We start from the raw sequence: 115,343 nt of genomic DNA, 5'->3' as shown, positions 1-115,343 counted from the left end.
TTGCACTACGACATTGTGCGAGTAGGTTTAGCTGTTTACGGACTCTACCCAGCCCCGCATTTACAAAATGCGGTCGACCTCAAGCCCGTTTTGCAACTTAAAGCGCGAGTCACCCAAGTCAAAACAATTGCCCCAGGAACTGCTGTCAGCTACGGTCATAAATTTATTGCCCCGCGTGAACTTCGCCTCGCTGTCGTGGGAATTGGCTATGCTGACGGTGTGCCTCGTAATCTTTCGAACAAAATGCAGGCGTTAATTCGCGGTCAGCGGGTTTCGCAAATCGGGACAATTACAATGGATCAATTGATGCTGGATGTGAGTGCTATACCCAATATCCAAGAAGGCGAAGTAGTAACCTTGCTAGGGGAACAGGGAAAAGAACAAATTTCAGCGGACGATTGGGCAGAACAACTAAACACTATTTCCTGGGAAATCCTCTGTGGGTTTAAGCATCGTCTGCCTCGTGTTGCAGTTATGTAATTGGGTATGGGGCATAAGAAATTAATTTTTCCCTTGTCCCTCATTCTTTATTCCCATAAATGATTTCTTATGGTATGATAGTAAACTGATGCGGATGTGGCGGAATTGGCAGACGCGCTAGATTTAGGTTCTAGTTCCGAAAGGAGTGAAGGTTCAAGTCCTTTCATCCGCACTTTTAATGAATTGAATTGCCTTATCTAGGCTGGTAATGAAACTTGAGCTAAAACTTCAGGGATACTTACCAGCCTATTTAAATTTTACATAAATAGGACTTACGCATAAAAGATCCTCTTTTTAAGGAGGAGTGCGCTACGAGAACGAAGTTTCAGGTTTTAAGTGCGTAAGTCCTGCTAAATAAAAATATGTTCAGCCAGCATAGTTTCAAATATAAAGAACGTGGATTTAATAATCTACAATTTTCGTAGGTAGGGTGCATTAGGGGTGTAATGTACCATTCCAAGTGCTTTTGGTGCGTTATGCTGTCGCTACAAAAAATAACTTTTGCATTCTCTTTAATCGACATTTTTAAGTTTAAGCTCATCCCACCCCTAAAAGAGGATGGGATAACACGTGCATACTGATAACTGATGATGGTTGACAGTTAACAGTCATCAGTCAGGCCCGGACACCCTTTGTTCGCACAGCGTCTCGTAGAGAAGAAGTGGGCTTCCCGCCGCCTTGGTGAATATTAAAAAATTAATTTATTATTATCAAAAAATCAGTATTATTGCTGTGGTCAACTTGAAGTTACTCAATGCAAAGTGGCTTCATTATAGTCCTTAGTTGGTTAAAGACTGGGTTTTACTTAAGTGTAAATACAGAAGTTCAAATATATTACTATTTACAAAATCAGTATTATTCCTGTGGTCAGATTGGGGTTACTCAATGGAAAGTGGCTTCATCTAGTCTTGACATTTTTATGTCTTATTCTCCGAAGATGTCTGTAAATCTCAGTAACAGGAAGTAAATTAATAATAATTTACGAATTTACTGAGATTTGATCTTTGAAAATAACGCTGTTCTCGTTGAGTTTCACCACAAACCCTAAATAAAAACTGATGTACTTAAAAATACAAAAGTTTGATATTTTTTACCTGATTTCAATTGTGAAATCACTCTGTATGAAATTAGCCTACACGTATCGAATTTAGCTGAAGTAAAAGCAAAATGAGCACAACTCCTATAGGTAGCTACAGGTTGTTCCAAAAACTACATCCATTATCTCTGTTGGCACAATTAACCAGTCGGCGTGCTACAGGGTGCTTAAACATATTTACTGGAATAGTTTCTTGGTCAATTTATCTAGAGGACGGTAAACTTACTTATGCCTCCTATTCAGATAAACTGTTTGAGCGGCTTGACAGTCACTTGCGACGCTTGAGCCAGCAAATTCCTGCTCTCAACAGCGCCACTCGCGTGCAGATGCGGCTGATGTTTGAGACGAAGAATGAACATCAATCAATACCAAATGCAGATTACCAAGCTATTTGTTGGTTAGTAAATCAGGATTATATTACTTCTGTACAAGCAGGAAGCTTGATAGACGAATTGGCAAAAGAAGTACTGGAATCATTTCTGTGTTTAAAAGAAGGTAGCTATGAATTCAGCCCGGAAAGCTCTTTAGATAAACTACCAAAATTCTGCTGCCTGGATTTGCGGTTACTTGTTGAACACTGTCAAAAGCAGTTACGAAATCGGCAAAATATCCAGTCATCAATACCGGCTGGTGGGGGTTCCCAAGTTTTGTCTAAAACACAACCGTCTCAAGTTCAGCCACAACTGCAAATAAAACTTGGGCAAAAGTTGCCGATACCAATCAATTTTGATATTCCTGAGAATAATAAAACTACTCAGCCAACTGTTAGCAAAAAACTATATACAATTGCCTGCATTGATGATAGCCAAACAGTTTTGAATTCTATCAAACACTTTTTGGATGAAAACACATTTTCAGTTGTGATGATCAACGATCCAGTAAAAGCTTTAATGCAAATTCTTCGGAGTAAGCCCGATCTGATTTTGCTAGATGTTGAAATGCCAAGTTTAGATGGCTACGAACTATGTTCCTTATTACGGAAACATTCAGCTTTTAAAAATACACCGATCATTATGGTGACTGGTAGAACAGGATTTATCGACAGGGCAAAGGCTAAAATGGTCAGATCATCAGGATATTTGACTAAGCCTTTCACCCAATCAGAATTGCTAAAAATGGTTTTTAAGCATCTTGGTTGATTTAAACAAGGCAAATAAAAATAAAAAAATATGTTTAATTTATTTTTTTAGGAGATTTAGTAGTGAGCCTGACTTTGCTTGGCACAATTCTGATTGTAGAAGATTCTCCCAGTGAATTGGAATTAATGAGCCATTATCTCAAAGAGAGTGGTTATAACGTAATTAAAGCAAGTGGTGCAAAAGAGGGTTTAGAAAAAGCTGTGTTAGAAAAACCAGATGCGATCGTTACTGATGTAGTAATGCCAGAAATGAGTGGATTTGAATTATGTCGTTCTTTGAGAAGAAATCCGATTACTGCAAAAGTGCCGATTGTAGTTTGTAGTTCCAAAAATCAAGAAATTGATCGTTTATGGGCGATGAGACAAGGTGCAGATGCCTATATAACTAAACCTTACACCCGCGAACATCTCTTACGTACTATTAAATCAGTGGTAATTTGAATCAATGACTAGTACCAACATTACACTTCCTTCAAAACCAACCCAAAATAACTTAGCAGACGGTTATCTGAAGTTTCAGCTAAATCAACAGACTGCTGCTGTTTTATCAATGAAACATACGCAAGAAGCAATTCTTGTACCTGTTGAATCTATCACCTCAATGCCCAATATGCCCTCCTGCATATTAGGATTAATGAATTGGCGCAGTCGGATAATTTGGGTAGTTGATTTGCCAAGAATGCTCAATTTAGAATCTATAGATTATCGACTGCGGCAGTACAATGCGATCATTATCCAAGTGGAATCTTTAGTGTTGGGCTTAGTTGTCCAAGAAATAAAAGGTACAACTAAATTCATCGCTGATGATATTCATTCTCCTATAGGACAAGTGGCATCCAGCTTAGTTCCTTATTTATGTGGCTGTGTTGTGCAACAAGAAGAAATATTATTAGTATTAGATGCACAAGCAATTGTACAGTCTTCTATTCTCCGCAGTGATTAGGGTCTATTACTAAAAAAAAGATTTTTAGTGTTCTTATTCACATAGTTAGGAGAACTACTTTTATGTTTAATAAAACCAACACGAATCAAGGGAGTGGTGCTCAAAATCGAGCATCCCTGATTTCATCCCAAAAAATTACTGGTAGCTTAGTAAAGCTACCAACTAAGACTACTAGTGAAACGGCTAATAATTCTTCCCTAAATCAGGCTATTGGCTCTTTCACAAGGCTGGGATTGGTTAAGAAAGCGACTATTTTAGCGATCGCAATCGGTACAATACCAGTATTGGGCATCGGCGCGATCGCTTTTAGTTTTGCCAATAAATCGATTACTAAGCAAATTACTCAATCTCAACAAGCCGAAGCCATTGATTTAAGTGATAAAGTTAACCGCTTCATGCTGGGACGCTACGCAGATATTCAGGTAATATCAAACTTGCTATTTTTGACAAGTCCCCAAGCTAGTGTCAGTATCACTACTCAGCAAAAACAAGCAGTTCTAGATCGAGTTGTCGAAGCCTACAAAGCTTATGACAGTGTTGCTGTTTTTGATCGCCAAGGTAACTTGATTGTCCAGTCCACAGGCGAACCATTAGAAAACCAAAAAGACCGTACTTATTTTCAAGACGCTTTGCAAAAAGATACTCCTGTTATCAGTAAGCCAGAAGCAGCAAAAAATACTGGTGTAGTGAGTATTTATATAGCTGCACCTGTGAAAGATACAAGGACGGGCCAAACTATTGGTGTGCTAAGAGCGCGTATGCCCGTAAAATCTTTAGAGGAAGTAGTCAAAAACTATGTAGTCAATGGGCAACAATACCATTTGCTCGATGCTTCGGGAACAGTTTTCTTGAGTCCACAAAAGGAATTATTGGGGAAAGAGGCAAAGGAAGAGTATTCTAGTTTACCCAAACTGCTTGCAGCTAAAAAGCTAAATAGTTTTATAGAAGTTCCCAAAATTTATAAAAAACAAGAACTAGTCAGCTACGTCCCAGGTAGTACGCTAGACGGCTTACCCGATTTAAACTGGCAGGTACTTTTATCCACAGACACAGCAACTGTATTTGAGCCGCAAAGACAATTGTTGTGGATTATAGCCATCGGCACAGCAGTGACAGCATTGATTGTAGCTGCGATCGCATCTCGGTTAGCTAAACTTACTACACAGCCAATTCTCAATGCGACTGCGGCATTAGCAAAGCTTGGTCAAGGTAAATTCAATACCCGTCTGGAAATCGAAAGAGAAGACGAATTAGGGTTATTGAGTGCAAATATCAACCAGATGGCCGAACAATTGCAGGTCTTAGTTAAGGAACAAGAAGTAGACGTTGAAGGGGCAAAATTACTAGCAGATATTACCCTACGAATTCGGAAAGTTCTCAAAACTGAAGATATCTATCACGCAGCAGTGAAAGAAGTTCACCGAGTGCTAAAAACAGACCGGGTAATCATTTATAGTCTGAATCCAAATACTTGGGATGGCGTTGTCGTTGCTGAATCAGTAACTGGTAATTGGCCGGAAATGCTCGGAGTGCAAATTAACGACCCCTATTTTCGGGAACGTTATGTAGAAGCTTATCACGATGGACAGGTGCAAGCAGTTGCCAACATTCATCAAGACCAAAGCCTGAAAAATGCCAACGGTTACATCCAACTTTTGGAAAAATTTGCTGTCAAAGGTAATTTGATCGTACCGATTCTTGCCCAAGAGCAACTTTTAGGCTTATTAATTGCTCATCATTGCGAAACTCCTCGTGTTTGGCAACAGCCAGAAATTGACTTGTTTCAACAGATAGCAACTCAAGTCGGCTATGCCTTAGAACAAGCCAAGTTATTAGAGGAGATAGAGCAATCTAGGAATGTTGCGGTAACAGGTTCAGATGAACAACAGCAAGAAAAAGAAACACTGCAACAACAACTTTTACAACTACTCAACGACGTAGAAGGTGCAGCCAGAGGCGACTTGACAGTGCGTGCAGACGTAACCGCTGGGGAAATAGGCACTGTTGCCGACTTTTTCAACTCCATTGTGGAAAGCCTCAGAGATATTGTTACCCAAGTTAAACAAGCTGCTATCCATGTGAATAGTGCCATTGGCTCTAACGAAGGAGCCATTCGCCACCTAGCAGAGGAAGCACTCACCCAAGCTGCCGAAATCAACCGCACCCTCGATGCTGTTGACCAAATGACCCAATCCATGAAAGCCGTAGCCGAAAGCGCCGAAAAAGCTGCTTTCATTGCCAACAATGCTGCTCACACCGCCACCAAGAGTGGACACGCGATGGATTTGACAGTACAAAACATTCTGTCTTTGCGGGAAACCGTTGGTGAAACTGCTAAGAAAGTGAAACGTTTGGGAGAATCTTCGCAACAAATTTCTCGCGTGGTTTCCTTGATTAACCAAATCGCTATTCAAACTAACTTGCTTGCGATTAACGCCGGTATTGAAGCAGCGCGTGCGGGTGAAGAAGGTCAAGGTTTTGCCGTAGTGGCTGAAGAAGTCGGCGAACTAGCAGTCAGGAGTGCGGCAGCAACCCAAGAAATTGAACAAATTGTTGAAAATATCCAACGCGAAACCAGTGAAGTAGTGCAAGCAATGGAAATAGGAACCACCCAAGTGGTAGAAGGGACTCGAATTGTGGAGGAGGCTAAACAAAGTCTGAGTCAAATTTTGGATGTATCATCTCAAATCGACTCCTTAGTACAGTCAATTTCCACTGCAACTGCATCTCAGGTTGAAACATCACAAAGTGTTAGCCAATTAATGAAAGATATCGCTGCAATATCACAACGCACTAGCGATTCTTCTCGCCAAGTTTCCGAATCTCTGCAACAAACCGTGGAGATTTCCCAGCAGTTGCAAGAGACTGTCGAGGCTTTCAAAGTTAGTTAGTGGTCATCTGTCAGTTGTTTGTTTTTCACTACTTACTACTGACAAATGACAAATGACAAATGACAAATGACTATTAACAAAAACCATGTTACAAGACAAAGAACTAGAAATCCAGATGCAGTTTCTGGAAGAAGCAACTGAATACTTGAATACCTTAGAATCGGTATTGTTGGAAATCGATACTACTAACCGCATCGATTTAGATAAAATAAATGCTGCACTCCGGGCCACTCATTCTATCAAAGGTGGTGCGGGGATGATGGGATTTAGATCGCTAAGTGATTTATCTCACCGTCTGGAAGATTCCTTTAAAGTTTTAAAAACTAAAAAAAATTCTTTAGAAATTGATACTCAGTTGCAAAGTTTATTGCTATCTGGAGTTGACTGGCTGCGTCAAATTGTAGAATTGCTTGCAGAAGGAAATGTTGTTGAAGATGCGTGGTTAGCAACCTTCTGTTATCCAATTTTTGATGAGTTGCACGATCGCTTGGGTGACCCCACCCCTGAGGATGCCTCAACCATGCTATCCCCAGAAGATGGCCAAGACGTTATCCCCTTGCTTTTTGCAACAGAAGTAGAAGAGTGTTTACAGCGTCTAGAATCTGTATTGGCAGATAGCGAACAGCCCGGTTTGCATGAAGAAGTTGTGATCATGGCAGCTGAATTGGGTGGTTTAGGGGAAATGCTCCAGTTGGCAGCTTTTACCAAGCTTTGTGAGTCAGTAACACAGCAATTGGAAACTGTTAGCAGCGATCGCATTCCCGAAATTGCCCAGTTAGCATTGCAAGCATGGCGGCGATCGCAAGCTTTGGTGCTGACGAATCAACTAAATAACTTGCCTACAGAACTTGACTTTGGTAGTTATACGCCATCCCAGCTACTATTACCAGCAGAAGTAATACCACAGCCTCTCCCCACAGACACAGAAGTAGTATCAACATCTGTTTGGCAACCAGAAAACACTAGCGAAAATTGGACTAATCATGAAGCGTTGACGCAGTCCACCGCAGGTATCGCAGCCAATTTTACATTTGTGGATGCAGAATTTGCCGATGACGTAAATGCTGTCAATGTCACCGAGCACAATCCAATATTTGCTAGAGAAGATAATCTTCCAGATGCCAGATTTGGCGAAGGTAAAGCAGAGCCAAATGCCGTTGGTAAAGAGCGGGAAATTCATGAAAATAGCGTTCGAGTTCCTAGTAAACAATTAGAGCAAATCAATGATTTATTTGGCGAACTAATTGTTCAGCGGAATGGGTTAAACTCGCAACTAGAAAGATTACGCAAACTCGTTCGTAACCTTAACCAACGAGTCCAAGTTCTCGACCGCGAAAACCAGGAATTACGTATAGTCTACGACAAAATTTCCACTCAAGCTTCCATGTCTACTGAAGTGCGGGTGCAAGATAAAAATAGCCACCAAACACAAGGTACAGAAAGGGAATTTGATGCCTTAGAGATGGATCGCTATAACGATTTAAACCTGCGATCGCAGGAAGTTATGGAAACCATTGTTCAGGTACAAGAAGTTACAACTGATGTGCAACTAAGTGTAGATGATACAGACCAAATTGCTCGTAAACTAAATAAAACATCGAAACAGTTACAGACAAAGCTAAATCATATCAGGATGCGGCCGCTGTCCGATTTAGTTGAACGTTTTCCTAGAGCTTTGCGCGATTTAAATGTAGAGCATGGGAAAAATGTCCAGTTAAAAATTGAAGGTGGCAACACTTTAATTGAACGCAGCATTTTAGAAGCATTAAACGAACCTTTAATGCACCTATTAAGGAACGCCTTTGATCATGGTATCGAAGACTCTGCCACCCGCCGCCTTCTGGGTAAACCAGAACAAGGATTAATTGAAATTACAGCTACTCACCGCGGTAATCGTACCCTCATTACTATCCGTGATGATGGTTGGGGCATTTCTCTGGAGAAAATTCGCACCCGCGCCCTAGCTATGGGATTGGATGCTTCTTTACTTGCTAATGCTAGTGATGAAGAACTGTTATCACTAATTTTTGAACCAGGTTTTACCACCTCCGAGCAAGTGACAGCATTATCTGGTCGCGGTGTTGGTATGGATGTGGTTCGCAACAACCTCAAACTAATTCGAGGAGATGTCAAAGTTGATACGGAACCAGGAGTTGGTACTACCTTCACCCTATCAGTTCCATTTACACTTTCCGTTGCGCGAGTTCTGCTGGTAGAAATCAACAAAATCCTATTGGCATTTCCCACAGATGTCATTTCAGAAATATCTTTACTCCAAGACGAGCGAGTTTTCCAAATGGCAGGTAGCGAAGTTCTAAATTGGCAAGGAACCATGCTGCCACTGATTCGCCTGACTCGCTACTTAGAGTTTAATTGCCTGCGCTACGATAGCCCAGAGTTGGAGACTCCGGCAGCGATTAATGCTAACAGCGTGTTAGTAGTCAAAGGTAATAATCAGCCAGTAGCGATCCAAATAGACCGTTGCTGGGGTGAACAGGAAGTTGCTATTCGCCAAGTTGAGGGAAATATACCTTTACCTGAAGGATTCAGCAACTGTACAATCCTTGGTGATGGCCGAGTAGTGCCACTAGTTAATGTCAATGAGCTGCTGTATTGGATTGCAACAAATCGCCGGACTCCTAAAGGTATTCAATTACCATCAGCAAGGTTAAAGACACCGTTCCTAATATTTGATGAAAACAAAATATCAGCAGCATCTGTTAAGCAGAAAGGCACAATTTTGATCGTAGATGACTCGATTAATGTTCGCCGATTTTTAGCTCTGACTCTTGAAAAAGGAGGGTATCAAGTAGAACAGGCTAAAGATGGTCAAGATGCTTTAGAAAAACTCCATAGTGGATTAAGAGTTGAGGCAGTAATTTGCGATATTGAAATGCCTCGTCTAGATGGTTATGGATTTTTAGGTAAGGTAAATTCAGACGTTGATACAAAAAATATTCCAGTTGCGATGCTGACTTCTCGTAGCAGCAATAAACATCGGCAACTAGCTATGCAATTGGGGGCGCGAGCTTACTTTTCTAAACCTTACAACGAGCAAGAATTACTCCAAACGCTGGAGGAAATAATTCGTAATGTGGCAGAAAAGGCAGCATCTAATTAATAATTCATAATTAGGTTTCATATATTTTCGTAGGGTGCGTTACGCCAAAGGCTAACGCTCTAGTAGTCTGTCAAAATGATTGTGACGGTTAGAGAGACGCGATAAATCGCCGTCTCTACAGTAAATCTATTCGTCAATTATTTCTTGACAGACCACTAGTACAGCACGGCGTAAATCAACCACCCATTTCTAATCAACTAAACGCTTACGCTGTATTGATTTTGAGTTTTGACTTCCGCCTTGCGGTACTAGTACAGTGCGGCGGAGAATCGGGGCTAGGTTTTGTTACAACACAAGTTGTTTGGTTACCACAGCTTGTCTGTTCGTTACCAACACAAATTCAGGACTTACGCATTGACAAAATAGGTATAAAATGCGTTGAATAAATCAGGAAGAAATAGGCGATCGCTAACCACCAAAGGCGTTGAAAGACAGATAATACTGAGGTTGTCTGCATTAAGGGTGACGACTATCAGAGCAACTACCAAGCCATCGACCGCCAAGTGTGCTCTCAACACTTATACTCTGTTTTTATGATTTTACTTCATCGTCGTCAAGTTAAGAGACTACTTTATTGAAATTATTTTGCTAAAGTTTGCTGCACATTTGTTGTATATCTATTGTCACTACGAAATAGTACCGTTAATATGATTTCCAGTTATCTACTAGATTTTAAAAGTTTTTTAAAAGTCTTAATTTTCAAAATCCTCTTATGTAAAGTGGATATTTGAGTCGTTTGTCCAAACAAAGATGAGTAATTGTATCTCTCTCCAGATGTACAAAGTTTTTCAAATCCCAAATTATAGTCCTATATAATGGCAAAAAATATGAGCATTAAAAAAAATAGCAATTCTTTGTTTACACAGATAAGACAAATATGTTTAGTAACAAATGATTTTGAAAAAACTGTTTATGGACTTTCAAAAGAGCTTGGCATTGGTCCATTTAAATGTTGGGATCATAAACCGCCACGTCTTTTTGATATTAAAGTTTATGGTAAAGAAGTGTATTTTACAATGAAGTTAGCTATTGCTTGGATTGGTAATACTCAGCTAGAGGTTATTCAACCTTTAGAAGGACAAAATATTTATCAGGAGTATTTTGACACTTATAAAGAAGGTGTTCAACACCTCTTACTTGAGACTGGTAACTTAAATCTAAATAAAGCTGTAAACCGATTGGCTACAGTTGATTATTCCGTAATCCAAGAAGGTAAGCTTAATATTCCTGTGCAAATTGGCTTTCTTAAACTCCCTTCTATTCCTCGTATTTTCTCAGATTTATTCATTCCTAGATTTGCATATTTAAATACACAAAATTCCGCAAAAACAGTACTTGAAATACTACAGTTACCACCTTTCTTATCAGCTAAGGCAGGTATTAGTATTGTTAAGCCAGACTATTGGATTCCAGCAGAAAATACTAATATTAATACTTCGTTGTCAAATAGTTTTATCGATCAAATTTACAAAATTGGTATTATCACTCATGACCTTGATAAAACAGTTCGTAATTATGTCGAACGTCTAGGAATTGCTCCTTGGAAGGTGTACAATCTCCAATCTCCAAGACTATCAGAGACAAAAATACATGGCAAAAATGTTAATTTATCCGTGCGAATAGCAGTCACGTATGTTGGTAATACTTTATTAGAGATTGTGCAGCCTTTGGATGGAATAAGCATATACCATGATCTACTTGATAAGCATGGTGAAGGTGTTCATTATATTGGGGTTGCTAGCGAAAAATTAAACTTTTCTGAATTGATAAAACATTTTAATAAATTAGGCTATTCTATTGCGATGGAAGGCAAGCTAGAGAATGCGTATCATTTTGCCTATTTGGATACAAAATCTGTAGCTAAGATGATGATTGAAGTGATATCAATTCCAGTAAATCAAATTTCGGTAGCTCTTGAGAATCTTCAACCAGATGAAATTTATCCTAATTTGAATAAGAAAGAATTCAGGAGTCATAATTCAAAATTGAATTCTCTGCAACCAATGGATAAATAAACGGGTTTTTGAAATCAATCAAGATTTAACTTAATTAATTTTATTAATTAAGTTAAATTTTAAGTAGTTCTGAAAAAATTGCACATTAAAAGTAAGATACAAACCTAATCATGAAAAATCTTCCATCTGTTAAAGCTATATCTTTTAAGAATGCTGATGTACTGGTTTCCCAACTTTCTAATGTTAAAATTACGTCTTTTAAGAATGCTGATGTACTGATTTCCCAACTTTCTAAGCATAAAGAAGCTTGGCTTCAAGTTGGAATTCCAGAACGGATTATCTATTTACGTTATTGCTTAGATGGAGTTCAGAAAGTAGCGGCTAAATGGATCGAGAGAGTCTGTTTAGAAAAGGGAATTGACCCTACTAAATCTTTGGCAGGCGAAGAATGGTTAGCTGGGCCAATGGTTATCGTCCGAAATTTACGTCTACTCATCGAAGCTTTAGAAGCTTCTGGTCAGCCCAAGCCTAAGCGTTGGATTACTCGCCCAGATGGACAAGTGGTAGCTCAAGTACTTCCGGGAAGCTTCATAGATAACATTTTCTGGATGGGTTTTACAGGTGAGGTCTGGATAGAACCCGGTAAACCGGCTACTCAAGGATTGATCTATCGAAAAAAGCATGATAAAGGAAGCGTTGCATTAATTTTGGAGGCAGGAAATAATTTGTCTCTTAGCCTGATGGACACTTTATATAAGTTGTTTGTCGAAGATCAAGTTGTGATTATCAAGATCAGTCAGATTAATGAATATGATATTTCTTTCATAGAAGAAGCATTTCGGTCACTGATTGAGGATGGTTTCTTCAAGGTGGTTTATGGTGATGCTGAACTAGGAAGCTACCTTTGTCACCATCCGGAGATTGATACAGTACACATCACGGGATCAGACCGCACTCATGATGCAATTGTTTGGGGAAAGACATTCGAGGAACAATTGCAACGTAAGGCTAGTAATCAACCTTTGCTGAAGAAGCCTATAACTTCAGAACTAGGATGTGTCACTCCTGTTTTGGTAGTTCCTGGTGTCTGGTCTAAGTCCGACCTAATCTTTCAGGCTCGGCACGTGGCAAGTATGGTCACGCATAACGCCAGCTTTAATTGTGATGCAGCAAAAGTGTTAGTGACTGCCAAAGGGTGGAAGCAGCGTGATACTTTTCTGGAGATATTACACCAAGAGTTAGCAGCAATCCCTACTCGTAAAGCATACTACCCAGGAGCTAGAGAAAGATATGAAGCTTTTCTAGACCAATATCCTCAAGCTCAAGCACTTGTCTATGCTGATGAAGAAAGCATACCTTGGACAGTGATTCCTCAAGTACCTCCAAAGATAGGAGAATATGCCCTCAATCATGAAGCATTTTGTGGTTTATTAGCAGAGGTTACTCTAGATGCTGAAGATCCAGGAGAATTTTTAGCCAAAGCCGTAAATTTTGCCAATCAAAAAGTTAAGGGGACACTTTCTTGCGTACTATTAGTGCATCCTAAAACTGAAAAAGCTTATTCTGCCGAGATAGATCGAGCGATCGCCAACTTACGCTACGGTGGTATTGGGGTAAATGTTTGGACAGGAATTATCTATGCTCTAGGGTTAACAACCTGGGGAGCTTTTCCCGGCAACACTCTCACAGATATCGGCTCTGGTCGTGGAGTAGTTCATAATGCTTACATGTTTGATCATCCACAAAAATCTGTTGTTCGCTCCCCATTTCGGATTTATCCCACACCTGCTTGGTTTGCAACACATAAGAACTTACTACAACTTGGTCAACGAGTTACTGCTTTTGAGGCATATCCTACATGGGGTAAACTTTTGGATGTAGTTTTTGCGGCACTAAAGGGATAATAGAGGGATTTCCAAAAAGACAAGAGACAGCACATATTAAATAATAATAATCGGCGTTGTATAAATGCGAGATGATTTTGCTAGTTTTGTGGGATGGGTCGAAAACAGGACTTACGCATTGACAAAATAGGCATAAAATGCGTTGAATAAATCAGGAAGAAATAGGCGATCGCTAACCACCAAAGGCGTTGAAAGACAGATAATACTGAGGTTGTCTGCATTAAGGGTGACGACTATCAGAGCAACTACCAAGCCATCGACCGCCAAGTGTGATCTCAACACTTATACTCTGTTTTTATTGGCAGAATCAAAGTACCCAGGCTGCACACGTTTGGCAGAAATAATGGAAGATTTGTCTCATGATAGTGTCAATAGGTTTTTGCTGCGTGAGCAGTATGAGCCAAAAGATTTATTTGATGAAGTTAAGCTCTATATCAATTTAGTCGGTGGCACAAAAAGTTACGATGATACGGTAATTGATAAGCCTCATAGTGACCCAAAGTTAACAGAATTAATTGGTTATGTTTATTCGGGAAGGCATCATGGTAAAAATTTTACCCAAGTTCAAAATCTAGAAATTCCAGAGAACGGTTTAATAGTGCATCTAAAAAAGTTTGGGCAAGTGAAAGTATTTCGGAGAAGTTTCAAAAACGAAACTCACAGATATTACATTATGTTTTTACCTGACAAGGATGCACTATTTTTAATTTCTCTGACAGAGTTAAATAAATTACATTCAATTCACTGGGGGATTGAATGTTACCATCGAGCTATCAAGCAAGTGTGTGGAATTGAGCTATTCATGGTGAGAACATCTGAGGCAATTAAAACTCACTTTTTTAGTGCTATCCGCGCCTTTACACAACTAGAATTAATGCGAACTGAGGAGTTAATTCAAAACTGGTATGAAGTCCAGAGAAATTTGTCTCTTCAGGTGGCTCGTGACTTCATTCTGGAACATCTTGAACAAAAGATGGGCTTGAATACACATAGCCAGACTCCTGTCAATGCGTAAGTCCTGAAATTGTTTCGTTACGAATGCTTGTCTGTTGGTAACGAAAACTTATGCGTTTGTTAACAACACAAGTTGTTTCGTTGCGAATGCTTGTCTGTTCATTAACAACACAAGTTGTTTTGTTCAGAACGCTTATAGTTGTGTTACCAAAACTTAAGCAAAGCTTATCAATTAAGTTGTTTCGTTACCAAAGCTTATCTATTTGTGGTAAATGCTTATGCAATCGTTAACAAAACTTAAATAAAAATTATCGATGAAGTGATTTAGTTAAGAACGCTTATCTATTTGTCGCAAACGCTTATGCGATCGTTACCACAGCTTAAGCAAAACTTATATATACAAGTCCTATACTATTAACAGCACAACTCAGATTCACGACAATGAAAGCAATTGAAGTCAAGGGAACCGTGAACGAATGGGGTCAAATTTCTTTAGACAAGCCGTTGACTATAGCAAAACACAGCCGCGTCCGAGTCATTGTCTTAATCACGGAAGAGAATGAAGAGGATGATGAACTTGTTGAGTCTGCCTGTGAAAGTTTTCGTCAAGGTTGGTACGATGCGATGACCGGAAATACTATACCTATATCTCAACTGTGGGAAGGAATTGATGCAGAGTGAACCACCTTTGATTCAAGTCGAAGCCACTGCTAAATTTAAACGTAATCTGCGTATCTTAGCCAAAAAGTACCGGAATATTAGTAATGATATTCAACCAATAATAGAACAACTGCAATCAGGAGAATTACCAGGAGACAAAATACCCGGAGTTGGATATACAATTTTTAAGCTACGGGCCAAAAATAGTGATGTTCAAAAAGGTAAAAGTGGTGGGTATCGAGTAATTTATTATTTAAAGACAGATACAAATATTATTTTAGTAACCATCTACTCTAAATCTGAACAAGAAGACATTTCAGCAGAAGAAATTCAACAAATATTAGCTGATTTTAAGCAGCAACATCAAGGAGAATAGACTCGCTTCCTAAAATCCAAGGATAGAAAATGCTAAGATTCCAATCAAATATGGCATTTGCACAGCTATGACAAGTACGCTGCACAAATCTATCTCCTTAGCAGAGTTCCTCAAACTGCCAGAAACAGAGCCTGCTAGTGAATTTATAGATGGTCGTATCTACCAGAAACCAATGCCACAAGGCAAACATTCCCGGCTACAACTAAAACTTTGTAACGCAATTAGCCAAATTGCTGAAGAGCAAGAAATTGCCTTGGCTTTTCCAGAATTACGCTGTACTTTTGGCGGACGTTCGATTGTACCAGACGTAAGTGTATTTGCTTGGGAACGGATTCCCTTTGATGCTAATGGGGAAATTGAAAATACCTTTGGAATTTATCCTGATTGGACAATTGAAATTCTTTCACCAGAACAGAATACAACTAAGGTAATTATAAATATTCTTCACTGTCTAAAACACGGTACTCGATTAGGGTGGTTAATCGATCCAGATGAACGCTTAGTATTAGTATTTTTGCCAGGACAGCAACCTATAGAGATGACTGGAGATGAAGTATTGCCTGTACCTGAATTTTTGCAATTGAATTTAACAGTTACGCAGGTTTTTACATGGCTAAAACCAACAAAAGTTAATTCATAAAATGATTAATATTCAGTTAAAAGATGTAATATCATGTCCGGTTAAATAATTGTCATTGCGTACCGCCCTTGGCGTTCCCGCAGGGTACGAAGTGAAGCAATCCCAAAAACCTTGCGATTGCTTCTCTACGAGACGCTGCGCGAACGTTCCACTTCGTTGCACTCGCAATGACATATCACAAGTAATTTGCCGGACATGATATAAGACTAATATCCCAGAGTTTTTGAATTTTTAAAATAAATTCGCAAATAGTTTAAATACGAAGCCCGCTCAGACTTCTCTCTGCGCGGGCTAATTATTTTATGGGCAATTAGCCGGACATAATATCAATGTCCCTGAAACTAAAATACTTTCAGGAACCCTTATTAAGCCTCAACTTTTACACCCTTCCAGAAGGCTACATGGCCTTCAATATTTTTAGCCTTCTCCTTAGCACTGGGATAGTACCAAGCAGCATCTTTGTTGATTTGTCCATCCACGTTGATACTGTAGTAGCTGGCGACACCTTTCCAGGGACAAGTGGTGTGAGTATTGCTTTCTGTGAAATACTGCTTGTTAATGGTGTCAACAGGGAAATAATGGTTGCCTTCCACAACTACGGTATTATCGCTCTCGGCTAAAACTGCGCCATTCCAAATTGCTTTCGGCATAAGTGAGTTTGCAAATAAACTATACACTTAACATTTTGACACGATCAGCTTATTTTATCCTCGTTAACGGCTAACTTACACCAGAGCCTATCCAAGCTCAAATGAATGATAAGTAAAGTTTAGAGGAAACTTTGCGATGTCAGTATTAATTACAATCAATTTTATTTATCAAATTAATAATTAAAATTAGTTGCTTTTATCAGAAAGATTTTCTAGCATATTGGTATGCAAAGTTAATTAGCCAAAACGTAGTTGGATTTTAGTTTATAGCCTAAAGCCAAAAACATCTAGTAGAGAATATCATCATTACATATATGTGAGCGATCGCACCTTCGATAAACGCTGGCAAACAATTCATTTTATGTGGTTGAAATTGCCAAAAAATAGGATTTTATTACTGGATAAAACTAATTAACCTAGTTCAAATGAGGAAAAAATTATGAAACTTATAAACTTGATCAATTCTGCGCTTATCGTTGCTTGTATTGCTTTTATACCTGAAATTGTTGGCGCTCAAACAGTTAATACTAACAATAGTACCGGACAACTCAACACAGATGTTAACTCTAATACTTTACATGCTAATTCCCCAAAGGCCAGCTATCTCCAACCTTTCAATACTGCCTTTCTAGCTTATCAAGGTTATTTTAAAGAGCAGGGTATTCCCAGTGGGAGCGCTTTAGTATTCAAATACCAAACAGGAAACCTGACTGCAAAAGATGTAGTTCAGGCTGCTATCAAAGCTCACAAATTACCAGCACAAGTTTTGAATGATCCAGGTTATCTTAATGCGGTTGAGTCGCAATTGACATCATTCAGCAATCCTAGTGATTCAGGTTACTAAGTACAGATTTGACAAAGTTTGTAACTGACTTATAGCCTTTCTTGACCTAGTGAGGTATGTTGTCGGTTTTTACACCAAAAAATTATTTTCATCCTTAGTGGGTGGATAGTGTTTGGATTCATGCCTTTTTCTTAGCCTGTTTGGCTTTGAAAGAGGTTTTTGGTTTTTCTGGAAATTAGTCATCATCTTTAGCCTGCCTAATACCTATCTCAATCAAAAAAGCTAAATAATTAAATTAACAAGCATGACAGCAGAGTTATATTCTGTGTATAAAGATACTTATTGTTAAACTTTTGGTATCATTTCTAGAGTACTTAAACTTTGTTTTCATGCCTTGTATTCAAGTCGATGTTAAAATTCCACCTCATCTTCATAAAAAGCTAGCTGTTTACGCTGCTAAGGCTGAGGCATTTAAATCTGAGGTAATTATGAACGCTCTTAATCATTGCCGTGATTATACTGAGGATGTGCCAAATCCTTGTTATTAGAGGCAGAAATAGCCATCATCTCTGACATCAAACAAGTCAAACTATTTATATTTCTACGCCACAACAATCACTACCTGTTTGATGAGGAGTTTAAATCAGGATTGGTCACATTTGTCAATAGTTTTTTCTTTTATCTACGAATGCAGGTAAAAGAACTAGGCTGTGATTGGTTTATTATTCTCAGATTAATTTAGTTCTAATCATGATCAAAAACACTATTCTAGAGCCTCTAGTTACTAATGTTCGGTGTGAAGAAATTTGTCAGATTTTAGGGGAGACTTACAATCAAGAACGCTGGAACGATTGGCGCTGGCAAATGCGTCATCGGTTGACTAAGCTGGAACATTTTCAGAAGTTATTAAGGCTTAGTGCTACTGAAGAACAGGGACTTTTAATTGCACCAGAGAAGTTTGCTGTAGCCGTAACCCCATACTTTGCATCACTACTTGATCCAGAAGATCCGCTTTGTCCGCTACGGTTACAAGTCATTCCACGGCAAGAAGAACTAATAGTTAGTACAGCAGACATGGTAGATCCATGCGGTGAAGATAACGATACTCCAGTGCCAGGACTGGTACACCGCTACCCTGACCGGGTGTTGTTGCTTGCTCTAGACACATGCGCTGCTTATTGCCGTTACTGCACCCGCTCTCGTTTGGTGAGCCAAGGTGAGATGTACCCAGTAACCCGGCGCTTGGATGCGATCGTCGCTTACCTAGAAGAACACACCGAGATCCGTGATGTGCTAATTTCTGGTGGTGATCCTTTGTTGATGTCTGATGAACCTTTAGATAATTTGCTTGGGCGGTTACGTGCCATTGAGCATATTGAATTTATTCGGATTGGTTCTCGCGTGCCGAGTTTCTTACCACAGCGAATTACACCGCAACTGGTTGCTTTGCTCCGCAAGCATCGTGTGTGGCTGTCTTTGCATTTTTGTCATGTCCGAGAACTTACCCCAGAAGTGGCACAAGCTTGCGATCGCCTAGCTGATGGTGGTATTCCTCTAGGTAGTCAAACTGTGCTGTTAAAAGGTGTGAATGACTCTGAAAAAGCTCTCAAGAATCTCTTTCACGGTCTTCTGAAGCTGCGTGTACGTCCCTATTATCTTTACCAATGCGACCCAGTTGTTGGCACCGCACATCTGCGAACGAGTGTTCAAACAGGGCTTGATTTAATTTCTAAATTGCGTGGTCATACTACTGGCTACGCTGTACCAACTTATGTAATTGATGCCCCTGGCGGCGGTGGTAAAGTTCCAATTCAAGCCGAGACTCTAGTTGCTTATGAGAAGGGCACAGCTACAGTGCGAAATTGGGCAGGTGAGACATACACCTATGTAGATCCTGTAGAGCAGGGCTAACACTATATAGTTGATCGCCACGACAAATCTCCTGTATGGTTTGATATTCTTGATCAGATATCTTCGCTTCATTGAGGATTTAGTAATCGTCATTCCTCAATGAAGATACCTGATTTGTAAATTCAAGCTAACAGCGAAAGCTTTTTCACTGGGAATTATAAGGCTATGGGGTTATTAATTGGTCTGTGTTATGACTTGAAGGCAGACTACCTTCAGGCTGGTTTCAGTGCCTCTGAAGTCATGGAGTTCGACGATGAAGAAACTATCATCGGGTTGGAAGATGCACTATTTCAGTTAGGTCATCAATTTGAACGTGTCGGCAATGGTAGAGAACTTGCTCTGCGTTTGGCAAAAGGCGATCGCTGGAATCTGGTTTTCAATATTGCTGAGGGTTTGCAGGGTCGCTCCCGCGAAGCCCAAGTCCCGGCAGTCTGCGAATTATTTGCTCAACCTTACACCTTTTCCGATCCGCTCACCTGCGCCTTAACGCTAGATAAGGCACTTGCTAAAAGGGTGGTGCGCGATCGCGGTTTGCCTACAGCTCCCTTTGAAGTTGTGAGTACTACCGCAGAAGCAGCAGCCGTGTCGCTGCCAATGCCAGTTTTCCTCAAGCCTGTGGCGGAGGGCAGTTCTAAAGGGGTAACTGGGCGTTCTCTTGTCAAAGAACGCGAGGAGCTAGTCAATACTTATCAAATGTTACGCGAACTTTTTCAGCAGTCCGTACTCGTAGAAACCTTTCTTCCCGGTCGAGAATTAACAGTGGGCATTATTGGTAACGGTAGCAACTCACGGGTAGTAGGTGTGATGGAAGTAATTTTTACAGGACAAACTGAAGCTTTTGCTTATACCACCCTTAATAAGGATGAGTATCTGGAACGGGTATCTTATCGTTTACTCATAGATCCCGAACCACTGGCAGCACAGGCAAGGCAACTAGCCCTGGATGTTTACCATACTCTTGGTTGCCGTGACGCTGCCCGTGTTGATCTGCGTTGCGATGTTAGTGGTGTGTTGCAGTTTATGGAGGTTAACCCACTGCCAGGGCTACACCATATCCGCTCAGACCTGGTAATTATGGGACGTTTGGGTGGTGTGACATACACAGAAATCATTGCTGAAATAGTCGAGTCTGCATGGCAAAGGTACAAAAGTTGAACAAGAGGCAAGGGGGCAGGGAGCAGGGAGCAAGGGGGATAGAAAAGAATTGGGATTCGACACAACTCTTGGAGAGGCTGCGCCAATGACATACCTACCTTACCACCCCACCTGTTGAACTAGCTTCCCGCAGGGTACAAAAGCCATGCTTGCGAAGTGAAGTGGGGGACTCCAATCCATATTCTGCTTTGCTCCACCCAAGAGGAAGAGGTCATTTCCCCCTGCTCCCTGCCCCCTGTCCCCTGCCTCTTGTTCAAGCAGACTCAATCTCAGAAGTCAAAAGATAAAAACGCCAAGTTAAAAGCACTGCACCCATAAGTAGCCCTAGTACTAAACCCAACCATAAACCTATAGCACCCAAGCCTAAAGTGAATGTCATCAGATAGCCACCACCTAGACCTACACCCCAGTAAGCAAACATAGTTATTAACACTGGCACCTTGGTGTCTTTCAACCCGATTAATGCACCAGCAGCAATAGTCTGAATACTATAAAATATTTGGACTAGTGCCCCCACAGCTAGGAAAGAAGTTGCCGTTTTAACGATCTCGATATTATCCAGGTTATTGGTGTCCAAATACATTGCCACAATATAGTTGGGAAAAAGCCAAAAAATTAGTGCCACAATGCTCACAATGGGAGTAATAAGCGCAATGCAGATAAATCCTGCTCTGCTTGCACCCTTGAGATCATTTTGTCCTCTCAACTGTCCTACTCTCATCGTGATGGCATAGGAAATACCTATAGAAACCGTTTCGACAAAACTTTCTGTCTCAACGGTAATTTCATGGGCTGCTAACGTCTCTGTCCCAAACCACCCCATCATTAAAGCAGTGGCAGTGAATACTCCAATTTCTGCTCCATACTGCAACCCCAAGAACCATCCAGTTTGAAAGATATCTATAAACATATCTTTATCGAACTGGTGCAGAGCACGATCAAGCTGGTAGTCTTTAAAGTAGTTATCGAAGCAAATCCAACTGGCGGCGGCGATAAAATTCAGCCAAAAAATGAGTGTACTTGCCCAACCTATACCCGCTAAACCAAGGGCTGGTAAACCAAATTTACCGAACATTAGCACGTAATTAGCAGCCGCATTCAATAATAGTCCAGCTACCGTAATTACTGTTAGAAATTGAGGACGATTGAGCGCAGAGCTAACTTCTTTTAAGATACAGAAACCGAGTGCAGCAGGAAAACCCCAAACAATAGACCGCAAATATGTTTGAGCTAATAAAACATTGCTTTCTTCTTGACCAGTCAGCAGCAGCATATAGTCAAAGTGCCAAATGATAAACATCACAGGCAAGCACATCGTTACAGCTAACCAAATTCCTTGGCCGGTAGCACGGCTAACTTGGTCTATCTTTCCTGCACCAAAGGCATTTGCGACACTCACACCTGCTGCTGAAAGAATAGAACGACAAACGGAAGCTAAGGTAGAAAAGGTAACAGCACCTAAAGCACCTGCCGCTAGGGCTTGGCTGTTAAGTAAGCCCATCATCACCCCATCCAATAAAGGAATGCCCGCTTCTAATATTTGAGTAATTACCAGAGGAACTGCCAATTGCAGGCAGGCTTGGATTTCTAATATCAGTTCTGACTTAAATTCTTTTGAAGTTAACTCCATTGGGGCACAGAAATTAAGGATGGCGCGAAAAAAGTAACATTTAATATATTAAGATATATTAATACCTAAGCCGCGCTCAACTTAAGCTGTGAACAGTGAAATAAGCGATCGCCTGACCCTCTCAACAGAAAAAACAGCGTAGGCGCAGACTAACCTAAGCATCGCCCCACTTAACTATGTGTAAAATTTTGCATTTGAGCTAGAGATGAGGAGAAGTAAAATTGTATATGTGCTTTCCCTGCTCCTCTGCTCTGTACTTGCTCATTCGATTGGGTAAAATTACTGCGTCGGCAATTTTGGGTGTGTAGTTGAGTACTTTGCCACGATGCCAGAAATCTCAGGGTTGTACAGCCTCAAATAATTCCAGTAGTTGCCAAATACTTGACGCACATAATTTTTAGTTTCATCAAAGGGAATTTGTTCAACAAACTCATCTGGGTCTTGTGTAGTTAGAGTTTGCAGCCATTTGGAGACATTACCGGGGCCAGCGTTGTAACTGGCGATCGCGAGCAAGGAGTTATTGTTATATTGCTCATGGGTATGATCCAAATACCATGTACCCAGCATGATGTTATCGTTGGGATTTTCTAGGCTTATTGTTTTGAAATCCACTTTGATTTGTGGGGCGATCCATTTAGCTGTACTCGGCAACACCTGCATCAAGCCAGTGGCATCAGCGACGGATTTGATTTTTGGTTCAAACCGTGACTCTTGACGCATCAAAGCAGTGACTAGCAAGGGATTGAGTTGACGATCAGTAGACCACTTTTCAATCTCTCGAAGATAGGGAAAAGGATAACGCGCTTGCCAGTAGGTGATTTGTTTGCTCAGAGTCTCATATTGGGCAAGTTCAGCTGGTATTTCCCGGTCTTCCAATTTAGAAATTTTGTCAATTCCTACGAGATTTTCTCCCCTTGCCAAGTGCATCAACCCTTCAGTAAATTGCTCTGCTACCGTTGGCTGAATTTTGTTTTGAAATTCTGTTTGCCATTGTAACCAGGCATCACGGTCTTGACCTAGCAGATACAATTCTTTGAAAGTTTCAGAACCAGCCGGTGGTAACGGACGCTGGGGTGTGATTACTTCCGGGTTCATGACGCGCACGTTGTCAAAGTTGCCAACATTTAGCCCCAACATTGTCGCGGCTCGCCATGCATAGTAAGAGTAGGGAAACTGGCTAATCACATACTCATAAGCAGTTTGAGATTCCTGCTGTTTGCCCAGTGAAGCAGCCCATTTCCCTACCCAAAAGCCTGCTCTCGGAGCCAAAATACTATTGGGGTTGTTGGTGGCAATTGGTTCTGCCCATTGCCAAGCACCGACGTAATCTTTGGCTTTGGCTTTGTCTTGGGCTATTTTCCAGCGATACTCTGCGGCTTCATCAGAATTGCCATACTTGGCTATGAGTAATTGCCACGCCTCACTAGCTGACTTTTGATCCTTGAGGGCTTGGAGAGTTTTGGCTTTTTGTACCAGTGCAGTACCAGCTTGTTTCGGAAATTTACTAATTATCTGCTCAAGATAGGGTAAGCCGTCTTTACCTGTTTTTGCGGTTTCTGCTAACCGTAGTAGTGTAGTCCCAGTTTCCTCAGCATTTGGAAATTGCTGCACCAATTGTTTATAAGTAGCGATCGCTTTTTCTCGATCTTTGCCCCCTACCTGTAAGCCTCGTGCAGTCCGGTAGAGGTTACGCGGTGTTTTGGGTGCTTTGGCATAAGCATTCGCCGCTTTCAGAAATTGATTATTTTCCCAATAGCTTGTACCAATGAGTTCCCAGTCTTCGGGTTTGAGGGTAGGCTGTTTTACTAGCTGATCTAAAACGCCCACTATACCTGGTTGATCGTAGGCATACTTAGCCAAAATCAATTGTAATTGTGGCTGATTGGGATTTTCTTGTAAGCGTTTGCGAATAATTTCCCAAGTTAGAGGATTGGAAGGAAATTGAGCGATCGCTATTTCCTGTTGCTTCGGTAGGGCAATCAGATATAGTGCTTTCACTGTGGCCGCTTCTTTGGGATACAGTTTCAGCACGCTTTGCCTGAGATCCGAAGCTTTGCCGTCCTCGCCCAGCATATCCTCTGCCTGCGCCTGCTTCAGCAAAATATAGGGCGCAAGGATCGGATAGTCTTTCTCTAGTCCTTGGAGTAAAGCCAGGGCTTTTTGGGCTTGGGTTCTTTCAATGTAATCACTCGCTAAAAGATAACGAGCACGATTTCGGTCTGGCGATCGCGATTCTTGAGCGATCGCTGCTAGTTTTGCCGCCCGTTCTGGCAGAGATTGTGATATCAGTGGAAAGACGGCTGATTGGGCAATACTAGCATCAGATGTTTGCTCTGCCTGATTCTTACCCAGTTTGAGCCATTGCCCAACGGATTTACCAATCTCAGGTGCTGATACCATTGCCCCAGCTAAAAAGGCAAAGAGTGCCGCACCCGCAATTATGGAAATTTGTTTTTTCTGTAGTTTCTTCAGCATGAATACCCGCTGAAAAGTTCCAATGAATTTCCTGAAACTTTAACACTCCTAACCATCAGTGTTACCAATTTTTAATTTTAGATTTTTAATTTTATGTAGAAAAATACTAATTTTCAATCCTACGGTTGATAGTACTGAGTAAGTAGCATATGTTAAATACTATTACATCTATCTGGGGTACAACCTCTCAGGAGTAATACCTTAACTCCAGAATCCATTTCCACCATTAACAATAGCGCACTCACCCTCTGGAACACTCTCTTTGCACCCCAAACCCCCTTCGACAACGATGATTTATACCCTGGTTCTTAAGCGTGGTGGAAAAGCTGTCCGAAGCCCCTTAGATTATAGATAATATTTGCAAAGCAATAACTCTCAAAAGTCATGACTCAAGCCATACCCAAGCTAGTAACCTTTGAGGAATTTGTCGATTGGCTACCCGAAAATCGACGAGTCCGCTACGAACTACATAAGGGAGAAATTGTTGAAATGGCTCAACCCGTAGGGGAACACGAAGAAGTTAAAGGATTTCTAGGTATCGAAATTCCTTTTGAAATCAAGCGTCTAGGATTGCCCTACTTCATACCTAACCAAGTTATAGTTAGACCTCCTGAAAAAGATTCTGGTTACTTACCAGATGTGTTGGTGCTAAACCGTGCAAATCTGGAAAACGAAAAATTATGGAAAAAAGAATCTACTGTTAGTTTGGGTGCATCAATAGCTTTGGCAATTGAGGTTGTATCAACTAACTGGCGGGACGATTATTACTTGAAGTATGCTGACTATGAAGAGATGGGTATCCCGGAATACTGGATTGTCGATTATGCTGCCTTGGGTGGACGCAATTTTATCGGTAATCCCAAACAACCGACAATCACCGTGTGTAACTTGGTTGATGAGGAATATCAAATAAGTAAGTTCCGAGATAGTGATCGCATTGTCTCCCAAACTTTCCCTGAATTGAATCTCACCCCAAACCAGATTTTTCAAGCTGGTTTGGTGTAGCCTTTAGGCCTGATCGTTTTGCTAATTCTGGAGTCCGTCCCTTCAAGCCAATCATCAACTTCAGCATAAAGACCTTTAAAACGGGTACTCGCTGCAAAAACCATAAACCCAGGCGACGCACCAATACTACAGGTAAGAAATTATTAGAAAACATCCGATCTAACAAATCGGTGAAACCTAAAATTGTCAGGTTTTCCAGCTTGCGCCAGCGTTCGTAACCTTTAAGAATTTGAATGTCGCCAATATCTTTACCCGCTTGATGCGCTGTTTGTAGGACTTGCGCCAAAGCTGCTGCATCCCGAATCCCCAGATTTAATCCTTGTCCGCCGACAGGATGGCAATTGTGCGCCGCATCACCAATTAATGCCAGTCGAGGGAGAACATAGCGATCGCTTTGCATGAGTTGTACCTGGAATACAAAGCGATCGCCTAGTAATTCCAATTTCCCCATCTGATCGCCATAGCGACGGGTAAGTTCTGCCAAAAATTGCTCATCATCTAAAGCACATAAAGCTTTTGCTTCTTCGTGGGGGGCTGTCCACACAATGCGGCAACGGTTCCCCGGTAAAGGTAAAATCGCAAAGGGCCCGCTAGACCAAAATCTTTCGTAAGCGGTGTTATTGTGCGGTTTTTCTGGTTTTACAAATGCTACGATGCAAGACTGCCAATATTTCCAGCCAGAAGTTTTGATACCAGCAGCTTGACGAATTGGCGATCGCGCCCCATCTGCTGCTATCAGTAATTTGCTCCGAACTGTCTGTAACTGATCAGCAACTTTAATATCTATCGCTACTATATCCGAATGGTACTGTGTATTTACCACTTCAGCCGGACACAGATAAGTCACATTTGGACAATCTTGGACAAACTCCTGCAAAGGCTGCAACAGCGCTTGGTGTTCCGCCACATAACCCAACTCTGCTGTATCTATATCATCTGTGGTAAATTCCACCACATTGGGATAATCGGCATCAGAAAGACGAACTCGGCAATATTTGGCGATTTGAGGCAATATTTTGTCCCAAACTCCAATTCCTTGGTAAATTAGCGCCGAAAGCTGATGAACTGCATAGGCTTGTCCCTTAGCCACCGCCGCTGAAGCTACTTTTGCCTCAATCAGCAAGATACTCAAGCCAGAATCTTTTAAAGCAGAGGCTAGAGTTAACCCAATAATCCCACCGCCGACAATTACCAAATCATATTCATATCCCCGCTCATTTGGCGGTGTTGGTTGAGGGGGAAGAGTTTGCTCAAGCTGCGTTATGGCCATTGTTAAGTTAGATTACAGCGTCTTAACTCTTATTTTGACGCGATCGCGCCCTCTTGAGCAAGTTATATCATGTCCAGTTGAACGCTTGTCATTGCGTACCGCCCTTGGCGTTCCCGCAGGGTACGGAGTGTTCGCGGAGCGTCTCTAAGAGTTGCAATCGCAGAGACCTTGTGATTGCAACTCTTAGAGACGCTGCGCGAACGTTCCACTACGTTGCACTCGCAATGACATATCACAAGTAATTTACCGGACATGATCTTAGAGGAACAAACATTGAAAAACCTCGCTGATAACTTCGAGCAAAGGTGATGAAGTTTCCTTTGCAGAAAAACCGCCAGAAGGTTTCCACACAGTTCCTGAACCTGCTTCTGTACTTGGTCTTTTAACAATGGGTGCATTCGGGATTGTTTCCACCCGGAAGCGTAAACAGTTAAATATTGGGAATTAACGACGGTTTGTAACAGAGTTTTTAGGTTCTACTGACTTTATTTATGCTCATTAATCCAAGTGAAAGGGTTACAAAAATTCCTTTTATAGCACTTGAATACAATTTGGCATAAGAGGTATGTAGAACCATTTTTTTATTTTTATTTAATATCAAATATTAACTTTTCTTTTGACACATTGCGCCCCTTTCATATCTATTTTTATAACCGTAAAATATCGCAATTACTGGGAATACTTGGCTAAAAAATACTCACGGCTATAAGAGTTACTGGCATTTCAAAGTTAGATGTAACTTGGACATCATCCAAACAAGTGGTATTTAGCTATGATGCCTGCGTGAATTTTGATTAAGAAATGCTGAGAGCCATCAATTCTTCTGCTATGTCAAAGTTAGCTGTGACATTTTGCACATCATCCAAGCCTTCCAGAGTATCAATTAACTTGAAAAGCGATCGCGCCTGATCTGGATCAGTAACTTCTACACTATTACTGGGAATCCAGCGCAATTCGGCATCAGTTACCTTAAAACCTTGAACTTTGAGTGTCTGGCTAAGGGTTTCTAAATTGCCAATGTCAGTAAACACCTCAGCCATCTCATCTTCAGTCATCTCATAAGACTCAGCACCGCCTTCAAGGGATGCTTCTAAAAGCTGTTCTTCGTCAACCACACCCTGCAATACACAAACGCCTTTTTGGTCAAACATCCAGCTAACGCAACCTGTTTCACCAAGATTGCCACCATTTTTACTAAAAGCTACACGCAAATCAGCAGCAGTGCGATTGCGATTATCTGTAAGGGCTTCGATTAAAATCGCTACACCACCAGGGCCGTAGCCTTCGTAGCGAATTGCTTCAAAGGTAGCATTATCCCCGCCAAAACTGCCTGCACCTTTAGCGATCGCTCGTTCAATATTATCATTGGGGATACTCGCTGCCTTTGCCTTATCAATTGCCGTGCGAAGTTGAAAATTCAGCGCTGGATCTGGTACACCGCTTCTAGCCGCAACGATAATCGCCCTCGATAACTGAGTGAAGGTTTTTCCCTTTTTTGCATCTACTACGGCTTTTTGGCGTTTAATATTTGCCCATTTACTATGTCCTGCCATAATCTGAAATTATCAAAACTCTATTCAAGATTAGGATATAAACGCTTGCAAAAACCATAACTTCAGATAATTGTGCAACTCTACATCAGAGTGGCAAAGTTGTTGTAGGGGAATTAAGATTTGATTTTCAAATGATTTAAACGCGTAGTTTACCGCCGTAGGCATTGCATCCCCTTTAAATCACAAAAGGTTCAAGTTCGCGGTTATGCCACTCTTGTTCAACCCGTTCAGTAATCAGCGGTCTGATGATAAACTTGGGCGGGCAACCATCCAGAACATCAATCCGCACACATGAGTAAGGCAGGCGCTTTTGGAAATTGTAATCATGACGACCCACAAAAAGCTTTGAATCGGCAACTTTCCGAATAGGTTTACCTGCAATTTCCGTAAAAGTCTCCATCAATTCAGTCCCCTCTCGCCGTTGATAACGGGGACGATGACCACTACCACCAGAGATAATGCAGTTAATATGGGAGTCAGCAAATCCGGTATCAGTTGTGCACAGATGCTCCAAACAGTGAGCGTGACCGTTTAAAATCAAATCCACTGTGGGACGTTCTTTAATTAAAGAACCAAGAGTTTCTGCGACTTGTTCAAATACCCAGCGCAAGCGGTGGCGAACTGCTAAGGTTTGCGCCTGATCCCACTTAGTAGCTTCTGTGACGTAGGGTGGATGGTGGAAAAAGATAATCCGTCCTCGCACTTCGGAGGTGTTCCAAGATTCGATTAGTCTGCTTCGCAACCATTCAAGTTGTTCAAAGTCGATCGCAGGCATTGTCTGAGATGCCAATTGTTTTTCAATATCGATTTTGATCTCGTTTATTTGCTCTAATTTGGCACTAAGTTCATCAAGTTGTTCCGCTTCGATAGGTTTATCGGGGTTGAGGCGATCAGATATTTTCAAAATCTGCAATTCTTCTTGATCTATTTCCTGGCGACGCTTTTGCAATTCACGGCGGTAAATTTCCCCCTCTTGAGTTGCAGGTAAAGGTGATGGTGTATTAAAGGTATTAGAATCGAGTGCGAAAAAGTCAATCCCGCCGTAACGAAAGGTGTAATAGCGATTGGGTAAACGGGTAAACTTTCCAGGTTCATAACGCAAACAGCGTCCTGTGTCAGTCTTAGCAGTGTAGTGTTGATCTAAATGACGTTCTAAATCTTGTGGGGAAGCGATCGCTTGGGTATAGTCCATAAATGCTCGTGCATAGGCATTACCTTGATATGATCCATGCCAGCCAATCTCGATATCTTTGTAGCGCAACAGGCGACGTAATGAAGATGTTGTTCCAGTAAACAAACGGTACATCAACGGCACATCGTAGTAATCATGATTACCAAGTACTGGCAAGAATGGCAGATTAAAGACCATGCGATCATAGGGAATATCTTTCGAGTTGTCGCCATCTACAAGAAATTCCCGGTAAGGCTCAATAAAGTTTGTCGAATAATACTCTTGGGAACCCACCACATAAATTACATCGCCTGTGTGCAACACAAAACTGCAATCATTGCGGTGAGGAAGCATTAGTTCAGCAACTTTTCGTTGGGGATGGTGTCGATAATGGGATTGCGTACCGGAATCACCGATAACCATAAAGGAAAATTCTGGACTATCCTGCCTGCCATCATCTATAACCATGCAGGTTTGATCAATTCCCCGTTGCACAAAACTTGGATGCATCCACCGCACCCGTTCCTTCATCTTTTGAATTTTTACAGGAATCGGTGGATCGGAAATCAATTTCATGGCTGATAACTCTTGAATGCCTAATGCACATGCCGATTGTAACGAAATATTTAATTGTCATTAGTCATTTGTGAATAACCAATCCTCAATCCCTAATTCCCAATCTTTAAGGCAAATTTTCTCGTAGTAATGCTCGAAAGCCTGCTTGTTGAAAATGCTCATCAGCAGTCAGCGCTTCAGTGATTCCACTATATTGCATAACTATAAAAGATACGCAATCCACAAATCCCCATTCTTTCTCAGTTCGTTCCCGATATAGCTCGAAAGCACGTTCGTAGAGTTCCTGGGAAAGGGGGACAATTTCTACTTTGGAGTCTGCTACTAGAGAATTTAATAATATGATTGCCGCTTGACGATAAGGTTGTTGGGATAAGGCATTGCCAATTTCCAACATCACCGCCTGTGTTGTCACCAAACGAGTTTCTGCCGCTTGTAACATTTTAGCCAGATGTAAGGCTCGGTCATGCAAGCGATCGCTCGGTGCAGATAAGGCAATGGCAAATGATGTATCAAGAAAGACTTCAGAATGCATGGAAATTTACTTACTGTACAAGTATTTATCTATATTGGTAGACCAGTCAAGTGGCCCATCTAGGTTGAGCGATCGCGCTGTTTGCAGAAATGATACCGTTTCATGTTCACTTGGCGGTAAAATTTCAATACTGATTCGCACACGGGTATTGATTGGCAGTGCGATCGGTTCAGCCGGATAGAACACTTTGCCATTAAATACAGCTGTGATTTTTTCTACCATTGTTTGCAAAAAACGCTTTTAGTCTATCCTAAGCTGGTTGTAGCAATACTGGTAGAGTAGACGATGCAATAACTAGTGAAGATACTTATAGCTGTCTTACGAATTATATCGATTTTTCACAATTGCCTAAGCTACCAACTGAACTAATGTTAAGTGAATTCGATGAACCTCTCCCTGTCTTGAACTCAAGTTCAAATTCCCCTCCAATGGGCGAGAGAGAAAGATTTTGCGTAGTAAAACCTCTGAGAGTCCTTTTACAAGAGAGGGAAAAGTTTTTGGTTTCTTCCGAATTCTTAGCAACAAATCCTTGTAGCAATTCTATACAGAGATAGCGTATGTAGGCTGTAAGTAAATCAGCCTTTTGGAGGCGGGCAAAGCGCAGAGCTTAAACACTATTTTTGCTACTTTGATGAGTAACTGCTGACTTAGTAAAAATAGTTAAAGCTAGATGAGAAATATTGTTTTATATGTCCTATACTTCTCTTAATTACGGTATTTGCCTAGAAATACCGTAGATTTAAGGGTGATTCTGATGAGCAAGTCGCAACAGCTGACACAATTAAGTAAATTGCTAAGTGAAGGTATGCAGGCTTATGTCATGAAAGCTGTGCAGGCTATACAACTCTACTATCAACACACAATTAAGAGTTTGTTCAATAGACACACTGTGCAAAGCTTTGTGAGTCTGTTTCTCATAGGTACTTTTTTGAGTATAGCAGTTGCCTCCTGCTCTGGAAGAAGTGCAGCTAGCAAAAATGATGTTAATCTCAAACTAGTTTCTTTCTCTGTTACCAAAGCAGCTCATGACCAGATAATCCCCAAATTTGTCCAAAAGTGGAAGCAAGAACATAACCAAAACGTCACGTTTGAGCAAAGTTATGGGGGTTCTGGCGCTCAAACTGCTGCTGTGATTTCCGATTCGCAAGAAGCAGACATAGTACATTTGGCACTTCCCCTAGATGTCAACAAAATTCAGCAAGCGGGTTTGATTAAATCAGGCTGGGAAATCAAAGCTCCGAGAAGTGGTATCGTTAGTAGATCGGTTGCTGCGATCGTTACGCGCGAAGGCAATCCCAAAGGCATCAATACTTGGGCAGACTTGGAAAAAGATGGCGTGAAAGTGATTGCAGCTAACCCAAAAACTTCTGGTATTGCTATTTGGGAATTCGTGCTAACGGTTATAAAGGTAACGTTGATGAATTGGTAGAAAATTCCCTCAGACGCGCTGCTATCTGGGATGAAGTCAAAGACAAACTCAAAGAAAAGGGAACTGCATTATCTGGCGGACAACAGCAACGACTTTGTATTGCTCGTGCGATCGCAATGAAGCCAGATGTATTATTAATGGATGAACCATGTTCTGCTCTCGACCCAATTTCTAGCCGCCAAGTAGAAGAACTCTGCTTAGAACTCAAGCAGCAATACACCATCATCATGGTGACACACAATATGCAGCAAGCTTCTAGAGTGGCAGATTTCACAGCTTTCTTCAACACAGAAATTGACGAGCAGGGCAAACGTCGGGGAAAATTAGTTGAATTTAATCCTACAGCCCAAATGTTCAGTTCTCCTCAAACCAAAGAAGCTGAAGATTATATCAGTGGACGCTTCGGTTAAAAACACATTGCAGTTTTAATTCTGGAAAATATGCTGAGGCTTAATACTACTAGGTTGAAGTAATATTTCAGTTTAGTACTTATACTGTGTATTATGTTTAAGCCTTTGTCATTTGCTTTAGTTGCCGCTACCGTTATAGTTGCATCAATCAATAATCCCAGCAATACTTTAGCTGGAACTTGTGCTTCTAAGTGTGGTTCTCGCCCAATTCAGTTTACGCCAGGGCAACACATCCGGGTTGAAGTCGTAAATAGCACACCCAATCTGATAAAAATCCAAAAACCCTCCGGGACTGATCCAATATCCTTGAGTCCAGGGCAGAAATTAAATTTAGAACAAATAGAGGGTACGGAGCCAAATACATCTTTGATATTTTGGAGTGAAAAGGGTTTATCACTACAAGCAATTGTCTCGAAACCTAACTTTGGCACATTGCGGCTTGAACTTCGTCCGACTTGGCGCTCTCCAGGCGATCGCTCGTTGTATATTATGGATGATGGTAAGATAAACGTGTTTTAACAGAAATGTTATGAGTTAGGAGTTATGAGTTAAGAAATAACTTTTAATTAAAAACTCCTAACTCCTAACTTCTAACTCCTAACTTTTATTGTGCTAGACCGAGCTGTATCTGAAGTATCAAAGCCTCGCAGGCGCTTACCCGATCAGCGCTGGCAAATTTATCCACAAAAGCCAGAAATTTCCCAAAATCTGGCTGTTTTGACAAATATTTCACCGATTATCAGCCAGTTGTTGATTAATCGGGGTATGGAAACACCAGAACAGGTACAAGCATTTTTAAATCCAGAGTCTTTAGTTTTGCCTTCGCCGTTGGAAGATTTCCCAGATTTGGCGATTAGTTTGGAGTTGTTGCAAAATGCGATCGCTTCTCAAACAAAAATCGCTATTTGTGGTGACTACGATGCTGATGGGATGACCAGCACTGCTCTACTTTTACGTAGTCTCCGCACTTTAGGCGCACAGGTAGATTATGCTATTCCTAGCCGGATGCACGAAGGTTATGGTATCAATAAACGCATAGTTGAAGAATTCCACAGTGAAGGTGTGGGGTTAATTCTGACTGTAGATAATGGCATCTCTGCGTTTGAACCAGTTGCTAGAGCTAGAGAACTTGGTCTTGCAGTGATTATCACCGATCACCACGATATACCCCAAAAATTACCACCAGCTAACGCTATCCTCAACCCTAAACTGATAGCTGAATCCTCACCTTATCGGGGAGTTGCTGGTGTTGGTGTTGCCTACATTTTGGCAGTGTCTCTAGCACAACAGCTAGGGGAAACTAAAGGTTTGATTCAGCCGATGCTAGCACTATTTACGCTGGGAACGATCGCAGATTTAGCCCCCTTAACTGGCGTAAATCGCCGTTGGGTAAAACGTGGTTTACAGCATTTACCCAAATCCAACTTAGCTGGAATACAGGCGTTAATTCAGGTAGGTGGTGTGCAGGCGAGGGGAGATGAGGGAGCAGGGGGAGTAGAGGAGAAAATTTCCAATCCGAAATCCAAAATCCAAAATCCAAAATCCCTGAAGCCTGAAGATATCGGTTTTCGTCTGGGGCCACGAATTAATGCTATTGGCCGAATTGGTGATCCCCAAACTGTGATTGAATTGCTGACTACAGATGATATGGGGGTGGCGCTGGAAAGAGCAATGCAGTGTGAACAAATAAATGCCAGTCGCCAGGAAATGTGTCAGCAAATTGAACAAGAAGCGATCGCTTATGTAGAAGCAGAATTTGTTGCATCTCTACAGCAAGACCGTGTATTAGTTGTTGTTCAACCCAATTGGCATCACGGCGTTATTGGCATTGTCGCCTCCCGCTTGGTAGAACGCTACGGCGTTCCCGTGTTCATCGGTACTTATGAGGATGAGGGACATATACGCGGTTCAGCACGCTCAATTCCAGAATTTCACGTGTTTGAAGCTTTGGAATATTGTCACGATTTACTAGGCAAATTTGGTGGACACAAAGCAGCCGGGGGATTCTCTCTACCAGCAGAGAATTTACAGATGTTGCGATCGCGCTTGATTGAGTTTGCTAACCAGTGTCTTGAACCGCACCATCTCAAGCCTCTGCTCAAAATTGATGCCGAAGTTAACCTCAATCACATCAATCAGCAGCTTTATCAACAGCTTAATGCTCTACATCCCTGCGGTATGGATAACCCCGATCCAGTTTTTTGGACACCTAATGTTCAAGTGGTTGAGCAAAAAATCGTTGGGAAGGGTCACATTAAACTGACAATTGCCCAAACTATTGATAATCAAGAATACAAAATTAAAGCGATCGCCTGGCGTTGGGGAGACTATTTCCGCTTACCATCGCGAGTGGATGTCGCTTACAAACTACGAGAAAATTACTTTAACGGTAACACTACCATCGAGCTAGAGTTAATAGGAGTCAGACTGCCAATTCAGCTTCAACAATTTTTTGCTTCGCCACCTACCCCATCAACCACCACTTTTGAATACAACCAGCGACAATATACTTGTGGTTTCTATAAAAACGGTATTGAAGCAGAATTAAGAATTAAAAATTCTGAAGGCAAAGTTTTAGCCATGCAGCCAGGACATATAACCGGTTTACTAGGCACTAATCGTCAAAACGCCAAAGAAGTTGATATCTCTCGCCCACAGTATGACAGCATTATTCAAGCTGCCCTTCAGGCATTATCAGTACTGAGTGCTGAGTTATGAGTTATGAGTTATGAATTCTTAATTAACTTCTCACTCCTAACTCTTAACTGTTAACTCCTTAGTCAGCACTCAGCACTCTTATAGGTTGCCGTTGCGAAATGCCAGCAAAAAGATTACCACTGGTCCAGCAATCACAATTAGCGCCACGGACAGCAATTGGAAAATAACTTCCCAATTGATACTGGTAAAAGCGTTAAACAAAGCGTCCATTTTTCCTTTTCTCCTCCCAATTGTCTTAAAAAATTCAATAACTTAATTAGGAAACCCGAAATCGATCATATCTGGCTATGGTCTGTTAGATTTAATTTACTTAACAAAATTATAAGAAAAGACATAAAAACGTAAAATAAGGGCATTGGGTATTGATTATTAATTATTCTGCCCTTGCTCCATTGTCCCTAATCCCTAATTCAAAATGGCAACTTGGCAATGTGTAAAGCAATGTGGAGCCTGCTGTAATCTTGATCCAGCAGAGCGTCCAGATTTAGATGAGTATCTCTCTCCACCAGAACTAGAACTCTATCTCAGCATGGTTGGCGAAGCGGGATGGTGCGTTAACTTCGACCATACCACGCGAGAATGCCGCATCTACTCAGATCGTCCTCGCTTCTGCCGTGTGGAATCAGAAGTGTTTCAAGATATGTATGGGGTTGAACCAGAAGAAGTTAACGATTTTGCCATTGACTGCTGTCGCCAGCAAATAGAAGGAGTATACGGCGATCGCAGTCTGGAAATACTACGCTTCAATAAAGCTGTTGGGCTGTGAGGAGTATGCAAGAACGCAAAGACACTCCATAATTTTTTTATCTCTATTTATGTAGTTGCAATTTATTACAACAATCTGAGAATATGATAGAAATATGAAAGCAACTTACTAACAAAACTACTGCCTGTGAAACTTGACTCTGCACCTTTGGAGATTTCTGGCATATCTCAAACTGAGATCGAGCTAGAACTGAAAGATAGCAATGATTTGAACTTAACTCGTGCGATCGCCCTGCCAGTTCAGCCTGTAGTTGCCGATAGTCCTCAAAAGCAGCAATCAGCGTTAGTAGTTTTTGGTACAACTTTTGTAACCGTTTTTCTAGCAGAAATTGGAGATAAAACTCAGCTATCCACCCTATTAATGAGTGCAGAATCTCATTCGCCGTGGGTGGTATTTATCGGCTCTGCGGCTGCGCTAATAACCACCAGCTTATTAGGCGTGCTTTTAGGTAGTTGGATAGCCACCCGACTCAGCCCAAAAACTGTAGAAAAATCAGCAGGTGTGATGTTGTTAATGATTTCCCTAATGCTGTTTTGGGATGTATTTATTGGTCATTAGTCATTAGAAAAACTCCCCATTTCCCGCTCCCCTTAAACATATGGATTGGCATCTCTTAGGACTGAGCTTTATTACAGTTTTTTTATCAGAATTGGGTGACAAAAGTCAGCTAGCAGCGATCGCACTTTCAGGGCGTTGTAATTCTCCGCGTGCAGTATTTTTTGGTGCAGCAGGCGCATTGCTGTTGACAAGCCTATTGGGATCATTAGCAGGGGGGGCAGTAGCCGAATTATTACCTACACGCTTATTAAAAGCGATCGCTGCTGTGGGATTTGCTATCCTTGCTGCACGCCTGCTGTTATTTAACAATGAACCATCGACGGATTCTGAACAAACACCTTAAAGAAGAATTCACAATTCAGAATCCAGGAATCAGAATTACTCTTCGTGTGGGATTGGAACCTGCCAAGGTTTTAAACCAAGATCATAAACATTAGACTCGAATTCATACTGAACTCTGGCTCATGAGTTCGGAATTCTTCTTTACAAGGGTTCCCAACCCGTTCCTTTGTAGCCATACTGAAAAATTTCTGGATGCAAAATTTCTGCCAAAATTTCTAAAGAATCTACCAGTCGAGGCCCTGGACGATTGAAGAAAGAATTGCCATCAGTGATGTAGACCCTACCAGCTTTGGTAGCGTGCAGTTTTTCCCACTCTGAACGTTGAGTTAACAAATTGGCTTCTTGGCGAGTGCGATTTAAATCAAAGCCACAGGGCATAAAAACAATTACATCGGGATTAGTTGTTAATAGTGTTTCCCACGGCAAGATGGGAGAAGGCTGACCTGTAGCGCAAAACAAGGACTGTCCTCCGGCTAAATTGACTAATTCAGGAATCCAATTGGCGGCAACCATCAAAGGATCAGTCCACTCAATACAGGCGACAGTAGGCTGTTCATTTAAAGAAAGCCCCTGGATTCTTTGCTGACAAATTTTGACGCGAGCTTCTAAATTTTCTATGACTTTTACCGAGTCTACGCCAAAGGTGTTGCCGACTCGCTCAATGTCAGCCCAAATATCCTGGAGAATATTGGGTTGTAAAGAAATAATCTGCGGTTTACTGTCAATGAGTGTGGCAACTGCCTTTTCAACTTCGTGTAAGCTGACAGCACAAACATCGCACTGGTCTTGAGTGAGAATGTGGGTAGGCTGCAATTGCTCCAAAACATCTGTTTTGATTTGATAAATACTGAGAGCAGATTGCAATAAATTGTTCACTTCATCATGAATTTGGCTGCTGGAGGCACTGGAGTTTAAGCGTGCTTCGGTACAAATGGGGCGATCTTGGATTTCTGGAGGGTAATCGCATTCGTGCGATCGCCCTACAATGGCATTAACCAACCCTAGTGTCGCTAAAATCTCTGTTCCACCGGGAATCAGAGAAACAATTCTTACATTACTATCCGTCATTGCTCCACCTCCACAAAAGCTGGCGTTACCTTAATTCTCGCAAAATTTGAGTCATTAGGTATCTTTCTCTAGGGGAATCAAGGGTGTTTTGGTAGTCATCCTGATTAGCTGTGAGGTTACTCTAAAACTTGAGACTTAAGCCTCAAGTCTAACCATCCTTGATTTTGTGCAGTTTCACAAAGAATTGTTATCAGCACTAAGCAACAAATTAACTTACAGCGACTTTTAGGTAATTGAACTACATCACTCCCTACTCGCCAGACCCAAATTCAAAATACTATACTACTTGTAGTTCTTGGTGGAATTACTTAATAGTGAAATTATTAAAAATGCTAATTATACCCTGGCAAAAATCACTGGCATGATGTAACAGAAGTAATAAGCAAAATCTAGTTTAGAACTCGTTATCCAGAATCATAAGATTTGGTGAGAAAAAATATACTTTCCGGTTATGAAAAACCCTATTAAGTAACTGTAGTTATACAAAGACGGTTCTAATTTTTTTGTAGAACTGCAAGACAAAATTATTTCTTCTTGAGGGCAACTAATGCAGGTGGTGTCAGCTAGAGATATTACAGAGCACAAGCAGGCCCAAGAGGCTTTACAAATCAGAGAAAATAGTCGGCGAAAACAAAGCCAGACGCTCGTACAACTGGCAAGGAGTAAAACATTTCAGCTAGGTAATCTTAATGCAGTATTAAGAGAAATTACAGAAACTGCTGCTCGGACACTTTTAGTGAAGCGAGTAGGGGTGTGGCTATATAATGAAGGGCGTTCAAAAATCGAATGCATCGATTTATATGATGTAAACACCAAGGAGCATAGCTTTGGTAACTCGCTTTCACAAAAAAATTATCCAGCTTATTTCCAGGCTTTAGAAGAGGAACGTACCATTGCCGCAGATGATGCCAGAAACGATACAAGAACCCAAGAATTATCCGAGTCTTATCTTTCTGTTTTGGGCATCACATCCCTGCTAGATGCACCGATTTGGTTAGAGGGTCGTTTAGTAGGCGTAGTATGTCACGAACATATAGGCGAAGGTCGCCAATGGACTTTGGAAGAAGAAACTTTTGCTGGCTCGATTGCAGATTTCGTGACCCTGGCTATAGAAGCGAGCGAGCGAAACGTTGTACAGGAAGCACTGCGACACAGTGAGGCGCAATTCCGAGCGATTTTTGAGCGTTCTTCTATTGGCATTGGACTTATAGATATGAAAGCGCAGATAGTCGATACCAATCCGGCACTGTGTGAGATTTTAGGATATAGCCGAGAATATCTATCCGGCAAGAGCTTTACAGATTATATTTCCACACAAAAGGGGGATTTAAAACTTTACAAACAACTGGTGTCAGGAATTCGCACAAACTCAGGGAAAACTTCAAGCTTTGGCTTCCAACCCTCTGAACTTCAAAAGCAGCTTGTCGATAAACATCGCATTGAGATGGAAAGACGCTGCCTGCATCAAAATGGTAGCTTAGTTTGGACTCATATTTCTGTTTCTGTTATACCAGACACCAATGGTGAACCTGAGTTTTTTCTAGCAATGATTGAGGATATTACTGAACGCAAGGAAACAGAATTGAAACTGCGTGCTTCTCAAGAAGCAGCAGAAGCTGCTAGTCGGGCAAAAAGTGAATTTTTAGCAACCATGAGCCATGAGTTGCGGACACCTCTCAATGCGATTATGGGCTTGTCAGAGTTGTTGCAACAAGAAATAGTCGGCTCTCTGAATGAAAAACAGAATGAATATGTAAGTTGTATATATAGTAGTGGTGAACATCTGCTGGCACTGATTAACGATATCCTTGACTTATCTAAGGTAGAAGCAGGCAAAGAGGAACTGTTACTCTCACCTTTACCAGTGTCAGATTTATGTAATTATGCCATGTGGACAGTGCGCGATCGCGCCTTAGAAAAAGGATTGGAACTCACCTGTAAAATTGATCTAGAAGAGGATATTTGTATTGCTGATGAGCGGCGCATTAAGCAAATGCTACTCAACCTCCTCACTAATGCTATTAAATTCACCCCGGACGGTCAGGTATCGCTGGTAGTGAAAAAAGTACCGCAAGGAACTACGTTTACAGTTTCAGATACTGGAATTGGTATAGACTCAAGTCAGTTTCAATTTTTATTTGAACCGTTTAAACAGCTTGACAGTCGGTTAAATCGGCAGTATGAAGGCACAGGTCTGGGTTTGGCTTTAACGCGCAAATTAGCGCGTTTGCATGGTGGAGATGTGACGGTTACATCGATTTTGGGAGAAGGGAGTCAGTTCACTCTGTTTTTACCAAATCCAGTGCTTTCCCCAGCAGGAGAGGATGAAGGACTTGAGGAAGACAAGGGAGAAAATTTTACTTTATCCTCCTTGTCCTCCTCCCCAGCCATCCCCAAAAATAAAACTATTTTGCTTGTGGAGAAAGAAGAAAAAACTGCCACTGTGTTGCAAGATTATCTCCACACAATTGGCTACAAAGTTAAGTGGATAGATAATGAAAAAGAATTTTTTAAACAGGTGCAAAATCTCCAACCAGATTTAGTTTTTTTTGATTTCCAGTTAATCAGGGATGTTAGTATCTTAAATTTGTTAAATATCCTTAGACAAGATCCTGCTTGGGGAAATACGCCGATTGTAATGATGACCTTTAGCGAACCTTTAGAAGATGAAATGACTATGCTGCAAGGTAGTGCTAATGACTATCTAGTTAAGCCAATTCGGACAGTTCAACTAGAGTCATTATTGATGCGATATTTGAGCTAATTTAAATAAAAAAGTCGATTGTTTTAGTTGAAGAATAGTGTAGTAAAATCTATTACAAAAAGTTTTAGTTAGCACTTATTAAAGTAATCTTTTATTTAGTTTAACTGTGATTTTTTTCTCATTTTCACATGGTGAATACTAGCTTCTTCAAATATTCCTCCTTCTTCTACAAAATCCAATTTTTTGTACAAATGTTTTACATATTCTTGGGCGTGAATCACAACTTCTGGAATATTTTTGTTAGCTATTACCTGTAATGCATGTTCCATAATTTTTGTACCAATACCCTGCCCTCTAGCTGTAGATAACACAGCAAGCCTTTCTATCTTGGCAGTTTTATCATCCAAATATCTAATTCTGGCAGTCCCAACAGCTTCCTTATCTAAATAAGCAATCAAATGCTCAGATATTTGATCTTTACCATCAAATTCTAAAGCCGGAGCTACCTTTTGTTCTTCCTGAAAAACTGCTCGCCTAATTGCTTGAATTGCGGGAAATTCTTCAGGTAATTCAGCAACTTTTATAACTAAATTACTCATCAAACTCTTTCTGCGGTTCAATCATCAAATAAGTAGGGCATATGCCCTACTTATTCTTGTAGTTTAATCTGCCCCTTCAATTGGTGCAAAACCTTGGCGCTGAATATTTTCTGTCACCGCGCGTGGTTCCAGGAATTGTAGGAGGTAATCAGGGCCACCTGCTTTAGAACCTACTCCAGAAAGTTTGAATCCGCCAAAGGGTTGTCGTCCAACGATCGCTCCGGTAATATTACGGTTAATGTACAAATTCCCGACTTCAAATTCTGTCTGCGCCTGCTGAATGTGCGAAGGCGTTCTAGAATAAAGTCCTCCAGTTAAGGCGTAGTTTGTCCCGTTGGCGACTGCTAACGCTTCCTGGAAATCTTTCACCCGAATTACCGCCAGCACAGGGCCAAAAATTTCTTGCTGTGAAATTACCGCATTTGGCGAGACTTCACTAAAGATGACAGGCCCGATAAAATATCCTTGTTCGGGTGCTGGTAACTCCAAAGCTAATTGTGCTTCTGCCTTACCCTTCTCAATATACTCGCGGATGCGATCGCGGGCATTAGCATCAATCACTGGGCCAACTTGGGTACTAGGTAACTCTGCTTCCCCAATATTCAAGGATTTTGTCGCTTCCACCAATCGCTGCACAAAGGCATCATAAATTGGTTGCAGCACAATCACCCTGGAGGCGGCAGAACATTTTTGTCCGCTGTAACCAAATGCTGACTGTACTACTCCCACAACAGCTTGGTCTAAATCAGCACTTTCATCGACAATAATTGCATTCTTGCCACCCATTTCAGCAATCACCCGTTTCATGTGCTTTTGTCCGGGTTTCAAAGTTGCCGCTTCTGCGTAAATTCTACAGCCGACTTCCTGGGAACCTGTAAAAGCAATTACATGAGTATCTGGATGATTTACCAAATAAGCGCCGACTTGAGAACCCTTCCCAGGTACGTATTGAAAGACACCTTTAGGAAAACCAGCCTCGATTAAGATTTCTGTAAGTTTTGCCGTAATGACAGAAGATGTTTCCGCAGGTTTGAGGAGAGTGCAATTACCTGAAACCAAAGCTGCGACAGTCATTCCACAAGCGATCGCTAGCGGGAAATTCCAGGGAGAAATTACTACAGCAATACCGCGTGGCTGGTAAATATAATGATTGGTTTCACCAGGAATGTCATAATTCACACCTTCTTCTAGCCGTTCAATCTCATCAGCGTAGTACCGACAGAAATCTATCGCTTCCGAAACCTCTCCATCAGCTTCCTTAACTGGTTTTCCAACTTCCAAAACTATCCAAGCTGAAAGTTCGGCGCGGCGGAGTTCCATCAAATCACCCGCTTTCCGCAAAATATCAGCGCGTTGTTTAGCTGGTGTTTTCCTCCATCCAGGAAACGCCGCTTTAGCAGCTTGCATCGCCTGTTCTGCTTGTTCAACGCTAATCAACCCAACTTTACCGATTACCTCGCTGAAATTAGAAGGATTGAGAGAATCAACAAATTCCGGTGTATTAACATATTCGCCATTAATTAGGGGTAAATAAGTTCTACCTAACTGTTGACGAACGCTTTGGAAAGCTTGCGCCGCCTTCGTTCTCACCTCTTCCTCAGCGTAATCGGTATCAGCAGCACCAGAGAAATGAGAGTGAGGAGTTAGGAGTGAGGAGTGATGCCCTGAGCCTGCCGAAGGGTTAGGAGTTAAAGAGTTTTTTTCTTCTTTGACAATCGGCGGTGCTAATAATTCCTCAATCGGTCGATTTTCGAGATTTTGCCGTAAAAAAGAACTATTAGCGGTATTTTCCAACAACCGCCGAATTAAATACGCCATTCCAGGTAATAATTCACCGTAGGGACAGTAAACTCTGACTCGATAACCCTTGTCAACCAATGCCTTTGCAACTTTATCACCCATACCGTAGAGGACTTGCAATTCAAAGCGACGGCGAGGGACATTTAAACTTTCAGCTATGGCAATGGCGCGAGAGTGCGATCGCACATTATGGCTACCAATGGCAGAATACACATATTGATGATTTTCTAACAACAATTGAGTGATGGTTTCAAAGTTAACGTCAGTTGCCGCTTTATCGTTGTAAACTGGCTGTGGCCAATGCTTCTGCGCTGCTTTGATAGTTTCCTGATCCCAATATGCGCCTTTTACCAAACGGATTGTTAGGGGATAACCACGTTCTTTCAACCAAGAAATTAGTTCTTTGGTATCTTGCTCGCTATCACGCAGATATGCTTGGATTGTCATCCCGATATCTGTGCGTTGCCGAAATTCTTCTTCTAGTAACAGTTTTTTCAGGATGCTGAGAGTTATATCCTTGTAGGCATACTGTTCCATATCAAAATGCACAGCTGCGCCCAACTCTTTAGCACGACGTAAGAGAGTGCGAATGCGATCGCTAACTCGCTCCTCACTACCTTTAGCATCTAATGGGTCAAATTGGGAATAAAACGCCGTTAATTTAACAGAAACCTGAACTTTTGGTATTGGTTCGCCATCAGCCTCATCAATAGCCGGGATAGCTGACCAATTCTTCGATGCTTCCACCAATTGTTGCATTAATTCTAGATAGCGTTCTAGATAAGATTGCGCTTCGGCTTCGGTAATTACTGCTTCACCAAGTAAGTCGATGGTGAAAGCCATTTTTTCTTTTCGCAGTCGTTCAACTGTTTTGATGACTTGTTTAATATTTTCCCCAGAAATATATTTATGGGCAAGAGTTTCAACCGCTGTACCAACAGTTGTAGCAGCAACTTGTCCTGGCATTGAGTCGGGGTTAGCAAAGTTTAGCATTCCCTTCAAAGCTGCCGGTAATTCTACAGATTCATCTCCTAAATATTCTTGTAAATGTGAGGCAATTTCTGATTTACTGTGCAAAGCAGGTAGCGTATCTATAAAGCGAAATAGTTGCACCCGCAACCCAGGATTACTCATCGCCCAAGCTAGTAATTTATCATCCCAGCGCATTTGATCCCGCAGGGAAGAAAAAAACGAACGATTTTCCTGCGTTGCTGCGAGAAGTTGTTTAGCAATTTCTTGGGTTTTAGCTTCGTAGGTGCTTGTTTGTACTTGTAATACCACTGATAGTAAGCTCCTTAATTAAGGCAAGGCTTTTTGTACAAAGCCTGTGTCTTCTATTTTGACGCTTTCATTTAGCTGTCACCATATTTAGTGGGGAGTAAAAAAGGGAATAGGTTACAGGTTACAGGGTACAGATTATTTCCTATAACCTCTCACCTGTCTCCTCTCCCCTAATCACAATGCCCAATTGAATAACAAATGTTATCCTTTTGTTGATCTATTTCTAACTTGATTGACAGATGTTGCAACACAAGAGATTAGCTCAGTCATACTAAGAGTGTGAATACTACATTTATGCCTACAGAAAACCTCACGCATATTTTATTTTCTAACTGGCAACACACACTCCAACCCTTTGGCGTTGACCAGATAGCGGCTGATAAAGCCTTTAATCCTTTGGTTGCAGCTTACTCTACCCCTGGTCGCTACTACCATACACTGAAACACATTGATCACGTCCTCAGCACAATTCAGATTTTACAAGGCTACACCAACAACCTAGCTGCTGTTCAACTAGCTGCCTGGTTCCACGATGTAATATATGACACTGAAGCTCAAGATAATGAAGAACGAAGTGCAGACTATGCTTTGGAATTGCTAAGTAATTTGGGTATTCCAGAAAGTACCATAGCTACTGTTACCCGTCTTATTCTGAACACTAAAGACCACCAAGCTGCGGTAGATGATTGTGATAGCCAAGTTTTACTTGATGCAGATTTAGCGATTTTGGCTACTAACCAAGTGCAGTATGGAGAATACACCCATGCCATTCGCCAGGAATATAGCTGGGTGTCAGAGGCAGCATATATCACAGGTCGTCAGCAGGTTTTAGAACGATTTTTAAAGCGATCGCGTATCTACTTTACGCCTTTAATGTTAGAGTTTGCCGAACCATCTGCTCGTGGCAATATCCAGGGAGAAATTCACTCTTTGTTGTCTCGTTAGCTTTATCACTGTTAGTAGCATGAAATTTTTTCTATATGAATTAGGGGAGAGCGATTTTCCTCCAATTCTGGGAACTCTAAAAATGGCGGTTACTGACAAACATTACTACAATTTTGATGAGAACTCTTCAACAATCACCCTCACTTAGGGCAGTATTCAAACAAAAAATCGACACCAAAAAATCTACCAAACACCAAGAAATTCATGAAAGATTAGGTGATGGCTTTTTAGGTGGGTTGGGTTCATTCATGTTTGAATTTAACCAAGCAACAAATAAATTCAAAGGCAATATGGGGGAATGGGGAGTATCACTACTTTTGCAATCTTTCCCCGATACATGGGTGATATTTAATAATGCTTTAATCCCCACCAACTCAGGCTCTCTAACGGAAATAGACCATTTAATTATCGGTGAAAGTGGTGTTTTTTTAGTAGAGGTTAAAACCTGGAAAGGTTCATTTAGCGCTTATAAAGATAAATGGAAACGGCGTGAAGGTAACAATTGGGTAGTAGTTGACAATAGTCCCACTTCTCAAAGTATTTATCATCAAAAAATGTTTAGTCAGTGGATTACTTCATTAATGCCTAACCTTCCTAATGGGTTTGTTACGGCTCCAGTAGTCTTCCCAATTGCTAAATGGATAGGAGCAAATGATTGCTCAGTTCCAGTTTTACAAGGTATTCCTGCACTGCTACAGATGATAAATAGTTCTCCTGATTGTTTAGCACCAATACAAGTACAGGCAATTACCCAAGCCGTTGAAAACTTGATACTTCCTACAAACACTAAACCGATTCCTAAGCCCAAACCTGTTAAGCGTCAGAATCCTATAATTTGAGTTTATGAAATGCACGAGGGTTAGGCAGAAGGCTTGGCCATTGATGTGTAGGCAATATACCAATAGTCGCTGCCTTCTCCCTCTGGTACCACTTATAAATTTGTTGGAAATCCCTTAGTTAACGTCTACCACCGCCACGATGAGGCACTTCAATTTCAGTATCTTGTAGCTTTCTTTTCGGTGCAAACACTTCGTGATGTTGTTGCTGCTGAATTTTTTCCTGTGCAAACTTTACACGGGTACGAACTCCGAGATCAACATCTGTATCGAGAATTTGCTGAAGTTGATTTGTAATCCGCGACGCTTGATCGGGTAAGGTGACTACTATGGCAATGGCTAGTGTTTCTAAACTCGTCACTACTGCATAGCGCACTACCCACTCTGGATCTTGAGAAATGAGTAATAGCGCCTCTAATACCTGAGTCTGAATAGATTCTAGTTTCTCAGGCGCTACTTGATGCCAGCGCAAAGTGCCTAATCCCCTGGCAGCTGCCCGCCGCACACTCAGGGAAAAATCGGTTTTTGCTGCCTCTAACAATGTATCCAGCGCTCGGACATCGCCAATTCCTGCTAAGGCACGAATAGCCCAGGCTCTAGCGCCGTAGTTGTAGTCATCAATTAGTTGCAATAGTGGCGGTACTGCAACTTCGCCGATCACAATCAGTCCATCTACCGCCGCCACCGCCGCCCCTGGATTGTTGTAGCCCAAAGCTGCAATGAGAGTAGGAACAGCTTCCTCTGTACCAGCTGCTGCTAACTCCTGAACTGCGTCTAATAAGCGATCCGAGGAATCTGCTTCTTCTACAGCACGGATCAATATTTGGGCAAGTTCACTGTTATTCATAATAATTTTTCATGGGTAATTAATTGTCAGCCAATTGTAGCTTAAGTCATCCGTAGTTGACATCATACATAAACCCCCTAGCCCTGATTTTGCAGTTGGGTTGGGGGTTTATGTGTGGTAAACATTTGGTTTAAACGTATTAATGACAACTCATTATCTAGAATATATGACTACAACAGCGAGTCCATCAAATGCATCACTTTAATCGCACCTTCTGACAAAATACTTGGTGTTATGTGATTGACTTGATGTTCTAGTAATCCTTTCAGAGAAATTAGCTTTAGGCTATTTTCAGCAAGAGTCTGTGCGATCGCATCTGCTGCGGGTAGATACCCAATCGCTCCCAAATCTGCCAACACTGCCCGACGCAATTGCAATTTCTCACCCGCTAAAGCTTGTACCAACCGTTCTCCATAAACTGGTTCTTGGGTTAATTGATACATAGCTCGTGCAGCAGCATATTGCACCAATTCGATTGGATGCTCTAAAAATGGCTTTACTAAAGGGATGAACTCAGTTGCCCTCAAAGTTCCCAAGGCTTCTAAAAGAGCGTCGTAGGGTTGAGATAAATCAGGCTGCTCTGATACAAGCTGCTCTCCCTGCAAACCTAGTGTTAATAGATTGATCAGGGCAGGAATGCAAACTGGATCGCCTAGCATTTCTAAGGATTGTACCGCTGCTTCGCGCACATAAAAATCTGAGCAGTCTAAACACGCAATTAAAGGTAACACTGCTTGGCGATCGCCTAGTTTCCCTAAGGCTCTAGCTGCGTTCCGTCGCAGAGGATATCCGCCTTCTGGTGTCCTGTCGGCTTCATCCTCTAACGCTTTGATCAGTGCTGTAATCGCAGCTGCTTCACCTATGCGAAACCGGCCCAACCACCAAGCAGCATAAAACCGCAGACCTAAATCTGCACTTTCAAGATTAGCGATCGCTTGCTCTACTGTTAAAGATTCACCGTCGGCATTGTCACCTATTGGTGATAAATCTTCAATTTTCTGCGGACTGGGATTCATGAGAAGAATGATCGCTCTGTTCGCTATCTGTTTTAGCCTCAGCATTCAATGGTTGAATGCTGACTATTCTGCCACCCAAGCGAGTAATTCGCTGCATTTCTTGATTCATTCGATTTTCAGGCACCGTGATAAACACGCTGCCACTAGAACGAATGGGATAGCCGATTTTTTCTGTTTCTTCGCTTTGGCGCAGACCAACTACTTCATAGCGGAAGGAGCGATTACTATTTCTACCACTAATTTGTCCAAGCATAAATCAACTCCAAATTTATAAATCGAAGTTGTCATTAGTCTTTTGTCTTTTGCCAATTACCAATGACTAATGACCAATGACTAATGACTAATGACCATTGACACTAAAGCGGCTTCACACTGGCGATTTTACCACCTTGTTTTACCACTCTCTGGAAGTAACTAGATAGTTCTTCATAAGGTATAACTACAGCTTGATTGACACGGCGGGTGCTAGGATAGCCAGCTCCAAAAACGCCTGCTACTTCAACGCGGTAGAGTCTGCCTTCTTTGCCAAAAGTTCCTGCACCACCAAATGTACTGTTGGGGGTAACGCCTTTTCCAGGAGCAACGTAGGAAAAACCTGAAGGGCCACCAGATGGAGGAACAACAACAGATGCACTATTACGACCTAGTTCGACAGCAAGGCGAGAGGAATTGCCTTTGAGTTGGGAGGTATCGCTACTAGCATAGCCGCGATAAAGTTGGAATATCCGGCTAAATCCAACAGTTTTTTGACCTGTTTGAGTTGCAAACCCGCGATAGAAAGGCACAATATTTTCACCAAAGCTACTTTGATACTCTGGCGAATCAATATAGGAATCAATGTCGGCTTCATATCCCTTGGTTTGATACAAGTCTAAGTGATAAACTACCTCAGACTCATCATAGGGAGCACGACCCAACAAATGTTTATAGTTCAGTTCAATGACGCGAGTTTGAAAACTGCTGTAGAAAAATTTGGTTTTGTACAGTTCTGATTTAGCTACTTGACGTACAAACTCTTGGACTGTAATTTTTCCATCGCGCAGAATAGATTCAGCACTTGTGAGGCGCTCAGATTTCATTAAGTAATCGTTGCCCAACAATTGACGATAGACGGCAGTAATTACTTTCTCTATGTCTTCTTTAGTTGCATTTGGACGCAATTCTACAGGAGCGTTATCACTAAAAGCTTCTGTTCCCAGACGGGAAGCTGCTGTTGTAATAGCCATTGGTAATTTTCCTTTTGTAATTTAGTAATTGGTAAAAGTGAGGAGTTAGGCGTTAACAGTTGAGAGTTGGGGTATAGTTAGGAATTCAAAACTCATAACTTCTAACTTCTAACTCCTCACTCCTCACCGAACTCCTAACTCCTCACTTAATTCCCGATGCCCTATTTATACGGCTGTAATGCTAATAACCTTACTGCCCTTACGATTAAGCTGCTGCAATTTACTAGAAAGTTGCTCGTAGGGGACGAGTAACTCCGCAGTACCGCGCCGCACCACAGCTGAGTTTGGAGAAGCTGCTTGTAGTACTCTAATCCGGTATGTTTCTCCTCGACCACCTGTTGAGAGACCTGTTAAGGCTCCTGTAGAGACTGGGTAGATAGGTGAAGCCAGATTCTTAGCTACTTCCCAAGTTAGCCGTCCTTGTTTTTGCCCTTGAGCGCGATCGCTATTGGCATAACCCCGATACAGTTGGAATAGTCGGCTATAGCCAACATTTTTCTGCCCTACTTGGCTTTGAAAGCCACGATAGTATGGGACAATATTTTCGCCAAAGCTTTCTTGATATTCTTGCGAGTCTATGTATGAGTTAATCTCAGCTTCGTAACCTTGTGAGTTGTAAAGCTCAACGTGGTACGAAATTTCTGACTCATCTCCGGGGGCACGACCCAATAAATGCTTATAATTCAACTCGATAAATCGAATTTGCGAGTTTGAATGGAAAAACTTCTCCCGATATAGTTCCGACTGAGCAATGGCTAGCACAAACCCCCGAACTGAAATCACACCTTGCTGCAACAGTGATTCTGCACTGACAAGACGCTCTCCTTCCAGCAGGTATGAATTACCCAAAACTTGACGGTAAGCTGCTCGGATGATCACTTGCACATCCGCTTCTGTTCTATCGGGACGTAGTTCTGCCAGTCCTGAGTTTTCAAAGGCTCCAATTCCTAGCCTTGTGGCTTGTCCCAAAGCTGCCATTTTTAAACCTCCTCAGTTTTAACTGCAAAACTGAAAACTTTTTAGAAAAATTTTTTCTAGTCTTTTAACAGTCTTTTGAAAATAAAACTGCCCAGAAAGGTAAACCAACTCCTAGCTATCTGCCAACAGAGCTTGTTTTCCTTTCCGGGCTAAATACACTCTATTAGCTTAGAGCGTTAATTGCGTAGTCGATGTAGGAATTAGCTTCTACAGCAGGGTCGCCACTTAGACCGTGGTTAGCCTTGATGTACTTGAGAGCTTCAACGTACCAGCTGGGAGATAGATCGAAAGTGCGGTTGATTTCAGCCAAGCCAGAAATCAAGAAGTCATCCAAGGGGCCCGTACCACCGACAACTAAGGAATAGGTAACGATCCGCAGGTAGTAGCCGATGTCACGCGCACACTTTGCTTTACCAGTGCTGGTAGAAGCGAAGTTAGGGCCTTGTTGTTGAGTTGTGTAGGGGAACTTGTTGTACACCGCTTGAGCAGCGCCTTCTGTCAAACGTTGAGCATTAGCAGACAAGCTTTTTGCTGCTTCTAAGCTAGCTGGAGCTTGACGGAAACGACCAAAAGCGGTTTGAATTTCTGTGCTGGAGAGAAAGCGACCTTGAGAATCTGCTGCTGCAACTGCTTCGGTAAGAGGTGTCTTCATGGGTTTAGTATCTCCCTATTTACAATTTTGTTGAAATTTGTTTTGTCTAACTGACAGTTGTCAGTCAATAGTCTCGAAGGGGTTTAGCCTACTGCTGCGGCTGCACGATCAAAGTAGCTAGCAACTTCAGATGATATAGCGCTGCAATCGCCTCTGGTGATACCATTGGGGTCGTTAACAAGAGCCAAAGCTGCTTCCTTCATCTTTTGCACGCCAACTGCTACAGAAGCACCAGGAGTTCCTAGAGCCAAGTAGGTTTCGCGTAGACCGTTTAGACAACGATCATCTAACACACTTGCATCACCAGCAAAGATTGCATAGGTTACATAGCGTAAGATGATTTCCATGTCACGCAAGCAAGCAGCATTCCGACGGTTGGTGTAAGCGTTACCACCAGGAGCAATCAACTGAGGCTGTTCTGCGAACAAAGCGCGAGCTGCATTGGCAACAATTGCTGAGGAGTTGCTGGTAATCCGGTTTACGGTATCTGCACGCTTGTTGCCATCTTTAACTAGGGCAGCTAAAGCATCCAACTGAGCAGCGCTGAGATATTCACCGCGGGCATCAGCTTGGGTGATTACTTTTGCAAATGCATCTAAAACCATTGCCTTAAATCTCCTAATTTGCTTGCTTAAGAATAATTGGACTCAAAACTGAATGGTTCAGCTTTTTTGATGTCAGCACTGCCTGACGAGTTACGAAAGGTTTAAAACAGACATCCACGGAATAAGTTTACGATCTCCAGGCTTTCAGATTAAAACTTTTGTTAAAAAACTTCAAACTTCTATGAACGACTGGAAAACCTGATTAAGATGTTGTTTTTCACTTCCAAGTTCTCTTTATACAATGCTGCCGCGTCATTATTTATTACAAATTATTGTTATGTTTGTTAATTTCGTTTACATAAGTTCACATTCTTCTCTCTTTGCTCTTTTGACTTTTCTCCAGCCCAAAAGATGGGAAAATTTATTTCTGGAAATCCCTTTAAAAGTGCGTAGGCGTAGCCCACCTCAGGCATCGCACCCTTAAGTTGTGTAGTATTTGCTACTTTTTAGCTCCTGCCAAGGGCACGCCCTATATGTGCGGTTGCATTGCATCCATTGCATCCATTGCAGCCGTGGGTTCATAGCGGTAGTGAAGAATATGCTCTATAGCCTCTGGCAAAATTTCAGAACGGTCTAACTGCTTTCAAATCATGCTATTGAGCCAAGACCCAACATCGCTCAATCATATTCAAGTCAGGTGAATAGGCAAGTCCCAAAATCTATTAGCCAATAATGACTTTCATAAGATCGCAATGAACCAGATAATAATATTTGGAGGGTGCGTAGGCGTAGCCCGCCGCAGGCATCGCACCCTCTAAATATGTTGCATTTACTACTTTTTAGTTCCTACCAAACACACTGCCAAGGGCACGCGCCATATTTTGCGGTTGCATTGCATCCATTGCGGCGGTGGGTTCGTAACCGCAGTGAACCATACAATCAGCACACTTGGGATTACCACTCTTCTGGCCGTATTGACTCCAGTCAGTTTGTGCCAGTAATTCCTTGAAGGTGGAGTAATAACCTTCGTTCAGCAGATAGCAAGGTTTTTGCCAACCGAGAACACTATAACTAGGGCTACCCCAAGGCGTGCATTCATAGTCCTTTTCACCAGTGAGAAAATCTAAGAACAGAGGATTGTGATTGAAGTTCCAGTTTTTTTCACCAGCTTTGTATGGAGCCAGAATTTCCCGAAAGAGGGCGCGTGTTTGTTCACGGTGGAGAAAATGATCTTGATCTGGTGCCCATTCGTAACTGTAGCCGGGAGAAATCATCATCCCGTCAGTATTTAGTGTTTCTAGAAAGTCGAAGAACTCTTGCATATCTTTGGGTTGGGTACCTTCAAAGATAGTGGTGTTAGTGGTGACACGAAAGCCTTTAGCTTTAGCAGCGCGAATGGCTTTGACAGCAATATCAAAAACACCTTTGCGATCGACACACTGATCATGCAACTCCCGCATCCCATCTAAATGCACACTAAAAGTCAGGTAAGGAGAAGGTTCAAACTTATCCAGGTTCTTTTCTAACAACAAACCATTGGTACACAAGTAAATATATTTCTTGCGCTCAATTAAGCCCCGGACAATCTCATCAATTTGGGGGTGTAGCAGAGGTTCTCCCCCAGGAATTGAGACAACCGGTGCGCCGCACTCTTCCACTGCGGTAAAGCACTGTTCTGGGGTGAGATTTTGCTTTAAAATTTCCTTTGGATGTTGGATTTTACCACAACCAGTACAAGCGAGATTACACCGAAAAAGAGGTTCCAACATTAATACTAAGGGGAAGCGTTTACGTCCTTTCAAACGCTGCGTAACAAGATACTTCCCAATATCCATAGCTTGTTGTAGATTAACTGCCATTGTGCGATCGCTCCTCTTTTAAATATAAAAACACCACTTTAGGGGCGCACATCTATGCACCCCTACATATTGCATCCACACGTGAATTGCTATATTTCTCATTGAACGTAACCCTGAGCAACAAACCAATCCACAGCATCTTTGAGTGCCGCTTTCAGCGGAGATTGGGGTAGACCCAACTCTCGTACAGCCTTGGCGGCATCATAATACATAGGTTGTTTCGCCATCCGCACGCCATCTAATGGTACTGAAGGCAATTTTCCCAAGGGTGCGAGAATCTTTTCATCAACCCAAGCAACACTAAGGGGCAACCAAGCGGGTACTGTTCGTTGAGGGGCGCTTAGACCGGTGATATCGGTGAGTTGTTCGAGTAGTTCTTTGAGACTTAGGTTTTGATGACCTAAGATATAGCGATCGCCTGATTTACCTCTTTGCAAAGCCAGTAAATGTCCCCATGCCACATCCCGCACATCGATAAAATTCAAACCAGTATCTAAGTAAAAGGGCATTTGCCGTCGCAAAAACCGCAGGATGATATCACCTGTTGGGGTAGGTTTGATATCCAACGAGCCAATTGGGCTGCTGGGGTTGACAATAACTACTTCCTGACCTGTAGCAACGGCTTGCATGGCTTCTTGTTCAGCGAGAAACTTGGACTTTTTGTAGTCACCCACCAACTTTTCTAAGGGACTCTGATGTGTTTCATCGACGACTTGACCAGATGATCCTACTCCAATTGCCGCTACTGAACTAGTATAAACGGTGCGCTCAATCCCTGCTTTGCGAGCTGCTGCCAACACATTGCGCGTACCCAAGACATTGTGATGGTGGAGTAACTCCCGGTCTGTTTGCCAGAGGGAATAATGGGCTGCTACATGAAATAGGTATTGACAACCTTCCATCTGTTGCCAGAGATTTGGATCATTCAAATCGCCTTTGACAATTTCCACCTCCAAACCGCGTAGATTCTCCAAATTGCTGCTTGAGCGTACCAGTGCTTTGACATCATATCTCTGTTGGAGTAACAACCGTACTAAGTGAGCACCAATAAAGCCCGTACCCCCCGTGACAAAGACTTGCATCAAATTCTCTCCCTGGTCTGAAATCGGGGAAACCAATCATCCAAAATGGCGTAGACTACCGGCACAACAATCAAGCTGAGGATAGTTGAAGTTATGAGTCCACCTGCGATCGCTACAGCCATAGGCGATCGCAATTCGGAACCAGCACCAAAGCCCAATGCGATCGGTAGCATTCCTAAGAGTGTAGAGGCAGTGGTCATCATAATTGGTCTGAGGCGCACTGGGCCAGCTTTGAGAATCGCCTCTGTGCGGTCTAAGCCAGATTTGCGGAGTTGGTTGATGTAATCTACCAGTAAGATGGCATTTTTATTTGCTAGTCCCAACAAAAACACAAAGCCAATCAGTGAGATCATGCCAAAATCACTCTTGGTGAAGAGTAAAGCCAACATGGCACCGACAATTGACAAGGGCAAAGAAACACCTATTACTACTGGGTCTATCCAGCTTTTGAACAGCAAAATCAGTACTACGACAATGCACAATGCTGATAAAAGTAAAGTAGTACCAAAACTACTAAATACTTCACCTTGGCGGGCAGAATCTCCTCCCAAGTCTAAAGTTACACCAGCAGGTAACACTGCTTTTGCTTCTGCTACTAATTGGTCGGTGGCACTACCCAAGGACAAATCCTTACCCAGATTGGCACTAATATAAGCAACTCTTTGATTGTTGAGCCGCTCAATTTGAAAAACTGTACCCTGCGGGTTTGTTTCACTTGTCACAGTGACATCAGCAAATCCCGGTAGTTTTTCGATGCGCTCTTTAATTGCCTTGGCAGCTTTGCTGAGGCTTTGGAGGTTATCGCCTCTTAGTGATGCCTGTAAAGGTTTTTGTCCACCAGTATCAACAAATTGAATATCTTCTACGCTGGTACTCACACCAGGAAGATTAGGCAAAGACGAGCGTAATTGGTCTTGTACTTCCGCGGTCTTGATGTTGCGGTCTTCCTTCAGTTTCACATAAAGCGTACCTTTGTTTGGCTCACCTTCACGAGAACCAACAGTAGTAAACACCGTTTCTACTACTGGAGATTTTCTCACCACATCTTCTAGTTTCTTGGCAACTTCTAGAGAATCATTCAAAGGATTGGGGATAGGGAATTGGGATGCAGCAGATAAGGAAGAAATTCCCCCTTGTCCCCCTTGCCCTGCTTGTCCTCCTTGTCCCTGCAAAAATTGCTCAGGGATTTTTGGCAAGGGTGCGGTGTAAGTAATATTGAACTCGCCGCGATCTAATTTAGGAATAAACCCTTTGGGAATGAGTAGACTCAGTGCCATACCTGCAACAAAGCTAAGTATGGCTAATGCGATAACTGTTTTGCGGTGGTTTAAAGACCAGTGGAGTAAATTTCTGTAATATTGGGTAAAATTCAGCCAGGTGTTTGCTTCCTGGCGGCGCGGAGTTGAAGTAGCAGGTTTTAGCCAGAAAGTGGCTAAGGCTGGTGATAATGTACGGGCGACCAGCGTCGAAGCAATCATGGCTGCTGAAACCGTAATTCCGAATGGCTTGAAGAACTGCCCGATTACTCCACCCATCAAACCAATGGGTAAAAAAACCGCTACTGCTGTAGCAGTGGTGGCGATGACTGTTAAGCCAATTTCATCTGTTGCTGAAAAGGCGGCTTGGCGAGGAGTTTCCCCTTCTTCGATGTGCCGCATGATGTTTTCGACATCGATGATCGCATCATCGATTACACTGCCAATCACTAAGGCCAAAGCCAGCAACGTAATCGTTTCTAGGTTGAAACCAAAAATTGCCATGACAATAAACGTCGCCAACAAAGATGTTGGAATCGCCAAGGCAGAGATGAAAGTTGCCCGCCAATTCCATAAAAAAGGAAAAATTACTACGATAGACAACAAGACTGCTTCCATCAGCGCATCGATTGTTGACTGGGTAGCTTGGCGGATATATTCTGCTTGGGTGGCAGCTAAAGTGAGGTTGACATCCTTGAGGGTAGAGCGTAGCCTTTGGACTTCTTTCTCAACTAGACTGACTACTTCTAAGGTGTTAGCGCTACCGCGTTTGATTACCTGAAATGCTAGTGCATCTTGCCCGTTAAACCTGACTAATGTTGCTCCTGATTGGGGAACAGATGCACTGGCATTAGCTGGATTTAGGGGAGGAGTTGCAGTAGCACCACCCAACAGTGAGACTTTGAGGACTCCTGGTAATTTAGCGATCGCACTTACAATCTCGTCTTGCGCCAACTTGTTCAAATCTGTGAGATTCCGCGTGGGACTCTCAATGGCATAGCTAATGGCGGCTGACTCATTTAAATTCAGAGGAATAATTTTAGAAGTCGCTCCTTGAGGCAAAGTCAACTGCTTAAGGGCAGCTTCAACTTCTTTGGTCGATGTTTCTAAATTCGTCCCAACGGCAAAAGAAAGGGCAACGGCTGTTTGACTTGGATAAGTGGATGAGCGCATATTCTCCAGCCCTTCTAGGGAGCGGAGGCGTTCTTCCAGGGGTTGGGTGAGTTTTGCCTCTGTATCCAGAGCAGTTTTCAGGGGGGCTGTAGCATTTACAACCACCACTGGAAATGTAATATCTGGGAACAAAGCATACTTGAGAGAACTGAAAGCCAGAATACCAGCTACCGTTACGGCAATCCAAAAACTCACCGTCAGCCACGAAAATTGAATCGCCAATTTGGAAATATTGAAGAGTTCTCGTGCGGATTTTGAGCGATGAAGCTTTACCATCTTGGAAAATTATCGTGTGGGTGACACAATTACTTAGACATGCTACAGCAATCACCTTCGGTTTGCGAGTTTTGAGCACCACAAAACGGCAATATTACTTATTGTTACTCAGATGTGGCAAAATTTTTAATACAGAATTGAACTTTAGAAATGAAACTTGGTTCTGTCGAGCATAAGGAATTATTCTGTCGGAGCTTTACAAACTGCGTAGGCGTAGCCCGTCGTAGACATCACTCTCCAAGGTACAGAAGAATTAAGCCACGCTCGCCTATTTATACCCAAACGCAAACTTGAAACTGTCGAGAGGGCTAGTGTCTAATTTTTTGCCCATCAACACAATTCTGGTGCCTCAGGGAGCAGAATATAAAGCTGTGTGTCGCGGATTAAGCGGCATTACTGGTTCCATCCCAACAGTAGTAGCTATACCTGTTGGGATGAAGCCTTTACTCAAATACCTCCAACAATCCCAAGGAAATGGACAATTTCTGGCTCCAAAATCCAGAGTGCTGATTATGGGTGTATGTGGCAGTTTGAGCGATCGCTATGCAGTTGGTGATATTGTGCTGTATCAAGATTGTGTTTATCAGGGGAAGCAGCAAGAATGCGATCGCACTTTCACAGATCAATTGCACTCCTCAATACCAGATAAAGTATCATTTGTCAAGTCACTGACAAGCGATCGCGTGATTTGGTCTGCTGCCGAAAAACACCGTTTAGGTGAGACTTTGGCGGCTGATGTTGTTGATATGGAAGGATTTACCGCCCTAGAGTTTTTCAATGCAGCCGGGGTGGACGTGGCAATGCTGCGAGTAGTTAGTGACGATTGTCAGCACGATATCCCCGATCTCACACCAGCAATTAACTCTGATGGTTCCCTAAACCCTTTTCCTTTAGCGATGGGAATGCTTCGACAACCCCTTGCTGCTACTCGGTTGATTCGAGGTTCATTAACAGCATTAAAGGTGTTAGAAGAAGTTACAAATACGCTCTTTTCTGGCTAGAGGCTGAATTGACATTCCCCTTGCTGAATAAATTAACAGCTAAAACAAAACGTTACCGGAGGCTAAAGGCTCTAAAATAGCTTTCAATTCCCATCCTCCAGGATTAATGTAGACTCAGCTGTACGCCCAAATTCTTCTGGTGCATATTGCAGGTGAACTTCAGCACCAGGCCAAGAAAATGTACCAGGGGTGACAGAACGGACTAAGTAATGGAGGCTATAAACTCCTGGTTCCAGGTGGTCGGCGTAGGCGATAATGCGATCGCGGTAGATATTCCTAAAGCCAAGTTCCCAGCTATCGGCTTTTGCTTGTAATGCAGCTGTGGTAGTTTGAAAACTTGCATCCACCGCCTCAAAACCTGATGGTAGCGGATCTTTAATCACCAGATGATCCACAGGATGATCGGCGATGATTTCTAAACCAATATCAAATACTTGTCCAGAAGCTAAAGTCAAGGGTTTATCAAAAGCGTAAAGTCCTGTTTTTTGTAGGAATTTCGCTTCATTTAATTTGCTAATTTCTCGTGTTACCCGTAAACCGTTAAACCTACCTGGTTGATTTCCCTGCAAGCGATAATTATAAGCAACCAGATAGTGTAAAGTGCCCTTACCTGATTTTTGCAACGTTAAATCATGACGGCCACGAGGTAATTTATTCATTGGCACATTTAGCTTTAAGCTAGGATTTTGATAGCCATTAAACCTATTTTCTCCTAACTTATTACCAGCTAATTGCACTGTGGCAACAAAATTAGGTGGTGTGGGTTGCAGTTGGCTATATTCTACCAAAGCTGTTAATACTTGGGCATTATTATAGTTAGTTTGCCATGTGCCATTCCGCCGCAGTGCGATAAGACTTTGGAATAACTTATTTATAACTTCGGGTTTACTTTGTTTGGCAATAAATAATCGTAAAGCTTGCGCTTGCGCGGTGGTCGATGAACTCATCCATCCCCAACTACGGGGTAAACTTACAACTGCTGTGCGGCCAGTTTCATATATATTCTGTTGCAGCTTGTTCACTAATTGTTGAGATTCGTCTTGCCATTCTGGGAATTGAGATAAGTATCGCGCCAATTTAATTTGAGTTACTATATCAAAATTATTGCGCTGTTCATAAATATCTGCGAGGAAAGTATTGCGTTTTTCACCCAGTTCTGTTAAAGCAATTAAAGCATTAAGTTGCAGTTGCCTTTTACATAGTATTTGCTTGCAAAACTCATATTCTCCAGGGTTCGCCAGAACTTTTTGCAGATAAGTTTTGAGGCGAGGCAGTATTGCAGAATCGACTAAATTAGGGAACGCCTGACTGGCTTTTACCAAAGATTCACCCGCATAGGAAGAAACCCAAGGATCGGATTTTTCTTGCCCAGGGAAAGCAGCAAAACCACCATCAGCTATTTGGAGTTTTTGTAATTTTTCAATGGCTTGTTTTGCCTGTTGGCTAGGATTAAATTCTGCAAATGTCTGACCATATTTTTGGGCGATAGTTTGCAGATTGGCAGCAATGATTAACTGACTTGCAGCAGGTTCTGTGAAAGGTAAATCATCATCTTCCAAAACCTGCTTTGCTGGTGCTTGAATCTCCGGTATTAAAGTACTCGCTAACTGAATATCTAAACCTCCCGCATCAGGGAAGGTATTTTTGTCAACATTCAGGGGAATTTTTACCTGTTTTTCAGTGACACCAGTTTCAACGACTTGTTCGGTAATTTCCAGTGACTTAATTTCCAAAGGCACTTCAAAAGCATCTGCGGCTGTACCATTTAGCTGAGTCGTAAAGCGAACTTTACCAACTCCCACATTATCTGCCACCATTGGAAAGCGATAAGCATGAGTAGCAGATTCAGCTTTGGTTTGCAAAGCAGTAGTTGTGGGGTTTTTCTCGGCAAACTTCACAGTACCGCTAAGTTCGCCACTAATTGAGAGATTTCCTGTATTCCCAGTATTGTTAGTTACGGATAAACCAGCGAGGATGCGATCGCCTGGACGGGCAAACTGTGGCAAGATGGCATTAGTTAGCAGTGGTTTTGTGGTGATAAAAGTCGCGTCCCCATTCCCAAAACGCAGATTTCCATCAGTGGCGACAGCCATCACCCGCCATGTAGTTAAGTTATCCGGGAGTTTAAAAGTTATCTGTGCATTACCGTTAGCATCAGTAAGAACAGAACCGTTGTAGTAAGCTAAGGCTTGAAAATCTGTGCGAGTGCGAGTATTTGCTGCGCCAGTTGAGAAACCACCGCCATAACCCCAACCTTTGGGTTTAGCTACATCTTGTGGTTGTAGAATTACATCTGGTCGATTATCGCTAAAGCGGGTAGATATTGGCTGTTCTGCATAAACTGTATCCACCAAATCTGGCGGACGATAGCCAGAAAGTTGTAACACAGCCTCATTTACCACCATGACTGTAAACTGTCCTTGGGTGGGATTTCCTTGATTGTCCTTTAGTTCTAGTTGTACTGTTTCTTCTGCACCAGGTTCTAATGATGCTTGCACTGGCTTAATTTGTAGTTTTAAATACTTCTCCTCCAAGTTAACTTTAAAAGGTGTAAAACCAATTTTGACCAAGTTATCTAAACTTCCTGGTTCCACTTGGCTTATGGGTTTACCTTGTCTGACTAATACAGCTTCAATTGCTGCATTTGGCAGCATTTCTGGCGTAACTTGAAACTGAATTTGTGGTGCGCCTCCCTGAACTTTAATAATCTGCTGATAAAGGGGTTTGTCTTTAATTACAGCAAAGTACAATTCTGCATCTGCATAGGGAGATTGAATTAGTGCAGTAGCAGTTTCACCCGGTTTGAAATCTTTTTTATCTAATTTAACTTCTAAGACATTTTGTTCTCTAGAACCCCAAAATACTGAATTTCCTCCAGTTGCCCAAATTTGTAAATCTGTGGCACTTAATTCGCTTTTAGCATCGCTAAAATTAACTCTAATCCGGTATGAACCAGATTCAGGCGCTGTTAAGTTTACCGATTGCAAATTGGTAGTAGATGTAATTTCTGCTTGTCCCACTGTTTTATATTCAACTTGATTTTTTGGAGTTCGGCTACCTTCCACCAACTGCGTAACGCTGCTGTATTTTATCTGTTGTAATTCCAGGCGCACCCGTTGACCTGTTATCGGTTTTCCTGTAGGGTCAGTAACAATTACTTCAATGGGAAAAGCCTTACCAGCATCAGCGATAAAATTACTTTTTAACCCGATAAGGCGATTACTTGGTAGGGCTGTAAAAGTTTTAGAATTCGCTACAGATAGATTAGAAACATCTGCAACTTGCACATCTACCCGGTAAGTCATCGGATATGGTAAATCATTGGCAACATTAACTGTTTGGCTACTTTTACCATTAGTATCCAACTGGGCATTAGTTTGCAATACATCACTAGATATAGTAGGAGTTTCCTCCGGCCATAACCATTGCCGACCAAAAGCAAATTCCTCCCAACCTTTAGGGATAAAATTAGATTGTTGGCGAGTGACAAAATATTTTGCTTCTCCACCTTCCACAGGCGCACCAAACAAATAATTGCTTGTGGCATTAATATCAACTTTCTCGTCAATGAGAGCAAATTCTTTATCTAAGTTGAGTTCGACTTTAAAGTTGGGTGGCTTAAACTCAGCTACCCGAAATTCTCCAGAAATTTCTTGCCCATTCTTCCCCTTAGCCTGTATTGTGTAATAGCCTAAGCGCTGAGTAGTTTTGATTGGCAGTTCCAGAGAAAACGTGCCAAATTCATTTGTAGTTTGCGTACCTAAGTTAGTCTTTTGTCCATCAGGATTTACCAGAGTTAATTGGTAAACAGCATTTTTATCTTGCTGGATTGTGCCATTTTGTAAGAAGTCAACAAAACCAGTAAACCAAGCTTTTTCGCCTAGTTGATACAACTGTCTATCTGAAAAAATGACCCCGCGTGATTCTGGCTTACCATTTTGCCAACCTGCATCAATGCCATATCCATAGACACCGCTATATTCTTCAGTTCTGGTAAATGCCCAGTCTTGATTTTCACGGGCAATTACTAATAATTGTGGTGATTTACTATAACTTTCATTTCCAGAATAACATTGCTGTAATTCTTCACTATTAATTTTAAAAGTACCATTTTCATCAGTTTTACCCGTTGCACAAGGTACAGGTTCCGGGCGAGATTTTGCCTGTAATTTTGATTGATAAATTTCAATAGCGCTATTTTTAACTGGCGAACCATCTGTAAGATGATTGACGCGAATTAACCCTGAATCAGGAAACCACTGAGTAAATACGCCCAAATTCGTCAATTCAACCAAGCCATAAGTCGTAGGTTCCCGCCATAGTTCCTTACCATTCTCCTGATATTTATTAGTGCGGGCTTGCACTCCGTAAGCTAACATTCCCGTAGCTGCACTTATTTTTTCCCGCAGGGGAACAGCAACGTCAACAGATTGATTTTTCTTACCTGATACGTTAAAACTTTGCCAATTAGAAGGTTTTGGTAATAAATCATTACCATAATTAAAATAAACTAAATCTGTTGGTTGGACTACTCGATAAGCTGCTTTGTATTTTGATTCTGGTAGGTTTACCGTACTAATATTTAGCTGTAAATCTTTACCTGTGGGGAAAATATTTAAATCTGATGGTACCCAGATATCCCCAGCTAAATCTCCAGTATCATATTTAAGCGTGATAGGTTTACCCAAAGTTTGCCCAAACTTATCTTTGAGATTAGCGCCGATAGTAATTGTATAAGTCTTGGCGGGTTCTAGCGCATAAGGATTGATACCAACAATTTTATCCTCATCATTAACTTGTAGAATTCTCGAAATGTCTTTTGGTGCCGGATTAATTTTAATATTTTCTTTAGCTGAATCTGCTAACAAGATGTTATTAAATTCTAGCTGCGGACTGCCTTTAAGAAATCTTCCAAAAGTTCCGCCTGCATCTGGCTGTCCGTAAAAGTTAATTTTCTGAAATGCTAAAGGCGAATAAGTTGCTAACTTACTGGCAAATTCTTTCTCTGTAGGGAGATTGCCATAAGCAGGGCGGATTCCGGGAGAAAATACTAAACGATAAGGGGTTGCTTTTTCGAGATTTTGCTGTGGGATGAGGTTATAAATCCAATTGCGTGCTGAAGGATCAATTTTTTCTAAAGGATCTTCATTTTCTTCTAATGGTTTTTCTTCTTTATTTAATTCAACTTTAAAACCTATACCCTTGTTTTTACCTTCAGGAATTAACTGTAAATGCTCTTGAACAGAAGCTAAATCTAATTCTACATTGGAAGTAAACTGTAGCTTTTCTTTTAAATCAATTGGTTCAATATCAGCCTTTTCAATGGGATTCACACCGGGTAAATTAGTCAGGTTGATAGATGCGGTATTGAAAGTCCAAGGTAAATCTTTGTCTAGGCGATGATTTTTTAAATCGGCTAAACCTGCTTTGAGAGTGACTTGAAATCTTGTCGCTATTGGCAAGGCTTTCTCTGCTTGAAATCCCACCATGCGCGGTGTCAAAAAGCGAAATTGACCGGGTAAAGGCGGCCAAAGTGCAAATTTTTGCAATATTTTCTGCTGTTCTGGACTGTCTAGGCTTTCAACTGGTATTAAAGCTTCTTTAAAGCGAATGCGGATTTGGTTAAGAGGTTTCGCATCCCCAATGGGACTAATTTGTTCAATCCAGTCTGGTAATTTTGGCGGTGTGAGTGGGGAAACTGCTGGTAGTTGTTCTTTACCTGAGTTGATACCAAAAAAATTACATCCTGCCATCCCTAGCATAAATGTAAAGATGAGAAAATACTGGATTATTCTCTTTCGGCTTGAAGAATGACTAATTTTGTTTAACGTAGATGCTTCTCTACGAGACGCTACGCGAACGGCTTGCCGCAGGCTCCCGCCAAATACACCAAGTAAGCCAAGGAAGAAATTGATAATTTTATGGTGGAAACGGATTAAAATTTTGATAATCATATTTTTATTAATTTAAAATAAAAAAATATCGCAAACAAAAGTCTGCATCCCTTATTGAGGGCGCAATATCACTAGTGATTTATATCCAATATTTGGATGTTTCGTATGTTTATTTACATAGATAGCTAATCCAGTGTTATTGTTCCAAAAATGACTACAATTCTTAACGATGAAGAAGTATTTAACTTCTGCAAATATTAATTTATATCTGCTAAGTTATGACAAATGAATTATTAAGGATTTGACATATTTACTGATGTAGATGTAATGGCATGGTCAAAATTAAGATAGGTTTTCTTGGGCAGGGATTTCCTGATGAAAATAATTTCACGATCGCTAACCAAAATTAAGCATAGTAAAGTTATCCTAGCTGTGCTGCTAATATGCCTAGTGGTACGCTTACTACCCTATTTTGCGCCCATTCGGGCCGCAGACATTGCCCAAAGTCAGTTAGCAATGCAATTTAGCGATCGCAATGGTTTACCATTAGGAACATTGCTCACCCGTGACCAAGAGCATACATCAGTAGTACCGCTAAATCAGGTTTCGCCCCAGTTTATCCATGCTATTTTAGCCGCCGAAGATGCTGGCTTTTACCATCACGGGGCGTTGGATATGAAAGCTGTTATCCGCGCCAGCAAAGAAGCCATCCACGCCAAAAGAATTGTTTCCGGTGCTTCCACAATTACTATGCAGTTGGCGCGGATGTTAGATCCCGTCCCGCGTACTCTGTCAGGTAAAATGCAAGAGATTTGGCTATCTTGGCGGTTAGTAGCAGGGATGAATAAAGATGAAATCCTCTCTGCATACATCAATCGGCTGCCAATGGGAGGGAATATATATGGTGTAGAAGCAGCAGCGCAGACTTATTTTTCCATCCCAGCTAGTGAGTTGAATCTTGCCCAAGCGAGTTTGTTGGCTGCTATTCCCAATAATCCCACATACTTTAACCCTTACCAGCATTGGGAACGGCTGAAGCAGCGGCAAAAATATGTCCTCAATCGGATGGTACAGGAAGGGTATATTAGCGGTGCGAATGCAGCCCGAACATCCGCCGAAAAAGTTGTGTTTCAGTCTAGCCAACGGGGAATTATTGCCGCACCACACTTTTTGTTTTGGTTAGCCAATCAGATTCCCCCTAGCCCTGCTTACAAAGCGGGGAATCAAGCCCCCCTAGAGGATCAATCCGTTATCCGCACGACTATAAATCGTCCTTTACAGCAGTTTGTCGAAGCACAGGTGCAGCAGGTAATTTCTTCTCTGGCCGCCAATAATGTCCATGATGCATCTGCATTGGTGATTGACAACCGCACCAGCGAAGTTTTGGCTTATGTCGGTTCACCTAATTATTTTAATGAAGCCAAACTGGGACGCAATGATGGAGTACAGGCGCTACGTCAACCAGGATCTACTCTCAAGCCTTTTGTATATGAATTAGCTTTAGAAAAAGGTTTAATTCGCCCAAATACTATTTTGGCAGATGTACCCGCCCATTACGCCATTCCCGGCGCAAAACTTTATAGCCCAACAGATTATACCGAAAGCTTCCTTGGCCCTGTGCGGGTGCGAATCGCTTTAGCAAATTCTTTAAATGTACCAGCAGTGCGGGTGTTAGAAAAGGTAGGTGTGCAGACTTTCCTCGAACGTCTGCATCAATTGGGCTTTGAACACCTAAATCAAACCTCAGAACATTACGGTTTAGGGTTAACTCTCGGTAGTGGCGAAGTTAGTTTATGGGAATTAGCTAGAGCTTATGTTACTATGGCGCGGCTCGGAGAAGCTACGCCGCTAGTAAGCACATTTTCCGATTCCCCATTCCAAAATCCTTCGACTGAGCGCTCACACCAAAGTCCTAAATCTAAAATTTCAAATTCGACGACAATATGGCAATTAATAACTAATATGCTTAGTGACAGCCATGCTCGTGCAACAGCATTTGGTGTAGACTCAGTGCTAAATTTACCTTTCCCGGTTGCTGTTAAAACTGGCACTTCTTCCAATTTTCGGGATACTTGGACGGTGGGCTTCACCACAGATTACACCGTTGCTACCTGGGTAGGCAATTTCAACGGCGAACCGATGCGACAAGTTTCAGGCGTTACGGGGGCTGCACCCTTGTGGAATCGGATTATGTTACATCTGCACGAACATCATGAACCAGAAGGTTTTCCACCTCCAGACGGTTTAGTGCAATTACCTATTTGTGCTATATCTGGGTTACGCCCAACATCAGAATGTTCCTCAGTGGTGCAGGAATATTTCTATCCAGAAGATAAGATTGCCTACCAACGTCAAAATCAATTCACTTTGCCACCTGAGTATGATGAATGGTTGGCAAAACAACAGCAATCGAGTCTTGTTTCTACCAATTTGAGAATTTTATCTCCGCATCATGGCGATTTATTCTTGCTATATCCAGGTGAAGAAGCGAAGCAAAAACTCGAATTTAAGCTAGCGGGAAATAAATCTGCGCCTGTAGAGTGGTGGCTGAATGGTGAAAAGCTAAATACACAGTCAGCTAATTCTTTATTTTGGTATCTGCGTCCTGGTAAGTGGACTTTGGAAGCGAGAAGCGGTGAAATGAGCGACAAAGTAAGTTTTCAGGTAGAGTTAGCTACTATTAAACCCACACGTCGAGGTTTTTCTATTAGTAATTCTTAGGGAGGCAGCCAGATTAAATTAAGTAGGTCGGCGTAAATAATTATTGTTGCAATAAGGCAGGGGGCAGGGAGCAGGGGGAGAAAGAGTTTGAGCCTTATTTACTTTTGTTTACATAGTTTGGTTTTATTGCACCGACTTACTTATAAAAAATTTAAGGGACGACTCCTACAGGTGAAATCGTCCCTTCCAATTTATAAAAGTGAGATATTTCCTATCTGCTTACTCTGGAAGGTTCAACCCACTCATCCCAAGAGCTATCGTAGCCATCATAAGTAATTTTATAAAGATTATTACTAACTTCTAAAACCTGCCCTTGATACCATTTTCCTTTCCACAAGATTCTAACTGAATCTCCAACTTGAAATGATGCCCGGAAGCGTGCAGCGCTAACCCATTCATTCCAGGAACTATCATAACCATCGTAGGTAATATAGCAATTATCATCATTAACCTTAAGTACCGTTGCCGGATACCATGCTTCCTCCCAAAGAACCTCAGCCTTTTGTCCTAAAGAACAGGATGAGGCAGCAAAAGCACTGGGGATTAATGTTCCTACCCAAGTTGCTATAAAGATGGCACCAAACAATACTTTGTTTTTCATCATTTTTTATATCCTCAAACAGTAAAACAGAATTTTGATTATGATTTCTAAAAATCTAATTCAAAATTTGCAATTAACTGTTACTATTTTTATGGAATTAAATTAGCGATCGCCTCAGCATAAATTATGAATTTTTACCGCTAATTATGAAGATATTGCCGAAATATAACGCATTTCAAATCAACAGTAGTTATCGATTTTACCTAATTCAAAGGTAATATAAATTCTCAATGAAGATGCACTTAATATTTATGAAATGTAGACTTAGAGAGGCAGCCGCTAAGGGATGCCTACACAACTTGGCATTTTTATGATACACTTGTACTATAAAAGAACATCTGGTGAGTATGCAACGCGAAGTTTACCAGGCGATGCCCAAAGTTTGTAGTAAATGAATGCCATAGTAGCTAGTTAGTGAATGCAATCATGAACACACGATATTTGTGTGATATATGCCAATTTTAACATTTTGGCATCAATTTATTGTGTGTTTTTCTTTCAATTTTGCACGGTTATAATAGCTTATTTTGAAAGAGTAATAAACCTCAGTAACCGTGGATTTAAAAGATTCTTGATCTTTGTATGGAAGGCAGCAATATGACGAATAATAAAATTTCTCTGGTAGAACTAATCCAAATTCTTGCACAATACCGCAAAAATATTATCGTCAACATCAAACATCTACAAGAACATTATCAAAGGACAGGTATCAAGCGCGTCCAAGGTATTAGAAACGAAAATAGAGAACTGCTTCAGCCTTGGTTGCGGACAGAAAATATAGATAATGCCGAGTATGTTGGTATGGGCGAGTTTCAGTTTAATCGGAATACTGCTACTATCAATATGCTTATCAAACGGAAAGTCAAACTTGCCAAATTTGAAGACCAAATCCCCACTATTGAGGTAGCAGGTTTGCTAGTAAATGACCTTAATAGCTTTAATAATTACACGATTGTCAGTGACGGCAAAATAAACGTCAAGTCCTTACAAGTCAAAATCAGCAGTAAAAAAGCATTTGACTCACTCAAAGAAAAAGGTGTGTTAGATGCAAAAGAATTTGACTTTCGTGCTGAATATACCATTCAGTTAGATAACTTGCCACTTGTAGCTGCTAATAGCCGTTACAGCAGCATTGATGGACTATTCAATGAACTCGCAGAAATTAAAGTACTTACTAGTATTATTTCTGCTTACTTGAAAAAGGAGTCAGATGTATTTGTAGCAGGACAGTTAGAGGAGTTTAAAAAGCACTATCTGTCCAAAAGTGTTTACATCAACTTCCCTACAACTAATGAATACACAGACATCCATGAAGCTCTAGTTAATGGCACCCTTGACTCAAGATTGAGCTATAAAATTGATATCGGTAGTCAAGATATTCTTAACCTGAATAAGTTTCATTCTGCTAACAAGTTTTTGAATAGAATGTATCGCTTTTATGACAAAGAAACTGGAGAAATTATCATTAATCCGAGTTTTGCGATCGCACTGAATGAGAATCTCGCTTTTAGGCACAGGTTGCTGTCATCACGCACCAAAATTACGAAAGTTGACGAGTTTATGAAATCAATTTTTGATGATTTTCTTGGGCTTGAGCAAAATGGGATAGTCGTAGGTATTCTTAAGAAAGTCGGTGCTGATACTTTGGCGCATTTATTGCAAGATAAACAAGCTGGTAAGCAGATCAGTAAAGAGGAAATAGTTGCAGCTTTAACGGCAGCAAATACCAAGTTAGAACAATATGTAGAAAATATCTATCGAGATAAGATTTCTCCTTTGGTATTTTACATTGGTTGTACTGGAGTATTGCCAGAACAAATGCAAGCAAAACCTATGACTGCTGAAGAAGCTGCTGCTAAATACCCAAATTTACAATTTTCTAAAGATGAGCAAGAAGGTACTTTTTTTGCAGTTGGTAATAGTATTATCAGCATCTATGCCAAGACTGAATATTATAGCAAAAAGGTGGCTATCCTAAATCATTCGTGATCGACAAGACCCCCCAATACTGCTCGGTTAAGGTTTTTGAATATTCGAGATCACAAAGACAGACGCGATAAATCATCACAAAGACGCGATAAATCGCCGTCTCTTGCCTTAACCAAACAGTATTGCATGGCTTTCAATTTTCACAAATAAAATAGGATTACTATATAAATAATCTATTTTTGTTTAAGAAGCTGCTGATTCTCCCCCAAGCGCCGATTGGATAACTAAATGAGCAATCTCACTAAGTCCCGTCCCAAATTCTGGAATTATAAATAGAAGCATCATTGCAAAAATTCCGAATTGGTTATATTGCAGTGGCTTTAGCTGAGGAAAAATTTCACTGAAAACTTGAAAACCATCCAGTGGTGGAATTGGCAGCAGATTAAACAGAAATAAGGTCAAATTTATCCGAGCCGCTAAGTAAAGAAATTCTCCACTCAAAAGCCCTGATAGACTCGGATTAGAGAGAAATTTAAGCATCAAAATAAATAGAATGCCTAAAGCCAGATTTGATAATGGTCCAGCTGCGGATACCAAAATATTGCCTAGCTTGGGAGAGCGAAACTTAGATGGGTTGACGGGCATTTGTCCCCAAGCTATACCCATGAGACAGAGAAAGATGATTGATTCCTTACCCATGTGAACTATAGGATTAAGTGTGAGATGACCAGTTTTTTGTGGAGTGTTATCTCCCTGACTCATCGCAGCCCAGCCGTGAGCAAGTTCATGCACAGTGATGGAGAATATGACAATTACAACGATTCTGAAAAAATGAATCGGCTCTGTGATGAGTGTTTGGATAAACATATATTCTGGCTTGTGGTATGGTTAAAGCTAAAATCCGCACTTTCCGAAGACACGCACGAAAAAGTTACCCAATTTAAAAACTGCAAACCTTGAGAATCAAGGTTGCTCACCAATAAATTAGGTAAGTTATTTTTGCGAGGCTTCCAAAACTAGTTAAAAAATCTATGGAGACGTTGGTTGCTGAGAATGAAGCAAATCAGTTGCTTGAAATCAGCTTTTTCTCACCATGATGATCGAAGTTCTCATCTATAACGGCTGCAATGCATCGGAAAGCTGTGTAAGACAGTATTAGTATAATAATTTACTATCTTTTCGTAATGGGCCATGTGTGTAATAACAAGATCATTATATTAATGTTACTAACGTAACTAAGTAATAATCTATAGTAATTATTCGTATCTTTTTTAATTAACTTTACTCGATTTTATAGCGTAAATTGCTTGTATAGCTGTAAAAAGTCAATTCATAGCATTTATAGTTGCAAAATTTCTAGTAAATAACACGTAATATATTTTAAAAGTTTTGTATATAAAATTATTGTGTATCAATGATTTAATGGATATTTCAGCTTCATCAACCAACATTTGTTCATAACTGACCATAGACAAATTCTCAGCTAGTCATTATTTAGTTGTATTTGATACTTTTAAAGTAAATATTATTTACTAAATAATTTAAAAATTAATACAGTTATTAGAGAGGATATTAACAGCTTATTGGTATTATTTTGATGCACCAACGCAATGATGATGAACAACAATGGATGAAGATCAGCGCCGTTCTTATTGGCGTGCTAATACTGCTTTAATTCGTAATCTTTTAATTGTCTGGGCATTGGTTTCCCTAGTTTTCAGTATTTTGTTGGTTCAACCTTTGAATGCGATACGGTTTTTTGGCGTTCCTTTTGGCTTTTGGATGGCGCAACAAGGATCAATCCTGGTATTTGTGGCCTTGATTTTCATTTATGCCTTTCAAATGGATAAGCTAGACCGCAAATACAATCTCAGCAAGCAAGACAACAAATACAATCTCAAGAAGTGAGGAAAAACCGTGTCAGTTGAAATTTGGACTATTGTATTAGTTGGACTTTCCTTCCTCGCCTACATTTATATAGGTTGGCAATCACGAGTCGAGAATAGTAAAGACTTCTTTATAGCAGGTCAAGGGATACCTTCAATTGCTAATGGTGCGGCCACAGCCGCCGACTGGATGTCCGCAGCCTCGTTTATTTCAATGGCGGGGCTGATTTCTTTTTTGGGCTACGACGGTTCTATTTATTTAATGGGCTGGACTGGTGGCTATGTGCTGCTGGCATTATTACTGGCTCCTTACCTACGGAAATTTGGTAAGTATACAGTGCCAGATTTCGTAGGCGATCGCTACTACTCTAATATTGCTCGTCTGGTGGCAGTAGTTGCAGCCATTTTCGTCTCCCTCACCTATGTTGCTGGGCAAATGCGGGGCGTGGGCATTGTTTTTAGCCGCTTCCTACAAGTAGATATCAATACAGGTGTGATCATCGGTATGGTGATCGTCGGCTTTTTCTCTGTGTTGGGAGGGATGAAAGGCATTACCTGGACACAAGTAGCACAATACTGTGTGTTGATTTTTGCTTACCTGATTCCAGCGATCGCGATCGCCTGGTTTCTCACTGGTAATCCTGTTCCCCAGCTAGCATTTACCTTCAGTGATATTGCTGACAAACTCAATAAAATTCAGGTTGACCTGGGGTTTAAGCCGTATACTGAGCCGTTTGTGAACAAATCGATGCTAGATGTGCTGTTCACCACCATTGCTTTGATGGTGGGCACTGCTGGCTTGCCCCATATTATTGTCAGATTTTATACAGTCAAGAGTGTGCGTGCAGCCCGCTTTTCTGCTGGTTGGGCATTGCTATTTATCGCTATTCTTTATACAACTGCTCCAGCCCTCTCCATGTTTGCCCGCTACAACCTGATCGATTCCCTGCACAATCAGACGGTTGCAGAAGTGCAGCAGCTAGACTGGGCAACCAAATGGGAAAAAACTAAACTGTTGGCTTTTGATGACATCAATAAGGATCGGCGTTTCCAGTTAACCCCAAACAAAGACACCAATGAAATCAAGATTGACCGAGATATCATTGTGCTTTCTACCCCAGAGGTAGCTAACTTGCCTCCGTGGGTGATTGGCTTGGTAGCGGCTGGCGGTTTGGCTGCTGCTTTGTCTACAGCATCAGGTTTATTGCTGGTAATTTCCAGTTCCATCGCCCACGATATCTACTACCGGATCATCGATTCATCAGCCTCAGAAGAAAAACGGGTGTTTGTCGGGCGGATTATGGTAGGTTTTTCCCTCGTCCTCGCCGGATATTTTGGGGTGAATCCGCCGGGATTTGTGAGTGAAGTAGTGGCTTTTGCCTTTGGTTTAGCCGCTGCTAGTTTCTTCCCGGTGATTTTCCTGGGAATTTTCGACAAACGCACCAATTCCGAAGGTGCGATCGCCGGCATGTTGACGGGTTTAATTTTTACGATCATCTACATTGTTGGTGTCAAGTTTGGAGGTATGCAACCCTGGTTCTTTGGGGTTTCTCCTGAAGGAATTGGTACTTTGGGTATGCTAATTAACTTTGCTGTTACCCTAGTGGTTTCGCGCTTAACACCACCTCCTCCAGCAGAAATTCAAGCGATGGTAGAAGACCTCCGCAGCCCATTGATTGAAGAATAAGGCATTGGGGATTGAGCATGGGGCATTGGACATTGAAAAGAGGCAGAGGGGCAGGGTACGGGGGGCTGAGGGAAAAACTCTTCTCCCTTGCTCCCTGCTCCCTGCTCCCTGCTCCCTTGCTTCTTCCCCTACTCCCTACTGTCCAAGTTCTTTGATGTTTTTTGTCACTTGTTGATATAAGTCGTTGTTACCTTGATTTTGAAAAATGCTTGCTGCTTGTTCCAAGTCCTTGAGTGCCCCTTGTTTGTCTCCATTGGTGGCGCGGGCATTTCCTCGGTTATTGTAGGCAGGGGCAAAGTTAGGGTTAAGGCGAATGGCTTGATTGTAATCTGCGATCGCACCCTGTGGATCTCCATTGGCAGCACGGGCATTTCCTCGGTTATTATAGGCGATCGCATATTTGGGGTTGAGGAGAATTGCTTGGTCAAGATCATCTAGTGCGCCTTTTTTGTCTCCATTGGTGGCGCGGGCATTCCCCCGGTTATTGTAGGCTTCGGCATAGTTGGGATTCAGACGAATCGCTTCACTGTAATCTTTAACTGCTTCTCTGTTACCTCCTAGTGAGGCGCGGGCATTCCCCAGGTTATTATAGGCTTCCGCGTCGTTAGAATTGATACGAAGGGCTTGATTGTAATCTGCGATCGCTTTTTCCTTGTCTCCCAAATCAAAGTAGGCTAATCCCCGCCCGTTGTAAGCAGCGCCATATTGAGAATTTTGATCAATTGCCTTACTATATGAAGCGATCGCAGCTTGTAAATCACCATTTAAATGCTGATTCTTTCCCTGAAGATAGAATTCCCCACCTTTGGATGTTGTCGCTGAACGACGGCTAGGTTGGCTGACTCCTATTTCTGTCACCAACACATTGTCATTCTTACTACAAGAAATACTGCTAATTGTAGTCAATGTAGTAAAAATAGCTATGGTAAATATTTTACTTACCCTTGTTCGCTTTTGCCCAAATAAACGCCGTCTCATAATTTAATATAAACCGTCATAACGCCTGAACGAAATTAGTATCAAAATCTAGATTTTAATTCTTGAACTCAATAATTATTCTAACTTTTGATAGAAGTATAAAATCAAATGACAATTTTACTTGATATTCACTAACTTTATTTAATTATTATGTGTAGGATAGATGATAAATTACGAAGTATAAAAAATACCAGTTTCGCTATTTCCTATTGTCATCTCTTAGCTTCTTGACAAGGGATTTTTGAACAGAAAACTACTGTCCTTCATGTCTTTTAGAATACTTATTGAAAAAATATATTTAAAATATTTAGATTTATTCTAAATAATAACTCCATAAATTCTGGCATTTGTAGCCTGATGAACAATTTACTCATCTTCTGTTTCACTCTCTTGAGTTTTGGGAGTTAGTCGCCAAGAAGTAGTTTTGTCAATATCTACAGAAAGTTGTTCCAGATTTTGCCCTAAATCTTTTTGGAGTTTTTGAGTTAGTGTAATGGGAAAATCTAAATTAATACCTTCACTTTGTGCTAGCCTTGCTAATTCTGTAAAAGTAGCTTTGACTGTAGTACGCTCATAGCTAGTCAGTTTGTAATAAGAAGTTTCAGATATATTCTGAGCCTGCATGGCTTTTTTCATGCGTTCTTGCAAATGCTCAAATTCTGAATTCAACAACTTCCATTGCTGCTCAAGTTGCGAGTATCTGGTACTTAGTGATATTAATTCTTCCGTTGCGGGGTCGGGGCTAGCTTGGGCTTGTAATCCTAACAAAATTGAGTGGATTTGTGCAAGATAAATACAATCTAAGTAAGCATACTCTATCTGTTCTTCAGTCAAGGGACGTTTTCCCCAATCGCTTTGTTGTTCTTGTTTATCGATATTGTTAAAACTACAAAGTGCTGTAGCTATAGTTTTGAGTTGGTAGTTGGGTAATGGCAAAAGATAATAAGGGATTTTTTTTGCCATTTCCAAGGTGCAAGTAATATTTTTGGCTTTCTTGTTACCGAGAAACTTTAGATCATAACTGGCGTTGTGAAAAACTTTTTCAATAGCAGAATTTATCATAATTTCTTCAATAAATTCAGCTATAATGTCAGGCTGATCTAGGACATCTAAAAGGTAGACGCGATCGCCACTCATATCTTGAGGATTATCTAATACCTGAATCAGTGATAGTCGGGGATTACGACTTTTATAGTCAGCCACTTCTGTATCTATCCACAGAGTTTTAACACTGGTATATTCAGCAACAATGTCACTAATTTCGCTGGCAGAAGTAAGGTAGGGCATTGGCTAATTTTTCCTGATATTTAGGCTATTGTAAGTAAGCCATAGTTTTATAAAGTAACATTTTGTTGGTAATTTTGCTGCCACAGGATTGCAAAAAGGCTGAAATTTGGAATTCGTTATAGACATCGCCAAATTGACTTAAATCTGATAACATCGAGTCACCACTGTGGGGTGGCATAATCTACCATTGAAAGAGCTACTCAGCATCTACGTTAAATTCATTGAGAGCTACAGGCTGTATGCAGAGCCATCCTGGTTAGCAGCCGTCAGGAAAATGGAATTGGAATTTCTCAAAACTGAGTGCAAAAACTTAGCTTCAAGAAATCGTCTAAGTTTGAATTTCCAGTAACCTGAGCGCTTGCTTAGGCACTTTTGCTACTTCATTTTTAATTGTTTTTTAACATCTGCTCCTCACTATGACTAAATAATTCGTAATTCGTAATTAACAGGGTACAAAGCCAACACTAAGTTAAAAATTTAGTGGTCAACAAGATAGTGGAGGGGGCAAACCCTCTAGAAGTGCAACTACGAATTACGTTAGCGAGTCCGCTAGCGTCATTATCAATTACGGATTATTTTGACACACACATCAATTAATCGCTTCAAGTACTCAATTCGGAGATAGATAATGAAAAAACTAATTCTATTGCTAGTTAGTGGCATTTTGGTAGTTGGTACTTTTGGCTGCCAAGAAGCTCCTAAAACTGGTTTGGAAACTCCTAGCACTACCAATCAAGCTGCTCAAGCACCAGCAACACCAGCTTCTCAGATAAATCAAACTGCGGATAAAACTACTACTAAGATTCCAGCAAAAGGAACGACTCCTTTAGCAGCTAGTACAGGCACTAAAGTTAAAACCGATTCTGAAAAAACGGCAGCAACAAAAGCTAAGAGCAACTTGAAAAATGAAGTTAGCGAAAAGTTGAATAAAGGCTTACCAGGCAATAAGTTACAAGTTGAAAACAAAGAGGGTGAAATTATCCTCAAAGGCACAGCGGCTTCTGTTGAAGAACTTAAAAAAGCTGAAACCTTGGCTAAGGAAGTTCAAGGTGTGAAAACAGTGAAGGTGGAAGCAAAAGTTGATGCTGTGAAAAAGCTATAGGACAATATACAGCACTTTGCAAACGAAGAGTGCTGAGTTGAAAGACCGCCTATAAGGCGCGAGGTATCAACCATTGGTGTCAACTTCAACCAAAAGCCTTTGCAAACCTCGTTTCTAGCAAGAGGCTGGAAATGATGCTCATTGGGCTGCTGCCGCTAATAAGGGAGGCTCCGCCTCTAGACTGGTTTTAACTTTAAGTTGACACGTATGATAGTGCGTCCATACCATGTAACTCATTCAAATGAAAATCGGTATATAAGTCCTGTTTTTGATTAGGTTTATAGCAAAGACGGGATAAATCGCGTCTCTTGCTTTTTTCTTTTTGCACTAAAGACAAATCCCCAGCTTATCTAAGAAGTTGGGGATATTATTTTTTAAATTGGTTATTGCATTAAAATCTATACTTTATCTACTTCCAATTCAATTCCCTGCAAAACTCTCCTTAGCTCCTCTGCGTTCTCTGGGCCTCTGCGGTAAGCTGCTACTCGTCTACGATAATCCTAAATTTCCCTCCTACCCTCTTGCGAATTTTTAATTAGTTGATACACTTGTTCTTCATTAGCCCAGTGAACCAGCGCCTATGGTGCACATCAAGCGCGTGGAACTTACGAACTTCAAATCCTTCGGTGGCACTACCTCAGTCCCTTTGCTACCGGGGTGTACTGTCATATCTGGGCCAAATGGTTCGGGTAAATCGAATATTTTAGATGCACTGCTATTTTGCCTAGGACTCTCTAGTTCTAAGGGGATGCGAGCCGATCGCCTGCCAGATTTGGTAAATAACACCCAAACCTCTAAAGGACGTGCTTCTATTGAGGCTAGTGTCACTGTGACGTTTGATTTGTCGGATGAAATCTCACACAAAGACGCAAAGGTGCAGAGTGAGAAAACAGAGGAAGCAGAGGAAGAAAATCCAAAATCCAAAGTCGTTCAACTGAGCGAAGCCGAAGTCCAAAATCCAAAATCGGGAGAGTGGAGTGTTACTAGAAGGCTGCGAGTCACTCACCAAGGAAGTTACACGTCAAATTACTATATCAATGGTGAAGCTTGCACGCTCACAGAGTTGCATCAGCAACTAAGTAACCTGCGGGTTTATCCTGAAGGCTATAACGTGGTGCTGCAAGGGGATGTCACCAGCATTATCTCGATGAATGCGCGGGAACGGCGGGAAATTATTGATGAATTGGCTGGGGTGGCGGCGTTCGATCGCAAAATTATCCAAGCCAAATCAACTTTAGATGAGGTGAAGGAAAAGGAAGATAGTTGTCGGATTATTGAGACGGAATTAACTGCACAATGCGATCGCCTTTCCCAAGATCGTGCTAAAGCTGAGAAATATCAAAAACTCCGCACGGAATTTCTAGCGAAACAATCGTGGGAAGCTGTTTTATCATGGCGTTCCTTGCAAGCACAACAAGAAAAGTTAGTTCACGAAATTCAAACAGGCGATCGCAATTCTACTGAACTCACTAACCAACTCACAAACCTAAATTCCGAAATCGTTCAAAAAACTGCTGAACTTGAACAACTCAACGCCCATGTGAAAGCATTGGGTGAAGATGAACTTTTGGCGGTACAATCTACCCTCGCCACCCAAGAAGCAGAACGAAAACAACTCCAGCGTCAACTCACAGAATTAGAAACAGCTTCCCAAGAAACCGCCAAACGTCTAGCTCAAACTCAACAAGATATTCAAAAACACCGTCATTCCCTAGCAGAAATTGCCGAAACCCAGCTTGTAGAGACGCGATTCATCGCGTCTTCCCAACACCAAAGGAATGAAGCCCACCAAGCTCTACAAACCTCCCGCGAAGCCGCCGCAGAAATCGCCTCGGCTTCTGAAGCGTGGGTGCAGCAACAAACGGCATTCAACCGCCAAATTGAAACTCTGCTGCAAACTCTAGAACCACAACGCACAGAACAAGCGCAACTCCGGGAACGCAATAATCAGTTACAGCAGTTAATCCAAGAGCAAACCCAGTTAATTGAACGCGACGAACCCGAATTAGCCCAAAAACAAGCCGAGTGCAGTCGAGTTGAAACAGAATTTAACGCCTCTAGCGAACCCATCCAAAATTTAGCCCAAAATCTCTCAGCCACAGAACAAGAATTACAAATCCAACAGGAAACTCAAAAACGCTTACTTTCTGAACAACGGGAAAAACAACGCCAGTTGGATAAAATAGAAGCGCAAGCGCAAGCACAGCAAGAAGTCCAAGGAACCCAAGCTAGTAAAGTCATTTTACAATCGGGAATGCCTGGACTTTGTGGCTTAGTTGTGCAGTTAGGAAAGGTGGAACCCCGCCATCAGCTAGCTTTGGAAATGGCTGCCGGTGGGCGCTTGGGACATATTGTGGTGGAAGATGATAGTGTAGCCGCAGCGGGTATTGAATTGCTCAAACAGAAGCGTGCAGGGAGGGCAACTTTTTTACCGCTGAATAAAATTCACGCTCCCAAATTTACTCAAGATGCAACGCTGCGTTTTGCTAGCGGTTTCGTTAATTATGCTGTTAACTTAGTCGATTGCGATCGCCGTTACAAAGATGTATTTAGCTATGTTTTCGGCAACACGGTAGTTTTTTCCAGCCTTGAGGCGGCGCGGAAAAATTTAGGACTGTATCGCATTGTCACCTTAGACGGGGAACTTCTGGAAACTAGCGGTGCAATGACTGGTGGTAGCAACAGCAATCGTTCAGCGTTGCGCTTTGGCAATGCGGAAGCGGCGGAATCTGATGAAGCGATCGCTTTAAAAACTCGCTTGGTGGACATTGAGCGGGTTTTAGAGCGTTGTACGGAAGCGATCGCAACTTTGTCAGCCAGAACCAAAAAACTCACGCAGGAACTCGCAGAAGCGCGACAGGCGCGGCGCGAACAGCAGTTGCAATTGGAACAGTTGCAGAAAGATATTAAAAATTTAACAGCGCAACTAGAGGGGACGCGATCGCAACTCGCCCAAAACAGCGAAAAGTTAGCCACTGCTCAATCCCGATTGGAAATTTTGGAGCGGGAATTACCTGGACAAGAATCTCAGTTGCAACAATTGCGACACGCTTTAGCAGAGTTGGAAGCATCTCAAACTCCCAGTGAATGGCAACAAATCCAGGCGACTATTAAAATTCAAGAGCAACAATTGCAACAACGGGAGACAGCATTACGCGAAGCTGAACAAAGATTAAAAAATTTGGAAAATCAGCAACAACGTTTACAAGAAAAAAGCCAAGAAGCAGAAACGCGAATCACCGAATACGAAACCCAACAAATCTCTTGTAGAGAAGCGATTCATCGCGTCTCCACACAAATCACAACGATAGACGAGCAAATCACCCAAACCCGTTTATCGTTGAGTCAAATGGAACAGAATTTGGGAGAAGAGAAACAAAAACGCGACGCCACAGAACAGGAAGTGCGATCGCATCTTTTGCGCCAGCAACAATTGCAATGGGAAATCGAAAAACTCAAAGAAACCCAAGAGAAGCGGCGGGAGGAACTAATTGCACTGCAAAGCCAGTTGCGGGATCTGGGGGCAGAATTACCAAATCCCTTGCCGGAAGTTCCAGATCAGGTAGATTTGGAAGAATTGCAAAAAGAATTGCGATCGCTTACTAAACGCTTACAGGCAATGGAACCTGTTAATATGCTGGCGTTAGAAGAATACGAACGCACCCAAAACCGTCTCCAAGAACTGACGCAAAAATTAGAGACACTAGAAGGGGAGCGCACTGAACTACTTTTGCGGATTGAAAACTTTACCACATTGCGCCAACTTGCCTTTAAAGAAGCTTTCGATGCTGTCAACGAAAACTTTCAATCGATTTTTGCCATTCTTTCCGACGGTGACGGCTATTTACAACTCGAAAATCCCGAAGATCCCTTTAGTAGCGGACTGAATTTAGTCGCACACCCCAAAGGCAAACCCGTACAGCGCCTAGCTTCCATGTCTGGAGGAGAAAAATCACTTACAGCTTTGAGCTTCATCTTTGCCCTGCAACGCTACCGCCCATCGCCCTTTTACGCCTTTGACGAAGTAGATATGTTTCTAGATGGGGCAAACGTAGAACGATTAGCTAGAATGATTAAACAACAGTCACAACAAGCGCAATTTATAGTTGTGAGTTTGCGTCGTCCGATGATAGAATCAGCCGAACGCACAATTGGCGTTACTCAAGCACGAGGAGCTTACACTCAAGTTTTGGGGATTAAGTTACAATCATCCAATACATCTGCTTGAATTTTTGTTAATAATAGTGTATATATAAACCGGATTGGAGATCAGGACTCGGTATAGAATGACCTCTGAACAGATAATTAGGCGTTCCGACATATTAAATACCCAGGTGATTACCCGCGATAACGGCAAGCGGTTAGGCATCATCAGTCAAGTCTGGGTTGATATTGATCAACGAGAGGTTGTGGCTCTTGGTTTGCGAGACAGCCTGATCTCTATTTCGGGCATACCGCGCTATATGTACCTCAACAACATCAGCCAGATTGGTGATGTCATCCTAGTTGATAACGAAGATGCAATTGAAGATATCGAAGTTGAATCTCTCAGCAATCTGATTAACTGGGAAGTAATTACAGAAACAGGTGAAGTATTAGGCAAAGTTCGCGGCTTCAAATTCAACGGCGAAACCGGAAAGCTTAACTCCATAGTTATTGCTTCTTTAGGATTGCCCCAAATTCCCGATCAATTTCTCAGCACTTACGAGTTCTCAGTGGATGAAATTGTCAGCACTGGCCCTAATCGGTTGATTGTGTTTGAGGGAGCCGAAGAACGGGTAAACCAGTTGACAGTTGGTTTACTAGAGCGTTTGGGTATCGGCAAAGCACCTTGGGAGCGCGATATAGAAGAAGAATACGGCTATACTCCACCACGCCAAGTTGCACCAGCCAATCAACTGCCTAGTGGAGTGCCATTGCAGCCACCCAGGCAAAAAGTTCGCGCCCCCGAACCTGTAGCGCGGGAAGAAGAATGGACAGAAGACTATGTGGAAGAGGAAAGGCCACAGCGTCAGGTAATGAAGGCGCGGCAGTATGAGTCTATTCAATACGAAGAAGACGAGGAAGAAGATAACTGGAGCGAAGCAACGGGTAGCGACAGGTATCAACAACCGCAGCCGCTAAAGTATGAAGCCCAGCCCTACAGTAAGCCATACGTTGATGAATACGATGATTATGACGATGTAGACGGCGATGCTTGGGAAGATGCGCCCAAGCCCGTGAATATTCCCAAGAAAGTTAAAGAAAGGCAGCCAGAATACGAAGAAGAAGGCGGATATTAGACTATCCCCACCCTCATCCCCTTCCTCGCGCAAGCGAGGAGGGGGCTTTTTTTATGAACAAAAGGTGACTATTTTATGAATGCTGCGTTATTCCAGAGAAGATCGCGGTTGGAGAGAGTACCCTCTACAGTTAGAAATACTGACTCAAAAGCTGGGAACAATGCCAGATTCGGAAGTCAAAGTTAGTGGATTGCGATCGCTTGGTTTAGCATTGCAAATAATTAGCGATGGCAAGAGTCAACAAATATTAGAGCAAAGTTTAGCGATCGCTCTTGAGGAAAACTTTGCGATTTACTGACTTTTGCTCAATTACGACAAACCTGAGTTTGCGACTCCACTCACAGTCAAGTCTGCACAGCAAATCAAAGATGCTCAAGCAGAAGCTTATGCACTGAATCAATGGGGAAAACTCTACCGTCGTAGACAATTGATAAATGCGCGATCGCTCCAAAAAAACCGCATTGATGCGATCGTCGGCGGTATCAGCCAATCTCGTCATGGCTTTAGTGCTTTGCCTGCTGTGGAATCAGAAGTTAAGCAAATCTCGCTGTAACGGTGTGTCCCACCGCCAAAATATTACGGCTGGCGTTGATATCTCGGTCGTGGTACGTTCCACAATTAGGGCAATCCCACTCCCTGATATTCAACGACAGTTTTTCAACGATATGTCCCTTCTAAAACACGGATACGTTGGACAGAGCAACTTGTTAAATTGTAAATTGTTCACATTCCCCGCAACGCTTGCCGAATAATTTCCGATGGCACCTCATCGGTAACTGTCACTACACCAATCTCTGTTGGTAAAACAAACCGCACTTTCCCAGCTTTGACTTTTTTATCTAATTGCAACGCCTCAATAATTGCTTCAATATCTACTCCAGTTGGTAACTTAGTTGGTAGACCCGTTTTTTGAATTAAAGCGTTTTGACGTTCCGTGTCTTCCTTTTGCCACAGTCCTAAATCCACAGCAATTTGTCCGGCTGCTACCATGCCAATGGCCACCGCTTCACCGTGATTTACTAGACGATAACCAGTCAAACTTTCCACTGCATGACCGATGGTATGTCCATAGTTGAGAATTGCCCGCAATCCACCTTCTTTCTCATCTTTGCTAACAACATCAGCTTTAGCTTGACAAGAGCGCGTTAATATGGAGTTTATCAAGTCTGGTTTTACATAACGGAGTTGGTCGAGGCGTTTACTTGCTTCCAATTGGGCAAATAATTCGGCATCCCAAATTACACCGTACTTAATAACTTCTGCCATTCCTGCCCGAAACTCACGCATAGGAAGAGTTTTCAATACTTCTGGATCAATCAAAACCAAGCGTGGTTGATGGAATGCCCCAATCAAGTTTTTACCGTGGGGATGATTCACGCCAGTTTTGCCACCAATTGCGGAATCCACCATCGCCAAGAGAGTTGTAGGCAATTGGACAACATTAATGCCGCGCAGCCAAGTTGCGGCCGCAAAGCCAGTCATATCGCCAATTACACCACCTCCCAAAGCCACCATAGTAGAAGAACGTTCTAGGCGGTTTTCCAAGGCGATATCATAAAGTTTTTGGATGGAATTGAGGGTTTTGTAGCGTTCACCAGGTGGTAGGGTGCAGCTAGCAACTTCAAATCCAGCAGATGTTAGGGATGTGATCGCTCTTTCCCCAAAATGCTTAAAAATCGTCGGATTAGAAACCAGCAATACCTTCTTGCCTAGCTTCAGACTGGCCATCTGCTGACCCAGTTGATCTAAACTCGAAGGTGCAATCGCAATCTCATAAGACTGCTCTGGTAAATTCACATTAATTACAGAAGTCATTGCCCAATCCCTAACAAGCGCCCGTGGGCTGTATTCTATCGCAATCTGGGGATTGGGGATTGGGGACTGGAGATTAGGGAAAAGTTTTCCAATGCTCAATGCCCAACAACTAATGATTCAATAGATTTAGAAAGTATTGTGGAGAAACATAAATGTTTGCAATTGTCGCTTACATCGGCTTTTTAGCTTTGTTCTTTGGTTTGGCTGTCGGTCTGCTGTTCGGTTTGCGGACTGCCAAAATAATTTAACGAGAGATACATTCAACCTATCAACCGATGATTGAAGGACGGGCATTCTGTCTGTCCCTCAATTCATAACTAGTTTCGCTTAAAAGTAGTCGAACGATCGCCTAATAGATTAGTTTGTTGTCCCACTAAAACACTCACTAGTACGATCGCTCCTCCACTTAGTTGAATTGGTGTTAGTGTTTGATGTAACACAAGAAATCCCATCAGTGTTGCAACTACCGGACTCATCAATCCCAAGCAAGAAACAGCTGTGGCTTTTAATCGTTCAATTCCGCGAAACCAAAGCATATAAGCTAACCCAGTTCCCACCAAACCCAAATAGACAAATCCCAATAGGTTTGTCACACTCAGGTGAGTCAACGGTTTTTCAACAACTAGGGCAATAGGTAAAAGAATCATCCCGCCGATCGCCAATTGCCATGCCGTAAACACCAGCAGAGAAACTGGACGTTTCCAGCGTTTGGTTAATGTCGTTCCTAAGCCCATTGTTACTGCTCCCGCGATCGCAGCGACAATTCCAATCCAATCAAGACGAGCCGCAGGGCTGACAACCAATAAACCAACGCCAATAAATCCGGTAATTGCAGCGATAATCGCTCGTTTTGATGGTTTATCGCCCAGTAATAGCCACGAAAATATCACTACTAATAGCGGTTGAATTGCTCCGGCTGTTGCTGCTACTCCACCGGGAAGACGATAGGCTGCCACAAACAACAAGGCTTGAAAAATACCAATATTCAACCCTCCCAGCAGCAAAATCCGCCACCACCAAATCCCTTTGGGGAGTTGTCGCAAACTTGCGGTTAAAAAAATACCGATGGGTAGCGATCGCAAAGCTGCAACTAACAACGGATGATTCGGTGGCAAAAGTTCGGTTGCCACAATGTACGTAGTTCCCCAGATTGCTGGTGCTAAGGCTGTCAGCCAAATATCAAACCTTCCGGCAGTCTTTATCTTCATGATCTTCATGATATTTATCTCGACATCAAGATACTTGATATCGAGATTTTAGCATTTATCTTGATGTTAAGATATTTGATATCAAGAAACTTGCATAAGCAATCAGCACAATGGCTTCCGATTCAGTCGATATGATTTTGGCGCAATGGCAACGTGAGCGTCCTGATTTGGACGTATCGCCAATGGGAGTAATTGGGCGGATGGGACGGGTAGCCAAGCATTTTGAACACGCAATCCAAGAGACGTTTTCTCAGTTTGGTCTGAATCTTGGGGAATTTGATGTGTTAGCTACCTTACGTCGCTCTGGTGCTCCTTACCAGCTATCACCAACGGCATTGTTTAACACTTTGATGGTTTCATCGGGTACAATGACCCATCGCGTTGACCAACTTGAGAAAGCTGGGTTGGTACAAAGAATTCCTGATCCGAGCGATCGGCGCGGTACTTTAATCAAACTGACAGAAGAAGGTTTCAACTTAATCGAGAAAGCCGTAGAAGCTCATGTTGCCAATGAGCATCGCATCCTCAATGTTTTGGAGCAGTCAGAGCGGGAATTACTTGTTGTGCTTTTAAGAAAGCTCTTGACTTCATTTGAAGGAGAATAGCGGCTACCTTGTTCAAGAAGGACATAACAAAAAACATTTAGTCTGGATCTAAATCCTCGACTAAATGTTTTACACCAAATCAAATATTTATCCGACAACAGCCGGACTTGCTACCTTCTCTTGTCTTTGGGAAGGCGGACGCATCCCCAAACCAAGTAAATTCAGCATTTCTCGGTCAGTATCATAATCTGGACAGGGAGTTGTCACCGTCAACATTTTGTTATCGTCGCTGGAAAAAATAGAATTGGCTCCTGCCATAAAGCAGAAAGCTTGTTCAACTTGAGAAAGCCTAGCTCTCCCAGCACTCAGACGCACATCAGAAGCTGGCATTAAAATCCTGGCTGTGGCAATCATCCGCACAATATCCCAAATGGGTACATCAGGCTGATCTTCTAAGGGTGTGCCCGGTACTTGGGAAAGAATATTAATTGGCACAGACTCTGGATGCGGATGTAAATTTGCCAGAGTTTGTAACATGCCAACCCGGTCATCGACAGTTTCGCCCAAACCCAGAATACCGCCGGAACATACGGTAACATTTGTCTGACGGACATTTTCAATTGTGTTCAAGCGATCGCTATAAGTTCTCGTGGTAATAATTGTGCTGTAATATTCCTGCGAGGTATCTAAGTTATGGTTGTAGGCGTAAAGTCCCGCTTCTTCTAATTTCTTGGCCTGATTTGCCGTCAACATACCCAGAGTGCAGCACACTTCTAAACCCATTGCGGTCACATCCTTGACCATTTCCAGGACTTCCTCAAATTGTGAGTTATCCCGCACTTCGCGCCAAGCAGCACCCATGCAGATACGACTGACACCAGTTTCTTTAGCTTTCTGGGCGATGCTAACTACTGTTTCTTTTTCTAAGAGTGCTTGCGCCTTTACCTCTGTTTTATAGCGGGAAGATTGAGCACAGTAGCTGCAATCTTCTGGACAACCTCCCGTTTTAATAGATATAAGCTTACAAACTTGTATTTTTGTTGGGTCATGATATTGGCGATGCACGCTAGCAGCTTGATAAATAAGCTCTAGCAATGGCGTGTTGTATATCGCCCGAATCTCTAATTCCTGCCAATCGTAGCGTATTCCCACCACATCACTATCCTTCTTGTAGACTGGGTTAAATCTTGAGCTGTCTTTTGGTTTAATTTCCGGCGGTACAGCGTTTGGGCAAAGCTATTTTATCGAAGTTATGCCGCGTACTGTCCTTTATCACCCATTGGCTCTCAATCCTTTGGCTCTAGATATTAGACATCAGCTTATCAAGATTTTGGTGGAATGGCAGATTCACAGCAAAAATACTCACCCTATCTGTTGGAAGTAAAGCGGAAGAATGGCATTTTTGGCAAAACACCCATACTTAGATCACTGATTATCCAAATTGGAACATAATAATACAGCTAATCTCACTGCTGCGAAACCGCGAGTTATGAGAGAATTTACAAAATCTAGAGAATGTTCCGGGAAGAGATCCCGTCGATGAAGTAATTTATGATATCAGAACTGCCACTAATTACAAGCGATCGCCTGTTCTTACGAGCGGCGATCCATGAAGATATACCCCAAATTCTCAAATACTTTATTCATAACAAAACTTATCTTACTCCATTCTACCCTCTTTGGGCTGATGGTTTTTTTACTGAAGAATATTGGCAGTATCAGATAGAGAATAGCTTTCTGGAATTTATTAATGGTCAATCATTAAAGCTATTTATTTTTACGAAAAAACATCCAACCGTAATTATTGGAACTGTAAATTTTAGTAATTTTGTCCGAGGAGCCGCTCATTTTTGCTATGTGGGATATAGCCTTGCGGAAAGTAAACAAGGTAAAGGATATATGACAGAAGCTTTAAAAGCCGCAACTCAATATCTTTTTCAAGAGTCAAATTTTCATCGGGTTATGGCTAATTATATGCCTCACAATCAGCGTAGTGGCAATGTACTCAAAAGACTCGGTTTTGTTGTTGAAGGATATGCTAGAGACTATTTGTTAATTAATGGGCAATGGGAAGATCATATTTTGACAAGTCTCATAAATCCTAATTGGCAAGCACCTCAATATTAAAATAATTCGTAATGGATAATGACCCTCGATAGCGAATAACGAAGCATTAGCAACGTAGGAACGTCTGACTTACCAAGGCGGCGGGAAGCCCACTTGCTTTTGGGGTGACAGGGATAGCCGCCCCGCCGCTGTTGACTGTTAACCGTCAACCGTCATCAGTTAACGTGAAATCCCACCCCTAAAAGGGGATGGGATGAGCTTAATAACGTAATTCATAATTGATTTATTAGGGGTACAAATCCCGAAGTATAGCAATCCTATCTGAAACTAAGTGAGTAATTTAGGTGATGATGACCTGCTAAGTACGTCAACCAAAAGAGAAAAAACAGAATTCACAAATCTTACGAATGATTTAGAATTGCTATAATTATAGCTCCCAATATTGTGTAATTATGCGTGAGTGTTTCGCCTAAAATTACGAATTACGAATTACGAATTACGACTTACAAAGACTGGCGGATTTGATCCAAACTTCGGTTAAGCCAGTCTTCATACCAATCATAAAAACTTATAGGCTGATCTTCATCACTATCTGCATGAAAATCATCAGGGTCGGTGTCATGGAAAGCATGACAAAAACTCAAAGAAGCAGGATATATCCCATTATCATTAGTCCGGTCATCTATCCAGATTTTTCCTGACTGCTCCCCGGTAATGACTAACATCGCATAAATTCCACAACCATAATTTGTAATGGTGAGAGTGCCCTGGATAAATTTATCATCGAAGTAGGCATCATTGTTGATAACAAAACCCGTATTATTCTTGACAATCAAATCCAAATCATTCCATGCCTCTGTTAAAGGAAATGGTTTAGAGAGAATTTCGTAGTTATCTTGGTATAGTTTTTCTGGGGTGACATCTTCAGATTCAATTCCCGACAATCCAGATAACCCGTATCCTGGCCCCGCACCACCATTACCAACTTCTAAGAGAAAGTTTCTATATTCACTTGGTAGCGTAATATTGTATCTAGATTCAAATACTTGAATATCTTTGTTACTCAAGCAAGGTTTGAATTTATATTGGTGTGATTCTGAGCCGAAAACCTCAAATGTAGCGTCTAAAATAGCTAATTGAGTTAACTTTTTCTTTAATTGCAAAACTTTATCCATTATGCGCTCCAGATTTTGATGGTGACGCTGCCATATTTTAGATATGGGTCGCTTTTTGCGTCTATGCTGATGCTGAAGCCAGAGGTAGTATTAAGGGAAGAATGAATTAAGCTTTGCTCGTAATGACTCTGGCCGAAACTCCAAACTACAAAAATTCTAGCAATCCTTTTCTCTCCCTCAACTACGAAAGCGCTTTAGAATCTCTAGGCGACGACTACTACGATGAGGTTGCAGCAGAGGAATTTCCTCAACACCTCCTGCGTTGGCGTAACGATGCACTACTACCCCGCTTGGGTTTAGACGCCAAAGTAGTCAAAGACGAAGATTTTATCACAGCTTTTGGCAAATTTCAGGGGCGTAAACCCTTGTTGGCACTACGTTACCACGGCTATCAATTTGGTGAATATAACAGACAGTTAGGTGATGGTAGAGGCTTTCTCTACGGACAAGTACGTGCCACTGATGGCAAATTGTACGATTTTGGCACGAAAGGCTCTGGGAGAACGCCCTACTCCCGTGGTGGCGATGGTATGCTCACGCTCAAAGGTGGGGTGCGGGAAGTTTTGGCTGCCGAAGCACTACACCAATTGGGTGTACGTACCTCGCGCTGTCTAAGTATGATTGAAACAGGTTTACCCCTCTGGCGGGGCGATGAACCTTCGCCTACCCGTTCATCTGTGATGATTAGGATGAGCAGTTCTCATATTCGGTTTGGCACTTTTGAGCGACTGCACTATTTCCAGCGTCCAGATTTAACTAAGAAGCTGTTAGACCACGTAATTGAGCAGTATTATCAACACTTAAGTGATGAACAAGATAAATATGCCTTGTTTTACGCCGAATTAGTTAAACGGGTTGCAGAACTAGCAGCGCAGTGGATGGCGGCTGGTTTTTGTCATGCAGTCCTTAATACTGACAATATGTCGATTACTGGAGAGAGTTTTGACTATGGCCCTTACGCGTTTATCCCAACTTACAACCCATCCTTTATAGCTGCATATTTTGACTATTATGGACGCTATTGTTACGGTAATCAACCAAGTATTTGTCAGTTGAATTTACAAATGTTCCAGGAACCTTTAAAGGCAATTATTGATAAAGGCGAAATGGAAGCTAGATTAGCAATGTTTGATGAGTATTATCAAGCTGAATACAGTTCTTTGATGTTGAAAAAGTTAGGTTTTATGGAGTTGCCGCATCCAGAAGCTAAGGAACTCTTAAATCTCACGATTGAATTCTTGAAAGAGAGCCAAGTTGGTTATCACCAATTCTTTTATGAGATGGCTCGGACTTTTTCATCTAAATGGCGAGATGAGCCAGGTTTTGTGATGAATAGTTCAGATATTGTACCAGTACCGGGTGCGTCAGGAATTTTTGATGATTGGTGCATACTATACCATAAAATTTTGAATGATTTGGAGCGCGAGCGCATCGATGTAATTGCCCAAACTCTAGCTGATCATAATCCTAAAACAGCATTATTAAGACCTGTGATTGAATCTATTTGGGAATCAATTGCTCAGGAAGATAATTGGCAACCTTTTTATGATTTAGTGCAGCAAATTCAGTCTAAAAAATAGTAAGATTACAGCTATTTTCTTTTTCATAGCGACAGACTGATTGAGATTAAATCTGCTGTAACTGACACGACGAATAATCTAATAAGATAAGAGACGTTGCATTGCAACGTCTCTACAAGCAATGCGAATTGTAGAAATACAGAAATCTGAATTGCGAGAAAATACGTAGGTCAGTTGTCAAATATAAAAGTAAAATTTTATTTAGTATTGGCGATTATAAATCACAACTACACAGACACAAATCCAAACTTTTGATAGCTGAAAACCCACCCTCCGAGTCATCTTTGCCTCGCGGGCTATTTTTTAGTCCACGTAGATGGACGAGAGTTTATGTAGTAGTAAATTCTATTCACTCATTGTTTCCAAACTTCTCTATAGCATCTAAGAAAATCTAAAAAAAATGAATCAGATATACATATCGTATGCATGGAAAGATAACCAGAGTGAATTAGGCAGTCAACGCGAAGAATTAGTTGATAAAATTTGTGCAGCACTTGTTTCTGAACATTACAACTTAATTCGCGATCGCAATTACTTAACACTAGGCAAAAGTATACAGAACTTCATGCAGGAAATCGGGCGTGGTAACTATGTGATTGTTGTTGTCAGCGACAAATATTTGCGATCGGAATACTGTATGTTTGAAGCTGTTGAAATCATGAAACGCAAGGATTATGAGCAAAAAGTTTTTCCAGTTGTTTTACAGGATGCCGATGTATATACCAAAGAAGGTAAGAGCGAGTACATAAAATACTGGAAGCAACAGAGAGAAAAAATCAAACAACTCATCGGTTCAGAACTATCTTCTCATAAACATTCAGCAATGTATGATGTGGCTGAAAAAATTATAGAAATTTCCCAAAAAATTGATGAATTCATGTTTTTTATCTCGGATAAATTAAGCATTGATCCATCACATAACTTTAATGCATTTATCAATCAGCTTACTGATTCTATTAAAAATGATGCTGTTCAACTCAGAAGTAAAAAAAGTATTTTAGTTGCAGGCACAGGATACTTTAATATTCCTAATGAAATCAATTGGTGCGCTCAAAAGCTTGGTGAAAAAATAGCAGAATATAACTATAACTTGATAACAGGTGGATGGGAGGGAGTAGATTATGTTGTAGCTGATAAGTTTGCTGAAAAAATCGCGCAACAAAATATCCGCTTAACCGAGAAGTTAACACACGTTGTTCCGCGAGGAAAACAACCTGTATTTAAGGGTGGAAAAGTCGAATATACGGAGTCAGGTATTAATGAATGGCTCGATTGTTTGCGACATTCAGATTTGGTTATTCTTCTGGGGGGTGTTGGCGGAACTTATGAGACTTATCTGTATGCTAAACAAGAAAAAATTCCGGTGATTCCTATTGTATGCACTAATGGCGATGCCAAAAAAGTGTTCGACGAAATGCTACAAAATTGGGATAGTAAACTAATGGGAAATATCTCACCGGAAAAATTCAAGTCACTGAATCAATATATCCATGATCCATCAACAGCAGAAGATGTAATAAATGATGTCATGGATATTGTTAATGAAATTATTTTTGCAAAAATGATGCTAAATCCATAAAGGACATTTGAAGGGTTTCTCAATCGCTAATTTTTCCGTATGTCTAAAGTTCGGAGCTAACTAAATTGCTGGGCATAAAACCGCGCATAGCGACGTTCTAAGGCTAATAATTCCTCATGAGTTCCCGATTCAACAATTTGTCCCTGTTCGAGAACTAAAATGCGATCGCACCGTCTGACGGTTGATAAACGGTGAGCAATAATAAATACTGTGCGTTTTTGCATCAATCTTTCCAGCGCTTCCTGTACCAGCGCTTCTGACTCAGAATCTAATGCTGATGTCGCCTCATCAAGAATCAAGATTTGGGGATTGAGCAGAACAGCACGAGCGATCGCAATTCTTTGTCTTTGTCCACCTGATAAGTTTACCCCACGTTCACCTACCCAAGTCTGATAACCCTCTGGCAGTTGGCTAATAAACTGATGAGCATTAGCAATTTTTGCCGCCTCTTTCACTGCTTTTATGTCAAAAATATCTTGTCCAAAGGCGATATTTTGGGCAATTGTCCCCGAAAACATGATGGTTTCTTGAGGAACAATCCCAATTTGTCGCCGCAGACTATGCAACTTCACATCCCGAATATCAACACCGTCAATGAAGATTTGACCAGTTTCGGGGTCGTAAAAACGGGGGAGAAGATTGACAAATGTGGTTTTACCAGCGCCAGAAGCACCCACAAGAGCGATCGCTTCACCTGGTGATACCAATAAACTGATATCTTTTAATACAGGTTCTCCCGGTTTATAAGCAAAGGAAATATGACGATATTCTACTTTGCCGTTGACTGGAGGTAGAGCGATCGCATTTGTTTTTTCGATTACCGTTGGCTGAATTGCCATCAATTCAAAAACGCGGTCAACAGATGCTTCACCCTGCTTAAATTCGTTGTAGTTGTTAGTAGTGTGACCAATGGGATCAATTAACAGCGCCGCCGCCGCTAGATAACTGAAAAAATTCGCCACTGTCAAGTTGTTTTGGGAAATTTGCCACGCTCCCACAATCAGTAACGATAACGCACTTAAGGCTTCCAGAAATCCGACGATGGGAATCTGAATCGCTTTGAGGCGTTCGGCTGAGTATTTTGCTTTGAGACTGCGTTCTGCTTCATGGCCAAAGCGGGCAATTTCGTAATTTTCGGCAGCAAAAGCCTGTACCAAACGAATACCGTTGAAAACTTCTGCGAGAATGGCTGATAAACCCGACACGCGATTTTGACTTTTTAAGGAATATTTGCGTAACCGTTCACCAAACCAGCCAACTAAAATAGCCATTAGCGGTGCAACTATCACTGTTGCTAATGTCAATTGCCAATTTAGGTAAACCATGTAAATCGGAATTGCTAGCAACTGCAAAATGCAGGGGATAAAGTCGTGAAATACTTTATTTACCACTTCGCCAACGCGGTCAACATCTTCCGTGAGGCGGTAAGACAAATCACCTGCTTTTGCCGTCTCAAAATAGCTGAGATTTAGCTTTTGAAGATGGGCGTAGACTTGCTGGCGGAGATTAAAAGCAACTCTTAAAGCAGCTTTTGCCATGTACATATCTTGTATAGATTGAAACAATCCTCTAACAAGAAATACTAAGGCGCAACTGCCAGTTATTTGAGCGATCGCTACTACATTACCTTGTGCAAAGGGAGTTGCCAATTTACCGGCAAGATTGATCAACACTAATGTTGCCAGCACGTATCCCAAGATACCAATAATACCCTTGGTGATGGTTTGCCACTGGAGTCGGATATAAGGCAGCAGTTGCCAATAATTAGAACGCGTTTTCAAGCTTTAACGTCCACAACGATATTTTACTTTGTTTGACGCTATCAGTTTTTGGTGAGTTTCTGAACAGTTAACTAATTAGTTCCCAAAATTGGCGTTGTTGAATCACAATATATCTGGCATTTACTCCACCCAAAGAGAGCGATCGCGCTGCATTTTTAAGTTTTATTTTATACCAGACTTAAGATTCCCTAGATTCTATCTTAATGGAGCAAGTGGCGTTTGTGGGCTATTAACTATAAATTATTTTGACTTAAAAGATTCGAGTCAAATATCTCTGAAAGTCATGCAAATTTGAGTTTTTTATGGATGTGATTCTACCCTATCTTAGTTCCCAGGCTACTGCCCAGGAACTAGAATAAACTTGCTGAGATTAAGCGTTAGAAAACATTGTAAGCATTACTAATAGAACAAATAATGCACTTATCCAAAGAGCTAACGATCCCCAGCTAACTGAATCTTTTTGCACTTTTTGCCAGAAATTAGTAACTAAGTTATTCCGAATTGCCATTTTATAACCTCCAATTTTTATTAAACTTGCACTTACTTAATGCATTAAGCCTGCATTGAGTAAATAAAAGTTCATCTTTGGGAGAATCAGCCTTTATTTGCTGATTCCCAGAGACTAAATCAAGAGAAATTTAAATTAATCTATGCAGCGATAGCTACAACGGTCCCCACCTACACACATGCGTATGTTTCAACACATTAACGTTCTAAAAAACAAACAAAAATTTACAAAAAGATATTTGTTGATGCTTAAGTTTATTTTCCCATACGTAACTGTTTACACTCCAAAAACTGGCGATTTTGAGAGAATTCTTAACGTTGACTTAACCACGTATAAAAATACATATTTTCAAACCAAAAACTACGTAAAAAGTGACTCATTTCACTTTCACTCATGATTTATCTAGACTTGAAAATAGACACAATCAACAATGGTAGCGAAAAAATATTTATGCAAGTGATGAACAATCAAGAATTTAAAGCAGTTGTGTTTGAAAAATTACTATCCAGTATTTATGAGAGTATTAATAGTGAACAATCATAATTGGCACTTGGCGCATTAGCAACGTTAAATAAAGAGGCTGGGGGCAGGTGTGCTTCAACTCCCCTCAAAGCCCTTAAAATTAAGATATTTCCTACAAAAAACTATGAAAGCTGAAGCAGAAAACCATCTCAGGCTGACTTGTGAAGTAGAAACTACCCTAAAGGTAATTGGCGGACGTTGGAAAGTTTTAATTATTAGAGAATTAATGACTGGCGTAAAACGGTTTGGTGAGTTACAACGGGCTTTACCTGGAGTTACGCAAAAGATGCTGACTCAGCAACTTAGAGAAATGGAAGAAGACGGCATTATTCATCGAGAAGTTTATCCCCAAATTCCACCCAAGGTAGAATATTCTCTGACACCTTTAGGAGAAACTTTGCAACCAATTCTCTATGCTATGCATGAATGGGCTGTGCAACATTTAGCTCAAACAAATCGCCATGAATATTGAGCATAGATAATAAATAATAATTGCTACCTTATAATTTTAGCTGGCAGATTTATCCGAATTACGAATTACTTTATTCGTTGTTTCGTAAATACTCAATCGCAGCCTCTAATTTTGAGGGGTAACTTTCAGCAAACCTTTCAAACCAAAGTCCTTCGGACGACAGTGGATCTACTTTGGCTAACCATTTTTTTGCTTCCACTTTCAAAGCTTCTAGTTGTTTGGCTTTGAGTTGTTCTTGTCGAATTCGTTCTTGTTCTAATTCTTGCTGTCTTTTTAATTCAATAGCAGCATCCTCTTCGGCAAAATCAGCCTGAACTTCTGCCAAAAGGTTATCCATGAAAGATGCCGACTTTGGCGATGCTGGAATAAACGATTTAGCTGTGGCTGATTTTGACTGCTGTTGTTGTGGTTGTACTTCTTTGTATTCGGTTTGGAGTTCAGCTAATAGCTTATCAATGGAATCCATTTTTGCAATTCCTAATAAATGGTATAGCTAGTAACGCTTTGCGTAATTCGTAATGGGCTACACCCCGCTACGCTAACGTAATTTCCACTGCATAGGGTTTTAGACATTTTCAATGCGTGGATTATTTATGCCGAACTGTACTAGTCATTAATGGCATTAAGTAGCACTTCGGATAGACTCAAATCTTCCATGTCTTCCATAGTAATGGTGTCACAGATATCAAATTTAGCACCAGCACTCTGGAGTTCATCATCTAAGACTTTGAGAAATCGGGTAGCTTGTTGATCTGTGCCGACTTGAATGAAGGAGATGGCTAATTCTTCATCTCGATCTATGCGGCGAGAAGCTTCAATAATCACCCTCATGACTGCTTTGCGATCATCCGGTTCACCATCAGTAACCACTAAAATTGTTTCACCATTTGGCTTGGTTTGACCAGCTGCTTTGCGTTGAAGGTAATCATCAGTTGCGTGTTTTAACACACCTGCTAAATCAGTTGTACCAGAAGGATCATTTTCTCGGAAAATTTGCGCTACCTTGCTGGATGTCACATTTTCGTATCGCTTAAATTTACCAGAAAATACATAAATAGTAATGCCATCTGGGTCAAATTGCTCACATTTGCTAGCTAAAGCTAAAGTAGATTCCTGTGCCGCAAACCATCTACTTCTACCACCCTTTTGATCTTGGGTTGCCATGCTGCCGCTTTTGTCGATAATCAAGGTATAGTCACGATTTTCGAGCATTATTCAATTCTCCAATTAAGAGTTCAGAGTTACTGGACTATGGGTGATCAACACATTAGTCAGTTATTGCGTTCGTCAATACATCTACAAGACTCATTTCTTCTAAGTCGTCTAAAGTGACGGTATCGCAAATATCAAATTTAGCGCCAACACTTTGCAATTGATCATCCAAAGCTTTCAGGAACTTAGTTGCTTGAGCATCTGAACCTACTTGAATGATCGAAATTGCTAATTCTTCATCACGTTCCATCTGGCGAGTCGCATGAATGATCACTTCAAACACAGCTTTGCGATCGTCTGGTTCACCATCGGTGATGACTAAAATTGTCTCTCCGTTTGGCTTACTTTTACCGGCTGCTTTGCGTTGAAAGTAGTTATTCAGCGCATCTTGAAGTACACCTGCTAAGTTTGTCGTTCCAGCAGGGTCATTTTCGAGAAATATTTGTGCGACTTTGGCTGAGGTCACATCGTCGTAGCGTTTAAATCTACCGGAAAACAAGTAAACGGTGATGCCATCGGGGTCAAACTGTTCAGCCTTTCTTGCCAAAGCGAGAGTAGACTCTTGGGCTATCTCCCATCTACTTCTACCACCCACTTGGTCTGGTGTAGACATACTACCGCTTTTGTCAATGATTAATGTATAGTCGCGATCGCTCATCATAATATTCCTCTGATTGTTACCCTATGGTTCTAGTCTAACTCCGTTTTTTTACGAGCAAGCAAGGCTTTTAAGCATTTGTATCAATTATGCTATTCAAAAAAGCCACACCACAGTTGATAAATGCGTTGGCGTAGACCGCCGCAGGGATCACCTAGCGTTTTTGTTTCCACAGAAAGCACAATCTTCCTAGTCCCCAATCTCCTGGAAACACTAAAAGTTAGAGACTGGTTTGGTTGTTGCAACCGTATTTAGTCTGGGAATAATAAATACTAATCATGCTGGTGCACACGTAGCTAAACAGCTTTTGTTTAGCTTGATTTTAAAGATAAATTCGGGTATGAACCATCCTAAATTCTTAGATAACCCCGCTCAAAAACAAAACACGCAGCCGCAAAACTTCTCCTTGGCGTTTCTGCATCAGATGATCAATGGCATATCTGACCCAATTTTTGTGAAAGATCGCCAACATCGCTGGGTATTAATTAACGATACCTACTCTGATTTCGTCGGTCATAGTCGAGAAGAATTAATTGGTAAGTCAGACTATGATTTTTTTCCTCAAGCAGAAGCTGATGTGTTCCGCGAAAAAGATGAACTGGTTTTTACCACAAATATTACGAATGAAAACCACGATTTTTTTACCGATGCTCAGGGTATAACCCATCTCATCTCTACAAAAAAGTCTTGCTTTGAGGATGAGACTGGTAATAAATTTATTGTGGGTAGTATTCGAGACATCATTTTACAGAATGAAGCCGGGAAAGTTCTAGGTATAACTGGCATTACTGATACTACTGATCTTATGGAAACCTGCGAGGCACTTCGGGTAACCCTAGAAGAACTCCAGGTGGTTGAAGAAGAACTGCGCCAACAAAACGAAGAATTAGCGATCGCTCGTGAAACGGCTGAATTAGAGCATCGGCGTTACCGGGATTTGTTTGATCTCGCCCCAGATGCTTACTTGGTGACCGATGTAGCTGGCATCATCAAAGAGGCTAACTATGTAGCCGCAGCTTTACTATCTGTGAGACAAAAGTATCTGGTAGGTAAACCATTAATCCTCTTTATCGCTGAACCAGACCGCCAAACCTTCATGAACCAACTGGCAAATTTGCAGCAGGTGCAGGATTGGGAAGCCTATCTACAGTCACGAGGAGGTACAGCCTTTCCTGCTCGGGTCAGGATGGTTGCTATGTATAATTCACAGGGTCAGCAGGTCGGCTGGCGTTGCTTGATTTGCGACATCAGCGAACAGCTTGCTGCGCTGCGCTTACGCCAGCAAGCAGAGAAAGACCTACACCGCATGAATGCTGTACTGCAAGCTCAACAAGAAGCTTCCATCGACGGAATTCTGATTATTGATGAAAATCTTACAGTTACATCATTTAATCAGAAATTCTCCCAGTTATGGCAAATTCCTGCGGCCCTGATCCAAACAGGAGACGATCGCCAACTCGTGGGATGGGTACTAGACAAACTGGTAAATCCAGACGAATTTCTGGCTAAGGTGGAGTATCTTTACCAGCATCCAGAAGAAAGCAGCCGTGATGAAATTTTCCTCAAGTCTGGAGAGATTTTTGAGCGCTATTCTGCACCCGTGCGTAAACAGCAAGGGGCTTGTGATGAGATATCACCTTTAGGAGACTATTACGGTAGGATTTGGTATTACCGCGACATTACCGAATACAAGCAAGCAGAGGCAGAACTTAGGGCTTCACAGCAAAGACTGGCGTTGCTGATTGAACAAACACCTTTAGCCATTATTGAATGGAATACCAAGTTTGAGATTCAGACATGGAATCGCGCAGCAGAAAGAATCTTTGGATACACCACCGAGGAAATGCTGGGGACTAGTTTTGAGACCATAGTACCTGAAAACGCTAGAAAGCACGTAAATGAGATTATCACCGCCTTGTTAACACAACGTGGAGGAAGTTTGAGTGTCAATGAGAACGTCACTAAAGATGGTAGGACGATGGTCGGTGAGTGGTATAACAACCCGTTAGTGGCTCCTGATGGCCAGGTGATTGGTGTTGCTTCACTGGTGTTAGACATCACAGAACGCAAACGCGCTGAAGAGGAACAGCAAAAATTTGTCGCGTTGATTGAAAACAGCAGCGACTTTATTGGTATTTCTTCAATAGAAGGGCAAGTTCTCTATGTGAACCCCGCCGGACTCAAGATGGTGGGACTTAATAGGCTGGAAGAAGCCAAAACTAAATTATTGGTTGATTTTCATTCACCAGAAGCTCTTGTAGAGTTGAAAGAACAAATTATTCCTTTGATGCTTGAACATGGTTTCTGGCAGGGCGAGTTTCGCCATAGGCATTTTCAAACGGATATAGAAATTCCCACAGATTGCAGCCTGTTTATGGTTAAACATCCTGAAACAGGAAAGCCTTTCTGTCAGGTAGCTGTTGCTAGGGACATTACAGAACGTAAACAAGCCAAGGAAGCCCTGCTAAAGTCAGAAGCGCAACTACGACAACAAGCCCAAGAACTCAAAGAAACACTCCACGAACTTCAACACACCCAAACTCACTTGATTCAAACTGAAAAAATGTCCAGCTTGGGTCAACTAGTTGCAGGAGTGGCACACGAAATTAACAATCCGGTGAATTTTATCTATGGCAATCTCAACCCTGCCAAAGAATACACCCAAGATTTACTTTCACTTTTACGACTCTACCAAAATCATTATCCTGAACCTGTGCTAGAAATTCAGGATTTTGCAGAACTCATCGAACTGGAATTTTTGACATCAGATTTGCCACAAATAATCAACTCAATGAAAGTTGGGGCAGACCGTATTCGCGAGATTGTGCTTTCCCTGCGGAATTTTTCGCGCTTGGATGAAGCCGAAATGAAAGCTGTTGATATCCATGAGGGAATCGACAGTACTCTGATGATTTTGCAAAGCCGTCTCAAGGGTAATGAGCAACGCTCGACAATTGAAATAATCAAAGAATACGGCAAACTCCCGCTGGTTGAATGTTATGCTGGGCAGCTAAATCAAGTATTCATGAATATTTTGTCAAATGCGATCGATGCTTTGGAAGAGTCATACCCTGCGGGAAGGCGAAGCGCCTACGTCATTTGTCCTATCCATTGGGAAAACGCCCGTAGGGTAGAGCAAATGACCTCCCCGCAAATTCGCATTTGCACTCAACTAGAGGAGCCAAATCAAGTAACAATTACGATTGCCGATAATGGATTGGGAATACCAGAAGATGTTAGAAAACAACTATTCGACCCCTTTTTTACCACCAAGCCCATCGGCAAAGGTACGGGGATGGGGCTTGCCATTAGCTACCAGATCATTACAGAAAGACATGGCGGTTCCTTAAAATGTCTTTCGCAGCCAGGACAAGGCGCTGAGTTTATGATTAAAATTCCCCTGATCCAGGATGCGTTAACATAATTTGTAATTAATAATACTCACCTCTGGCGAGAAGCAATCTACGTAATTCGTAATTTTAACAGCTTTCACCCCGTGAGTAAAAAACAAAGTATTTTTACTACCGACAGCTACCCCTTCTGAAAATATTGATTACGAATTACGAATTACGAATTAGTAATTATCTAAATGCTTCAACTTCTTCAGGAACCTTCATTTGGTCGAGAATTCCCCAAATTTCCTGTAACATCGGTTCTAACCCGGTGCGGGTAACTGCTGAAATCACAAAAACCGGGGCGTAGGAGAGATGATTAAGTTGGGTAGCTAACGCTTCTAAATCGACAGTTTCCCGATCAACTGCATCAATTTTGTTCAGCGCCAAAACTTGCGGGCGTTCTGCTAAACCCCTTCCATAAGCTTGTAATTCTTCCTTAATTGTGTTGTAATCTCTAACTACATCATCACTAGTGGCATCAATCAAATGAAGTAGCACTCGCGTGCGCTCGATATGGCGCAAGAAATCATGTCCCAGTCCTGCTCCGTGAGCCGCGCCCTCAATTAGTCCGGGAATGTCGGCGAAAACAGTACCATCACCAGTAGGTTTCCGCACTACACCCAAATTTGGGATCAGGGTAGTGAAGGGGTAGTCTGCGATTTTCGGACGTGCTGCTGATAAAGATGAAATTAGAGTGGATTTACCAGCATTTGGTAAGCCAATAATCCCCACTTCTGCCAAAAGTTTCAACTCCAGGCGCAGCTGCTTTATTTCCCCTGGTAATCCTGGAAGGGCATATTCTGGGGCGCGGTTACGGTTACTTAAGAAATGCTGATTTCCCAGTCCGCCTTTACCACCTTGGGCAATCAGCAAAGTCTGCTTCGGCTCAGTTAAATCCCCCAGCAATTCGCCAGTTTCAGCATCATAAATGGTTGTACCGCAGGGAACTTCGATGATCAAGTCCTTTCCTCCTGCTCCGGTGCAGTTACTTGGGCCACCACGAGTCCCTTTTTCTGCCTGAAAGCGATGGTTGTATCTGAAGTCCAGCAAGGTTTGCAGGTTTTCGTCGGCAACGAAAAATACCGACCCACCTCGTCCGCCATTACCACCAGAGGGGCCACCAGTCGGCACATATTTCTCCCGGCGGAAGGCGACAATACCATCGCCGCCCTTACCAGCTTCAACTTCAATTTTTGCTTGGTCGATAAATTGCATACTTAAATAATAGTGAAAAGTGAGGAGTTAGGAATTAGGAGTTACAAATTATAACTCCTCACTCTTCACTTTAACTAAATATATGGTGAAACATCTTCACCGCATTTATCTGCCAGATAGGAGAGGGCGCGGAAACGTAAGCCCACTAGTTGTTCATACAACGGGTTAATTTTACACATCGGCGGTATGTGGACAATCTTGCGTCCAAATAAGGTCACATCCCGCTCAAAGGGACACTGGGAGGGAATCATTTTACACAAAAAGCGGGCTACTCTTGGGTCTTGGATATCTAGCCCATCCAGCCAGTCACGCAGGGGGTGTAGTGCATCAATTTGAGGCTTTGTCAGCGCAGGGGTGGGGATAGCGGGGGTGGTAACTTGCTGTGGGTGTTCTAGGGTGTGGCGAAGGGCTTCTAGTAACTTTTCTGGCTGTTCTAAGGCTTGGCAGAACTGATGCAGAACCTGATCTTCGCTGGGAGAATAAATACCATCTGCGATCGCTACCATTATCGCTGTCCTTAAGAAATTTTCCGCTGCTGGTGTCCCTTTACCCAACACTGCGGCTAATTCTTCTGGCGTAATTACCTCTAGTGAGTCGCATTGAATCTTAGGAGCTAATTCATTTTTGGTGATGCTAGCAATTAATTCCTGTTCTTGGGCATCAAAATTACCATCTGCCCAAGCAATGGTGAGCAGCCCACGCAACCAAGCGGCAATCTGTTCGCTGCTGTAGGGGGATTGAACGGTACTTGTCATAAACTCACGTCTCAAGCTTTCCTCAGTCATTACTAAGCTACCCTACCCAGCGACTAGGAAGATAGTGGGGCAGCAGAGAAAAACCAGAAACTGCGTAGGTATCGCCGCCTCAAGAAATAAACCAGAGAAGTTTTCAAATCGCAACAGTCGGTCTTGGGGTAAAATCCATTTGAGAGTAATGTTGAGAATTTTTTCTACTTAAACTGAAAATGGAGATTTAATCTGTGTTGTGGAGGTATTCATGAATAAAACCAAAGTTCACCTCGGTACCATTCAAGAAACACTACTAATTCCCCTCTGGGCTAGAGCTTGTGAGCTTCAGGCAGCAGATCCAATTATAGTAGATCCTCAAGCATCTGAGATTCTTGCAGCGATAGACTACGAATTTGATAAATTTACTACTGCTAAATCTTCTCAGATAGGCTGTTGTTTATGAGGAACCATCCTCGACAACTGGGTACGCACTTACCTCAATCAGCATCCCCAAGGTTCCGTTATCGAGATTGGTGCAGGACTGAATATACCCTTTGAGCGAGTGGATAACGGCAGGGTTTGCTGGTTTGACATAGATTTACCGGATGTCTGTCATAGTTCTGCGACGACAGTTTTTTGAGGAAACGGAACGCCTCTTCTGTGGGATTCGTATCGCTTGGCATTAGTTAAATTAGGCTAACTCTAAAGAATTAAGGTATACATAATGTTTTTATTTGGCATTGAGCATGAAGTTGCTTTCCTAAACAAAGAAGGAAAATTTGCTGATTTTTCCCACACCAAATTTGCTGATTTCAATCAAATTATTGAAAAGCTACCCACATACCCCAGCGACTATCCTCAACTGCGGGTTGGGGATGCGGGTATTAAGATCAAAAGATGGTATATTGAGGGATTTGAAAGATTTGCAGATTCCGACAAGGTGATAGACTGTCATGCTAAAGGTATTGAAATTAGAACGACTATACATTCTAATATTCAAGGCGCTATTACTGAATTATCAGAAAGTTTTAGCTTGCTACGTGAGATTGCTGCTAACTTTGGTTTCTCACCAGTTTTAGTTAGTTTTAATCCATACAATCCGGTTTTTGAGCCTCAACCCCCATTAAACGATTATGAAATCAAACAGTTAGAGGCTTATCCTGACGAACAAACTGCTAATATTCACATGGTGTCATACGGCCCGGACTTAAATATTTCAGTGGCAGATTTGTCTACTGAACGTGTAATTGATATTGGCAAAAAGTTAACTTATTACAGTCCTTATATCGTCCCTTTTAGTTATAGTTCCCCTTTTTATAAGGGAGGTTTATGGGATGGACTATCAGTACGAACTTTTATCAGAACCGGAAAAAGACCAGCAGCCCTAGTTTTTGTTCAAAAACAAGAACAACTGATTGATAGCACACCTTCCTTGACAAAAATCGCCCGCATTCCGGCTGAAGTAGGACGTATTGAATTTAAGGCTTGTGATAGTTGTGATGATTTTTCTATCTATGCGGCTTTGCTGACATTATTAAAAGGGTTGGTGTTAGATGAAACCTTGCTGGGTGGAGCAACTGTACCTGATGCAGCATTACATCAACTTTCTGCAAAAGAAGGGTTTGACAACGAGGATATTTTTGGGAATGCGACAAAAGTCTTGCAAGCAGCCGAAGTTGCTTTGGGAGATGACCTCGATGTTCATTATTTAACACCGTTAAAAGTGCTGTTGGCGAAGCGAAAAACAAGATCCCATGAATTAATAGAAATGTTCCATTGCGTAAGTTCAATAGAAGAGGTAATAAAGCAGACTTATCAAGTTTAAAGGAAATTGCCAATGGAGACTATTAAGAGCAGAGGGGCAGAATTTTCTGTTTGCTTTTGTGCTCGCAATCCGGTTTGGTTAAAGTGCATAGTCCTTAAAGTCCTTTGACTGGATAAAGTCAAGCTAACTGAACATAATACTAGAAACATTAACTCATCCCGCGGCAATTCGAAAAAACGAGCAAAGCGATGTTTTCTTGAATTGCACTAGGGAAATCGAAGTCATTAGTGATTAGTTATTGGTACTAATCACTATTTACCACTGACTAATGACTAAATCGGTGGGAAGTTATCCCGGATACTCCTTGAAGAGATGGGATTCCCGCCGATTTTCGTTAACCTGCCATAACTATATTAAGTCGATATACCTAGAGACTGATTTTATTACAACTATAGATATAGGAAATTTCATTCTAGAGATTGATGCAGGCATTAGCATTTTCAAAGTACAAGTAGAAACAGGGAACCTTGAGAGAAGATTGTCAAGAAAAAACGTAATGATTTTGCTAAAGAATTAAGGTGGTATTTTCTTATTATCCCTTACTATTTCGATGCAGAAGTACAAGGACAATTTCTTCATCAGGTTCGTTTTTAAAGAACTTCCAGATTGAAGCGTGGCTTGCTATTTTTATTATTGCTCAAGTTTACCAAATAAAGGTATGAGCTTCCGCTATTTCAATCAAAGTTCTGCGTTGTTAAAGCTGTTATCGAGGATTTGAAATGAAGATTATTGCTTCTGTTTTATCTATCTTAAGCCCAGTACGTTTTCTAGTTGTGGCTTTTACTTGCGCTATACTATTGTTATCTAGTGCTTTTCCTGCCTTTGCGATCGATAGCTACCAAAGTGACCCTACCGAAGCTACTACACAACTGCTTGACATTCAGCGCAAAACTGACGAAGCCGCTAAAGAACCACCAATAGGATTGAGAAAGACTCAAAAAGAAACTAACGCAGGACTCAATGAGGTGCAGGGAGCTGCTGATATTGACAAGCAAAAGCGTCCAGAAAATTCCCAGAGTGCAACATCTGTTGAAGAAAATATAAAGAATGTGTTGGAGAAAGTTACAGGTAAGTAACTAAAATAATAGTTCTGGTAATTTTTCGGTAGTAATGGGTGACTGCGTAAACGCAGTCACCCATTACTAATTAGTAATTAATTTTAAGGTGGCAAATTCAAGTAAATATAAAATTATGTTCATCCTAAGCAATTTTTAGGAAATTGCGTTTTGCGTTTAGATAGTTTTAATTAACTATTATATTTAATATTTTTATTTTTGGATTTTAAAAAGAATAAAGTAATAAAGTTCGCTAATTACTAGATTACTGGCTTAACACTACCTATTAAGACATAGGCATAATTATAAATGCGGTAATTAATTTAAGCTCATAATATTTCCTTTGGTTGATGTGGAATCTGTGTGAAATTTGGGAAGTTAGTAGATAAGTTTGCTTAGGGATGGAAAACAATGCGTGCGATAAACATTGGTTTGACAGAAGAACAGCGTCAAGGTGTAATTAATCTGTTAAATCAAGATTTGGCAGATGCCTATCTACTGTTGGTGAAAACCAAAAAGTATCACTGGGATGTCGTTGGGCCTCAGTTCCGCTCTTTGCACCAGCTTTGGGAAGAACACTACGAAAAGCTGACTCTAAATATTGATGCTTTAGCAGAGCGGATTCGTGCTTTGGGCGGTTATCCAGTTGGCACAATGGAAGGATTTCTCAAGATTGCTACTCTCAAGGAACATGCTGGTAATGTTCCCACAGCAACGGGGATGGTAGCTAATCTAGTGGAAGACCACGAGCAGGTTATTCGTAACTTAAGAGACCATGTGGATCAGTCTGGTGACGAGTTCCACGATCAGGGAACTGCTGACTTTCTGACTGGACTCATGGAAGAGCATGAGGAAATGGCTTGGATGCTGCGTTCATTTATTGAAGGGGAAGCACTGGGCCCAGATGGTAGACAGCCAGCAGAAGGGGCCAAGACTCCTGTAGGTGTGTAGCTCATAAGGTCTGAGTTGAGCATGGTTGTCTGTTAAATCAGTTAGAAGGAGAAATCAATCCTCCTTCTAACTGGTGTGAAAGGGTTAATCTGCCTGCATCTACCTATTCACCATATTCATTGCAAAAACAAGATAATACAAACCAAAAAAGGAGTTTTTAAGTGCCAGAAGTATATAAAGCAGAACGTACTATCTCTGCCGTGTTTAAAGAACAGAAGCAAATTGATGATGTGATTCGACGTTTACTAGACAGGGGTGTGCCTAGAGATCATATTTCGGTCATGGGCAGAAATTTTCAGTCGGAAACTAGAATCGCTGGCTTTATTAGTAAAAAAGATGTGATTCTGGGAGGTTTGAGAACAGGGGCAGTTTTTGGTTCCTTGTTTGGTTCCTTTCTCAGCTTGCTCACGGGTGTAGGTGTATTGTTTATTCCCTTTGTCGGCCCAATCGTAGCAGCAGGGCCTATTGGTGCAGTGCTGTTAGGGGCTGCTAGTGGAGCGATCGCAGGTAGTGCAGGTGCTGGCTTAGTATCGGTTCTAACTACTTTGGGAATGCCAGAAGATAAAGCGACTATCTACCAAACCCGCTTACAAGCTGGTGAGTTCTTATTGATGGCAGAAGTACCGAGCGATCGCACTGGCGAATTTCAATTGCTCCTCGAAAGTGCTGGTGGCGAAGAAATTAACACCATTGAAAAAACCTTTGCTCGCCCTTGTCCCGGACAGTGCAACAGCCCACAAGATTTGTCTCCTGAAGTTCGCGCTCATCTTTCTGATGAAGCTCAACGCACATTCATTGATCGTTATAACACTGTCTTCAATGAAAAAAATGACGAGTTCACTGCTGAACAAGCCGCTTGGGAGTCTGTTCATCAGCAATATGATGAAGATGAAAACGGCGTTTGGTCAAAAGCTAAGGTTAAAGTTTAAGGATTTCCAAAAAATAAAATATCCAATCTTGTTTGGTGAGTATCTTGACACCCTTAATTAAAAACTTCCAAGATACCCACTCTACAATTACTTGTGTTCGTCTCTGTTTATAACCGTTCCCGCATGGGTTGGGTAACATAGAGAAAAAAATAATTAACCAAAGATGAACACAGATACTTATAGGGACACGGCATTGCCGTGTCCCTATTCAAATAAGAATCGCTATATCTGCGGTTTTAAATCTTCATTAGGGCAATTTATAGCTACCAACACGCACATTTAACTCACCTTGGCGCGGGTTCTGGCTGAATATAAATGCGCCTTCTTCAGTTTCCCCACCAGATAAAAAGTCGATCTGTTGCTCTCCTGTTTCTGTAACTTTACCGTCAATTAGTAACTCAGCCATAATTTGGACTGATTCGGCTGTGTCTCCTCCAGTATTCTCGACTTCAAAGGGAACATAAAATTGTCCATCAACTTCCCGAATTGTTGGTTTTTTGGTAACAGAAAGGATGGGAGGTTGATTCTTTTCGTTCAGCCAAGTGTAACCTACCAGACTCACAATGATTGCTAGGATAAGTGAGGCAACGCTGAATGTCACCCACTCTGCAATAGAGCGTGGTGGTTGTTCTGTTTTATTCATATTGCTAACCTGCCGGCTGCTCCGCCAATAGTTGCAGGTAATCCCAGCATTAAGGTGTGATCTAACCACATTGTCCAAGGGTCGCCAAAAGTTAACTTTTGAAAGAACCACAACATAAAAGCGCTTGCTAGCAGTGAAACTAGGTAGGACATAATGGTTTCGCTTGATGGACGTTGGAAAATTCCCTTTTGCTGTCTTCGCTTTTGCTGGTCAGAAAAGCCTGCCTGAAATACAATGCCATAAGAAATCAGCAGAGATGTGGCGATCATTGCCAACTGCCAAGGTGGCGAGGCTGCGGCTGCAAGCATAGGAATTTCATCTGTTGGAGCAATGTTAAATGCAATTATGGTTGCACCAATCAGGGTTCCACCCACATCGGCAAAGGTGGCGTGTAAATCATCCCCTTTGTTCTTAGTTGTGCTGTTTATCTGATCAGTTGCTTGTCCTTCTACATTGCTGTTTCCATTATCTCCCAACAACTGATTGGCTAATGCTACACCGAGAGCGAAGGGCACACTTTCAAAGATGATTTTACCTAAAGATTCCTTTAGGGATGTTTCTAGTGTCAATTCTCGCAATAGTAGCAGCACAAAGGTAGAGCAAGCTAGTCCGATCGCGATCGCTTCTACGGTATCCATTGCCGCTTGATAAGCTAGCCAGGTATATCTGCGTTTCCGAAAGCCTTCTATCTGATTGAGCAAGTAAACCACAATAAACATGAATGCGATCGCCATCATCATCAGTTGTGGTTTTGCCAATGATCCAATCCACCAAACCTCCATTGTATACAGCAAGGGTATGCCAAATAAAAATCCTCCACAAGCACCCCGAATGATGTCATTAATCTCACTCCTCCATACATTTTTTTTACGTTTTGTTGCCACTCCTGGACTTTCCTTTTGTTGAAAATTTGCTTTGACTTATACTAATTCTCTATGAAGATGTATATAGCAGTTCTAAATCATTCGTGAAAAGTTAGATCCCCGACTTCTCAAAGAAATCGGGGATCTGGACAGCGCGAATTTTCACAAATCAAATACGGTTGCTATATATTCATATTTTTTACATTGCGTGCTCCTGTAGCACCCCGTACATATCTTAAGATAATATAATCTACCAGATTATTCTATCGGTTGATGGAAGTCAAAAATAATACACTGCTGTTAGTTTATGTAATAGCTGAATCAACTACAAGCTGGAAATAAAAACCATGAGTGCCGAAAAAAGAGTAGAAGCTACTGCGAAAAATATTGAAGGAAAAATTCAAGAGGTTGTGGGTGAAATAACCGGTAATCCACAAGATAAGAGTGAAGGACAAGCAAAGCAAGCTGAAGCCCAAGTTACTCACACTGTAGAAAACATTAAAGACGAACTTAAGAAAGCTTTAGACTAATTTAGTTTTTACAGTGCAAATAGCAATAGTAGCGATGATTCATAATTGATAGTCTAACATTAATTACTCCACTAACTTTTAGTAAGTGGAGTTTTTGTGTCTGCGTAAAATCTGAAAGGGAAAATTACTAAGAAATTGGTTCTAACCATGATTGATTTTGCTAGGGATTTAATTCAACTAATGAGTGGCACGATTAGCTAATAGGTTCCAGATAAAAATCGCAATTATTGCACCAATGATAGCAACAATTACACCGGGGATACTGAGGGTTGCAGCAGTTAATTGAAATCTTCCTGTCTCTAAAAGAGTAACTAAAATTCCACCGATCACAGCACCTACAATACCTAAAACCATAGTTGAAACAATTCCACCACCTTGACGACCAGGATAAATAGCTTTCGCTATAGCTCCGGCAATTAAACCCAGAATTATCCAAGCAATAATGTTCAGCATAATTTCATCCATCAGAAAACTTCACAACTAGCTTATAAATTACAATATTGTTTTCCTTCTACCCGAAGATATAAGTATTAAAGTTCAATAAAAACTAATACCATTTCTGTCAATAATTACAGCCGTCCACAATGATTGTAAGCCTTGGCTATACCGACACAAACACGCTAGCGGCTTCCTTTGAAGTACGTTTAATATGGGAAAATATCAAGAATTATTGGGAGGAATCAATCGTCATGACTGTTATTGTTGCTAAATGGACGATTGACGAATATCACCGCATGATTGATGCTGGCATTTTGAGCGATGGCGTAACCGCCCGCCGGAGGCGATCGCAAAGTTGAACTACTTAAGGGAGAAATTGTCGAAATGTCACCCGAAAGGGAACCCCATGCTTACAGCGCTTCCGGCTATTATGCAATATAGTTTTCTCCTTGCCCCTCTCCTATCATCGCTTTCAGCTTTTAGGATGTACCTCATAGCTACCGGAAGTGCTGTATTGTAGTGATGAAGCTGGTGAGTATCTAGCAAAGTTATTGGCTGAACGCGTCAAAATTCGTCAAGCCAAACCTATCACCCTACCCAAGGACTCGGAACCAGAACCAGATATTACGTTTAGGACGCGACTATCGAGAGCATCATCCCTCTCCAGAAAATATTTTTTGGTTGATTGAGTATGCTAACTCCAGTTTAGAAAAAGATTTAGATACAAAAAGCAAAATATACGCAGAAGCAGGTATTTTAGAGTATTAGGTTGTCAATCTAAAAAAGCTACAGTTAGTGGTGTTTCGAGAAATCTCAGACGGAGGGTACACGACAAAACTAACATTGACTGCGGCAACAATTCAACCTCTGGCATTTCCAGATATTTCTTATTGCGGTGGCACAGGTTATTAACAGTTAAGGTAATTTAAATAAAAAGTCAAAATACAAGAAAAAATTTTAGTTTGACGTGAGTTATATCATGTCCGCTTAATTACTTATTAAACCCGAATAACCGCAATACGCTTCGGTTAAGGGAAGAGACACGATAACTTTTATCAAAAAACCTTATCCGAACCGTATTACGAAGAACCCATCTCCGCAAGTCGGGAGGGGATTAATTTCAATTAGCATCCGACAAAAATTAGAGTAAATATATCTCATCGAAAACATCAAATTCCATGACTTTTACCAATTACCCAATTACGCCGGAAAAATCGCGCTAAAGCTGATTCTTCTAAAGATAAATAAATTGGTCGTCCGTGGGGACAGGTGCGGGGGTTGCGAGTGCGTTGCCAATTATCTAAAAGTGTCTGCATTTCTTGTTGGTTCATGGGTGTACCATTACGAATGGCACTGCGACAGGCGACAGCTACTTGGGCTGTTTGTAAATCGCCTCCCCAACTAAGTTCTAAAATTGCTTGTGCACAGTCGCCTCGCTGTTGCAAAGGTGCGGGTATGTTACGGACTGCCCAAAGTTGTTCGCCAAAGGGTTCTATTTCTAAACCAATGCGTTGCAGTTGCGACACCTGCGCTGGTGACAATTGATAAAGAATGATTGACGGTTCGACGGGGACAAGTTGCCAATCATCGCATAATTGCTCATACAAAACTCGCTCATGGGCAATGTGCTGTTCTACCAACCACATACCACCTGGATGTTCCGCCACAATATAGGTGTTGCTAACTTGAGCGACAGCTTTTAAGGAATTAGGAGAGACGCGATTAATCGCGTCTGTACAAGGCTTGGGATTTTGAGGATTGAAATTGTAGCCGCCTTTGGCTTCTGCGGCTTTGAGTAATTTACTAACTCGTGTTGTATGGACAGCTTCTTTGAGGTTGCTAGAAGAAATGCTGAGTGCTTGGTTAATTGCTTGGGTAATTTGTTCTTGCCAATAAATGATTTCGTTGAGATAAATCTCTGTTTTTGCTGGATTGCGATTCCAGTTAATTTGATCGGGGGAAATGGCAAGATGTAAGAAACAAATTGGATAGCGATCGCGTGGTAATGTTCTGTGAAATGCTGATAATATCGTTTGCTCTAGTTCTGGTGTTTTAACCATCCGTCCGTTAATGGCTACACGTACCCAATCTGGACGATGACGATGACAGCGATCGGGTAATCCTACCACTAAATTGAGTGCTGAGTGGGGAGAGACGCGATTCATCGCGTCTGTACAAGAGTTGGGAGGGTTGGGTATTTCGAGTTTGACTTCTTGCAAATCACCTTGTCGCACTTGGGGTAAAATCTGTGGTAGCAATTGCCCAGTTGTCGAAGCTGGAGAGATGGTGAACCATTGACGGTCATTTTGCCAAATCTGCCAAGTAACGTGAGGATGACATAGGGCAATTTGGTGAATTGTGGCCTGCACGGCTTTCATTTGCTGTGCTGCTGTGGGTAATCCCTGACGACGAGATGAGCAATTACCGAAAAGATGAGAAACTGTCACCACTGTACCAGGTGCGATCGCAGTTACTTCAACTTGCACAACTTCCCCGCTATCGCCATAACTAATCCGCCATCCTAAGTTTCCACCCACAGGACGACTCAAAATTTCCAAATCTGCCAAAGTCGTTAAACTGTGTAACGCCTCACCACGAAACCCCAAACTGTTAATTTTCCATAAATCGGCACCAGAGCGAATTTTACTGGTGCTGTGGGCTGTGGCTGCTTGTTGCAAATCATCTAGGTTCATTCCACAACCATTATCTGCAACACGAATTCGCCATTGCTGCGGCCATAAAGAAACCACAATTCGCGTTGCACCTGCGTCTAGGGAATTTTCTACCAATTCCCGCACCACAGAAGCAAAAGAGTCGATTACCTCACCAGCTGTAATGAGATATACGACTTCTGTTGGTAGAGCTTGAATAGTAGATGCCATAAATTATAGTTTATAGCTTCTGGGTGCAAGGGAAGTGGAGGGAGAAATCAATTAAAAATTAAAAATTAAAAATTAAAAATTGTACCTTTACGGGGATCTTGTGCTTCTCGTAGAGAAGAAGAAGACTGGGGGGGATGTAGTTTTAGCTTCCCGTAGCTTGGAGAAATAAGCAGGCGAATTGACCAGAAATTTTTATTAATTGTAAAGAAAACTCAATTAAAGGAAGATTTTTGATAAATTGCTTGTGAGGTGATGAACCAGAAAACTTATGAGTAATAACTTAGTTGCTGATGTCCATGAGTTAAAGACCCGTTTGCAATGGGGTCAACCAGGTTTTACAATTGTTGATGTGCGCGATCGCCACACCTACAATCACGGTCGGATCAGTGGAGCAATACCCATCCCATTAAACGATTTGGTATCTAGAGCCAAATCTGCTCTACATAAAGAACGCCATATTTATATCTATGGCGACAGTGACGAACATACAACCCAGGCTGCACAAATTCTAAGAGGGCAAGGGTTTGCTGAGGTAGCAGAAATCAAAGGTGGTCTTGCAGCTTGGATTTCAATCGGTGGTGCTACAGAAGGTGTTGCTGCTTAAACTTAACTCAGATATATAGCAATCCTATTTGGGTTGTGAAATTGTCGTAGAGGTAGGCAATAGGCAATAGATTTTTTTCACGAATGATTTAGGATTTCTATATCAATCCAAGTCTTTTTATTGCATAATTGCTAGTTTTTGTACTGCACATTAGACTTCTAACAAAAATCTGAATTAGCGAAAAGGAAACCACAGATAAACACCGATGAAATATCTGCGTGTATCTGTGGTTTAATCCCTAAAAAATTGACTTTTGCAAGATATCTACTGTGCATTACAGCTTTCTCTACGGCATCATCAAAACTAACTGATTGCAACATTAATTAACATTAAATTATCTTACTTTCTGCTTATCTCTAGATAGCGGTTAATTGCTATCCCTTATTGCCAAAACTTTCGGTTGTTCAGGTTTCAGTAAACCGTTCAACAGCGATGCGGGACGTTGACTGTAAGGCCAAGCAAAAGCATGGCGGAAAGCTGCATCCTGACAAGCTTGTAGTTGGGCAAAACTGATAATGTCATAAGTCAAGAGATTTTCATACTCAAATGGTAGACGCACATTGTGCAATCCAGCATTGTCGGTACAGATAGCAATATCTACCCCAGCATCAAAACAACGGTCAAAAACTAATTTGAGTTGACGGATATCCTGCAAAGTACCAGTTTTCAGGTAAGTTGTGGGGCAAACCTCTAAACACTGTCCGCGTTTAGCGACATCATTAAGTAACTCTGGATATAGTAGGGGAATTTGGATGCCGTGACCGATTCGCATGAGATAGGGTAACAGTTCGGGGTAACAGCCAGCGGTGGTTTCATATAGATGTCCGGTGGTCTTAACGCCCTGCGATCGCGCATAATCATATAAGCTAATCCATTCTTCTAAGCGATCGGCATAATAGCTATCACCCCCCGCTACATCGACTGCACAGACATACTGCTTATTTTGCGCCGCCAAATCAACAATCGCCTTGTTCACTTCATAGGGTAGACGCGTGTGCATACAGAGAATTTGGCTAGTAACAATCGGATATTCTGGCTGGTGGCTAGCAAGTCCTACTACTTCCACAATTTCTGTCATCTTGTCAATTCTCTGTGATTGATTCAGATGCTCAGGTGTCCGCAAATATGGAGTGTAACGCAGTTCCAGGTAAGCCAAATTTTCAAAAATGTAAGCACCCCGCACCAAGCGATAGATAAAGTAAGGCAAAGTCTCCACAGTTTGCACACTTTCTACGAGAGTGTGTAATTCTAAATACTCATCCAGGGTGTTGCGTGGGCGAGTATAAAAATCTTCAAATTCTGAATAGTCAGCAAAGCGGGAAATCAACTCCGAAGAATGTCGCTCGAAATATCGCCATAAAACTCTGGGTACGACCGAGCCGCCCAGGTGCCTATGTAATTCAGCATATAAAGCCATAGTGGTATTTCTAGGTAAAAATTTCATTAATTGTAACAAAAACATAGAAATAAAAATCTATACTCGAAGAAATAATGAACATCGGCGGGAATCCCATCCCAACAAGAGGGGTGTCCAGGATAGCGACCCGCCGATTTAGTCATTAGTCATTGGTACTAACTCGAAATCCCACGGCTTTTCATGAAAAGCCGTGGGATGATTTAACAGAGGCTCCGACCGAGACGCTGCGCAAAGGTTGGGATTTTATCCATATTTTCTGAAAATCCAGCATTTATCCAGCATTTATATAGTGTTTTGAGCAAAAATAAACTTGACATTATCAAGATTAAATTGATAACATTGAAAGATTTTAATTTTTGTGTTATACTAAATAAACATTGCTATTGTTGAGCAAGTGAAATATAGCAATATATTTTTCCTTTAACTAAGCAAATTCCTGGCAAGGTTGGTATTAATTGAAAATTCAAGCGTTGGAAGTCAAAGCTGGCGATCGCATTGTTGCTTACTGCAACAACAAAATGCAAATCTGCAAGGTAAAACGCATCTTAGATCCCGGTCAAGCTAATATCACACTATCAGTATTCACCTCTGAGAATTATCGCGGTTGCTCAGTTTCGTCTATAGTCCGCTTTCAAAGCAACGCCTTAGTTGATTTAGTAAGTTAAAAATCAAGTAAACATTCAATCTCAAAAATATCTTTAGCTATTGTCCAGCCTCAAGCTGGATATAGTTATTATTGTATGTGCGATGCCTGTGGCGGGCTACGCCTACGCACATACAAATCCGTTAATTGTGGCTGGATGATTTTTCAGAAAAACGCTCTCACACTATAAGCAGTGCAGGCGGAAGTTTTTGAGAAAACTGATACTATGCTCATGCACCACCAAAAAATTAGAGAACTAGGCACAAAGTAATTAGAATTGTGCTTAGTTTCTAGTGGTCTGTCTCATTAAATATGATCGGTAAACTCATTCTTAATTTTTCTTCCTTTGCGCCCTTTGCGTCCTTTGCGGTTCGTTTCTCAACCCCCGCAAAATTAATGGGACAGACCACTAGTGGTCTGTCCCATTAATTTTGCGGGGTTATAATCAAGTGTGATTAAATAGCAATGTGGATGCATTGGTATTCACAAGCAGACAAGC

Annotated in this window: 97 protein-coding genes, 1 tRNA gene and 3 pseudogenes (1 of these 101 running past the window's edge); 56 read left to right on the top strand and 45 right to left on the bottom strand. The window is 41.6% G+C overall.

What is annotated here, in order from left to right; all coding sequences use genetic code 11:
- The 7 genes from alr to F8R90_RS08760 all read left to right on the top strand — a co-directional run.
- Nucleotides 1-480 carry the 3' portion of an alanine racemase gene (gene alr, locus F8R90_RS08790; protein ID WP_196510431.1) on the top strand. 708 nt of this gene lie to the left of the window's left edge, so only the last 480 of its 1,188 coding nucleotides appear in the window; its start codon lies beyond the left edge, outside the window; the stop codon is at nucleotides 478-480.
- A gap of 90 nt (nucleotides 481-570) precedes the next feature.
- Nucleotides 571-652: transfer RNA gene (locus F8R90_RS08785), tRNA-Leu, on the top strand.
- A 995-nt stretch (nucleotides 653-1,647) separates the two neighbouring features.
- On the top strand, nucleotides 1,648-2,715 hold the full coding sequence (locus tag F8R90_RS08780; protein ID WP_196510430.1) for a response regulator: 1,068 nt from the start codon (nucleotides 1,648-1,650) through the stop codon (nucleotides 2,713-2,715).
- 62 nt (nucleotides 2,716-2,777) lie between these two features.
- Nucleotides 2,778-3,155 (top strand): response regulator transcription factor, encoded by a 378-nt coding sequence (locus tag F8R90_RS08775; RefSeq protein WP_069071198.1) that lies wholly within the window; start codon nucleotides 2,778-2,780, stop codon nucleotides 3,153-3,155.
- A 4-nt stretch (nucleotides 3,156-3,159) separates the two neighbouring features.
- Nucleotides 3,160-3,657, top strand: a complete 498-nt coding sequence (locus F8R90_RS08770) for a chemotaxis protein CheW (protein ID WP_196510429.1) — start codon at nucleotides 3,160-3,162, stop codon at nucleotides 3,655-3,657.
- Between the two features lie 62 nt (nucleotides 3,658-3,719).
- Nucleotides 3,720-6,548 carry a methyl-accepting chemotaxis protein gene (locus tag F8R90_RS08765; RefSeq protein WP_196510428.1) on the top strand — a complete coding sequence of 943 codons (2,829 nt, stop codon included), beginning with the start codon at nucleotides 3,720-3,722 and terminating at the stop codon, nucleotides 6,546-6,548.
- An 85-nt stretch (nucleotides 6,549-6,633) separates the two neighbouring features.
- Nucleotides 6,634-9,669 (top strand): hybrid sensor histidine kinase/response regulator, encoded by a 3,036-nt coding sequence (locus F8R90_RS08760; protein WP_196510427.1) that lies wholly within the window; start codon nucleotides 6,634-6,636, stop codon nucleotides 9,667-9,669.
- Between the two features lie 347 nt (nucleotides 9,670-10,016).
- Here F8R90_RS08760 and F8R90_RS08755 read toward each other — a convergent pair whose 3' ends face one another.
- Nucleotides 10,017-10,187, bottom strand: coding sequence for a hypothetical protein (locus F8R90_RS08755; protein ID WP_196510426.1), 171 nt, complete (start codon nucleotides 10,185-10,187; stop codon nucleotides 10,017-10,019).
- Nucleotides 10,188-10,496: 309 nt separating this feature from the next.
- On the opposite strand from F8R90_RS08755, the gene F8R90_RS08750 reads away from it, so the two are divergent.
- Both F8R90_RS08750 and F8R90_RS08745 read left to right on the top strand, forming a co-directional pair.
- Nucleotides 10,497-11,684, top strand: coding sequence for a VOC family protein (locus tag F8R90_RS08750; protein ID WP_196510425.1), 1,188 nt, complete (start codon nucleotides 10,497-10,499; stop codon nucleotides 11,682-11,684).
- Between the two features lie 110 nt (nucleotides 11,685-11,794).
- Nucleotides 11,795-13,528 (top strand): aldehyde dehydrogenase family protein, encoded by a 1,734-nt coding sequence (locus F8R90_RS08745; protein WP_196510424.1) that lies wholly within the window; start codon nucleotides 11,795-11,797, stop codon nucleotides 13,526-13,528.
- A 111-nt stretch (nucleotides 13,529-13,639) separates the two neighbouring features.
- On the opposite strand, the gene F8R90_RS08740 is transcribed toward F8R90_RS08745, so the two are convergent.
- Nucleotides 13,640-13,810 carry a hypothetical protein gene (locus tag F8R90_RS08740; protein ID WP_196510468.1) on the bottom strand — a complete coding sequence of 57 codons (171 nt, stop codon included), beginning with the start codon at nucleotides 13,808-13,810 and terminating at the stop codon, nucleotides 13,640-13,642.
- Here F8R90_RS08740 and F8R90_RS08735 point away from each other — a divergent pair.
- The 4 genes from F8R90_RS08735 (at nucleotide 13,764) to F8R90_RS08720 (ending at nucleotide 16,158) form a co-directional block, all read left to right on the top strand.
- The gene (locus F8R90_RS08735) at nucleotides 13,764-14,543 is read left to right on the top strand and encodes a transposase (RefSeq protein ID WP_196510464.1); all 780 of its coding nucleotides are present in this window, start codon (nucleotides 13,764-13,766) and stop codon (nucleotides 14,541-14,543) included. The genes F8R90_RS08740 and F8R90_RS08735 overlap by 47 nt on opposite strands.
- Before the next feature lie 380 nt (nucleotides 14,544-14,923).
- Nucleotides 14,924-15,163: a type II toxin-antitoxin system RelN family antitoxin gene (locus F8R90_RS08730; protein WP_190890203.1), complete on the top strand. Its 240-nt coding sequence runs from the start codon at nucleotides 14,924-14,926 to the stop codon at nucleotides 15,161-15,163.
- A complete protein-coding gene (locus F8R90_RS08725; protein ID WP_190890205.1) occupies nucleotides 15,153-15,518 on the top strand; it encodes a type II toxin-antitoxin system RelE family toxin in 366 nt (121 codons plus the stop codon). The genes F8R90_RS08730 and F8R90_RS08725 overlap by 11 nt, the downstream gene beginning before the upstream one ends.
- Before the next feature lie 67 nt (nucleotides 15,519-15,585).
- A complete protein-coding gene (locus tag F8R90_RS08720; protein ID WP_196510423.1) occupies nucleotides 15,586-16,158 on the top strand; it encodes a Uma2 family endonuclease in 573 nt (190 codons plus the stop codon).
- Nucleotides 16,159-16,523: 365 nt separating this feature from the next.
- On the opposite strand, the gene F8R90_RS08715 is transcribed toward F8R90_RS08720, so the two are convergent.
- The gene (locus F8R90_RS08715) at nucleotides 16,524-16,808 is read right to left on the bottom strand and encodes a DUF427 domain-containing protein (RefSeq protein ID WP_196510422.1); all 285 of its coding nucleotides are present in this window, start codon (nucleotides 16,806-16,808) and stop codon (nucleotides 16,524-16,526) included.
- A gap of 439 nt (nucleotides 16,809-17,247) precedes the next feature.
- Here F8R90_RS08715 and F8R90_RS08710 point away from each other — a divergent pair, with 439 nt between their 5' ends.
- The 4 genes from F8R90_RS08710 to F8R90_RS08695 all read left to right on the top strand — a co-directional run bounded on the left by F8R90_RS08710 (nucleotide 17,248) and on the right by F8R90_RS08695 (nucleotide 20,658).
- The gene (locus F8R90_RS08710) at nucleotides 17,248-17,652 is read left to right on the top strand and encodes a hypothetical protein (RefSeq protein WP_196510421.1); all 405 of its coding nucleotides are present in this window, start codon (nucleotides 17,248-17,250) and stop codon (nucleotides 17,650-17,652) included.
- Between the two features lie 329 nt (nucleotides 17,653-17,981).
- Entirely contained in the window at nucleotides 17,982-18,140 is a 159-nt protein-coding gene (locus F8R90_RS08705) for a hypothetical protein (protein ID WP_196510420.1), read from the top strand.
- Nucleotides 18,141-18,342: 202 nt separating this feature from the next.
- Entirely contained in the window at nucleotides 18,343-19,503 is a 1,161-nt protein-coding gene (locus tag F8R90_RS08700; RefSeq protein WP_190890210.1) for a KamA family radical SAM protein, read from the top strand.
- 165 nt (nucleotides 19,504-19,668) lie between these two features.
- Nucleotides 19,669-20,658 (top strand): D-alanine--D-alanine ligase family protein, encoded by a 990-nt coding sequence (locus F8R90_RS08695; RefSeq protein ID WP_196510419.1) that lies wholly within the window; start codon nucleotides 19,669-19,671, stop codon nucleotides 20,656-20,658.
- A gap of 253 nt (nucleotides 20,659-20,911) precedes the next feature.
- On the opposite strand, the gene F8R90_RS08690 is transcribed toward F8R90_RS08695, so the two are convergent.
- Nucleotides 20,912-22,288, bottom strand: a complete 1,377-nt coding sequence (locus F8R90_RS08690) for an MATE family efflux transporter (protein WP_196510418.1) — start codon at nucleotides 22,286-22,288, stop codon at nucleotides 20,912-20,914.
- Nucleotides 22,289-22,567: 279 nt separating this feature from the next.
- Complete coding sequence (locus tag F8R90_RS08685; RefSeq protein ID WP_196510417.1) at nucleotides 22,568-24,763, bottom strand: lytic transglycosylase domain-containing protein; 2,196 nt, start codon at nucleotides 24,761-24,763, stop codon at nucleotides 22,568-22,570.
- Nucleotides 24,764-25,147: 384 nt separating this feature from the next.
- Between F8R90_RS08685 and F8R90_RS08680 the strand changes: the two genes are divergently transcribed.
- Nucleotides 25,148-25,768 carry a Uma2 family endonuclease gene (locus tag F8R90_RS08680; protein WP_196510416.1) on the top strand — a complete coding sequence of 207 codons (621 nt, stop codon included), beginning with the start codon at nucleotides 25,148-25,150 and terminating at the stop codon, nucleotides 25,766-25,768.
- Here the strand turns inward: F8R90_RS08680 and F8R90_RS08675 are convergent.
- Nucleotides 25,731-27,038, bottom strand: coding sequence for an FAD-dependent hydroxylase (locus F8R90_RS08675; RefSeq protein WP_196510415.1), 1,308 nt, complete (start codon nucleotides 27,036-27,038; stop codon nucleotides 25,731-25,733). The two genes, F8R90_RS08680 and F8R90_RS08675, sit on opposite strands and share 38 nt — an antisense overlap.
- Between F8R90_RS08675 and F8R90_RS08670 the strand changes: the two genes are divergently transcribed.
- Nucleotides 27,031-27,186: a hypothetical protein gene (locus tag F8R90_RS08670; protein WP_196510414.1), complete on the top strand. Its 156-nt coding sequence runs from the start codon at nucleotides 27,031-27,033 to the stop codon at nucleotides 27,184-27,186. The two genes, F8R90_RS08675 and F8R90_RS08670, sit on opposite strands and share 8 nt — an antisense overlap.
- A gap of 138 nt (nucleotides 27,187-27,324) precedes the next feature.
- Entirely contained in the window at nucleotides 27,325-27,486 is a 162-nt protein-coding gene (locus F8R90_RS33800; protein WP_196510463.1) for a PEP-CTERM sorting domain-containing protein, read from the top strand.
- Between the two features lie 346 nt (nucleotides 27,487-27,832).
- Here the strand turns inward: F8R90_RS33800 and F8R90_RS08660 are convergent, their stop codons facing one another.
- The 4 genes from F8R90_RS08660 to F8R90_RS08645 all read right to left on the bottom strand — a co-directional run bounded on the left by F8R90_RS08660 (nucleotide 27,833) and on the right by F8R90_RS08645 (nucleotide 31,092).
- Nucleotides 27,833-28,591 carry a YebC/PmpR family DNA-binding transcriptional regulator gene (locus F8R90_RS08660; protein WP_196510413.1) on the bottom strand — a complete coding sequence of 253 codons (759 nt, stop codon included), beginning with the start codon at nucleotides 28,589-28,591 and terminating at the stop codon, nucleotides 27,833-27,835.
- 175 nt (nucleotides 28,592-28,766) lie between these two features.
- Complete coding sequence (locus tag F8R90_RS08655) at nucleotides 28,767-30,338, bottom strand: metallophosphoesterase (RefSeq protein WP_196510412.1); 1,572 nt, start codon at nucleotides 30,336-30,338, stop codon at nucleotides 28,767-28,769.
- 106 nt (nucleotides 30,339-30,444) lie between these two features.
- Nucleotides 30,445-30,870 (bottom strand): type II toxin-antitoxin system VapC family toxin, encoded by a 426-nt coding sequence (locus tag F8R90_RS08650; RefSeq protein ID WP_163936993.1) that lies wholly within the window; start codon nucleotides 30,868-30,870, stop codon nucleotides 30,445-30,447.
- Between the two features lie 6 nt (nucleotides 30,871-30,876).
- Entirely contained in the window at nucleotides 30,877-31,092 is a 216-nt protein-coding gene (locus tag F8R90_RS08645; RefSeq protein WP_196510411.1) for an antitoxin family protein, read from the bottom strand.
- A gap of 532 nt (nucleotides 31,093-31,624) precedes the next feature.
- Between F8R90_RS08645 and F8R90_RS08640 the strand changes: the two are divergent.
- The 4 genes and pseudogenes from F8R90_RS08640 to F8R90_RS08625 all read left to right on the top strand — a co-directional run.
- Nucleotides 31,625-32,263, top strand: a pseudogene (locus tag F8R90_RS08640) (extracellular solute-binding protein); the annotation flags it as partial.
- Nucleotides 32,254-32,709: pseudogene (locus tag F8R90_RS08635) on the top strand (phosphate ABC transporter ATP-binding protein); the annotation flags it as partial. The pseudogenes F8R90_RS08640 and F8R90_RS08635, both read left to right, overlap by 10 nt.
- Nucleotides 32,710-32,802: 93 nt before the next feature.
- Nucleotides 32,803-33,228, top strand: coding sequence for a hypothetical protein (locus tag F8R90_RS08630; protein ID WP_196510410.1), 426 nt, complete (start codon nucleotides 32,803-32,805; stop codon nucleotides 33,226-33,228).
- A gap of 90 nt (nucleotides 33,229-33,318) precedes the next feature.
- The gene (locus F8R90_RS08625; protein ID WP_196510409.1) at nucleotides 33,319-35,427 is read left to right on the top strand and encodes a single-stranded-DNA-specific exonuclease RecJ; all 2,109 of its coding nucleotides are present in this window, start codon (nucleotides 33,319-33,321) and stop codon (nucleotides 35,425-35,427) included.
- 78 nt (nucleotides 35,428-35,505) lie between these two features.
- On the opposite strand, the gene psb30 is transcribed toward F8R90_RS08625, so the two are convergent.
- On the bottom strand, nucleotides 35,506-35,637 hold the full coding sequence (psb30, locus tag F8R90_RS08620; protein WP_196510408.1) for a photosystem II reaction center protein Ycf12/Psb30: 132 nt from the start codon (nucleotides 35,635-35,637) through the stop codon (nucleotides 35,506-35,508).
- A 205-nt stretch (nucleotides 35,638-35,842) separates the two neighbouring features.
- Here psb30 and F8R90_RS08615 point away from each other — a divergent pair, with 205 nt between their 5' ends.
- The 3 genes from F8R90_RS08615 to F8R90_RS08605 all read left to right on the top strand — a co-directional run bounded on the left by F8R90_RS08615 (nucleotide 35,843) and on the right by F8R90_RS08605 (nucleotide 37,094).
- Nucleotides 35,843-36,193 carry a YkgJ family cysteine cluster protein gene (locus F8R90_RS08615; RefSeq protein WP_196510407.1) on the top strand — a complete coding sequence of 117 codons (351 nt, stop codon included), beginning with the start codon at nucleotides 35,843-35,845 and terminating at the stop codon, nucleotides 36,191-36,193.
- A gap of 126 nt (nucleotides 36,194-36,319) precedes the next feature.
- Complete coding sequence (locus tag F8R90_RS08610; protein WP_190890249.1) at nucleotides 36,320-36,751, top strand: TMEM165/GDT1 family protein; 432 nt, start codon at nucleotides 36,320-36,322, stop codon at nucleotides 36,749-36,751.
- 40 nt (nucleotides 36,752-36,791) lie between these two features.
- Nucleotides 36,792-37,094, top strand: coding sequence for a TMEM165/GDT1 family protein (locus tag F8R90_RS08605; protein WP_152589365.1), 303 nt, complete (start codon nucleotides 36,792-36,794; stop codon nucleotides 37,092-37,094).
- Nucleotides 37,095-37,234: 140 nt separating this feature from the next.
- On the opposite strand, the gene F8R90_RS08600 is transcribed toward F8R90_RS08605, so the two are convergent.
- Entirely contained in the window at nucleotides 37,235-38,161 is a 927-nt protein-coding gene (locus tag F8R90_RS08600; protein WP_196510406.1) for a cobalamin-binding protein, read from the bottom strand.
- 547 nt (nucleotides 38,162-38,708) lie between these two features.
- Here F8R90_RS08600 and F8R90_RS08595 point away from each other — a divergent pair.
- Nucleotides 38,709-40,925 carry a PAS domain S-box protein gene (locus F8R90_RS08595; RefSeq protein WP_196510405.1) on the top strand — a complete coding sequence of 739 codons (2,217 nt, stop codon included), beginning with the start codon at nucleotides 38,709-38,711 and terminating at the stop codon, nucleotides 40,923-40,925.
- A gap of 95 nt (nucleotides 40,926-41,020) precedes the next feature.
- Here the strand turns inward: F8R90_RS08595 and F8R90_RS08590 are convergent, their stop codons facing one another.
- Complete coding sequence (locus F8R90_RS08590) at nucleotides 41,021-41,464, bottom strand: GNAT family N-acetyltransferase (RefSeq protein WP_196510404.1); 444 nt, start codon at nucleotides 41,462-41,464, stop codon at nucleotides 41,021-41,023.
- Nucleotides 41,465-41,527: 63 nt separating this feature from the next.
- Nucleotides 41,528-44,545 carry an L-glutamate gamma-semialdehyde dehydrogenase gene (gene pruA, locus F8R90_RS08585; protein ID WP_196510403.1) on the bottom strand — a complete coding sequence of 1,006 codons (3,018 nt, stop codon included), beginning with the start codon at nucleotides 44,543-44,545 and terminating at the stop codon, nucleotides 41,528-41,530.
- A gap of 294 nt (nucleotides 44,546-44,839) precedes the next feature.
- Between pruA and F8R90_RS08580 the strand changes: the two genes are divergently transcribed.
- On the top strand, nucleotides 44,840-45,490 hold the full coding sequence (locus F8R90_RS08580; protein ID WP_196510402.1) for an HD domain-containing protein: 651 nt from the start codon (nucleotides 44,840-44,842) through the stop codon (nucleotides 45,488-45,490).
- Nucleotides 45,491-45,606: 116 nt separating this feature from the next.
- On the top strand, nucleotides 45,607-46,329 hold the full coding sequence (locus tag F8R90_RS08575; protein WP_196510401.1) for a nuclease-related domain-containing protein: 723 nt from the start codon (nucleotides 45,607-45,609) through the stop codon (nucleotides 46,327-46,329).
- A gap of 118 nt (nucleotides 46,330-46,447) precedes the next feature.
- Here F8R90_RS08575 and F8R90_RS08570 read toward each other — a convergent pair whose 3' ends face one another.
- From F8R90_RS08570 to F8R90_RS08525, 10 genes are all read right to left on the bottom strand, one after another.
- Nucleotides 46,448-47,173 carry a HEAT repeat domain-containing protein gene (locus tag F8R90_RS08570; RefSeq protein ID WP_196510400.1) on the bottom strand — a complete coding sequence of 242 codons (726 nt, stop codon included), beginning with the start codon at nucleotides 47,171-47,173 and terminating at the stop codon, nucleotides 46,448-46,450.
- A gap of 170 nt (nucleotides 47,174-47,343) precedes the next feature.
- Nucleotides 47,344-48,189: a HEAT repeat domain-containing protein gene (locus F8R90_RS08565; RefSeq protein ID WP_196510399.1), complete on the bottom strand. Its 846-nt coding sequence runs from the start codon at nucleotides 48,187-48,189 to the stop codon at nucleotides 47,344-47,346.
- Nucleotides 48,164-48,442 (bottom strand): phycobilisome linker polypeptide, encoded by a 279-nt coding sequence (locus F8R90_RS08560; protein ID WP_196510398.1) that lies wholly within the window; start codon nucleotides 48,440-48,442, stop codon nucleotides 48,164-48,166. The genes F8R90_RS08565 and F8R90_RS08560 overlap by 26 nt, the downstream gene beginning before the upstream one ends.
- Nucleotides 48,443-48,545: 103 nt before the next feature.
- Nucleotides 48,546-49,415 (bottom strand): phycobilisome linker polypeptide, encoded by an 870-nt coding sequence (locus tag F8R90_RS08555; RefSeq protein ID WP_196510397.1) that lies wholly within the window; start codon nucleotides 49,413-49,415, stop codon nucleotides 48,546-48,548.
- A gap of 165 nt (nucleotides 49,416-49,580) precedes the next feature.
- A complete protein-coding gene (locus tag F8R90_RS08550; RefSeq protein ID WP_196510396.1) occupies nucleotides 49,581-50,393 on the bottom strand; it encodes a phycobilisome linker polypeptide in 813 nt (270 codons plus the stop codon).
- A 163-nt stretch (nucleotides 50,394-50,556) separates the two neighbouring features.
- A complete protein-coding gene (gene cpcA, locus F8R90_RS08545) occupies nucleotides 50,557-51,045 on the bottom strand; it encodes a phycocyanin subunit alpha (RefSeq protein ID WP_190890269.1) in 489 nt (162 codons plus the stop codon).
- Between the two features lie 83 nt (nucleotides 51,046-51,128).
- A complete protein-coding gene (locus F8R90_RS08540; RefSeq protein WP_190890270.1) occupies nucleotides 51,129-51,650 on the bottom strand; it encodes a phycocyanin subunit beta in 522 nt (173 codons plus the stop codon).
- Nucleotides 51,651-52,429: 779 nt separating this feature from the next.
- The gene (gene hpnH, locus F8R90_RS08535; protein ID WP_196510395.1) at nucleotides 52,430-53,449 is read right to left on the bottom strand and encodes an adenosyl-hopene transferase HpnH; all 1,020 of its coding nucleotides are present in this window, start codon (nucleotides 53,447-53,449) and stop codon (nucleotides 52,430-52,432) included.
- 98 nt (nucleotides 53,450-53,547) lie between these two features.
- Complete coding sequence (gene hpnA, locus F8R90_RS08530; protein ID WP_196510394.1) at nucleotides 53,548-54,531, bottom strand: hopanoid-associated sugar epimerase; 984 nt, start codon at nucleotides 54,529-54,531, stop codon at nucleotides 53,548-53,550.
- On the bottom strand, nucleotides 54,531-57,236 hold the full coding sequence (locus tag F8R90_RS08525) for an efflux RND transporter permease subunit (RefSeq protein WP_196510393.1): 2,706 nt from the start codon (nucleotides 57,234-57,236) through the stop codon (nucleotides 54,531-54,533). Before F8R90_RS08525 ends, hpnA begins: the two co-directional genes overlap by 1 nt.
- 311 nt (nucleotides 57,237-57,547) lie before the next feature.
- Between F8R90_RS08525 and F8R90_RS08520 the strand changes: the two genes are divergently transcribed.
- Entirely contained in the window at nucleotides 57,548-58,237 is a 690-nt protein-coding gene (locus F8R90_RS08520; protein WP_196510392.1) for a 5'-methylthioadenosine/S-adenosylhomocysteine nucleosidase family protein, read from the top strand.
- Between the two features lie 83 nt (nucleotides 58,238-58,320).
- Here F8R90_RS08520 and F8R90_RS08515 read toward each other — a convergent pair whose 3' ends face one another.
- Nucleotides 58,321-63,999, bottom strand: coding sequence for an alpha-2-macroglobulin family protein (locus F8R90_RS08515; protein ID WP_196510462.1), 5,679 nt, complete (start codon nucleotides 63,997-63,999; stop codon nucleotides 58,321-58,323).
- A 507-nt stretch (nucleotides 64,000-64,506) separates the two neighbouring features.
- Here F8R90_RS08515 and pbpC point away from each other — a divergent pair.
- Nucleotides 64,507-66,852, top strand: a complete 2,346-nt coding sequence (gene pbpC / locus F8R90_RS08510) for a penicillin-binding protein 1C (RefSeq protein ID WP_196510391.1) — start codon at nucleotides 64,507-64,509, stop codon at nucleotides 66,850-66,852.
- 211 nt (nucleotides 66,853-67,063) lie between these two features.
- Here pbpC and F8R90_RS08505 read toward each other — a convergent pair whose 3' ends face one another.
- On the bottom strand, nucleotides 67,064-67,456 hold the full coding sequence (locus F8R90_RS08505) for an agenet domain-containing protein (protein ID WP_230966198.1): 393 nt from the start codon (nucleotides 67,454-67,456) through the stop codon (nucleotides 67,064-67,066).
- 594 nt (nucleotides 67,457-68,050) lie between these two features.
- Between F8R90_RS08505 and F8R90_RS08500 the strand changes: the two genes are divergently transcribed.
- Nucleotides 68,051-69,442, top strand: coding sequence for a hypothetical protein (locus tag F8R90_RS08500; protein WP_196510390.1), 1,392 nt, complete (start codon nucleotides 68,051-68,053; stop codon nucleotides 69,440-69,442).
- Nucleotides 69,443-69,625: 183 nt separating this feature from the next.
- Here the strand turns inward: F8R90_RS08500 and F8R90_RS08495 are convergent, their stop codons facing one another.
- Nucleotides 69,626-70,249 carry a site-2 protease family protein gene (locus F8R90_RS08495; RefSeq protein WP_196510389.1) on the bottom strand — a complete coding sequence of 208 codons (624 nt, stop codon included), beginning with the start codon at nucleotides 70,247-70,249 and terminating at the stop codon, nucleotides 69,626-69,628.
- Between the two features lie 759 nt (nucleotides 70,250-71,008).
- On the opposite strand from F8R90_RS08495, the gene F8R90_RS08490 reads away from it, so the two are divergent.
- Together F8R90_RS08490 and F8R90_RS08485 are read left to right on the top strand one after the other, a co-directional pair.
- Entirely contained in the window at nucleotides 71,009-71,290 is a 282-nt protein-coding gene (locus F8R90_RS08490) for a DUF4212 domain-containing protein (RefSeq protein ID WP_190890283.1), read from the top strand.
- Between the two features lie 9 nt (nucleotides 71,291-71,299).
- Nucleotides 71,300-72,955: a sodium:solute symporter family protein gene (locus F8R90_RS08485; protein WP_196510388.1), complete on the top strand. Its 1,656-nt coding sequence runs from the start codon at nucleotides 71,300-71,302 to the stop codon at nucleotides 72,953-72,955.
- A gap of 135 nt (nucleotides 72,956-73,090) precedes the next feature.
- On the opposite strand, the gene F8R90_RS08480 is transcribed toward F8R90_RS08485, so the two are convergent.
- Nucleotides 73,091-73,933, bottom strand: coding sequence for a tetratricopeptide repeat protein (locus F8R90_RS08480; RefSeq protein WP_196510387.1), 843 nt, complete (start codon nucleotides 73,931-73,933; stop codon nucleotides 73,091-73,093).
- Between the two features lie 366 nt (nucleotides 73,934-74,299).
- The gene (locus F8R90_RS08475; RefSeq protein WP_196510386.1) at nucleotides 74,300-75,220 is read right to left on the bottom strand and encodes a ribonuclease D; all 921 of its coding nucleotides are present in this window, start codon (nucleotides 75,218-75,220) and stop codon (nucleotides 74,300-74,302) included.
- Nucleotides 75,221-75,848: 628 nt separating this feature from the next.
- On the opposite strand from F8R90_RS08475, the gene F8R90_RS08470 reads away from it, so the two are divergent.
- The 5 genes from F8R90_RS08470 to F8R90_RS08450 all read left to right on the top strand — a co-directional run bounded on the left by F8R90_RS08470 (nucleotide 75,849) and on the right by F8R90_RS08450 (nucleotide 82,157).
- A complete protein-coding gene (locus F8R90_RS08470; protein ID WP_196510385.1) occupies nucleotides 75,849-76,322 on the top strand; it encodes a BON domain-containing protein in 474 nt (157 codons plus the stop codon).
- Nucleotides 76,323-76,902: 580 nt separating this feature from the next.
- Nucleotides 76,903-80,550 carry a chromosome segregation protein SMC gene (gene smc / locus F8R90_RS08465; RefSeq protein ID WP_196510384.1) on the top strand — a complete coding sequence of 1,216 codons (3,648 nt, stop codon included), beginning with the start codon at nucleotides 76,903-76,905 and terminating at the stop codon, nucleotides 80,548-80,550.
- A 58-nt stretch (nucleotides 80,551-80,608) separates the two neighbouring features.
- Nucleotides 80,609-81,604: a PRC-barrel domain-containing protein gene (locus F8R90_RS08460; RefSeq protein ID WP_196510383.1), complete on the top strand. Its 996-nt coding sequence runs from the start codon at nucleotides 80,609-80,611 to the stop codon at nucleotides 81,602-81,604.
- A gap of 79 nt (nucleotides 81,605-81,683) precedes the next feature.
- Nucleotides 81,684-81,902, top strand: a complete 219-nt coding sequence (locus tag F8R90_RS08455) for a hypothetical protein (protein ID WP_196510467.1) — start codon at nucleotides 81,684-81,686, stop codon at nucleotides 81,900-81,902.
- Nucleotides 81,903-81,905: 3 nt separating this feature from the next.
- The gene (locus F8R90_RS08450) at nucleotides 81,906-82,157 is read left to right on the top strand and encodes a hypothetical protein (protein ID WP_196510382.1); all 252 of its coding nucleotides are present in this window, start codon (nucleotides 81,906-81,908) and stop codon (nucleotides 82,155-82,157) included.
- Here F8R90_RS08450 and F8R90_RS08445 read toward each other — a convergent pair.
- Nucleotides 82,138-82,251: a transposase gene (locus tag F8R90_RS08445; protein WP_230966197.1), complete on the bottom strand. Its 114-nt coding sequence runs from the start codon at nucleotides 82,249-82,251 to the stop codon at nucleotides 82,138-82,140. The genes F8R90_RS08450 and F8R90_RS08445 overlap by 20 nt on opposite strands.
- A gap of 76 nt (nucleotides 82,252-82,327) precedes the next feature.
- The gene (gene aroB, locus F8R90_RS08440; RefSeq protein ID WP_196510381.1) at nucleotides 82,328-83,419 is read right to left on the bottom strand and encodes a 3-dehydroquinate synthase; all 1,092 of its coding nucleotides are present in this window, start codon (nucleotides 83,417-83,419) and stop codon (nucleotides 82,328-82,330) included.
- A 152-nt stretch (nucleotides 83,420-83,571) separates the two neighbouring features.
- Here aroB and petL point away from each other — a divergent pair, with 152 nt between their 5' ends.
- Nucleotides 83,572-83,667 (top strand): cytochrome b6-f complex subunit PetL, encoded by a 96-nt coding sequence (gene petL, locus F8R90_RS08435; protein WP_100899295.1) that lies wholly within the window; start codon nucleotides 83,572-83,574, stop codon nucleotides 83,665-83,667.
- 69 nt (nucleotides 83,668-83,736) lie between these two features.
- Here the strand turns inward: petL and F8R90_RS08430 are convergent, their stop codons facing one another.
- Complete coding sequence (locus F8R90_RS08430; protein ID WP_196510380.1) at nucleotides 83,737-84,627, bottom strand: DMT family transporter; 891 nt, start codon at nucleotides 84,625-84,627, stop codon at nucleotides 83,737-83,739.
- A gap of 110 nt (nucleotides 84,628-84,737) precedes the next feature.
- On the opposite strand from F8R90_RS08430, the gene F8R90_RS08425 reads away from it, so the two are divergent.
- Nucleotides 84,738-85,232 (top strand): MarR family winged helix-turn-helix transcriptional regulator, encoded by a 495-nt coding sequence (locus tag F8R90_RS08425; protein WP_196510379.1) that lies wholly within the window; start codon nucleotides 84,738-84,740, stop codon nucleotides 85,230-85,232.
- Nucleotides 85,233-85,319: 87 nt separating this feature from the next.
- Here the strand turns inward: F8R90_RS08425 and bioB are convergent, their stop codons facing one another.
- Entirely contained in the window at nucleotides 85,320-86,327 is a 1,008-nt protein-coding gene (bioB, locus tag F8R90_RS08420) for a biotin synthase BioB (protein WP_196510378.1), read from the bottom strand.
- 396 nt (nucleotides 86,328-86,723) lie between these two features.
- Between bioB and F8R90_RS08415 the strand changes: the two genes are divergently transcribed.
- Complete coding sequence (locus F8R90_RS08415; protein ID WP_196510377.1) at nucleotides 86,724-87,299, top strand: GNAT family N-acetyltransferase; 576 nt, start codon at nucleotides 86,724-86,726, stop codon at nucleotides 87,297-87,299.
- 443 nt (nucleotides 87,300-87,742) lie between these two features.
- Here the strand turns inward: F8R90_RS08415 and F8R90_RS08410 are convergent, their stop codons facing one another.
- Entirely contained in the window at nucleotides 87,743-88,414 is a 672-nt protein-coding gene (locus F8R90_RS08410; protein ID WP_196510376.1) for an SMI1/KNR4 family protein, read from the bottom strand.
- Nucleotides 88,415-88,536: 122 nt separating this feature from the next.
- On the opposite strand from F8R90_RS08410, the gene F8R90_RS08405 reads away from it, so the two are divergent.
- Both F8R90_RS08405 and F8R90_RS08400 read left to right on the top strand, forming a co-directional pair.
- Nucleotides 88,537-89,994: a protein adenylyltransferase SelO gene (locus F8R90_RS08405; RefSeq protein ID WP_196510375.1), complete on the top strand. Its 1,458-nt coding sequence runs from the start codon at nucleotides 88,537-88,539 to the stop codon at nucleotides 89,992-89,994.
- A 400-nt stretch (nucleotides 89,995-90,394) separates the two neighbouring features.
- Nucleotides 90,395-91,573, top strand: coding sequence for a TIR domain-containing protein (locus F8R90_RS08400; protein WP_196510374.1), 1,179 nt, complete (start codon nucleotides 90,395-90,397; stop codon nucleotides 91,571-91,573).
- A gap of 56 nt (nucleotides 91,574-91,629) precedes the next feature.
- Here F8R90_RS08400 and F8R90_RS08395 read toward each other — a convergent pair whose 3' ends face one another.
- On the bottom strand, nucleotides 91,630-93,354 hold the full coding sequence (locus F8R90_RS08395; protein WP_196510373.1) for an ABC transporter ATP-binding protein: 1,725 nt from the start codon (nucleotides 93,352-93,354) through the stop codon (nucleotides 91,630-91,632).
- A 1,154-nt stretch (nucleotides 93,355-94,508) separates the two neighbouring features.
- Here F8R90_RS08395 and F8R90_RS08390 point away from each other — a divergent pair.
- A complete protein-coding gene (locus tag F8R90_RS08390) occupies nucleotides 94,509-94,856 on the top strand; it encodes a winged helix-turn-helix transcriptional regulator (RefSeq protein WP_196510372.1) in 348 nt (115 codons plus the stop codon).
- 70 nt (nucleotides 94,857-94,926) lie between these two features.
- Here the strand turns inward: F8R90_RS08390 and F8R90_RS08385 are convergent, their stop codons facing one another.
- From F8R90_RS08385 to F8R90_RS08375, 3 genes are all read right to left on the bottom strand, one after another.
- The gene (locus F8R90_RS08385; protein WP_190890311.1) at nucleotides 94,927-95,322 is read right to left on the bottom strand and encodes a salt stress protein, Slr1339 family; all 396 of its coding nucleotides are present in this window, start codon (nucleotides 95,320-95,322) and stop codon (nucleotides 94,927-94,929) included.
- A 140-nt stretch (nucleotides 95,323-95,462) separates the two neighbouring features.
- Nucleotides 95,463-96,068 carry a vWA domain-containing protein gene (locus tag F8R90_RS08380; RefSeq protein ID WP_190890313.1) on the bottom strand — a complete coding sequence of 202 codons (606 nt, stop codon included), beginning with the start codon at nucleotides 96,066-96,068 and terminating at the stop codon, nucleotides 95,463-95,465.
- A 55-nt stretch (nucleotides 96,069-96,123) separates the two neighbouring features.
- A complete protein-coding gene (locus F8R90_RS08375; protein ID WP_190890315.1) occupies nucleotides 96,124-96,729 on the bottom strand; it encodes a vWA domain-containing protein in 606 nt (201 codons plus the stop codon).
- 337 nt (nucleotides 96,730-97,066) lie between these two features.
- On the opposite strand from F8R90_RS08375, the gene F8R90_RS08370 reads away from it, so the two are divergent.
- Nucleotides 97,067-100,150, top strand: a complete 3,084-nt coding sequence (locus tag F8R90_RS08370) for a PAS domain-containing sensor histidine kinase (protein WP_196510371.1) — start codon at nucleotides 97,067-97,069, stop codon at nucleotides 100,148-100,150.
- 157 nt (nucleotides 100,151-100,307) lie between these two features.
- Here the strand turns inward: F8R90_RS08370 and obgE are convergent, their stop codons facing one another.
- Both obgE and F8R90_RS08360 read right to left on the bottom strand, forming a co-directional pair.
- Nucleotides 100,308-101,336 (bottom strand): GTPase ObgE, encoded by a 1,029-nt coding sequence (obgE, locus tag F8R90_RS08365; RefSeq protein ID WP_196510370.1) that lies wholly within the window; start codon nucleotides 101,334-101,336, stop codon nucleotides 100,308-100,310.
- Between the two features lie 74 nt (nucleotides 101,337-101,410).
- Nucleotides 101,411-102,091 (bottom strand): Mo-dependent nitrogenase C-terminal domain-containing protein, encoded by a 681-nt coding sequence (locus tag F8R90_RS08360; RefSeq protein WP_196510369.1) that lies wholly within the window; start codon nucleotides 102,089-102,091, stop codon nucleotides 101,411-101,413.
- Nucleotides 102,092-102,332: 241 nt separating this feature from the next.
- Here F8R90_RS08360 and F8R90_RS08355 point away from each other — a divergent pair, with 241 nt between their 5' ends.
- The 5 genes from F8R90_RS08355 (at nucleotide 102,333) to F8R90_RS08335 (ending at nucleotide 106,824) form a co-directional block, all read left to right on the top strand.
- Nucleotides 102,333-102,527, top strand: a complete 195-nt coding sequence (locus F8R90_RS08355) for a hypothetical protein (RefSeq protein ID WP_196510368.1) — start codon at nucleotides 102,333-102,335, stop codon at nucleotides 102,525-102,527.
- Nucleotides 102,528-102,788: 261 nt separating this feature from the next.
- The gene (locus F8R90_RS08350) at nucleotides 102,789-103,889 is read left to right on the top strand and encodes a glutamate--cysteine ligase (RefSeq protein ID WP_196510367.1); all 1,101 of its coding nucleotides are present in this window, start codon (nucleotides 102,789-102,791) and stop codon (nucleotides 103,887-103,889) included.
- A 719-nt stretch (nucleotides 103,890-104,608) separates the two neighbouring features.
- Entirely contained in the window at nucleotides 104,609-104,965 is a 357-nt protein-coding gene (locus F8R90_RS08345) for a hypothetical protein (protein ID WP_190890329.1), read from the top strand.
- 390 nt (nucleotides 104,966-105,355) lie between these two features.
- Nucleotides 105,356-105,895, top strand: a complete 540-nt coding sequence (locus tag F8R90_RS08340; protein ID WP_190890331.1) for a Dps family protein — start codon at nucleotides 105,356-105,358, stop codon at nucleotides 105,893-105,895.
- Nucleotides 105,896-106,056: 161 nt separating this feature from the next.
- The gene (locus tag F8R90_RS08335; protein WP_196510366.1) at nucleotides 106,057-106,824 is read left to right on the top strand and encodes a ChaB family protein; all 768 of its coding nucleotides are present in this window, start codon (nucleotides 106,057-106,059) and stop codon (nucleotides 106,822-106,824) included.
- 247 nt (nucleotides 106,825-107,071) lie between these two features.
- Here F8R90_RS08335 and F8R90_RS08330 read toward each other — a convergent pair whose 3' ends face one another.
- Both F8R90_RS08330 and F8R90_RS08325 read right to left on the bottom strand, forming a co-directional pair.
- Nucleotides 107,072-107,467 carry a TIGR02588 family protein gene (locus F8R90_RS08330; protein ID WP_196510365.1) on the bottom strand — a complete coding sequence of 132 codons (396 nt, stop codon included), beginning with the start codon at nucleotides 107,465-107,467 and terminating at the stop codon, nucleotides 107,072-107,074.
- Nucleotides 107,464-108,351, bottom strand: coding sequence for a TIGR02587 family membrane protein (locus tag F8R90_RS08325; protein ID WP_196510364.1), 888 nt, complete (start codon nucleotides 108,349-108,351; stop codon nucleotides 107,464-107,466). Before F8R90_RS08325 ends, F8R90_RS08330 begins: the two co-directional genes overlap by 4 nt.
- 326 nt (nucleotides 108,352-108,677) lie before the next feature.
- Here F8R90_RS08325 and F8R90_RS08320 point away from each other — a divergent pair, with 326 nt between their 5' ends.
- On the top strand, nucleotides 108,678-108,860 hold the full coding sequence (locus tag F8R90_RS08320) for a CsbD family protein (protein ID WP_196510363.1): 183 nt from the start codon (nucleotides 108,678-108,680) through the stop codon (nucleotides 108,858-108,860).
- Nucleotides 108,861-109,037: 177 nt separating this feature from the next.
- Here F8R90_RS08320 and F8R90_RS08315 read toward each other — a convergent pair whose 3' ends face one another.
- Nucleotides 109,038-109,310, bottom strand: a complete 273-nt coding sequence (locus F8R90_RS08315; RefSeq protein WP_196510460.1) for a GlsB/YeaQ/YmgE family stress response membrane protein — start codon at nucleotides 109,308-109,310, stop codon at nucleotides 109,038-109,040.
- A gap of 239 nt (nucleotides 109,311-109,549) precedes the next feature.
- On the opposite strand from F8R90_RS08315, the pseudogene F8R90_RS08310 reads away from it, so the two are divergent.
- A pseudogene (locus tag F8R90_RS08310) lies at nucleotides 109,550-110,217 on the top strand (Uma2 family endonuclease).
- A gap of 250 nt (nucleotides 110,218-110,467) precedes the next feature.
- Here F8R90_RS08310 and mutL read toward each other — a convergent pair.
- Nucleotides 110,468-112,180 (bottom strand): DNA mismatch repair endonuclease MutL, encoded by a 1,713-nt coding sequence (gene mutL / locus F8R90_RS08305; protein WP_196510362.1) that lies wholly within the window; start codon nucleotides 112,178-112,180, stop codon nucleotides 110,468-110,470.
- 268 nt (nucleotides 112,181-112,448) lie between these two features.
- Here mutL and F8R90_RS08300 point away from each other — a divergent pair, with 268 nt between their 5' ends.
- Nucleotides 112,449-112,784, top strand: a complete 336-nt coding sequence (locus F8R90_RS08300; RefSeq protein WP_196510361.1) for a rhodanese-like domain-containing protein — start codon at nucleotides 112,449-112,451, stop codon at nucleotides 112,782-112,784.
- 367 nt (nucleotides 112,785-113,151) lie between these two features.
- Here the strand turns inward: F8R90_RS08300 and F8R90_RS08295 are convergent, their stop codons facing one another.
- Nucleotides 113,152-114,201 (bottom strand): adenosine deaminase, encoded by a 1,050-nt coding sequence (locus F8R90_RS08295; RefSeq protein WP_196510360.1) that lies wholly within the window; start codon nucleotides 114,199-114,201, stop codon nucleotides 113,152-113,154.
- A gap of 455 nt (nucleotides 114,202-114,656) precedes the next feature.
- Here F8R90_RS08295 and F8R90_RS08290 point away from each other — a divergent pair, with 455 nt between their 5' ends.
- Nucleotides 114,657-114,866, top strand: coding sequence for a hypothetical protein (locus F8R90_RS08290; protein WP_190890347.1), 210 nt, complete (start codon nucleotides 114,657-114,659; stop codon nucleotides 114,864-114,866).
- The last annotated feature ends 477 nt before the right edge of the window (nucleotides 114,867-115,343 follow it).

The sequence above is a fragment of the Nostoc sp. NZL genome (genome assembly GCF_015714705.1).
Classification (GTDB): domain Bacteria; phylum Cyanobacteriota; class Cyanobacteriia; order Cyanobacteriales; family Nostocaceae; genus Nostoc; species Nostoc foliaceum_A.
Note: the sequence above shows the minus strand (reverse complement) of the source record. Positions and strands in the feature narration are given on the sequence as shown.

Excerpts from the sequence above, each read along its gene's own strand:
- F8R90_RS08780 (WP_196510430.1), top strand. The coding sequence starts at position 1,648 with ATGAGCACAACTCCTATAGGTAGCTACAGGTTGTTCCAAAAACTACAT.
- F8R90_RS08770 (WP_196510429.1), top strand. The coding sequence starts at position 3,160 with ATGACTAGTACCAACATTACACTTCCTTCAAAACCAACCCAAAATAAC.
- F8R90_RS08765 (WP_196510428.1), top strand. The coding sequence starts at position 3,720 with ATGTTTAATAAAACCAACACGAATCAAGGGAGTGGTGCTCAAAATCGA.
- F8R90_RS08760 (WP_196510427.1), top strand. The coding sequence starts at position 6,634 with ATGTTACAAGACAAAGAACTAGAAATCCAGATGCAGTTTCTGGAAGAA.
- F8R90_RS08750 (WP_196510425.1), top strand. The coding sequence starts at position 10,497 with ATGAGCATTAAAAAAAATAGCAATTCTTTGTTTACACAGATAAGACAA.
- F8R90_RS08745 (WP_196510424.1), top strand. The coding sequence starts at position 11,795 with ATGAAAAATCTTCCATCTGTTAAAGCTATATCTTTTAAGAATGCTGAT.
- F8R90_RS08730 (WP_190890203.1), top strand. The coding sequence starts at position 14,924 with ATGAAAGCAATTGAAGTCAAGGGAACCGTGAACGAATGGGGTCAAATT.
- F8R90_RS08725 (WP_190890205.1), top strand. The coding sequence starts at position 15,153 with ATGCAGAGTGAACCACCTTTGATTCAAGTCGAAGCCACTGCTAAATTT.
- F8R90_RS08720 (WP_196510423.1), top strand. The coding sequence starts at position 15,586 with ATGACAAGTACGCTGCACAAATCTATCTCCTTAGCAGAGTTCCTCAAA.
- F8R90_RS08715 (WP_196510422.1), bottom strand. The coding sequence starts at position 16,808 with ATGCCGAAAGCAATTTGGAATGGCGCAGTTTTAGCCGAGAGCGATAAT.
- F8R90_RS08710 (WP_196510421.1), top strand. The coding sequence starts at position 17,248 with ATGAAACTTATAAACTTGATCAATTCTGCGCTTATCGTTGCTTGTATT.
- F8R90_RS08705 (WP_196510420.1), top strand. The coding sequence starts at position 17,982 with ATGCCTTGTATTCAAGTCGATGTTAAAATTCCACCTCATCTTCATAAA.
- F8R90_RS08700 (WP_190890210.1), top strand. The coding sequence starts at position 18,343 with ATGATCAAAAACACTATTCTAGAGCCTCTAGTTACTAATGTTCGGTGT.
- F8R90_RS08695 (WP_196510419.1), top strand. The coding sequence starts at position 19,669 with ATGGGGTTATTAATTGGTCTGTGTTATGACTTGAAGGCAGACTACCTT.
- F8R90_RS08690 (WP_196510418.1), bottom strand. The coding sequence starts at position 22,288 with ATGGAGTTAACTTCAAAAGAATTTAAGTCAGAACTGATATTAGAAATC.
- F8R90_RS08685 (WP_196510417.1), bottom strand. The coding sequence starts at position 24,763 with ATGCTGAAGAAACTACAGAAAAAACAAATTTCCATAATTGCGGGTGCG.
- F8R90_RS08680 (WP_196510416.1), top strand. The coding sequence starts at position 25,148 with ATGACTCAAGCCATACCCAAGCTAGTAACCTTTGAGGAATTTGTCGAT.
- F8R90_RS08670 (WP_196510414.1), top strand. The coding sequence starts at position 27,031 with ATGGCCATTGTTAAGTTAGATTACAGCGTCTTAACTCTTATTTTGACG.
- F8R90_RS08675 (WP_196510415.1), bottom strand. The coding sequence starts at position 27,038 with ATGGCCATAACGCAGCTTGAGCAAACTCTTCCCCCTCAACCAACACCG.
- F8R90_RS08660 (WP_196510413.1), bottom strand. The coding sequence starts at position 28,591 with ATGGCAGGACATAGTAAATGGGCAAATATTAAACGCCAAAAAGCCGTA.
- F8R90_RS08655 (WP_196510412.1), bottom strand. The coding sequence starts at position 30,338 with ATGAAATTGATTTCCGATCCACCGATTCCTGTAAAAATTCAAAAGATG.
- F8R90_RS08650 (WP_163936993.1), bottom strand. The coding sequence starts at position 30,870 with ATGCATTCTGAAGTCTTTCTTGATACATCATTTGCCATTGCCTTATCT.
- F8R90_RS08645 (WP_196510411.1), bottom strand. The coding sequence starts at position 31,092 with ATGGTAGAAAAAATCACAGCTGTATTTAATGGCAAAGTGTTCTATCCG.
- F8R90_RS08630 (WP_196510410.1), top strand. The coding sequence starts at position 32,803 with ATGTTTAAGCCTTTGTCATTTGCTTTAGTTGCCGCTACCGTTATAGTT.
- psb30 (WP_196510408.1), bottom strand. The coding sequence starts at position 35,637 with ATGGACGCTTTGTTTAACGCTTTTACCAGTATCAATTGGGAAGTTATT.
- F8R90_RS08615 (WP_196510407.1), top strand. The coding sequence starts at position 35,843 with ATGGCAACTTGGCAATGTGTAAAGCAATGTGGAGCCTGCTGTAATCTT.
- F8R90_RS08605 (WP_152589365.1), top strand. The coding sequence starts at position 36,792 with ATGGATTGGCATCTCTTAGGACTGAGCTTTATTACAGTTTTTTTATCA.
- F8R90_RS08600 (WP_196510406.1), bottom strand. The coding sequence starts at position 38,161 with ATGACGGATAGTAATGTAAGAATTGTTTCTCTGATTCCCGGTGGAACA.
- F8R90_RS08595 (WP_196510405.1), top strand. The coding sequence starts at position 38,709 with ATGCAGGTGGTGTCAGCTAGAGATATTACAGAGCACAAGCAGGCCCAA.
- F8R90_RS08590 (WP_196510404.1), bottom strand. The coding sequence starts at position 41,464 with ATGAGTAATTTAGTTATAAAAGTTGCTGAATTACCTGAAGAATTTCCC.
- F8R90_RS08580 (WP_196510402.1), top strand. The coding sequence starts at position 44,840 with ATGCCTACAGAAAACCTCACGCATATTTTATTTTCTAACTGGCAACAC.
- F8R90_RS08575 (WP_196510401.1), top strand. The coding sequence starts at position 45,607 with ATGAGAACTCTTCAACAATCACCCTCACTTAGGGCAGTATTCAAACAA.
- F8R90_RS08570 (WP_196510400.1), bottom strand. The coding sequence starts at position 47,173 with ATGAATAACAGTGAACTTGCCCAAATATTGATCCGTGCTGTAGAAGAA.
- F8R90_RS08565 (WP_196510399.1), bottom strand. The coding sequence starts at position 48,189 with ATGAATCCCAGTCCGCAGAAAATTGAAGATTTATCACCAATAGGTGAC.
- F8R90_RS08560 (WP_196510398.1), bottom strand. The coding sequence starts at position 48,442 with ATGCTTGGACAAATTAGTGGTAGAAATAGTAATCGCTCCTTCCGCTAT.
- F8R90_RS08555 (WP_196510397.1), bottom strand. The coding sequence starts at position 49,415 with ATGGCTATTACAACAGCAGCTTCCCGTCTGGGAACAGAAGCTTTTAGT.
- F8R90_RS08550 (WP_196510396.1), bottom strand. The coding sequence starts at position 50,393 with ATGGCAGCTTTGGGACAAGCCACAAGGCTAGGAATTGGAGCCTTTGAA.
- cpcA (WP_190890269.1), bottom strand. The coding sequence starts at position 51,045 with ATGAAGACACCTCTTACCGAAGCAGTTGCAGCAGCAGATTCTCAAGGT.
- F8R90_RS08540 (WP_190890270.1), bottom strand. The coding sequence starts at position 51,650 with ATGGTTTTAGATGCATTTGCAAAAGTAATCACCCAAGCTGATGCCCGC.
- hpnH (WP_196510395.1), bottom strand. The coding sequence starts at position 53,449 with ATGGCAGTTAATCTACAACAAGCTATGGATATTGGGAAGTATCTTGTT.
- hpnA (WP_196510394.1), bottom strand. The coding sequence starts at position 54,531 with ATGCAAGTCTTTGTCACGGGGGGTACGGGCTTTATTGGTGCTCACTTA.
- F8R90_RS08525 (WP_196510393.1), bottom strand. The coding sequence starts at position 57,236 with ATGGTAAAGCTTCATCGCTCAAAATCCGCACGAGAACTCTTCAATATT.
- F8R90_RS08515 (WP_196510462.1), bottom strand. The coding sequence starts at position 63,999 with ATGCTAGGGATGGCAGGATGTAATTTTTTTGGTATCAACTCAGGTAAA.
- pbpC (WP_196510391.1), top strand. The coding sequence starts at position 64,507 with ATGAAAATAATTTCACGATCGCTAACCAAAATTAAGCATAGTAAAGTT.
- F8R90_RS08505 (WP_230966198.1), bottom strand. The coding sequence starts at position 67,456 with ATGATGAAAAACAAAGTATTGTTTGGTGCCATCTTTATAGCAACTTGG.
- F8R90_RS08500 (WP_196510390.1), top strand. The coding sequence starts at position 68,051 with ATGACGAATAATAAAATTTCTCTGGTAGAACTAATCCAAATTCTTGCA.
- F8R90_RS08495 (WP_196510389.1), bottom strand. The coding sequence starts at position 70,249 with ATGTTTATCCAAACACTCATCACAGAGCCGATTCATTTTTTCAGAATC.
- F8R90_RS08490 (WP_190890283.1), top strand. The coding sequence starts at position 71,009 with ATGGATGAAGATCAGCGCCGTTCTTATTGGCGTGCTAATACTGCTTTA.
- F8R90_RS08480 (WP_196510387.1), bottom strand. The coding sequence starts at position 73,933 with ATGAGACGGCGTTTATTTGGGCAAAAGCGAACAAGGGTAAGTAAAATA.
- F8R90_RS08475 (WP_196510386.1), bottom strand. The coding sequence starts at position 75,220 with ATGCCCTACCTTACTTCTGCCAGCGAAATTAGTGACATTGTTGCTGAA.
- F8R90_RS08470 (WP_196510385.1), top strand. The coding sequence starts at position 75,849 with ATGAAAAAACTAATTCTATTGCTAGTTAGTGGCATTTTGGTAGTTGGT.
- smc (WP_196510384.1), top strand. The coding sequence starts at position 76,903 with ATGGTGCACATCAAGCGCGTGGAACTTACGAACTTCAAATCCTTCGGT.
- F8R90_RS08460 (WP_196510383.1), top strand. The coding sequence starts at position 80,609 with ATGACCTCTGAACAGATAATTAGGCGTTCCGACATATTAAATACCCAG.
- F8R90_RS08455 (WP_196510467.1), top strand. The coding sequence starts at position 81,684 with ATGCTGCGTTATTCCAGAGAAGATCGCGGTTGGAGAGAGTACCCTCTA.
- aroB (WP_196510381.1), bottom strand. The coding sequence starts at position 83,419 with ATGACTTCTGTAATTAATGTGAATTTACCAGAGCAGTCTTATGAGATT.
- petL (WP_100899295.1), top strand. The coding sequence starts at position 83,572 with ATGTTTGCAATTGTCGCTTACATCGGCTTTTTAGCTTTGTTCTTTGGT.
- F8R90_RS08430 (WP_196510380.1), bottom strand. The coding sequence starts at position 84,627 with ATGAAGATAAAGACTGCCGGAAGGTTTGATATTTGGCTGACAGCCTTA.
- F8R90_RS08425 (WP_196510379.1), top strand. The coding sequence starts at position 84,738 with ATGGCTTCCGATTCAGTCGATATGATTTTGGCGCAATGGCAACGTGAG.
- F8R90_RS08415 (WP_196510377.1), top strand. The coding sequence starts at position 86,724 with ATGATATCAGAACTGCCACTAATTACAAGCGATCGCCTGTTCTTACGA.
- F8R90_RS08410 (WP_196510376.1), bottom strand. The coding sequence starts at position 88,414 with ATGGATAAAGTTTTGCAATTAAAGAAAAAGTTAACTCAATTAGCTATT.
- F8R90_RS08405 (WP_196510375.1), top strand. The coding sequence starts at position 88,537 with ATGACTCTGGCCGAAACTCCAAACTACAAAAATTCTAGCAATCCTTTT.
- F8R90_RS08400 (WP_196510374.1), top strand. The coding sequence starts at position 90,395 with ATGAATCAGATATACATATCGTATGCATGGAAAGATAACCAGAGTGAA.
- F8R90_RS08390 (WP_196510372.1), top strand. The coding sequence starts at position 94,509 with ATGAAAGCTGAAGCAGAAAACCATCTCAGGCTGACTTGTGAAGTAGAA.
- F8R90_RS08385 (WP_190890311.1), bottom strand. The coding sequence starts at position 95,322 with ATGGATTCCATTGATAAGCTATTAGCTGAACTCCAAACCGAATACAAA.
- F8R90_RS08380 (WP_190890313.1), bottom strand. The coding sequence starts at position 96,068 with ATGCTCGAAAATCGTGACTATACCTTGATTATCGACAAAAGCGGCAGC.
- F8R90_RS08375 (WP_190890315.1), bottom strand. The coding sequence starts at position 96,729 with ATGATGAGCGATCGCGACTATACATTAATCATTGACAAAAGCGGTAGT.
- F8R90_RS08370 (WP_196510371.1), top strand. The coding sequence starts at position 97,067 with ATGAACCATCCTAAATTCTTAGATAACCCCGCTCAAAAACAAAACACG.
- obgE (WP_196510370.1), bottom strand. The coding sequence starts at position 101,336 with ATGCAATTTATCGACCAAGCAAAAATTGAAGTTGAAGCTGGTAAGGGC.
- F8R90_RS08360 (WP_196510369.1), bottom strand. The coding sequence starts at position 102,091 with ATGACAAGTACCGTTCAATCCCCCTACAGCAGCGAACAGATTGCCGCT.
- F8R90_RS08355 (WP_196510368.1), top strand. The coding sequence starts at position 102,333 with ATGAATAAAACCAAAGTTCACCTCGGTACCATTCAAGAAACACTACTA.
- F8R90_RS08350 (WP_196510367.1), top strand. The coding sequence starts at position 102,789 with ATGTTTTTATTTGGCATTGAGCATGAAGTTGCTTTCCTAAACAAAGAA.
- F8R90_RS08345 (WP_190890329.1), top strand. The coding sequence starts at position 104,609 with ATGAAGATTATTGCTTCTGTTTTATCTATCTTAAGCCCAGTACGTTTT.
- F8R90_RS08340 (WP_190890331.1), top strand. The coding sequence starts at position 105,356 with ATGCGTGCGATAAACATTGGTTTGACAGAAGAACAGCGTCAAGGTGTA.
- F8R90_RS08330 (WP_196510365.1), bottom strand. The coding sequence starts at position 107,467 with ATGAATAAAACAGAACAACCACCACGCTCTATTGCAGAGTGGGTGACA.
- F8R90_RS08320 (WP_196510363.1), top strand. The coding sequence starts at position 108,678 with ATGAGTGCCGAAAAAAGAGTAGAAGCTACTGCGAAAAATATTGAAGGA.
- mutL (WP_196510362.1), bottom strand. The coding sequence starts at position 112,180 with ATGGCATCTACTATTCAAGCTCTACCAACAGAAGTCGTATATCTCATT.
- F8R90_RS08300 (WP_196510361.1), top strand. The coding sequence starts at position 112,449 with ATGAGTAATAACTTAGTTGCTGATGTCCATGAGTTAAAGACCCGTTTG.
- F8R90_RS08295 (WP_196510360.1), bottom strand. The coding sequence starts at position 114,201 with ATGGCTTTATATGCTGAATTACATAGGCACCTGGGCGGCTCGGTCGTA.